Source organism: Marinobacter mangrovi (assembly GCF_016798325.1).
Classification (GTDB): Bacteria; Pseudomonadota; Gammaproteobacteria; order Pseudomonadales; family Oleiphilaceae; genus Marinobacter_A; species Marinobacter_A mangrovi.
On record NZ_JAERVO010000006.1, the window covers coordinates 228,137 to 316,986 of the forward strand.

Genomic DNA, 88,850 nt, shown 5'->3' on the forward strand with positions numbered 1-88,850 from the left:
CGATCACGCCCAGTAGCGACTGGAAGCCGAACGGCGAACCGGACAGCACCAGCCCCGGGAAAATACCCACGGTCGCCAGTGGTACCGTCAGCAGGATGATCCCCACCCGCTTGAACGAGTTGAACTGCAGCAGCAGGAAGAACAGCAGCAACAGCACACCGATCGGCGCGGTGGTCAGGATGGCGCTGTTGGCGTCCTTGGAGCCCTCGGCGTCGCCACCGTACTCCATCCGCGTGCCCGGTGGCAGCGGATGGGTTTTCAGGTAGCCTTCCAGTCCGCCCAATGCCTGGCTGAAGCTGTAACCGTTTTCGAGATTGGCCGTAACGGTATTCACCCGAACGCCATTGCGCAGGTAGCGCGCTGCCGGCTCCCAGGTGGTGTTGACGGTGGCTACGGCGGACAACGGCACCGCCTTGCCCTGGGCCGTATAAACGTTGATCGACAGCAGGCGGCTTAGGGACAGATCGGTGCCCTCGCGGGAGCGCAATACCAGCGGGATCGGATCGTCCTCCTGCCGGTACTGCTCGGCCACCATGCCGAAGCTCTGCCCATAGAGGCTGCGCGCCACATCGGCCCGCGAAATGCCATAACGGGCGGCCACCGCGTCGTCCACATTGATGCGCACGCTGGGCACACCGGGATCGAGATCGTGGCGGACACCCACCGCGCCAGGCGCTTGTCTCAGACCGGCATAGACGGTTTCCACAGCCTGAGCGCGCACGCTGTCATCCGGGTGAGACAGGCGAACCTCCACCGGCGCCACGCGGGGCGGCCCCTGCCCCAGAATGCCGACCGTCAGATCGGCTTCCGGCAACGCCTCGGCGGCGTATTCCCGAATCCAGTGCACCAGTCCGGTGGTTTGCGCCAGCGTTTCTGTCTTGACCACCAGGCGCCCGCGATTCGGCGCCTGGGGCGCGCGCCGTAGATTGTAGTAGAAGCTCGGACCGGTAAAGCCCACAAAGCGATGCACGTTGACCGTCTCCGGGCGGCTGCGAATCGCTCGCTCCAGATCCGCGGCCACGGTCGCGGTTTTGGCCTGGTCCGTGCCTTCGGGCATGTACAGCTCCACGACCACCCGCGGCCGGTCCGCATTAGGGAAGAACTGCTGCTTGAGAAATGGCGTCAGCGCCATGCTCGCAACGACCATCACGACACCACCCAGCACCAGCCAACCCGGCGCCCGGGACACCAGTCCGCCGAGCACGCGGGCCAGCCCCGCCAGTCGATCCGCCCTGACCTGTTTCCGCGGCTTGAGGAAACGCGCCGCCAACAGGGGCACGGCCGAAATCGCCAGCAGGTAGCTGACCGACAGGGTCAGCATGATCATGACCGGAATGCCGCGGGTGAAATCCGCCGTGCCACCCTTGGACAGCAGCAGCGGCGCAAATGCGGCCAGCGTGGTGCCGGTCGACGCGCCCAGCGGTCCCGCCAGTTCTTTCACTGAACGAACGAGCGCCTCCATACGGGCGACGCCCTCGTCCAGCAGCGTCTGGATGTTCTCCACAATCACGATGGCGTTGTCGATCAGAATACCCAGGGAAATCACCATCCCGATCACCGCGATCTGGTGCAGGATGCCGCCACCCAGGTCATACAGCCCGATGCTGATCAGCGTGACCATCGGCAGGATGGTCGCCACCAATAATCCCATCCGCAGCCCCATGCCGGTAAAGACCACGGCGATGATGATCAGGACGGAGAACAACAAGCTCCAGGCCAGGTTGTCGAGGCGGTCCTGGACCTTGTCCGGCTGGAAGAACATTTCCTGGATGGTGTAGGGCGCGAATGCCGGCTTCAACTGGGCCAGGCGCTCACGCACCCGCTCGCCAAAGCGGATGGCGTCGGTCTTGCCCTCTTCCAGCATGATGTTGACCAGCACCACCCGCTCGCCGTCATCCCAGGTTTCCGGCTGCCGGGGTTCGGCGGGGCCGCGCCAGATTTCAGCGGCGGATGCCAGCGGCACCTGGGAACCGTCCGGCAGCTCGATCGGCGTGGCACGAATGGCATCGAGATTGCCGAACTCGCTGTTCGGCAATATGGAGATCCGCTGGCCGTCCACCACGAGGAAGCCCCCGGGGATCACCTGGTTGCGCTGGGCCAGCGTTTCCAGCACCCGTGACGGCGACACCCCCAACCGGTAGAGCGCTGCGTCGTCCAACGCCAGGGTAATCTGCTCGTCGGCGTCCCCTTCCAGTTCGATGCGGGACACGCCGGGAATATCCAACAGGTTGTTCTTGAGCTTTTCCGCCTGCTCGCTCAGCTCGGTCACCGACGGCGAGCCGCCTACCGCCAGCACGATGGAGGGGATGTTGATCAGCCGATCTTCCAGGTTCATGGTGCCGACGCCGTCCGGGAAATCGTGACGGGCCCGCTCCATGGCCTGGCGCACCCGATCCCAAGCGGCGTCGGTGTCGTAGATGGTGTCGTTGAGGCGGATATTGACCACCGCCACGCCGGTTCGGGCGGTGCCGGAGGCGAAGTCGACTTCCTCAACCTGGCGCAGCTCGTCCGCCAGCGGCTCCAGCACCAGCCGCTCCACCGCGTCGGCGTTGGCGCCCGGATAGCTGACGGTCAGCAGCCCGGCCCGGTGCGGGAAGGACGGGTCTTCCTGCCGGGGCATGGTGTTGTAGGCGGCTATCCCCAACAGGCAGAGCATGGTCACCACCATGCCCAGCAGTCGGCGGCACCGCATCAGCCGGCCCATCATGGCAGGATCTCCAGGGCATCACCCGGCGTCACCCGCGTCATGCCGGCGTAAACCACCTGATCGCCCGCTTTGAGCGTGCCATCAGCGAGAATCGCGTGTTCGCCCATGATCCGCCGAACCGCCACATCCACCCGTTCAGCGGTGGGCCGATCGCCATCTTCGGCTATACGAAACACGGAGGTGCCGGTGGCCGAGCGCATGACAGAAAGTAGCGGCACGGACAGCAGAGAAGCATTGGGCGAAGCGATGCCGACTTCCACCGGCGCGCCCGCCTCCAACTCGCCGTCCGGCAGGTTGACCATCACCGCATGCAGCTCCCCCCGCAGGCCGCTGGGCTGGGCGATTTCACTGACCGTACCGGTTACGGGTGCCTGGTCCCGTCGCTGTACAGACCAGACCTGTACCGGTTCATTCAGCGTCACCTGATCCAGCAAATAGGCCGGAACCCGAACCTCCACTTCCATCCCCTTGGGCGCAGACAGGCGCGCGACCGGCTGACCAGCGCCGACAAATTCGTCGGCTTCCACCAGCACCGCCTCAATGCGGCCATCGAACGGCGCTTTCAGCGTGCTTTCGGCGACCATCCGCTCGGCCTCGGCCAGGGATGCCCGGGCGGTGGACACGCTGGCCTTGAGCGCATCCCGCTTGGCTTCGAGCTGCTCCAGGGTTTGCTCCGAGACCACACCCCGTTCAAACAGACGCTGGGAACGTTTCCACTCCCGGCCCGCCTGGTCGAGCTGGGTCTGCAGCTCCTGCAGGCGCGCCCTGGCGGAATCCCGGGCCGGTTCCAGCCCCGGGTTGTAGAGATGCGCCAGCACCTGCCCTTGTGTCACCCGCTGCCCTAACTCCACCGGGCGCTCCCGGATCGTACCGCTCACCTGGAACGTCAGCGTCGCTCGCTGGCGCGCCTGGACAATGCCCGCAAAACGCAGCGGCTCGGCCTGGTCCGCCGTGATACTGACAGGGGCGGCACGCACGCTGACGGACGTATCCGGCGCTTCGGGCGCGCCAACCGACTCGGCACAGCCACTCAATCCGGCGGCGACCGCCGTCATCAGCAGAGCCAGGAAAGGAAGGGAGAAACGTCGGGCGGTGGTATTCATCGTGATCACCAGTGGGCTGAAGCCCGGATTCCTTCCGGGCGAATGTTGAACGGGGTATCCATTAAATTTGCAATCGGTCATGACCTGAACGATCTTTTAAGACATCATGTCATTCTTTGACACTTTGTCAACGACTAGAATATGAATAAAGTCCCTGCATGGATCAGAGCGGTATGACACCGCTCCAGGCAGTCAGAGAGGATCCGGTTTTATGAGTGACCTGCAGGCAAGGCGGGAACGGGAAAAACAGCAGCGACAGGACGCCATCCTGGACGCAGCGGAAACCATGTTTGCCGAGAAAGGCTACGAGCGGACGTCCATGGACGAAATTGCCCGCACCGCGAGCCTGAGCCGGGCCCTGCTCTACGTCTATTTCAAGGACAAGGCCGCTATTCAGCGAGGCATTATGCTGCGAGCGGCCGAACGGCTACGGGTGCGGTTCCGGGCAGCTCTGGAGGCCGGTGAAACGGGCCTCGATAAGATCCGCGAAATGGGTACGTCCTATTACCGTTTCTGGCAGGAAGAGCCCAACTATTTCGATGCCCTCACCCGGGCCACCACCGCCATGCAGGATGCCGACGCCGACGAGACGGAACAGATGGTGGGCTGCGAGATGCAGACCATGTCATTGATGGTGGAGGCCCTGAACGCCGGGATCGAAGATGGCAGTATCGATGCCGCCCAGGTGAGTGATTGCTTCCAGACCGCGCTCTACCTGCGTGGCGCCCTGCACGGGGTGATCATGATGTGCCAGCAGGAGATGGGCGAGGACGGCCCGCTGGCGACATACCCCAGCGATTCGCTGGTGCGGCATACGATGGAGATGTTGGTGCGGTCGATCAGGGCTTGATGGTGAAGGGAGATCTGGCGCCTTCGGAGGCATCCCCCTCTCCCCAACCCTCTCCCTCCAGGGGAGAGGGAGCATCATCTCGAGTTGCCGGTTTGCACAGCCCTAGCCCCTCTCCCCTGGAGGGAGAGGGGCTAGGGGAGAGGGGGGAGAAGCCAAGAAAAGGCCTCTCAGGCTATAACCCCAAGCTGAATCACCGCTGGAAATCGTAAATCGATCCCAACCCCAGAATCCCGGTCAGTTCGTCCAACGCGTGACGACACTCATCCAGCAGCATCGGATCGGCCAGGTCGTCCTGGGTCAGCTCGTCCCGGTAGTGCCCTTCCACCCACGTGGTCAGGCGTTCGTACAGGGCGTCGTCCATCAGCACGCCGTCGTGCATGGCCTTGAGTTCGTCGTCGGTCAGCACCACCCGCAGACGCAGGCAGGCGGGGCCGCCGCCATTGCGCATGGACTGCTTCACGTCGAACACTTCTACCGCCTTGATGGGGCCACCCTGGGCCACCAGCTTGTCGAGGTAGCGGCTGACGGACTCGATCTCACGACACTCGCCCGGCACCGCCAGCAGCATGGAGCCGTCTTTCTGGGTCAGCAACTGGCTGTTGAACAGGTAGGAACTGACCGCGTCGGCCATGGGCACCTCGTCGGTGCTCACTTTTACCGCCTGCAGTTCGGCCCCTTTCAGGCGCGCCTGCACGTCGGCCAGGACCTGGGCTTCGTTGAGGAAGGCCATGTCATGGTAGAACAGCACGTTGCCGTTGCCTACCGCGATCACGTCGTTGTGGAACACGCCGGCATCAATCGCATCCGGATTCTGCTGGGCGAACACCGCGCGCGCGTCGCTCAGGCCGTGCAGCCGGGCAATAGCGCGGGACGCTTCCAGGGTCTGGCGCGCCGGGAAGCGTTTGGGCGCCGGCGCCGACTCGTCAAACGCCTGCTGGCCGTAGACGAACAGCTCCACCCCGGGATCGCCGTAGGCGCCACACAGACGCGTGTGGTTGGCCGCGCCTTCGTCACCGAACTGGCTGATCGACGGCAGTGCCGGGTGGTGGGCGAAGTAGGCTTCGTCCGAGAACATCGACTTCAGTGCCCGACCGGTCACCTCATGCTCGATGGAGCGATGGAACTTCGCGCCCAGGTTCGCTGGGGTGAAGTGTACCCGGTGGTCGTGGGTATCGGCGCTCGGGGATACCGTCGCTGCGTTGGCGGTCCACATGCAGGAGGCGGACGACACGGCCGCCAGGATCACCGGATTTTCCTTCGCAGCCTGGGACAGGATCTCACCGTCGCTGCCGGTGAAGCCCAGCTTGCGCAGGGTCGGGATGTGCGGCCGCTCGTGCGGCGGCAGGATGCCCTGCACGAAGCCGCGATCCGCCAGGGCTTTCATCTTCGCCAGGCCCTGCAGCGCCGCTTCCTTTGGATTGGACACGGCACTGACGTTGGATTTGGAGGCCACATTCCCCCAGGACAGGCCCGCATAGTTGTGGGTCGGTCCGACCAGACCGTCAAAATTGGCTTCAGTGGCGTGTTGGGTCATGAAAACCTCACAAAATTCGTCTGGGTTGTTCTGTGCCGATCAGGCGCAACGCAGGTCAATATCAATGTAGCCGACGCTTCAGCTTCGGAGGGGACGTCAGTCCCCCGATACAACCCGGCAGGCTTGCGCCTGCTCCGAAGCTAAAGCGTCGGCTACACGCACCAAAGGCCTTACTCGAAGCTCAGGCCCGGGGCCAGGGACTCCGGCATGGTGTTCTTCTCGGACTCGAGCGACGCCATCGGCCACGCACAGTAATCCGCCGCGTAGTAGGCACTCGGGCGATGGTTGCCGCTGGCGCCCACACCACCGAACGGGGCCGCACTGCTGGCGCCGGTCAGCGGCCGGTTCCAGTTGACGATACCGGCGCGGACTTCCTCGGTGAGGCGCTCGTACAGGGCGCGGTCGTCGGTCAGGATGCCGGCAGAGAGGCCGTAGCGGGTGTCGTTGGCGATCTCTAGCGCTTCATCGAAGCTGCTGTAGCGGATCACAGTCAGCAGCGGACCGAAGTGCTCTTCGTCCACGCGGTCTTTAATGTCAGTGACGTCGACGATGCCCGGCGACAGCAGCGCGGTGCCCTCTTCCAGGCGACGCATTTCCAGCAGCGACTTGCCGCCTTTCTCGATCAGGCTGGCCTGGGCGTTGAGCAGGCCGTCGGCCGCCGCAACAGACACCAGGGCGCCCATGAACGGCTGCGGATCGGCGTCGAAACGACCGACCTGGATCTTGCTGGCCACCTCGACCACGCGATCGACAAAGCGATCACCCGCTGTACCTTTCGGCACCAGCAGACGACGCGCGCAGGTGCAGCGCTGGCCGGCAGACAAGAAAGCGGACTGGATGGCGTTGTGAACGGCGCCGTCCAGGTCGTCGATGCCCTGCACGATCAGCGGGTTGTTGCCGCCCATTTCCAGCGCCAGGATTTTCTCCGGCTGGCCGCCGAACTGCTTGTGCAGCAGGTGACCGACGTTGGAGCTGCCGGTGAAGAACAGGCCGTCGATGCCCGGGTGGCTGGCCAACGCGATACCGGTGTCCTTCTCGCCCTGCAGCAGGTTGATCACGCCGTCCGGTAGGCCGGCTTTCTGCCACAGGCGCAGGGTCAGCTCGGCCACGGCCGGGGCGATTTCGCTCGGCTTGAAGATGGCCGTGTTGCCAGCCAGCAAAGCCGGGACGATGTGACCGTTCGGCAGGTGGCCCGGGAAGTTGTAGGGGCCGAACACGGCAACCACGCCGTGGGGACGGTGGCGCAAGACGGCCTGACCGCCCGGGACTTCATTGGCGCTGTAGCCGGTGCGATCTTCATAGGCCTTCTTGGAGATGGCGATCTTGCCGATCATGGCGCCCACTTCGGTGCGGGATTCCCACAGCGGCTTACCGGTTTCCAGGCCGATGGTGTGGGCCAGCTCTTCCTTGTTGGCTTCCAGTTCCTTGCCGAACGCTTCGACAATGGCCAGACGCTCTTCGAAGGTCTTGCGGCGCCAGGCCGGGAAAGCGGCACGGGCAGCGCGTACGGCGGCGTCGACGTCCTCAACATCGGCGCTGTGGCCTTCCCACACCGCGTCGCCGGTCACCGGCTGGACGGATTCCAGGGCCGGGCCGTGGCCGGTCAGCCATTTGCCATCGATGAGGACTTCTCCGGTCAATTTAACAGTCATAGCAAACTCCTGAATTCGGTTACTTGGCGGTGCGGTTTTCTTTGAGCGGTGACAGGCGCACCAGATCGCCGGACGACACCTGCAGGGCATCCGCCACTTCGGCGGGCATGCTCACGGTATCCGGCTTGATGCAGCTCTTCGGCAATGTGGTGACCCGGAAATCCCGGAACGAGCGGTTCGAGACCATCACCCGCTCTTCCGGCGGCACGTCCAGGTTGACCGGCTGCCGCGAGACCAGCACGTGACGCTTCACACTCTCACGCGCCGTACGCACGTTGTGGATAAACGCTTCCACCACGGGACCGCCGTCGAAGATGTCGCACAGTCCGTTGAAGTTGAAGCCTTCGGCCTGCAGCATCCGCAGGGCCGGTTTGGTGTTGTCGTGGACTTCACCGATGACGGCCCGCGCCGGTTCCGGCAGCAGGGGCACATAGATCGGGTACTTGGGCATCAGCTCGGCGATGAACGACTTGTTGCCCATGCCGGACAGGAAGTCGGCCTCGCTGAAGTCCATGTCGAAGAAGCGGCGACCCAGCGCGTCCCAAAGCGGACTGCGGCCGTTCTCGTCGGACACGCCGCGCATCTCGGCGAAGACTTTCTCCGAGAAGAACTCGCGGAAGTCGGCCATGTACAGGAAACGGCAGCGGGACAGCAGCAGGCCGTTGCCGCCCTGGCGATGGGTGTCCGACAGCAGCAGCGAGCAGATTTCGCTGGTGTCGGTCATGTCGTTGGTCAGGTGCAGGGTCGGCGTGCGGACGTGGACGCCCAGCTCCCGTGAGGCGTTCACGGTGGTGCTCAGGCGGTAGTTGTACCAGACCTCATCCAGCCCGACCCGGGCCTCGATACCACTGATACCGACGCACTTCTTCTGCTCGGTGTCTTCCAGGGCGAACAGGTACATGCCCGCTTCCGGGGCGCACCGTTCGTTGAAGGTGTCTTCGGCCCGCGCGATCTTGCGGGACAGGAGATCACGGTTCGGCGGCAGGGAGGTCAGCCCTTTGCCGGCGCCTTCCGCCATATCGTGCAGGTCTTCCAGGTCACCCTGATTGAGGGGGCGAATCAGCAACATAACAATCTCCTCTCCTTACAGGGCCACCAGGACCAGGTCGTCGCCGTCGCTGACACCCAGCTGATCGGCGATGGTGGTATTCAGGCGCACCACGTCGCCCAGGCCGTCGCTGACGTTGGTCAGGGAACAGCGGAAGCTTTCACTGTCGCCGTTGGCTACGAGGTAACGCACACCCCGGCTGCCCTCACCCCGGCGCGCGGTCTTGTTGCGGCGGCGGGTGATCGAGGTCAGCTCGTCAGTCCGGGCTTCCAGCACCGGGCCACCGTCGAAGATGTCGATGTGTTGGCTCACGCGGAACCCTTCACGCTCCAGCAACTGACAGGTCCGTGCGGCGGCCTCGTGCGGCTCGCTGATGGCGGCCTGGGCCGCATCGGACAGCAGCGTCACGTAGATCGGGTTGGGCGGCATCAGCTCGGCGATGAACGTCTTGGTCTTCACGCCGGAGTAGTAATCCGCCGTGGCGAAATCCATGTGGAAAAAGTGACGCCCCAGGCTGTCCCAGAACGGCGCGTCGCCTTCCTCGGTCTGGACGCCCTGGATTTCCACCACCACGTCGTCGGAGAACCGTTCGCGATGACGGTCGATGAACAGCAGGCGCGAGCGGGACAGCAGCTCGAAGGCTTCGGTATCGCGCAGCTCCGGATCGATGGTGAACGAGCACAGCAGCGTCTTGCCGGTGAGCTCGTGGGTCGGATACAGCACGGCCACGCGCTTGGCCACATCCAGTTCGTGGGAGGCGTGGATCAGCTCATCGCGGCGGTAGTTATAGAACGGCTGGCTGTTGCCGGCGCGGGCGTCGATACCGGCGGTACCGTGGATGCGGCCGGTGTCGGAGTCCTCCAGCACGAACAGGAAACGCTCGCGATCCGCCAGCGCGGGATCACCGGCCAGGGAACGCTGCGAATGATCAATTTTCTCGCTCAGCTTGTCCCGGGATTGGGGCAGCGTCGAGACCCGGGCACCGTGAGCCGTTGCCAGCTTTTCGATACCGGCCAGGTCTTCGTGGCGAGCAGGACGGACAATCCACATGAGAGGTAACTCCTGTGATATGCCCGGAGACGGGCCCCTTTTGGGAGCCCGCCACCGGATTCATTAACCGGCGATTTTGGCGACAGCGCGTTCGAAGCGAACCAGGGCCTCGTCGATGTCGGACTCGGGGATGATCAGCGAAGGCGCCAGACGGACCACGTTGGCACCAGCCACCAGCACCATCACGCCCTCTTCCAGGCCGGCATTGAGGAATTCCTTGGCCTTGCCCTTCCATTCTTCGGTGAGTACACCGCCGAGCAGCAGGCCAGCGCCACGCACCTGTTCGAACACGCCGTATTGTTGGCCGATCTTTTCCATGCCTTCGCGCAGGCGCTTGGAGCGTGCTTCGACGCCCTTGAGCACGTCCGGCTGGCTGACGATGTCGATGACGCGCTGGGCGACTGCACACGCCAGCGGGTTACCGCCGTAGGTGCTGCCGTGGGTACCGACACCGAGGCTTTCGGCGATCTTGGCGGTGGTCAGCATGGCGCCGATCGGGAAGCCGCCGCCGAGGGATTTGGCGGTGGAGAGGATGTCCGGGGTCACGCCGTACATCTGGTAAGCATAGAGGTGGCCGGTACGACCAACGCCTGTCTGGACTTCATCGAACACCAGCAGCGCGTTGTGTTTGTCACACAGCTCGCGCAGGCCTTCCAGGAAGGACTGCTCGCCCGGCAGGATGCCGCCCTCGCCCTGGATCGGCTCGACCACGATGGCGCAGGTCTTGTCGGAGATCAGCTTCTCGACGCTGGCCAGGTCGTTGAAGTCGGCGTGGTGGATGCCTTTCGGCGCCGGCTCGAAGCCTTCCAGGTACTTGGGCTGACCGCCGACGCTGACGGTGAACAGGGTGCGGCCGTGGAAGCTGTTCTTGAACGAGATGATTTCGTTCTTCTCGCCACCGAAGTGCTGCCACGCGTAGCGGCGTGCCAGCTTGAAGGCCGCTTCGTTGGCTTCGCCGCCGGAGTTGGCGAAGAACACACGCTCGGCGAAGGTCAGGTCGCACAGGGTCTTGGCCAGGTGGATGGCCGGCTCGTTGGTCATGACGTTGGACAGGTGCCAGATCTTCTCGGCCTGGCTGGTCAATGCGCCCAGCAGGCCCGGGTGGGCGTGGCCCAGGGACGTCACGGCGATACCGCCGGCCAGGTCCACGTATTCCTTACCTTCCTGATCCCAGACTCGCGATCCTTCGCCACGAACGGGGATGATCTTGCCCGGCGCGTAGTTGGGGACCATCACGTCATCAAACATTTCTCGGGTAATGGAAGGTGTTGTCATAAGAGCCTCGTTGTTGGGTGTTGGCAGAAACTGGCAACGAGTCTAGACGGGCGCCACCCATGTCGCTTTCAGGAATGCGACCCGGCCATTACAGGATTGCGACCTGACAAATAACGATGAGTTCGCAGAAAAATGTAGCCGACGCTTTAGCTTCGGAGGGCCCGCCAGGGCCCCAGCGTCTTGCAACACGGTCTAATCGAAGCCAACAAGCTTTGGAGTTAACGTCAGAGATCAGAGTCTCTGGTAGGTTGGGCTGACGCAGGAAGCCCAACAAGCCGGGCTTGAGGCCATTCCCATCCAAGGGTCGCCAAGCCGGTTTTTGACAACCCATGCTCCAAGCCTGTCCCACGGTAACGGGAACGTCCGGTGCCCGCTTATTGTTGGGTTTCCTGCGTCAGCCCAACCTACGGGACTCGGAGAATTCGCTGTTGAATGAAGCCCGGACTCAGACCTCGCGATCTTCTGACGGCGTCAATCCGAAGGCATTACGGTAGGTGGTGCTGAAATGCGCCCCTGAGGAAAAGCCGCAGGACAACGCAATATCCGTCAGGCTCAATGCACTGTTACGGACCAGTTCGCGGGCACGATCCAGTCTGATCTTGAGGTAATAGCGGGACGGGACGGTGTCGAGATACTTGCGGAACAACCGCTCCAACTGGCGCCGGGACAGGTTCACGTGACCGGCGATGTCGTCACCGGACAGCGGTTCTTCGATGTTGGCGAACATCAGGTCGACGGCCTCGGCCAGGGCCGGCTGTTCGGCGCGGGTGGCCTGATCGAGTTCGGCGCCACCACCAAGCTCCGGCTCCCCGACCCGTTCGCGGACAAACCACTGGGCCAGCGCCTCGGCCACATCACGGCCCAATTCGCGACCGATGGTCCAGATCATCAAATCCTGTGCTGCCGTAGCGCCGCGACAGGTCAGGCGATTGCGATCGACGCAGAACACGTCTTCGGTCTGGCGAATGGCCGGAAAACGCTCGCGCAGCTGTGACGCGGGCAAACCGTGCAGCGCCGCGCGATAGCCATCCAGCAAACCCGCTTCCGCCAGTAAAAGACCACCGCTGGCAAGGCCGCCCACCATCGAGACGCCGTCGGCGTGATGATTCAGTTGCTCGACGAAATCGTCGGGCAATTCGCGCGGCGGCGCATGCCCGCCCACCAGCAACAGCCAATCCAGAGGTGGATCGCAACGATCAAGGGGGGTCTGGGGAATCGGCAGGCCGGAACCGAAAGCGGCGCCCAGGCCCAAATGCTCGATGGAGAAACACGTCTCGCCCAGCAGACGGTTGGCCGCCTGCATCGGTTCGACCGCGGCCGCGTAGGTCAGTGCGGAGGCACCCGGCAGCAACAACAATCCAACACGCAGCGACAAGCAGTTCTCTCCCGGCAGACAGGTTTATTCGGACAGTCAGCCGTCCGGTATCAGGATATCCGGCGTGCTCACTGCAGGCAGCTCGACAATGCGACGGGATCGACCGTCCCGCCCCATCAGGGCTTTCACCACCAGTTTATAGGAATCCAGGTCGAAGGTGACACTCTGACCGCCCAGGGAGAGATCCTGGAGATCGCTTTCATCGTGCAGCGTGGCGATGTGCATCCAGTTGTAGATGACAAGGATATCGGTGCGATCCCGCTCCCGGTTGTGTTCGACAACACCGACCGGACCCTGCCAGGGCCAGGTGGTCAAACGCAGGTTGTGGAAGCCGATCTGCATGCGCAGGTTGTAGCGGGTGACGTCCTCATCGTCTTCGCATGCCCCCTTGCAACGGCCCAGCGTGCGCTGGAAACAGGGCCCCTCACCTTCCGGCTCCAGCCCCAGCAATTTGTTGCAGAGGTCGTTCTTGGCGGCGATGCCTTTCAGGGCCCGTTCGGCGTCCCGGATGCTGCGGAACAGTCCGAAGTAATCCCCCAGTCGGTGCGGCTCGATTTCACGCACCAGCCGGGCCTGCAGATAGCCAGCATCATTGTGAGTCAGTTCGATGCTGACCAGTGTCTTGGCGGCCCGGGAGCGCCGGTTGTAGAGCGGGTTGAGGGTCTTGATCTGGTGCAATTCCAGCAACAGCGCCCCGAGTTCGCCGGCGGTTTCCGTCCAGTCCACCCGACGCAGACTCTGGGACATGCGCACGCCCCGGTGGGAATTGTGGTCGCCGGAAAAATGCGAGGCCACACGCTGTAGGATATTGGTGCTTTTGCCCACATACAGCAGCACGTCGTTTTCGCCGTAGAAGCGGTAGACGCCCGGCGCCTGGGGCAGGGTTTCCAGGATATCCGGCGGCAAATGCGACGGCACGCTGGGACGGCGCAGCAGGTGCCTGACAGCGGCTTCCACCTGCTCCGCGCCCTTGTCCTGCAACGAGGCTTCGAAAAACGCCTGCATTGCGGTCACATCGCCCATGGCCCGGTGACGCTGCACATCGGGCAACCCATGCCGGGCAATGAGAGCATCCATGTTGTGGCGCCGGAATTCCGGATACAGCCGGCGGGACAGCTTGACCGTGCAAAGGACGCGAGACGAGAACGCCTGCCCGAGCCGACGGAATTCGGCCTTGATAAAGCCGTAATCGAAGCGGGCGTTGTGCGCCACAAACACCGTGTCTTTCAGTTTTTCCCGCAAGGTATCGGCGATCTCCGCGAAGCGCGGGGCGTCGGCCACCATGTCATTATTGATGCCCGTAAGCCGTTCAATAAAAGAGGAAATTTGCGTTTCCGGATTCAGCAGGGTCTGCCATTCATCCACCACCTCGCCGTTGCGCCAGAAGCGGATACCGATCTCGGTGATCCGGTCGTGCATGGCGTTACCGCCGGTGGTCTCCAGATCGAGAAAGGCGAAGGTGGCGGAATCGAGGAAGGCGACGGTCTCAGACATGTTTATCCTTTACGTGAACAAAGCCTCACTGGACCGCGATTAAAAAGGAGTTTCCCGGGAATTAGACCTTGGTATAAATAATGACCAACCTGTTTGAATTGTCACCAAACCGTAACTACTTTGAAGAAGACGCAACACAACAATAACGCATGGAGAACACTTCAATGAACCGCAACAAAATAACAATCGCAGTTCAGGCAACAACGGCGGCGATGGTACTGGGGCTCGCCTCCCAGGCCAGCGCTATCGAACTCAATCCAGGGTCAATCGATGCCGAGCTGTACGGTTACGCCCGCATGAACGCTGTGTACGACATCGATGAGGATATCGGGATATCCACCCAGGCCGGTTCCTTCGACAAGGTGAACACCGGTGCTGCCGAAGATAATGAAGTCACCGGTCACTTTGATGCGGACGCCGTGCAGTCCCGCCTGGGCGTGAAGGTTACAACCGAGCAAGGCGTCAAGGTCGTCGTGGAAGGGGACTTCCGTGGTAACGGCGGTGGCGATCTGCGACTGCGTCACGCCTACGGTGAATACATGGGCGTGCTGCTGGGTCAGACCTGGTCCAACTTCAACAGCTTTGTGGGTAACACGTCCGTCCTGGACTTCGACGCATTGGCCGGTAACGCCGGTCTGCAGGGTCGTGTCACCCAGGCCCGTTACACGACTGGTCCACTGTCGGTCTCTCTGGAAGATAACGTCACCAGTGTTTTGAATGAGCCTGCAGACTCTGAGAAAAACAGCTTGCCGACACTGACCGCACGTTTCGAGAATTCGTCCGGCCCGCTGTCCCTGTCGGCAGCTGCATTGATGCACCAGGTGGAGTACGACACAGGCACACAGGATGATCAGGCGATCGGCTATGCCGTCTTCGGCGCGGCCAAGTTTGCCGTCACCGATACCGTCAGCATCCAGGGTGCAGTGACCTACAGCGACGGTGCCAACTCCTACCTGTACCGTTCTGGCGATAACTTCGGCGCGGCCGATGCCTACGTGAAAGGTAACGGCGACCTGGACACCATCACCGGCTATGGCGGCACGATTGGTGTAGGCGTCGATGTTGGTCCGGGTTCGATCAACGCCGGCTACGGCTGGGTCACCAACGATTGGGACGATGCCGAAGATGATGGTGTAGACGTCGCAGACGAGCACGAAACCAACAGCAACGCCATGCTCAACTACATGTGGAGTCCGGTGAAGAACGTCACCATGGGTGTTGAATACGCCTACTTCATGGTCGACAAGCAAAACGGCGACGACGGTGATGCCAGCCGCATCATGTTCGCCGGTCAGTACAACTTCTGATCCACAGCCAACCCCGAAAAGCCCCGATCCGCCGGGGCTTTTTTATGTCTGGCGGTCAGACCCGCAGGATGGTGTGATAGCCCGCGATATCCACCTCGAACTTTGTCCGCTGCCGGAGATAATCGCGCAGGGTTTCCGACGCTTCCGGCTCGCCGTGAACCAGTTGAATCGCCGTTCCGGGACGTAGATCACTCGCCTTCAACCACTGCTCCAGCTCGACGTAATCCGCATGGGCCGACAGGCCGTCCAGCATCTCGATACGCGCCTTGATGGGAATCCAGCTGCCGTGGATTTTCACGGCTTCGGCCCCGGCCATCATCTTCGCGCCCCGTGTTCCGCCGGCCTGATAGCCGGCGAACAACACGGTCGTGCGGGGATCGCCCAGACGCTCCTTGAAGTGGTGCAAAATGCGCCCGCCGGTCGCCATGCCGCTGCCCGCAATCACCACGTGCGGGAACGCCTGGTTGGTCAGCGCTTTGGACTCGTCCACGGAGCGGGTGTAGATGGCGGCGCTGGCCATCTCATGGCATTCCTTCTCACTCAGCCGGTGCTGCTCGGGGTAGTTCCAGTAAATGCCGGACACGTCGATCGCCATCGGACTGTCCAGGTAGATGGGAATTTCCGGAATGCGCTGTTCGCGGATCAGGCGTGCCAGCATGTACTGCAGCACCTGGGCGCGCCCCACCGCAAAGGAAGGAATCAGGACGTTGCCGCCACCGCTGATGGTTTCATTAACAATCCGGGCCAGCTCGCTGTAGGGGTCGTCATCCGGATGACGGCGATTGCCGTAGGTGGACTCGAGCAACAGCAGGTCCAGTTCCGGCAACGGTGGTGGCGGATTCATGAACAGGTCGCGAGGCCGGCCCACATCGCCGGATACGCCGATACGTTTGCCTTCGACCTCGATGATCACGCTGGCCGATCCGAGGATGTGCCCTGCCGACTGGAGGTGAAACTGGAAATCACCCACTGCGAAGGTCTCGTGGTATCCCACCGACTGGAACAACGCCATGCTGGCTTCGGCGGTGGCCCGGTCGTACAGGGGCTCGGGCTTTTCGTGGCGGCTGAGTTTGTGCCGGCCCAGGTAGTCCGCCTCCTCTTCCTGCAGGTGGCCGCTGTCCGCCAGCAGGATGGCGCAGAGTTCCCGGGACGCGTGGTGGGTAAATACGGGCCCGCGGTAGCCCGCTTTGTAAAGCACCGGAATGTAACCGGAGTGGTCCAGGTGCGCGTGGGTCAGGACGATCGCATCCAGTTTGTCGATGTCCATGGGCAGCGGCTCCCGGTTGCGCCGGCGCAGCCACTTGTACCCCTGGAACAATCCGCAATCGACCAGCACCCGGGTGCGTTCGGTCTCCATCAGGAATTTCGAGCCGGTGACCGTTTCCGCACCGCCGAGAAAGGTAATCCGCATTATCAGGTCTCCTGTGCAGATCGCAGACACGCCTGTATCGCCGGCGCGAGCAATGGGCTGACATCGATCACGTTGGTGGCATGCGGCACCGTGTTGGTCGTCACCAGTCCGGCCAGACCGGCGCCCACCAGCTGGGCGTCCGACTCGTCTGCAAAAATGCCGTGCACCGCCGCGCACTCCACCTGTTCGATACCGCCGGCTTCGAGAGCCTGCAGGCACTTGAGAATGGTATGGCCGCTGGATATGACGTCATCGATGATGACCGCCACACGGTCGTCGTACTGCTCCACCGGCGGCAGCGTGACCCGCACATGACGATCGCCCAGGCGCTCCTTATGGCCAATCACATAAGGGTGGCCGCTGCGACGGGCGATCTCGGCCACCCAGTGCTCACTCTCCGCATCCGGCCCCACCAACAACAGATGCCGACGCTGACCCAGCCACTCGACCAACGCCGGCGCCGCCTGCACCACGCGGCTGGGTACACTGTACAGCTGGTCCAGACTGCGGAAGCGATGCAGGTGCGGCTCCACGGTGACCAGCCAGTCGATGTGGGCAGACAGGCTACGGGCAAAAATTTTCGAGGTGATCGCTTCGCCGGATTGGAAGCGGGCATCCTGGCGCATATAGCAAAGATAGGGGGCCACCAGTCCCACCGAGGCCGCCCCGAGATCCCGCAGGGTGTCCGCCAGGAAGATCAGCGACAAGTAGCGATCGTCCGGACGCGACAGGTCGGCCAACAGGATGCAGTGCCGCCCGGTTACGTCCGAGTGGACGCGCACATAGCTCTCACCGTCTGGAAAATGCCGCGATTCCAGTTGTCCGACCTGGGCCCTCAGTCGATCACAAAGGGGTTTTTGCAGCGGTAGCTCCTGGAACGCAAACAGCAGCGGCGTAGTCTCGGCATCGGGCGTCATGGTTGGTTCACCAGGCTGAAGATGGGTTGTTCGGAGGCGTAGTAGTCCAGGGCATAATCCCGTTCTCCGGCGCTTTCGCTGAACAGCTGGAACAGGGGCTGCCCCGCTTCAACACGGTCGCCCAGCGCCACGCAGAGTCGCAGTCCGGCCGCTTTGCTGGCGGGCGCACCGGCCAGTTTAGCCAGCTTGGCCAGCCGGCGGTTGTCGATGGCGTTGAGCACACCGCTGCGGGCGGCCTTCTCCTCATGGGTATAGACGGCCTGAGGCAACGTCTTGAGCCCGCCCTGGGCGGTCACGATCCGCTTGAACTGGGCCCAGGCATGGCCATCCTCAAGCAGCGCACGGGCCTGTTCTCGACCGGCCGCCAGTCCCTGACCACTGGCCATATCGAACAGGTGAGAGGCCAACTCAAGTGCCCGATCGCGCAGGTCGGCCGGCGCCTCAGGTGTTTGTTGTAATACCGCCAGCACATCCCGGGCTTCTTCCACCGGGCCAATACCCCGCCCCACCGGTCCCCGACCATCGGTCACAACACAGCGTACCGACAGGCCACAGGCCGCGCCCACTTCCACCAGCAGGGATTCCAGCCGCTCCGCTTCCGGCTGACTGCGGACTTTGGCGGTGGGGCCGACCGGTATATCGATGAGCACATGGGTGGAACCGGCTGCAATCTTCTTGGACAGCACCGAGGCGATCAGTTGCCCCTCGCCATCAAGCTCCAGGGCCCGTTCGATCCGGATCAGCAGGTCGTCGGCGGGGCTCAGGTTCATCGAACCGCCCCAGGCCAGGCAGGCGCCGGCCTCCTCCACGACACGGCGAATGTCCGCTACACCGAGATCCACATGGGTGAGCGCGTCCATGGTATCCGCCGTGCCGGCCGGCGATGTGATGGCCCGGGAAGAGGTTTTGGGCATGACCAGCCCACCGGCGCTGCAGATCGCCACCACCAATGGCGTGGTGCGGTTGCCCGGCAGGCCGCCGATGCAGTGCTTGTCGTAAATCGCGCGGTCGTCGCCCCAGGCCAGCCGTTCGCCACTGGCCACCATGGCCCGGGTCAGGTCGGTAATTTCCGCCAGCGACAACCGGCCGCCGGCACAGACACTGAGAAAGGCAGCAATTTCGATATCGCTGTAGCGGTGGCGGGTGACGTCGTCGATGATGGCGGTGATGTCGTGATCGCTGAGGGTATGACCGAACACCTTCTTGCGAACGGCGGCGAGCGATCGAATTGGCGGCGCGTGCTTGATCGTCAACGGCGTCCCCGGCCGCACCCGCAGGCGTTCCAGGGCACTGTTGGACAGCCCGATATGGCCATGCGGGATATGGCCGCCATAGACCACATTCAGCACCGCAATAATGGATCGACCGCCACAGGACACGTTCAGACGGTTGCTGGCGACGAAACCCTCGGAGCGGCACAGGTGACAGTCGTCCCGCATGTAGACCACCAGTTCCTGATGGGTATCGATCCCCATGGGGAACGCCTTCAATTCGTTCGCGTAATTCACGGCCCCTCACTCAGAACGGAAGACTGCCAACGGCGCTTTATCCCTGAACAGTAGCAGTCCGCCTGCGGGCTCCCATTGATGGAAGTCAGGTTTGCGATGAATAGTCGAACACCCTGACGTCCACTTTAGACAGTAAAGCGGCGTGCGCGCACCAACTTCACACGATGCGACTCAACATGGGGCAAGTGAACAGGGCAACAGGCGGGCGATCAAAAACCAACCGACTGATTTAGCGGACGTTGCAACACATGGCACAGCCAATGCTTTCGTAGAGGACAGAGGCGCGCGAAGTCAGGCCTCAGGACTGAATGGAACCGGATTGCACCGTTTGGAGGTGATGCCTTATGAAACAAGCTGAAAACACCAGCCTGCTGTTTGAACTGACCCACCCGTTCGAAGCGGCCGTCATGGACGACCTGCACGATTACTTCGACTGGATGTACTTCGCCAACTGATTCGTATCGGGCCCGGTATACCCGGGCCCGATCACTTACTCCCCGGCCCGAAGACGCGTTCTCAATCCCCGGGTCGTCATCACCGAAATCACCTGCATCAGCGACAACAAACCGCGATCGTGCTGACGTGGCGGCTTGCCACGCCCCATACGCTCAAGCTGCCGGGTGTACCAGCTCACTTCCATCAATCCCATGTTGTCGATGGCCTTTATGCCCGTCTTGATGGGGCGTACGGCGCTGGTGAAATCGGCACCGGCCAGGATCAGGCGCGGGAAATCCGGCTCCACCGCCAGCGGACGCGCCAGGCCGACCAGATCGGTGGCGCCACTCTTGATCGCGGCCGCCATGCCGTCCCGGGTGCGGAAGCCGCCGGTCACCATCAAGGGCACGTCGGTCCGTTCACGCACTTTCTCGGCAAACTCCAGGAAGTAGGCTTCCCGGGCCCGGGTACTGGCTTTGGTGCCCTTGGCCATGGCCGGGTTCTCGTAGTTGCCGCCGGAGATTTCGATCAGGTCGATGCCCAGATCCGCCAGGGTCTCGATCACCGTGAGGGACTCTTCTTCGGTGAAACCACCGCGCTGGAAATCCGCCGAGTTCAGTTTGATGCCCACGTTGAATGATTCCGAGGTGGCGGCCCGAATGGCTTTGTAGACTTCCACCACGAAGCGCATGCGCTTCTCGGCCGTGCCGCCCCAGTCGTCTGTGCGCTGGTTGTGGTGCGGTGACAGGAACTGGCTGATCAGATAGCCGTGGGCGCCGTGGATCTGTACCCCATCGAAACCGGCCTTCTCGGCAATGGCCGCACTGCGTCCGAACCGCTTGATGATGTCGTCAATCTCCGGGCCGGTCAGGGCCCGAGGCGTGGCGAACATACTTTGCAGTTCCTTGCGGAACGGGATCGCGCTGGGAGAGACCGGGTCGCGGTTCAGCATCTTGGGGCTCTGCTTGCCCGGATGATTCAACTGCATCCAGATGGCGTTGCCGCGTCTCTGGCCTGCGGCGGCCCAGGTCTGGAGAGCCGGCAGATCGCGCTCGTCTTCCAGCACCACGTTCTGCGGCTCGCCGGTGTGACGCCGGTCGATCATCACGTTCCCCGTAATCAGCAGGCCGGTGCCGCCTTCGGCCCAGGTGTCGTAGAGCGTGGCCAGGTCCTGGGTGACGCGGTTGTCCAGCGTCCCCATGGTTTCACTCATGGCGGACTTGGCGAAGCGATTCGGCAGGACATTGCCATTGCGCAGCGTCAGGGGCTGGCCCAGCAGATCGCTGGCGCTCATCCGGGCGCCGTCGTCGGCGTGCTTGTTCTTGAGGCCGTTCTTCATGGGATCGTGATCCTTTCATAATTCGACAACCGTCAAATTATTATACGTTTCGATAATTGTCAAACTGTAATAGAATGGCCTTTAAAGACTGCTGTCGGGACCGTTATGCCAACCAGAGAACTGCCCCATTCCGAACGCCTGGCACGTGCCTTCAAGGCACTGTCCAACCCCAATCGTCTGCGCATCTATCAGCAGATCAAGGACGCCCGGGTCAGCCCGATGAAAGACAGTGGCTGCAAGCTGGTGGACTTCATCAACTCCATGAAAGTAGGCGCGCCAACCATTTCCCATCACATCAAGGAACTGGTCAACGCCGGACTGATTCGCGTGGAGAAGGATGGCAAGTTCGTGACCTGCTATCTGGAAGAGGAGATGCAGCAGGAATTGCGGGCGTTTCTGGATTAAGGCTTACGGAAGACTGTGGTCAGCAAAACCGCCGGCAGCCTTTCCGGCTGCTCCGAAGCTGAAGCGTCGGCTACATTGAAAGCCCACTCGAGTCTGTAGCAGATGCTTCAGCTTCTGAGGCGCCGCAGGTGCCCGAGTCGAAATGAGCGGATTCCTCCGAACTGTCGTATGTATCATCCTGGCAGCCTTTCAGGCCGCTCCGAAGCTGAAGCGTCGGCTACATTGAAAGCCCACTCGAGCCTGTAGCAGATGCTTTAGCTTCTGAGGCGCCGCAGGCGCCCCAACCACCTGCGCTCTCCACCGCCGTTCCATCGAAGCCGGCAAGCCAAGAAAGACCAATCAGAAAAAAAGCAGGCCGGAGCCTGCTTTTTGAGCCGTCACATCATCAGTCACCGCTTACAACAGCAATCGCCGGACATCCCCCAGCAACTGCCCCAGCAACGTCGTAAACCGCGCGGCATCTGCCCCATTCACAGCGCGGTGATCGTAGGACAGCGACAACGGCATCATCAGCCGCGGTTCGAAGGCCTCACCGTCCCACACCGGTTTCATCGAGGCTTTCGAGACACCGAGGATCGCCACTTCCGGGGTGCTGACAATGGGCGTAAACGCCGTGCCACCGATGCCGCCCACGCTGGTGATGGAGAAGCAGCCACCCTGCATTTCGTTGGGTTTGAGCTTCTTGTCCCGGGCCTTGGCGGCCATGTCGAAGGCTTCCTCCGCCAGCTCCCACAGGCCTTTCTTATCCACATCCCGGATCACCGGCACCATCAGGCCGTTGGGCGTATCCACAGCGATACCGATGTGGATGTACTGCTTGCGGATCAGCTCCTTGCGCTCCATATCCAGCGACACATTGAACTGCGGCAGTTCCGTCAGGGCCTGGGCGCAGGCCTTGAGCATGAAGGCCAGCGGCGTCATCTTCACGCCACGCTTCTCGCCTTCCGCTTTCAAGCTCTTGCGGAAGGCGTCCATGTCGGTGATGTCCGCCTCGTCGTGCTGGGTCACGTGCGGCACGTTGAGCCAGTTGCGCTGCATGTTGTTGGCGGTGGCCACCTGGATGCGCGACATGGCTTCCCGCTCGATCTCCCCGAACTGGCTGAAGTCCGGCAGTTTGACGCCAGGAATGCCACCACCGGCGGGTGCGGCTGCGCCACCCTCCTGGGTTTTCTGCAACTCCCCCTTCACATAGGCCTGGACGTCGTCCTTGAGGATGCGCCCTTTCGGGCCGCTGCCCTTGATCCGCGCCATGTCGACGCCAAACTCCCGGGCCAGCTTGCGCACGGCCGGTCCGGCGTGCACCTTGCCGCTGGTCTTGGGTTCTGACTCGGCCTCCGCGCGAGCGGGTTGCTGACGTTCCGGACTTTGCCGCTTCGCCTCTTTATCGCCTTCCGCCGGCGCCTCGCTGGTCTCCTCTTCGCCCTGGTCATCGCCGGACACGGTCATTTCCAGAAGGTCGTCGCCTTCGGACAGCTTGTCGCCTTCGCTGACGAGCACCTTGTCAATCTTGCCGGCGTAGGGCGATGGGATCTCGAAGGTGGCCTTGTCAGACTCCACCGTCACCAGCGGGTCTTCCTCGGCGACCTCGTCGCCCTTGCTGACGTTCACCTCAATGACCGGGACGTCCTCCGCGCCATCCATGCTCGGCACCTTGACCGTTTCCTTACGGGATCCGCCGCCCGATGCCTTCTTGCCGGATTTCGGTGCCTTATCTTCCGCCTTTTCAGCCGGTGCTTCCGATGCCTCGGCAGGCGCGGCCTCTTCGTCACTACCGGCTCCACCACCGTCGGAGATCGTCATCTCCAGCAGGTCGTCGCGTTCCGAGAGCTTGTCCCCTTCCTTGACCAGTACCTTGCCGACTTTGCCGGCGTAGGGCGACGGGATCTCAAAGGTGGCTTTGTCGGATTCCACGGTAACCAGCGGATCTTCCTCGGCGACCTCATCCCCGGCCTTCACATTGATCTCGATGACCGGCACGTCTTCCGTCCCGTCGAGATTGGGCACTTTCACCGTTTCCTTGCGGGAACCGCCGCCGGATTTCCCGGAGGATTTCCTGGCGGACGCTTTCTCGTCAGACGATGTCTTTTGGGACGAGGTATCGGACGAATCGGCCGCCTCGTCTTCCGGCTGATCGTCTTGCTCAGACGACTCGCCGCCGGCACCCTCGGCGTCAATCGTGCCGACCACGTCGCCTTCCTTGATCTTGTCCCCCACCTTGACGCTGATCTTGGTGATCTTGCCGGCCACCGGCGCCGGCAGATCCACCGACGCCTTGTCCGATTCCACCGTCAGGATCGGATCCTCCTCTTCGACGGTGTCGCCCTTGCTGACGGTGATCTCGATGACTTCAACCTCATCCGCACCGCCAAGATCGGGCACCTTGATGTCCTGTTCACTCATGGCGGCCTCCTTAGCTCTTCACCGGATTCGGTTTATTGCGATCAATCCCGTACTTGCGCATCGCGTCCAAAACCTGCTCCTGTTTGATGTCTCCGTCGACCGACAGCGCGCTCAGGGCCGCCACCACCACGTGGTAACGGTCCACCTCGAAGAAGCTGCGGAGTCGTTCCCGGGTATCGCTGCGACCGAAGCCGTCGGTGCCGAGCACTTCATAGTGGGTCGGTACCCAACGGCGGATCTGGTCGGCGTAGAGTTTCATGTAGTCGGTGGACGCCACCACCGGGCCCTTCTGTTTCTCCAGGCACTTGGTGACATAGGACTGCTTGGCCTTGTCGTCCGGGTGCAGCTTGTTCCAGCGATCCACATGCTGCCCGTCGCGGGCCAGTTCGTTGAAGCTGGTGACGCTCCAGACGTCGCTGGCCACGCTGTAGTCGTCCCGCAGCAGCTTGGCGGCTTCGCGCACCTCGTTGAGGATTGCACCGCTCCCCAGCAACTGGACCCGGGGTGTTTTCTTGCGGCCCTTGGTTTCCACCGATTCCAGCTTGTACATGCCCTTGATGATGCCGTTCTCGATGCCCTTGGGCATGGCCGGCTGCAGGTAGTTCTCGTTCATGATGGTGATGTAGTAGAAGACGTTTTCATTGTCCTCGTACATCCGCTTCATGCCATCGTGAACCACCACCGCCATCTCGTAGGCGTAGGCCGGGTCGTAGGCCACGCAGGTGGGAATGGTCTGGGCGAGGATGTGACTGTGACCGTCCTGGTGCTGCAGCCCCTCGCCATTGAGCGTCGTGCGCCCGGAAGTGCCGCCCATCAGGAAGCCGCGGGCCTGGATGTCGCCGGAGGCCCAGGCCAGGTCGCCCACTCGCTGGAAACCGAACATGGAATAGAAGCTGTAGAACGGAATCAGCGGGAAATCGTTGGTGCTGTAGGAGGTGGCACACGCCATCCAGGCCGCCATGGAGCCGTCCTCGGTGATGCCTTCCTCGAGGATCTGCCCCTGTTTGTCCTCTTTGTAGTACATGATCTGGTCGCGATCCTGGGGCGTGTACTTCTGCCCTTCGGAAGTGTAGATCCCCAGTTGCCGGAACATGCCTTCCATGCCGAAGGTCCGCGCCTCGTCCGGCACGATCGGCACCACCCGCTTACCGACCCGCTTGTCCTTGGTCAGCGACGTCAGCAGACGCACGAAGGCCATGGTGGTGGAAATTTCCCGGTCGCCGGAGCCTTCCAGCAGGTTGCTGAAAATGTCCAGATCGGGAATCTTCAGCGGCTGGCTGTCCTTGCGGCGCTTGGGATAGAAGCCGCCCAGCTCCTGCCGGCGCTTCTTCATGTACACCATCTCGGGACTGTCCGGCGCCGGACGGTAGTACGGCACGTCCTTCAGCTCTTCATCCTTGAGCGGAATGCCAAAACGATCGCGGAAGGCCTTGAGGCCGTCGATATCCAGCTTCTTCAGGGAGTGGGCCGTGTTCTGCGCCTCGCCAGCAGCACCGAAGCCATACCCCTTGATGGTATGCGCCAGGATGACCGTGGGCTGGCCCTTGTGGTGGACCGCATCGTGATAGGCCGCATACACCTTGTAGGGATCGTGGCCGCCGCGGTTGAGCTGGCCGATATCCTCGTCGGACAGGTCTTCGACCATTTTGGCCAGCTCCGGGTAGCGACCGAAGAAATTCTTGCGGGTGTAGGCCGCGCCGTTGCTCTTGAAGTTCTGCAGGTCGCCGTCGCAACACTCGTCCATGGTCCGCTGCATGATGCCGTCGGTATCACGCTCGAACAGCTGGTCCCACATGCGGCCCCAGACCACCTTGAGGACGTTCCAGTTGGCTCCACGGAAGACGCCTTCCATCTCCTGGATGATCTTGCCGTTGCCCCGTACCGGGCCATCCAGGCGCTGCAGGTTGCAGTTGATCACGAAGATCAGGTTATCCAGTTTCTCACGTCCGGCCAGGGCGATCGCACCCAGGGTTTCCGGTTCGTCGCACTCGCCGTCACCGACGAAGCACCAGACGTGGCGATCGCCCATATCGACCAGCTCGCGACTGTGCAGGTACTTCATCACGTGGGCCTGGTAGATCGCCTGGATCGGCCCCAGACCCATGGACACCGTCGGGAACTGCCAGTAATCCGGCATCAACCAGGGGTGGGGATAGGACGACAGCCCGTTGCCATCCACCTCTTCCCGGTACTTGTCCAGATGCTCTTCGTCAAAACGTCCTTCCAGGAAGGAGCGGGCGTAGATCCCGGGCGACGAATGTCCCTGGAAGTAGACCAGATCCGATTCCTGCTTCTCGTTCCCGGCGTTGAAGAAGTAGTTGAAACCCACGTCGTAGAGCGTGGCCGCGGAGGAAAACGAGGAGATATGGCCGCCCAGTTCACCCGGTCGCTTGTTGGCCCGCAGGACCATCGCCAGCGCGTTCCAGCGGATCAGTGAGCGGATGCGGCGTTCCATGAACAGGTCACCCGGCATGCGCGCTTCCTGGGTGACGGGAATCGTGTTGCGGAACGGCGTAGTGATCGAATAGGGCAGCGGAGTGCCGTCTTTGCTGGCCCGTTCCGACAGGCGCTCCAGGATAAACTTGGCACGCTCGATTCCTTCGTTCTCGATCAGGGAATCCAGCGCCTCCATCCATTCCTGGGTTTCGATAGGATCTTCGTCCTGATACATCCAACCCTCCTCGTAAGGCGTCAAATTGTTGGTGCAGGGAATCACTGTCCGGGTCCGAAACTGCGGCGATACGGCCGGACCCCATGAGCGGCCGACTGCCCCTGAAAAGGCGGGAAAGCCTCGCAAAACGCTCCAATAAGCATAGAACAGGTTCGATATCTTGCAGGCCGATACCATAGACCGGCGACGTCCCCACGCAGGGACATTGACGAGCGGATTCGCTCGGGAGGTAACACGCTCCATGGGTTTGTCGCCGAACCCGGGCTACGGTTCCACAGACAAACCGATGGGGCGCTGAATGCGGCTGGAAAGTCCCACCTTGGCGCTTTGGGGCCGGCATCCACAAGGGGCCTGCGACCAATGTCTGAGCCCGCGAGGTTCTATCTTGCCTCGATAGCACACTAGTCTATACAAAGCATCCTCACTAACGCCGGGTTACTGCATGAACGCTCCCGCGATCCATCGCGTTTATCTTTTTGGCACCTGCCTGATCGACGTTTTCCATCCTCGGGCAGGCATGGCGGCCGTGCGTCTGTTGGAACGGGAGGGTATCGAGGTGGTCTTCCCGGAAGAACAGACCTGCTGCGGGCAACCGCCCTACAATTCCGGCTACGATGACGAAGCCCGGGCCGTTGCCCGCCAGGTGGTACGCCGTTTCAATGAGCCGATCCCCGTGATCGTGCCCTCCGGCTCCTGTGCCGGGATGTTGCGCCACCATTATCCCAGCCTGCTGGCCGATGGGCCGTTGGCCGAAGCCGCCCAGGATCTGGCCGCGCGCACCTACGAGCTGCATGAATTCCTGAACCGGGTGCTGCAGGTGACGTGGCAGGATCATGGCGATCCGGTGAAGATCGTCATGCACACCTCCTGCAGTGCGCGCCGTGAAATGGGCGTGAGCGAGGACGGGCTCGCCCTGCTGAAACAGCTCAAGGGCGTGGACGTCTGCGAGCCGGAAAACGCCGAAGCCTGCTGCGGGTTCGGCGGCACCTTTGCCGTGAAGATGTCGGACATTTCTGCGGCGATGGCCACGGACAAATGCAGCGCCATTCGAGCCACCGAGGCAGACCAACTCCTCAGCAGCGACTGCGGCTGCCTGCTCAACATTGACGGTATGCTGCGTAAACAGGGCGCCAATCTGCCGGCCGAGCACCTGGCCGAATTTCTCTGGAAGCGGACCGGAGGCGACACCCCATGAGCGGCTTCACCGACCACCCCGACCAGGACTTCGGCGTCCGCATCCACGATGCCCTGGGCGATGCCGAACTCCGGGAAAGCTTCCACGGCGCCATGACCTTCCTGCGGGACAAGCGCCGCGCCCAGTTTCCTGACGCCGACGCTTTGGAAACCCTGCGTGACAGCGGCGCCGCCATCCGCGACCGGGCGCTGGCCCAGTTGCCGGACCTGCTGGAGCAGCTGGAGGACCGTTGCCGGCACAACGGCATCCAGGTGCACTGGGCCGAGACGGCGGACGATGCCAACCGCATCATTACCGGATTGATCCGGGCGGTGAACGGCCAGCGCATCGTCAAAGGCAAATCCATGGCGACCGAGGAAATCGGCCTCAACACCGCGCTGGAAGACGCCGGCTTCACCTGCCTGGAATCGGATATGGGCGAGTACATCGTCCAGCAGGCCCATGAAACACCGTCCCACATCATCATGCCGGCCATCCATCGCAACAAGGCCAGCATCGCCCGCCAGTTCGCCGAGCAGATACCCGATACGCCCTACACCGAGGATGTGGATGAACTGATCGGCACCGGCCGCCGGGTATTACGCCGGGCGTTTGCCGAGGCGGATGTGGGCATCTCCGGCGTGAACTTCGCGATCGCCGAGACCGGTACGCTGTGTCTGGTGGAAAATGAGGGCAACGGTCGCATGTCCACCACCGTGCCGGACACGCACATTGCCGTCATGGGCATCGAAAAAGTCATCGAGAAGCTGGCTGACCTGCCGGACCTGATGCGCCTGTTGCCCCGCTCCGCCACCGGCCAGGCGATCACCACCTACGTCAACATGATCAGCGGACCGCGCCGGGAAGACGAATGCGACGGCCCCAGGCAGGTCCATCTGGTCCTGATCGACAACGGTCGCAGCCGCATCTACGCCGACCGCCAGTTGCGGGCCACGCTACGCTGCATCCGTTGCGGCGCCTGCATGAACCACTGCCCGGTGTACGAGCGGCTGGGCGGTCACGCTTACGGCACGGTCTACCCCGGCCCCATCGGCCAGGTGGTGATGCCGCAGCTGTTCGGGCTGGACCACGCCGGCAAGCTGACCCAGGCCTGCAGCTTGAACGGCGCCTGTGGAGAAGTGTGCCCGGTGCGGATTCCCCTGCCCGACCTGATTCGTCGCCTGCGCCATGAAGGCGTCAGCGCCGATCCCGCCAGCCCGGTTCGTGGGCACGGCCGCCAGCGGCGGGTCAGCGAGGCGCTGATCTGGCGGGCCTGGCAATGGATTCACACCCGGCCGGCGGTCTATCGGCTGGTGACTCGCGCGGCCACCCGCGCCCGCCGCCTGTTGCCTCCACTGCCGCGGGCCTGGACCCGCCATCGAGCGCCGCTCGAACCGGCAGAGCGCAGCTTCCAGGAGTGGGTGCGTCACCATAAGAAGGATCACCGCCCATGAAACCCCGCGATCGTATCCTGTCCCGACTCCGTCACGGACGCGCCGCGTCGCCGGCAACGCCGTATCCGGCACCGGAGACAACCGCCGTTACGCCCTCTGCGCCGAACATCGATAGCATGGTCTCGGCCTTGGAAGCCGCCCACGCGCAGGTGTTCCGGATGGCCGAGGCCGACTGGCCGGATCATCTGGCCTCACTCGCGACCGAGCGGAACTGGCAGCAGTGGTGGGTCGGCCGCGACGAAGCCGCGGCCACCTGGCAGGCACACGGTTCGGCCCCGTCCGTGACCGTGTTTGAAGACTGGGACGGCCAGAAAGCGGCCCTGTTCGATTCAGCACCCATCAGCCTCAGCCAGGCCCAGGGCGGGATCGCCGACACCGGCACCCTGATTGTGGAAAGCCGGCCCGAGGCCCCTCGCACCCTGTCCCTGGTGCCGCCGGTGCATGTCGTCATCGTGCGGGAAGACAGCCTGTTTCCGGACATGCCGGCGGCCATGGTCTTTTACAGCCGCCACGGCATGCCCACCAACCTGATCTTCATCTCCGGCCCGTCCAAGACGGCGGATATCCAGCAGACCATGGCGTACGGTGCCCACGGTCCGCGGGAATTGATCGTTTATCTCTGTCGTTGAAACCTCCGCCAGCGGTCTTCAAGACATCATCGGGTCGTGATGGGTTGGCCCTTCACTCCCCCGCTTTCCATTTTGACACGAAATATTTTCGTAACGCCCCGCCAGTATCCTTGCATAATTTCCACAGAAATTTCGCAAACTTACCGAGAAGTGCACTGCTAAGCGACTGTCGGCACTGAAAATTTAATTAGACCTGAAAATATTGAGGCAATTCGGTATACTCCGCTTCCCGATTTGTACCGGGGCAAAAGGAGGGAGTCACAGCCAGAGGAACACCGCGTCTACCGCGCGCTCGACAGCGCGTTGCCGTCCCTTTTTTGCCTCAGCCATTTGCCAGCGGCGTCACGGAAACGCCGCCCGAGCCAACAGGAGAGAGGGAGGCCTATGAATTCAATCGTTAACGCCCCTGAAACGTTCTCTGCACGCATTCCCACCGTCGAATTCGAGGAACGTCGTTTCCAGGTCTACACCGACCGCCAACTGGACAAGATCGAAGCCATCCAGTCGCTGCCTGAAGAGACCCTGTTCGAGATGAAGGTGGTCTCCAGCGTCCTGCCTTTCCGTGTCAACGAATACGTGATCAACGAGCTGATCCAGTGGGACAAGGTGCCCAACGATCCGATCTACCAACTGGTCTTCCCCCAGCGCGAGATGCTCAAGCCCGAGCACTACGAGCGCATGGCGGACATGCATCGCAGCGGCGCCGACAAGAAGGACATCCAGGCCGTCGCCAAGGAAATCCGCGACGACCTGAACCCGCACCCGGCCGGCCAGATGCAGATGAACCTGCCCAAGCTGGACGGTGAAGTGCTCGAAGGCGTGCAGCACAAATACCGCGAAACCGTGCTGTTCTTCCCGTCCCAGGGCCAGACCTGCCACTCCTACTGCACCTTCTGTTTCCGTTGGGCCCAGTTCGTGGGTGACAAGGACCTGAAAATGGCCAGCACCGACGCGGAGAAGCTGCACGGCTACCTGCGCAATCACACTGAAGTGACCGATCTGCTGGTCACCGGCGGCGATCCGATGGTCATGAAGACCAAGAACCTGGTGCAGTACCTGGAGCCGCTGCTGGAGCCGGAGTTCGATCACATCCAGACCATCCGCATCGGCACCAAGGCCCTGACCTTCTGGCCGTATCGCTTCGTCACCGACAAGGACGCGGATGAGCTGATCGACCTGTTTGCCCGCCTGGTGGAAGGCGGCAAGCACGTGGCCATCATGGCCCACTACAACCACTGGCAGGAAATCACCACCGACATCGCCGAAGAAGCGATCCGCCGCATCCGCGCCACCGGTGCTGAAATTCGCGCCCAGGGCCCGATCATCAAACACGTCAACGATGACGCCGACGCCTGGGCCAAGATGTGGAAGAAGCAGGTCAAGCTGGGCATCATCCCCTACTACATGTTCGTCGAGCGGGACACCGGCGCGAAGAACTACTTCGAGCTGCCACTGGCGCAGGCCTACGAGATCTACCGCGAGGCCATGAAGAACGTCTCTGGCCTGGGCCGCACAGCCCGCGGCCCGTCCATGAGTGCCGGCCCGGGCAAGGTGGAAATCCAGGGTATTGCCGAGATCAAGGGCGAGAAGGTGTTCGTCCTGCGCTTCCTGCAGGGCCGCAACCCGGACTGGGTGCAGCGCCCGTTCTTCGCCAAGTACAGCGATACGGCCACCTGGCTGCACGAACTGGAGCCGGCCTTTGGGGAAGAGAAGTTCTTCTTTGAGGACGAGTATGAAGCGATGCGCAAGGGGAATGGCTAAGCCGTTTCACCTGTAAGCGAGAAGCCGGGCCATGTGTCCGGCTTTTTTATGCTTGTAAATCCTAAAAAGATAGAGCCATGATTTTCAGCCTTGGGGGAACGAAGCCAATGGGCACCATCGCTTCCGTCGCCTAAGAGGGCCGTCCATGGCCGCTTATGCGACGAGGACATCCTGTCCTCTGCTCCAGCAATGGCGCCCATTGGCTTCGACCTGGCTTTCGAGTTAACCGCAATCAAGATGTTGGCCGCGCCGGCAACTCGAGATCCGCGCGAAGCAGATGGATGCCTGACCTGGAGGAGGGACAGGGATGTCCCGATTGTATTAGCCGGCCAGGGAGGGCCGTCTAATATCAACGGAAGGGCAGGTATCCATCTGCTTCGCCTCCCGCCCAGGCTCAAATCACAGGCTCTAAACCCCGCTTAACTCCGACGCCCACGCTTCGGCACAAACCCTTCCGGCTTGTCCCGTAACCAGTCAACGAACGTGCGCAGGTCGTCCAACTTCATCAGCTTGTCTCGGGTGTTGTAGTGCATGCCCAGCTCGTACTCCGAGCAGGTACCGTGGATGGCGTTGTGACAGGGACGACAGACCCACAGGGTGCGGGTGATCATGTCGTCACGGGTGAAGAGTTTCTGGAAGCGCTTCTTGCTGTGTAGGCGGCGGGGGATCAGGTGGTGTCGCGTGAGCTTGGCGACAGGACGTTCGCAAAGCTCACAGCGATCCGGTTGCGGGGGCAGTTTCAGCATCATGGCTCACCGGCTGCGCCCCGCCCCGTCAGTGCATCAGGGTGTAGAGCTTGCGGCGGTAGGTCCGCACATCGGGGTTGGTGTTGCCCAGCTTGTCGAACAACTCGACCAGCGTGGTTTTGGCCACCCCGTCCTTGTATCCCGCATCGACCTGCATCAGGCGGATCAGGAGCTCCATCGCCTGGGCGTTGTTTTCCTTGATAACGTGCTGCAGGGCCAGCTGGTGCAGCGCTTCACAATCCTTCGGATCCGCCTCCAGACGCTTCTCCAGATCCGCCACCGGCGCCAGTTGCCCGGCCTGTTCCATGAACTTCAGGCGTGCGGCCAGCTGGCGGGCATGAGGCTGCATCTTGTCTTCCGGTGCCAGGCTGTCGAGGATCTGCTGGGCGGTCTCGGTATCGCCGAGCTCCGCCTTGATCTGCGCCAGATCGATCAGCACGGCGATATCCTCCGGGTCCGCCTGGTTCAGGCTGGTCAGGATTTCCAGTGCGCCATTCAGGTCGCCTTCTTCCCACAACCGGTTGGCCTTGTCGTGAGGGTTTTCCTCCGGCGCCTCGACGTGCTTATCCAGCACTTTGCGAATTTCGCTCTCCGGCAGCGCGCCGTTGAAGCCATCCACGGCCTGGCCGTTCTTGACCAGCAGGATGGTCGGCAGGCTGCGTACGCCCAAGTGGCCGGTCAGTTCCTGCTGCTCGTCGGCGTTGACCTTCGCCATCAGGAACGCCCCCTTGTATTCGTCCGCCAGCTTTTCCAGCACCGGCATAAGCTGCTTGCAGGGCGCGCACCAGTCGGCCCAGACGTCCACCAGAACCGGCGTCTGCATGGACGCCTGCATGACCTTGTCCTGGAAGTTGTCGAGGGTGGCTTCAAATACGTAGGGAGACTCGCTCATGGGTGCAAACCTTGTCCGGAAAGGAAATGTCATCAGGAAACTATATCAAACCGTAGACCTGTTATGGCGCCAATGGCCGGGAATTCAAGCGGGCCTCAACCAGCAACCTTGCGCCGCTTGAAATTCCCGGCTATGCCGTCACATACGGAAGAGACAGAGCCTCTGAATAAGGACGCCTAGTGATCATGACCGATACCCATCACGACGACGATGACACCATGGAGTACATCGGCAAGGACGAGAATCGTCAGAGCCTTGCCCTGCCCCAGCAGATGATGCCCAAGCGCATGTACCTGCTGCCGGTCCAGAACCGCCCGTTCTTTCCGGCCCAGGTGCAGCCGGTGGTGGTCAACCAGGACCCCTGGCAGGAAACCCTCAAGCGCGTGAAGGAAACCGATCATCAGGTCCTGGGCCTGTGCTTCGTCGACGCCGACGAGGAAATGGCCGTTCCCGAGAGCGATGACCTGGAGATCATGGGCTGCGCCGTACGGGTCCACCAGACCCAGCGCGAAGGCGGCAAGATCCAGTTTATCGCCCAGGGGCTGCAGCGCTTCCGCATCGTCCAATGGCTGCGCCGCAAACCGCCGTACCTGGTGGAAGTCAGTTATCCACAGGAGCCGGAAGAGGAAGCAGACGAGCTCAAGGCCTACACCCTGGCCATCATCAGCGCCATCAAGGACCTGCTGCGCAGCAACCCCCTCTATGGCGAAGAAGTGAAGCAGTATCTGTCCCGTTTCGGGCCGGACGACAGCTCGCCGCTGGCCGATTTCGGCGCGTCCATGACCAGCGCCAAGGGCCCTGAGTTACAGGACGTCCTCAACACCGTGCCGCTGCTGCGGCGGATGGAGAAAGTCCTGCTGCTGATGAAAAAAGAGCAGGAAGTGGCCCGTCTGCAGGCGGAGATTAACGAAGAGGTCAACACCAAGGTCCAGAAGCACCAGCGGGAATTCTTCCTGCGCGAACAGCTGAAAGTCATCCAGCGCGAGCTGGGCATGGCCAAGGACGACAAGACCGCCGATGTGGAAAACTTCCAGGCCCGCATGGACAAACTGGATCCGCCGGAGCACGTCCAGCAACGCTTCAAGGACGAACTGCAGAAGCTGTCGGTGCTGGAACAGGGCTCGCCGGAATACGGCGTCACCCGTAACTACCTGGACTGGCTGACGCAGGTGCCCTGGGGCCAGCATTCCGAGGATCACTTCGACCTGAAACAGGCCCGCGAGGTGCTGGACCGGGACCATGACGGTCTGGAAGACGTGAAGGACCGCATCATCGAATTCCTGGCCGAAGGCGCCTATCGGCAGGAGGTTTCCGGTTCAATCATCCTGCTGGTCGGCCCGCCCGGCGTGGGCAAGACCTCGATCGGTCGTTCAGTCGCCGATGCGCTGGGACGCCAGTTCTACCGTTTCAGTCTGGGCGGCATGCGGGACGAGGCCGAGATCAAGGGCCACCGCCGCACCTACATCGGCGCCATGCCCGGCAAGCTGGTGCAGGCCCTGAAAGACAGCGGCGTCGATAATCCGGTGATCATGCTGGATGAGATCGACAAGATCGGTGCGTCCTTCCAGGGGGATCCGGCGTCGGCCCTGCTGGAAACCCTGGATCCGGAACAGAACAAGGATTTCCTGGACCACTATCTGGATGTGCGAATGGACCTGTCCAAGACGCTGTTCATCTGCACCGCCAACCAGTTGGACACCATCCCGCGGCCGCTGTTGGACCGGATGGACGTCATCCGCTTGTCCGGCTACATCGCCGAGGAAAAGCTGCTGATCGCCAAGCACCACCTGCTGCCGCGCCTGCTCAAGCGGTCCGGCCTGCTCAAGAAGCAGCTCAACATCACCGATGCCGCCATCCGTCAGGTGATCGAAGGCTATGCCCGGGAGGCCGGCGTGCGCAACCTGGAGAAGCAGCTGCACAAGATTGTCCGTAAAGGCATCGTCAAACTGCTGGAAGAGCCGGATACGCCCGTGAAGGTGGGCGTCAGCGACCTGCCGGGCTACCTTGGCCAGCCCTATTTCAAGAAGGAGAAATCCCTCAAGGGCACGGGCGTGGTCACCGGCCTGGCCTGGACGGCAATGGGCGGCGCCACCCTGAGCATCGAGGCTTCGCGCATCCATTCCAGCCAGCGTGGTTTCAAGCTGACCGGACAACTGGGCGATGTCATGCGTGAATCGGCGGAGATTGCCTACAGCTATGTGTCATCCAACCTGAAACGCTACAAGGGTGATCCCGCGTTCTTTGACAAGTCGTTCGTCCACCTGCACGTGCCAGAGGGCGCCACGCCGAAAGACGGGCCCAGCGCGGGCGTAACCATGGCCACGGCGCTGCTGTCGATTGCCCGCAAGGAGGCGCCGCAGGCCGGCATCGCCATGACCGGGGAACTGACGCTGACCGGGCAGGTCCTACCGGTTGGCGGCATCCGCGAGAAGGTCATTGCGGCCCGTCGGCAGAAGATCAACACGCTGATTCTGCCGGAAGGGAACCGGGGCGATTATGAGGAATTGCCCGGGTACCTGCAGGAAGGTCTGGAGGTCCATTTTGCGAAGCACTATGCCGATGTGTACACGGTTTGTTTTGGCAACAAACCCCGGCGTGGAGCGAGCGTGCACTGACGACGTGCATCGGCCCGGAAGCCACGATTGACGCGGCTTACAGCATAACGGATTGCCCGTACGCGCAATCCACTATGGTTCAGAACGGGGCCGATACTTACACTTTTAACCATTGGATTTCATCGCATTCGCGTCGAATTCCTGTCATCTGAGAAGAGCCCATTAGGCGTCCAATTTGGACGCCTTTTTTTTGCTCCAAAAAAAGGGCACCGCTCAGGATGCCCTCCCTTTGTCGCGCCGGTTTACCGCCGGCCAATAAACCGTGCCACCAGATCCCGCAGGCCATCGGAGAAACGCATCAGTTCCTCGCTGACCTTGTCGGCGGTTTCCGCGCGATCGGTGCTGCTGTCCGCCAGCTCCGCGATATTGACCACCTGCCGGTTGATCTCCTCGGACACCTGACTCTGCTGTTCGACGGCAGCCGACATCTGCAGGAAGCGCTCGGTAATCCGGCTGATCGCCTCGACAATTTCATTCAGGGCCCGCTCGGATTCGCGCACCTTGTCCAGGCCGGAGCCGGCTACGACTTCACCGTCACGCGCCGTGCTCACGGCGGTATCAACCTGGTGGCGAAAGTCTTCGATCACGCTGTGGATCTGCGACGTGCTTTCCCGCGTGCGGGCCGCCAGCGAGCGCACTTCATCCGCGACCACTGCAAAACCGCGCCCCTGCTCGCCGGCCCGGGCCGCCTCGATCGCGGCATTCAAGGCCAGCAGATTGGTCTGTTCCGCGATGTCGGAGATCAGCTTGGCCGCCTGGCCAATGCTCTCTGTGGACTGCCCCAGCGTTTCCACCGCATTGCCCACTTCGTGGACCCGTTCGACCAATACCTCAATCGCTTTCAGCGCCTGACGCGACAGCTCCATGCCCTGGGAGGCGTGCTCGTTGGCCGCTTCCGCTTCCTTGGCATTGCGACCGACGTTCTCCGCCACTTCCTGGATGGACGCCGTCATCTCATTGATCGCCGATGCGGTCTGGTCCGTTTCCGAACGCTGCCTGGCAATGTAGCCTGCACCCTCATTGATGGCCTTGTGGCTGGTAGAGGCGTGATTGGCCAGAATACCGGCCTGGTCCTCAATCCGCGCCAGGGCCGTGCGCAGGCGTGCTTCTTCACTGATCAACAGCATGGCCAGCTCACCGAACCGGCCACGCTGGTCGGTGTAGGTCAATGCGATCAGCGGGTCGGCAAAGGCATCCTCCCGGAGCCCGACAAGCCGTCGCATGCGATTGTCGATCATGCCACGGAGGGTGAAGCCCGCCGCGAGATGCCCGATCACAATCACCGCGGTGGCCACCGCGGGCGACGCCCACTGCACCGCCGCCACACTCGCGATCAACGAGACCAGCAGCGGCAGGGCGACGACCAGCACGTTACGCAGGTTCGCCAGCTTGATGACGCCGGTCTTGCCTGCGTTGAGTTTCCGGTAAAGATCGGTCGAGCGGCGCTTCTGTTCCTCCGACGGCGACGTGCGTACCGACTCGTAGCCCACGATCTGGCCACCTTCACGGACCGGCGTGACGTAAGCGCTGACCCAGTAGTGGTCGCCGTTCTTGCATCGGTTCTTGACCACACCCATCCAGGCCTTGCCAGCCTTGAGTGTGTCCCACATGTGCTTGAACACCGACTGCGGCATATCCGGGTGCCGAATGATGTTGTGGGCCTGCCCCACAAGCTCATCACGGGAGAAACCGCTGATAGCCACGAATTCGTCGTTGCAGTAAGTGATCACCCCCTTGAGATTGGTGGTGGTGATCAGGCGGCCGTCCTCCGCCATTCGAACTTCGCGCTGGGTAACGGGAAGGTTACGTCTCATAGACTGATTCAATCCTTGTTGTTTGCCACTCGACACGCTTCCTTCGGTGCCTCTGTAGCAACTATAGACCCTAATTTGGAATATCCAGGTTTCCGGGGCACGCGCATCAAATCACGACACCTGTCCAGCCATTCCTGATCCAGGTCAAGAAACGCCGTAACCGTATGTAACGATTACAAAACAGCACAGGCAGGGACAAACGGGATACAAGCATTCCCGGCCGCAGGTATCGGCCAGGTGCGCTGAAAATTTAGGGAGGGAAATGCATAAAAATGTGAAAGATGACCGACTTCAGCCCGCAGATTGCTTCTTACGACCCTTCCAGCCATCTTCACGATTGATCGGCCCGACATCCAGGACCGGCGAAGCGTCAATACTGTCGGCATCCATCATGCTGGCGACGCGCTGCAGGGAGGCGACAATCATGCTCTGCTCCCATTCGTGCAGGCTCTGGAACTTCTGGATGAAGTCTTCCTGGAGCGGTTGGGGCGCTTGGGCGAGCAACTCGGCGCCGTCTTCCGTCAGGTGCGCATGGACCTTGCGCTTGTCCGTAGTGCTGCGCACCCGGTAGACCAGCTTGCGGTGTTCCAGCCGGTCCAGGATGGTGGTTACTGTTGCCTGACTCAGGCTGACCTTGTCGGCGATGGTGCCAATGGTCACCTGCCCCAGGTCGCGGATGGTCCGCATGATCAGCAATTGCGGCGCGGTCAGGCCGGCATGCTTACTGAGGCGTTTTGAGTGAAGATCGGTGGCCCGGATCACCCGACGAAGAGCGACAAGCACCTGCTCATAGTTGTTCATGACTGTATCCCACGCTACCGGCTCGGCGAGCTCGCGATTATAGTGCGCTATCTTTTTTGAGTACAAAACTTTGCTGTCAGACATCACTACAAAAAGCTTGTTAGACGCCGGCTGTGCAGACGGATACGGAAATCGTTTGGCGCCTTCCCGAGGCGGACGGACATTACGGACTGCCCGAGGCCCCCTGTGGCGGTCTACACTGTCCTGAAGTTGTCCGCATTGCGGACGCGGCGCACAGGATTTAACAGGACCAATATTTATAACTCTAACTATTCATTCGTTTAAAGTCTAATCAGTCTTGCGCAGCACCCTTTGCCCGAGTCGCGCCACTGAGGCACTATGCTGTGGCCTGGGTCCGGGTGTGTCTCCTGGTTCGACAGAGAAACCCCGTGCAAAACTTTATGCTTCAAAACAAACACAGGACGGTCATGACGACGCTGATTTCCCGCTTTTCTGCTCTGCGCGCCTCCCGCGCGCTCTACTGGCTGCCCCCCGCCCTGACCGGGTTGTGGCTGACGATGGCTGCGGCCTCAATACACGCCCAGGACATGGAGACGCCGGATACCGATACGACCGCCGCGTCCCAGACCGGCGAGCCGACGAAAGTCACGGCAGAAGACGTCGAAGATCGCATCGACCACCTGAAAGAACCGATGTACAACCCCTTCATCGAGCGCTACCTGCTGGATCAGGTGAAAGATCTGCGGACCGAAATCCAGAGCACCCGCGCCGAATTGATCGAAAAAGTGGTGGACAAGGAACTGACCGTCGCCGACAAAACCATGTCCTACGCCACCGACACGGTGACCTACTTCTTCTACCTGATCGCCGGGGCCACCTCTATTCTCGTCGTCATCGGCTGGAATTCCATCCGGGATATGCGCAACCAGTTGGCCAGCGTGGCGGAGAAACGTGTGAACGAACTGGTGGTGGAATACGAGAAGCGGCTCAAGTTCATCGAGGAACAGCTGCAGCAGAAATCCGACATCATCAACCGCAACCAGGAAGAGATCGAACGCACCAATGAAGTGCACTCTCTGTGGCTCAAGGCCAGTCAGGAAACCTCGCAGCAGAATAAGATTTCGGTGTATGACCAGATCCTGGATCTGCGCCCGGACGATGTAGAAGCGCTCAGCTATAAGGCCGACGCCGTGCTGGAACTGAACGAGCCTCTGTGGGCGATCAGCCTGTGCCTGCGCGCCCTGAAGCTGGCGCCGGACAACGGCCACCCCCACTATCAGTTGGCCTGCGCCTACGCCGAGATCGGCCGCTGGGAAGACGCCATCAAGAGCCTGGGCAGCGCCATCGAGATTTCCGAAGCCTACCGGGACGACGCATCGGTGGATCCCAGCTTCGCCCGGCTCAAGGATTTCGAACAATTCAAGCAGCTGATCAACCCGGAAGAGATCGAGGATCCCGACGCAACGCCCCCCTCCGCCTGATACTGGCACGATCCCTGCCTATTTAACGCACATCGCGCCCCGGACCCGACCGATGAATTCATCATCATTCACCGGGGCGCTTTCTTGACAACGTTCAACGTGTGGTGTTTGTTAGTCTCATCGCTACGCGCGCAGAGGCTCGGCGTGGCTGAAAAAACACCAATAATGTTCTCAGTGATCTTTAAGGCAGGACAAACCAAAATGAAAACCAAACTGAACAAGCTTGTAGTCGGGGTAGGCGCTTCGCTGGCTGTGATGGCCGCAGGGACCGCGAATGCGGACATCAAGATCGGTATCGCAGGCCCGATGACCGGTCCGGTAGCCCAGTACGGCGACATGCAGTTCTCTGGCGCGCGCATGGCCATCGAGCAGATCAACGCCAACGGCGGTGTGATGGGTGAAAAACTCGTTGCCGTCGAGCAGGACGACGTGTGTGACCCGAAGCAGGCGGTTACGGTCGCTAACAACATGGTCAACGACGGTGTTCGTTTCGTCGTGGGCCACCTGTGCTCCAGCTCCACCCAGCCGGCCTCCGACATCTACGAGGACGAAGGCGTCCTGATGATCACTCCGGCGTCCACCAGCCCGGCGATTACCGATCGCGGCTATGAACTGGTCTTCCGCACCATCGGCCTGGACAGCATGCAGGGCCCGGTCGCCGGCAACTACATCGCCAGCCTGAAACCCCAGCGCGTGGCGGTTATCCACGACAAGCAGCAGTACGGTGAAGGCATCGCCAGCGCCGTGAAGTCCACCCTGGAAGACGACGGCATCAACGTCGTGATGTACGAAGGCATCACCGCCGGCCAGAAAGACTTCTCTTCCCTGGTTACCAAGCTGAAGCAGGCCAACGTGGACTTCGTCTACTACGGCGGCTACCACCCGGAGCTGGGTCTGATCCTGCGTCAGGCGCAGCAGGCTGGTCTGGACGCCCAGTTCATGGGCCCGGAAGGCGTGGGTAACAAGGACATCAACACCATCGCCGGCGACGCAGCCGAAGGCCTGCTGGTCACCCTGCCGCCGAGCTTCGACCAGAAAGCCGAGAACCAGAAGCTGGTCAAGGCGTTCCAGGACAAGGGTGAAGACCCGTCCGGTCCGTTCGTGCTGACCTCCTACGCGGCAGTTCAGCTGATTGCCGACGGCATCGAGAAAGCCGATTCCAAGGATCCGTATGAAGTGGCTGCCGCCCTGCGCGAAGGCACCTTCGACACGCCGATCGGCGAAGTTCAGTACGACCAGTCCGGCGATCTGAAGTCGTTCGACTTCGTTGTCTACAAATGGCATTCAGATGGCAGCAAAACTCCGGTAAAATAATCACCGTTAAAAATCGGTAATGGACGATGAAGAAGGGAACGGCCCATAGCCACGCCCTTCTGAGGACACCTTCCCCTCACGAGGGGGAAGGTGTTTTTTTGGAACCCCGGCAAGCATTCATGGATGTAAAGCGTTTGAGCACTGTGCCACAAGCAGCTTTCTGTCCGTGTGATCGCCAGCCGGGGTTTTTCTTTATCGGAGTTTTCCCACAATGCACGACGTAATGTACTTTCTCCAGCAGCTGATCAACGGGCTGACGGTGGGAAGCGCGTATGCCCTGATCGCCATCGGTTACACGATGGTGTACGGCATCATCGGCATGATCAACTTTGCCCACGGTGAGATTTACATGATCGGCGCCTACGTGTCGCTGATCGTGATCACCGGCCTGGCCGTGACCAGCCCTGCCTGGATCCCGCTGGTCCTGCTGGTCGCCCTGATCTGTGCCATAATCGTTTCCAGCTCCATGGGCTGGGCGGTGGAGCGCATCGCCTATCGCCCTGTCCGCGGACAACACCGCCTGATCCCGCTGATCTCCGCCATCGGCATGTCCATCTTCCTGCAGAACTACGTTCACCTGGCCCAGGGCTCGCGCAACATCGGCTTTCCGCTGCTGATCGAAGGCGGCATCTCTCTGGGTGGCGGCGAAGACGGCACCTTCCAGGCTAACCTGTCGTACATGCAGCTGACGATCTTCATCGTGACGCTGATCTGTATGACCGGTTTGTCCCTGTTCATTTCCCGCTCCAAAACCGGTCGCGCCTGTCGCGCCGTGTCCCAGGATCTCAAGATGTCGAGCCTGCTGGGCATCGACACCAACCGTATCATCACCGCGACCTTCGTGATCGGCGCGTCTCTGGCGGCTGTCGCGGGGCTGCTGCTGGGCATGTATTACGGTTCGATCGATCCACTGTTCGGCTTCATTGCCGGCCTCAAGGCCTTCACCGCAGCGGTTCTGGGCGGTATCGGCAGCATTCCGGGCGCCATGTTGGGCGGCCTGGTGCTGGGGGTCGCCGAGAGTTTCACGTCGGGCTACCTGAGCAGTGAGTACAAGGACGTGGTCTCGTTCGGCCTGCTGATCCTGATCCTCCTGTTCCGGCCCACCGGCCTGCTCGGCAAACCGGAAGTGGAGAAGATTTGATGATTGCACAGAATTTCCGGCATGCGCTGTTCTGCGCATTCATAACACTGGTTATTTCCTACCCCATCCTGGGGCTGAACCTGGAGGCCCAGGGCATCAGCATCAAGCTGACCGGCGCCGAAACCCAGACGTATGTGGGGATCGCCCTGGCGGTGCTGATCGTGTTCCTGTTCCAGCTTTTCCGTCCGGCGATCCTGGGCGGACTGGGTCGCGTGAAGGCCCTCAACCCACTGGTGGACCGCCAGCCGATGCCGCAGGAAAAACGCATCCGGTTTGAACGCGTCGCCCTCGTCCTGATCGTGCTGGGGGCCATGTTCTGGCCGTTCATCGCCTCACGGGGTGCGGTCGACCTGGCCACACTGGTCCTGATCTACATCATCCTGGGCCTCGGCCTGAACGTGGTGGTGGGCCTGGCCGGCCTTCTGGACCTGGGCTACGTGGCCTTCTATGCGGTCGGCGCCTACACCTTCGGCCTGCTGTCCCAGTATTATGGCTTCTCCTTCTGGATGTCCCTGCCGATCGGTGCCGTGCTGGCCGCCGCGTTCGGCTTCGTGCTCGGCTTCCCGGTCCTGCGACTGCGGGGCGACTACCTGGCCATCGTGACACTCGGGTTTGGTGAAATCATCCGCATCCTGCTGAACAACCTGACGGACCTGACCAACGGCCCGGACGGCATCGGCGGCATCCCGGACCCCACCCTGTTCGGCATGGAATTCGGTCGTCGGGTGAAAGTCGAGGGCAACACCTCGTTCCACGAAGTGTTCAACATTCCCTACGACAGCACCCACAAGGTGATCTTCCTCTACCTGATCACCCTGATCCTGGCGGTATTCACCCTGTTCATCATCCGCCGCCTGATCCGCATGCCGGTCGGGCGCTCCTGGGAAGCCTTGCGGGAAGATGAAATCGCCGCCCGTTCACTGGGTCTGAGCCGGACCGCGGTCAAGCTGTCCGCCTTCACCATCGGCGCCTTCTTCGCCGGGTTCGCCGGCACCATCTTCGCGTCCAAGCAGGGCTTTATCAGCCCCGAGTCGTTCGTGTTCCTCGAGTCCGCCATCGTGCTGGCCATCGTGGTGCTGGGCGGTATGGGCTCGCAGCTGGGGGTTATCCTGGCAGCGATAGCCGTCACCATCCTGCCAGAGCTGGCCCGTGAGTTCTCGGAATACCGGATGCTGGTGTTCGGTGCCGCCATGGTGCTGATGATGGTCTGGCGCCCGCAGGGGCTGCTGCCCATGACCCGGGTCCACATCAACCTCAAGAAACAGGAAGCGGGAGTGACTGACCATGCTTGAAGTACGCGACCTGTCGATGCGTTTCGGCGGCCTGCTGGCCGTCGATCAGGTGTCCCTGGATGTGGGCGAGCGAGAGATCGTGTCCATCATCGGTCCCAACGGCGCCGGTAAGACCACGGTGTTCAACTGCATCAGCGGTTTCTACCGGCCGACCGGCGGCAAGATCACGTTCAAGGGCCGCCCGATCCAGGGCAAGCCGGATTACAAGATCTCCCGCATGGGCATGGTGCGGACGTTCCAGCACGTCCGCCTGTTCAGCAAGATGACGGTGGTGGAAAACCTGCTGGTGGCCCAGCACCGTCACCTGAACACCAACCTCTTCTCCGGTCTGGTCAAGACACCGGACTACCGCAAGCGCGAGGAGAAGTCCCTGGAGCGAGCCGCATACTGGCTGGAGCGTGTGGGCCTGATGGAGATGGCCAACCGCGACGCCGGCAACCTGGCCTACGGTCAGCAGCGCCGCCTGGAAATTGCCCGCTGCATGGTGACCGAGCCAAACGTGCTGATGCTCGACGAGCCGGCCGCTGGTCTCAACCCGAACGAAACCCGGGAGCTCAACGAGCTGATTGTCAGCCTCAAGGAGGACTATTGCGTCTCCGTGCTGCTGATCGAGCACGACATGAGCCTGGTCATGGGCATTTCCGATCGCATCAACGTCATCAACCAGGGGCGTCCCCTGGCCAGTGGCACGCCGGAGGAAATCCGGTCCAACGACGATGTGATCAAAGCCTACCTGGGCGAGGAGTAAGGGAGACACCATGCTGGTACTAGAAAATATCCATACCCATTACGGCAAGATCGAGGCGCTGCACGGCGTCTCTGTCGAGATCCAGAAGGGCGAGATCGTTTCCCTGATCGGCGCCAACGGCGCAGGCAAAACCACGTTGCTGATGACCGTGTGCGGGGATCCCCAGGCCAGCTCCGGCCGGGTCCTGTTCAAGGGCGAAGACATCACCCACAAGCCGACGGCCCAGATCATGCGCTCCGGCATCGCCATCGTGCCGGAAGGGCGTCGCGTCTTTCCCGGCCTGACGGTCGAGGAAAACCTGCACATGGGTGGGTTCTTCACCTCCAAGCAGGAGATCCGCAAGAGCCAGGACCACGTGTTCGAGCTTTTCCCGCGTCTTAAGGAACGCCGCAACCAGCGCGCCGGCACCATGTCCGGCGGTGAGCAGCAGATGCTGGCCATCGGCCGGGCCCTGATGACCAAGCCGGAGATGATCATTCTCGACGAGCCGTCACTCGGCCTGGCGCCGCTGATCATCAAGCAGATCTTCGAGATCATCAGCACCCTGCGCGACGACGGCATCACCGTCTTCCTGGTTGAGCAGAACGCCAAGCAGGCGCTGAAGCTCGCCGACCGGGGCTATGTGCTGGAAACCGGACGCATCCGCCTCGAAGACAGCGGGGCCAACCTGCTGGCCAACGAGGACGTGCAAAAGGCCTACCTCGGCGGCTGACACCCTCCGAGCAGGCACAAAAAAGCCGGGCAATGCCCGGCTTTTTATTGAGCGGAAGACGCGAGAGACTCAGTCAACGCTCTTGATGGTGCCCTTGTACCCTTCTACGGTCACGTCGATAGTGCCGTAAACCAGGTAGTCCTGCTTCTTGACGGTGTAGCGCGGAGCCACAATCACGTCAGCACCTGAGGACTTGATGGCGTTGTAGGCGGCAGCGGCCTTGACCGGTGCTACCGCATCCAGAACAGACAGCGCAGAGCCGCCACCCTGACCGTACGCCACGCCATCGGCGTACTCGTTGTCACCACCAACGGTGAAGAACAGGATCTTGGTCGCGTGGGACTTGCCGGTGATCTTCTCACCCACATCGATATCGGCCTTGATATCGGTGCTTACAGTACCCGCCAGCGGTACCGGAGTGGAGCTGACGTTCATGGAGCTACAGCCGCTCAGGGCGCCGGCCAGCAACAGGCTGGATGCAATCAGTGCTTTTTTCACAACTACTCTCTCCGTGTGACATAAATGAGCCGTCTTGGCGGGGCGCACTATAAATAAGTGACCGGCATATTACAAATAATAAATTAAAAATTATTTTTTATAGCGAAAAAGAATATATGTTATCGCCGTGTTCATTTTTTACTCCTACTATCAGTCAATTGTGGCCGATTTAATCATTGCGCCGCAGATCTGAACTATACTCGGATCAACGGTCAGGTACGCCGCACCACACAAGTCGGCAATAGCAGAAACGTCAGGGCCGTTAGTCAATGTTTTCGGATCGATGACATAACACGACAAGGAGTTGGACAATGAAAAAACTGATCGCAGGTGCCATGCTTCTGGGTGCATCCAGTCTCGCCTTTGCACAGCCGGGTTGTGGCGTGGGGGCGATGATCTGGAAAGGGCAGTCCGGTATTGCCCCCCACGTACTGGCAGCAACGACAAACGCTACCCTCTGGAACCAGACGTTTGGTATGACCACCGGTACCCTGGGCTGTAATACCAACGAGGCGATCCAGTCCATGGCCATGTATATGGACAGCAACGTCGACAAGGTCGCGCGTGACATGTCCCGCGGCGAGGGCGAGAACCTGGACACCCTGGCGGTACTCCTGAACATCGACAAGGCGGATCGTCCTGAATTCCGCAAGCTGATGCAGGACAACTTCGCCACCATTTTCCCGTCTTCAGACACCACCTCTGACCAGGCCGTTTCAGCCATCGTCGCTCTGATGGAATCCCATGAGGGATTGAGCAAGTACGTCGCCTAACGAACCAAACATCAGGGACAGTCACAGGCACCAGGGACGGTGCCTCAATCGGCTTCGGCCACTCTACCCAGAACCATCTGAGATTTCATGCAACGACGTTTGATGTCGGGGTACGTTCCCCGTTTGCTGGCAGCCCTCTGCACACTAATGAGCCTTTCAAATGCCGAGGCTTCCAAATCGCTGGAGCGCTTGGCCTACGATCCCGCCTGGCTAAACCTAGGACATTATCGACCTGATATGCTTGGTGGCTATACTTCACAAGCTGAAGACCCGACTTTTTTCTTGAGCCCAAAAGGCAAAAAATCCCCTCTGGCAGAACTGAAAGCCACATTGGCGGCAATTCAAGCGCCAGGCTCCGGCAATGACCACACCCGCTGCCGTTTTCCCGCCCGGGACAGGTGGTTACGCCGGCAACTCGACATGCCGATAACATCAATCGACTGCCCAGCATACGAAGCTTGGCGCAAAGAACTAAACACAAAGACCGTAACTCTTGTTTTCGCGGCCTCCTACCTCAATAGTCCGTCGTCCATGTTCGGCCATACCTTCCTACGATTAGATCCAGCGCAAGCTGCTGGACAAAGCGCCGACCTGCTGTTGGCGAGTACAGTTTCCTATGCAGCAGATGCATCTGCTAAAGAAAATGAAATCATGTTTGCCTATCGGGGCATTTTCGGCGGCTACCCGGGAATTACAACAATTAAGCCCTACTACGAGAAAATCAAGCTCTACTCGGATATCGAAAACAGGGACCTGTGGGAATACCAGCTGAATCTGACCCCGGTCGAGACTAATCGCCTGCTTGCCCATGCTTGGGAAATCCAAGACAAGAACTTTGATTACTACTTCTTCGACGAAAACTGCGCCTACCGCCTGCTGGCCCTGATCGATGTCGCCCGACCTGGCACGCAATTGCTGGATGAAGTAAAAACACACGCGATTCCTGCGGACACGGTTCGCTGGGTGGTGGATCATGACTTGGTGGCGTCGGTGCACTATCGCCCTTCATCGGCGACGGTCGTTGAAAACTACATGGAGCAGCTGACCTCGGAGCAGCGGAATCTAGCCGCAGACCTCGCCGACGGAACCCGGACGGTGGACAGTCTGGCCATCCAGACGCTGCCGGACGAATACCGGGCCCACGTACTCGACGCCACCTACGAGTACGTCCGCTACGAAGCCCATGAGGAAGAGTGGCCCCGCGACAGGGCAGCCCCGCTGTCCTACGACCTGCTCAAGGCACGCAGCCAAATCGACGATGCCGAACCGCTGAAACAGCCGCCGGAACCAGCGGTGCGCGACGACCAGGGCCACGACACCTTTCGCGCCAGCGTCGCCGGCGGTCGCCAGGGCGGCCGCAACTTCGTCCAGCTGACCCTGCGCCCGGCCTACCACGACGTCCTCGATCCGCCCGAAGGCTATCGTCAGGGGGCCCAGCTGCAGTTCCTGCGCCTGGATACCCGTTATTACACGGATAAATACGAGTTGCAGCTGGAGAAATTGATCGGCGTGGAAATCCGCTCCCTGTCCGTGCGCGACCGCTTTTTCACTCCCCTGTCCTGGCAGGTGGGCTTCGGTGCCCGGCGGACCGACATCGAATCCGGCAACCGGGTGCTCACCCCTTACCTCGACGGCGGTGCCGGCTTCGGCTGGGCCACGTCCGATCAAAGCCAGATCTACGCCATGGGGACCGGCGACCTGGAAATCGACGACGACCTGGACAAGGGCTACGACCTGGCGCCCGGAGCCGATCTGGGCTGGCTGTACCAGGGGCATCGGGTCAGCGTGACCGGCGGCGTCAAAAGCAAGGCCTGGCTGATCGGCGACGGCGACCGGGAAGACATTGCCTACGCCAGCCTCGGCTGGCACCTGGAGCGCAACATCGGCTTGAGCGCCAGCTGGGAACGCAAACACCATTTCGAAAGGTATGACACCACATGGCAGATCGGAATCAACGCCTACTTCTGAGCCTTTGCCTGTCGCTAACGCTGCTGTCGCTGGGCGGTTGTTCGAGCCTGTTCTTCTACCCGGACAGCACGGTCTACATCACCCCGGACCGGCTTGACCTGGACTACCGGGATGTCTATCTGGATACCGTCGACGGGGAACACCTGCACGGCTGGTGGCTGCCCGCAGAAGGCGAGGATCACGGCACGGTCTACTACCTGCACGGCAACGCCCAGAACATGAGCAGCCATATCCTCAACGTGGCCTGGCTGCCCCGGGAAGGCTATAACGTCTTCATGATCGACTATCGCGGCTTTGGCGAGTCGACCGGTGATCCGGATATCGAAGGCGCCCTGGCGGACACCGAGGCCGGTTTTCGCTGGCTCGTCCAGCAGCCGGACAGCGGCCCGTATTATCTGCTGGGCCAGAGCCTGGGCGGCGGATTGGGATTGATGCTGGCCGCCGAATGGACCCGGCGCCAGGAGCAACCGCCACTGACGGCCGTGGTGCTGGACAGCACGTTCGCCGGCTTCCGCGCCATCACCCGGGAAAAACTGGACAGCTTCTGGCTCACCTGGCCGTTCCAGATCCCGCTGAGCTGGACCATCCCGGACGACTACGAGGGCGTCGACCACATCGCCGAGATCAGCCCGGTGCCGCTGATGGTGATTCACAGCATCCGCGACGGGATTATCCCCTTCCACAACGGCACAGCCCTCTACACCACTGCCAAACAGCCTAAGCAGTTCCTGCAGACGGACACGCCCCATGCGTCGACGTTTGTGATTCCGGCGTATCGGGATGCGGTTGAAAGCTTCTTGAAAGAAGCCGCGGCGGGGGAGATTGCCGTGGGCTCGAAGGACCCAGATTGACAGCCTGGCGCTCCATGCAGATACAGGGGCACCTGGCGGCGCCTCAGAAGCTGAAGCATCTGCTACACGCTCGGGGTTAACGCAGAATGTAGCCAACGCTTTAGCTTCGGCGCCGACCAATCGCCAGACACAAAAAAGCCGCCCCGAGGGGCGGCTTTTTCACTTCCGGAACCTGAAATCAGGCGCCGAAATCGGTCGGCTGCTCGCCTTCCTTCACTTCCTTCATGGACAGCTTCACGCGACCACGGTTGTCCACATCCAGCACCTTGACCAGAACTTCCTGACCTTCGCTGAGCTCGTCAGTGACGTTCTCGATGCGACGCTCGGCGATCTGGGAGATGTGCACCAGACCGTCTTTGCCCGGCAGGATGTTGACGAAGGCGCCGAAGTCGACGATCCGCGCCACGGTGCCCTTGTAGATGGCACCCACTTCGATTTCCGCGGTGATTTCCATCACGCGCTTCTGGGCCGCCTGGGCCGCGGCCTGGTTGTCGGCGTAGATCTTGACGTTGCCGTCGTCGTCCAGGTCGATGGACGCGCCGGTTTCGTCGCAGATCGAACGGATCACGGAGCCACCCTTACCGATCACGTCGCGGATCTTGTCCGGATGGATCTTCATGCTGGTGATGCTCGGCGCGCGGTCAGACAGGGTCGAGCGCGGCTCGGAGATGACCTTGGCCATTTCACCCAGGATGTGCTGACGTGCCGCGTAGGCCTGCTGCAGGGCGATTTCCATGATCTCTTCGGTGATGCCGTTGATCTTGATGTCCATCTGCAGCGCCGTGACGCCTTCAGCGGTACCGGCCACCTTGAAGTCCATGTCGCCCAGGTGATCCTCGTCACCCAGGATGTCGGTCAGGACGGCGAACTGGTCACCTTCCTTGACCAGCCCCATGGCAATACCCGCCACCGGTGCCTTGATCGGCACACCGGCGTCCATCAGCGCCAGGCTGGAACCACAGACAGAGGCCATGGAGCTGGAACCGTTGGATTCGGTGATCTCGGATACCGCACGGATGGTGTACGGGAATTCTTCGATGGTCGGCATGACCGCCGCAACACCGCGCTTGGCCAGACGGCCGTGACCGATTTCACGACGGCCCGGCGCGCCAACGCGACCGGTCTCACCAACGCTGTAAGGAGGGAAGTTGTAGTGGAACAGGAACGGATCCTTTTTCTCACCTTCCAGCGCGTCGATGATCTGCATGTCGCGGGCGGTACCCAGCGTGGTGGTCACGATGGCCTGGGTCTCGCCACGGGTGAACAGCGCAGAACCGTGGGTGCTCGGCAGAACGCCCACTTCGATTTCGATCGGACGGACAGTCTTGTTGTCACGACCGTCGATCCGCGGTTTGCCTTCGATCACCTGGCGACGAACGATGGACTTCTCCAGCTTGCCGAAGTAAGACTTCACTTCCGCCTCGTCAGGCTGACCGTCTTCGTCACCGGCCAGTTTCTCGATGGCCTGGGTACGGATCTCGCCCAGACGGGTGTAGCGTTCCATCTTGTCGCGGATGCCGTAGGCTTCAGTGATGGCGTCGGAGAACTCGCCTTTCAGGGCTTCTGCCAGTTGGCTGTTCACCGCAACCGGCTGCCAGTCCCAGCGCGGATGACCGGCTTCAGCGGCCAGCTCGCGGATGGCCGTCACGGCGGTCTGCATTTCCTGGTGAGCGAACAGGACCGCACCCAGCATCTGGTCTTCGGTCAGGCCCTGGGCTTCGGATTCCACCATCAGGACGGCGTCTTCGGTACCGGCCACAACCATGTCCAGCCTGGAGTTTTCCAGCTGCTCGAAGGTCGGGTTCAGGAAGTAACCGTCTTCGTCGGTGTAGCCCACGCGGGACGCACCAACCGGGCCGTCAAACGGCACGCCGGACAGGGCCAGCGCCGCAGAGGCCGCCAGCATGCCGGCGATATCCGGATCCTGGTTCTTGCTGGAGGACATGACGGTACAGATAACCTGCACTTCGTTCATGAAACCGTTCGGGAACAGCGGGCGGATCGGACGGTCGATCAGACGCGAGGTCAGCGTTTCCTTCTCGGACGGACGGCCTTCGCGCTTGAAGAAACCACCCGGAATCTTACCGACCGCGTAGGTCTTCTCGAAGTAGTTCACGGTCAGCGGGAAGAAAGGCTGGCCCGGCTTCGCTTCTTTCGCGGCAACCACGGTACCCAGTACGGAGATGTCGTCGATGGTCACCAGGACGGAGCCGGTGGCCTGACGTGCGATGCGGCCGGTTTCAAGCGTGACCGTCTTGCCGCCCAGTTCAAATGATTTCTTTACCGGATTCACGGTAACTCCTTACTCTTCTTGGCATATTCCGGTTCCCTGCGGGAACCCCTGTGATCTCCACCACAGGACCGAAACTCTGGACTTACCGGACTGAAAGCTAACAGGCTGTTGAAAGGCGTCACCGGGCGGCAGGGGCGACTTTCAACAACCTGCTATTGTTCGGGCTTTCATCACCGACCGGTTTGTCGGTAAAGCTCTGGCATCCTGTTGTGGTTCATATGTGCCGGCAGGACTGACAGACCTGACAACCCACTCGACGACACCGGTCGTTCCCGTGAATCTTTCAGGCCGACAGCGTCGGCATTGTTCCGGTCATCCCCTCGTTGTGTCGAGACGGACATCCGGCACACTGTTGAGACAGTGTAGACGGGCGAGAGATCCTGCCCGGAGAGCCTGAACCCTCCCGGCAGATCCGGTACCCGCCCTGCTTCGGCCATCGATACGGCTGACGACCGAAAACGGGACTGCGATACCGGTTCAGAGCACGACGTGATCGTCGATCAACGACGCAGACCAAGACGCTGGATCAGGTCCAGGTAACGATCGGCGTTTTTCTTCTTCAGGTAGTCCAGCAGCTTACGACGCTGGTTAACCATCCGAATCAGACCGCGGCGGGAATGGTGATCCTGCTTGTTGGTCTTGAAGTGATTCTGCAGCTTGTCGATGTTGGCGCTCAGCAGTGCAACCTGAACTTCAGGAGAACCGGTATCACCTTCACCTTGCTGAAAATCGTTGACGATCTGTGACTTCTCTGCGGCAGACAGTGCCATAACTCACCTCACTATTTGCGATGCCATTGAATTCGGCCGGACCGCGCATCTCTACAGCCCGGCTAGAGCCTGACACCGGAGTGTTCAGGCCTGCTTTACCAGACGCCGGGGTGCAACCCGATCATCCGGTAACTGCTCACCCAACCCAAGGAACTGGTCGCCTCCGTAGAGACGCACCCACCCGGGCGGATGACCCGTCATTTTAACGGGTTGTCCGTTCAATATCGATACAATCTGTGCGTCCTGCAGCAGAATTTTCGGAAATTCCGTAAGCGCCGCATCGACCGGCACCAGCAGCGGGTCCAGAGATTCCCCGGCCTCCCGGCGTGCTTCCAGTTCGGCCACATCCAGGGCCTGGTCCAGGTCGAACCCGGCCGCCTTCGTCCGGCGCAACTGCGTGACGTGGGCGCCACAGTCCAACGCCTCGCCGATGTCTTCCACCAGCGAGCGGATGTAGGTGCCTTTGCTGCAGGTGACGGCAATGTCGAAATTCTCGCCATCGAAAGCGAGCAGCGTCAACTCATGGATGGTGACCGGGCGGGCCGGACGTTCGATCTCGATGCCTTCGCGGGCGTACTCATACAGCGGGCGTCCCTTGTGCTTGAGCGCCGAGTACATGGACGGAACCTGCTCAATATCGCCGCGGAACCGTGGCAACACGGCTTCGAGGGCCGCCTGATCCAAGCCTTCCGGCAGAGGCTTTTCCGCCATCACGTTGCCGTCACTGTCACCGCTGTCGGTCACGATGCCCAGACGGCCCCGGGCCACATACGACTTGTCGCTGTCGAGCATCAGCTGGGAGAACTTGGTGGCCTCGCCGAAGCACAGGGGCAGGACACCGGTCGCCAGCGGATCAAGACTGCCGGTGTGACCGGCCTTTGCAGCACCGTACAGACGCTTGACCTGCTGCAGCACCGCGTTCGACGTGACCCCCTGGGGTTTGTCGATCACCAGGATGCCGTTGACGTCACGGCCGCGTCTACGCCGACTCAATCCTCGCGCTCCCCGCCGTCACCCGATCCATCGACGGCCGGCTTCTTGCCCACCGCCTGGTCGATCAGGCTATCGATACGGCGACTCTGGCCCCCCAGGGTGTCAAAATGGAAACGCAGCTGGGGGATCACCCGCAGCTTCATGGCGCGCCCCAACTGGCTGCGCAGGAAACCGGCCGCTTTACGCAGCACGCCCAGGGAATCCTGGACGGCGGGATCCTGCTCGGTCAGCTCCTCGGTGGTCAGCAGCGACACGTAGACATCGGCATACCCCAGATCGCGACTGACCTTGACCGCATTGACGGTGACCATACCCAGACGCGGATCCTTGATCTCGCGCTGGACCATCACGGCCAGCTCCTTCTGGATCTGGTCCGCAACCCGCTCAACACGACTGAACTCTTTTGGCATTGTTACGCCCTGTCATCTGCGAGGCGTTTCAACACGCCTCCTGTCGGGGCCATTTAATGGCCCCTCTGAATGCACGGCGCCCCGGGAGTCCGGGGCGCCAGTCTGCTTGGGTCGTGAGCTTGAGCCGGAATCAGCTTTCCAGCTTGCGCTCGACCTTCACTCGGTCAAACACCTCGATCTGGTCGCCGACCTTCACGTCATAGCCCTTAACACCGATACCGCACTCGATGCCCTTCTTGACTTCCTGGACGTCGTCCTTGAAGCGGCGCAGGGACTCGAGCTCACCCTCGAAGATGACCACGTTATCCCGCAGGACGCGGATCGGCTTGTTCCGGTAGACCGTACCCTCGGTCACCATACAGCCAGCCACCTGGCCGAACTTCGGTGAACGGAATACGTCGCGTACATCGGCGATGCCCACGATGTCTTCGCGGAACTCCGGTGCCAGCATGCCGGTCAGGGCCGCGCGGACATCATCGATCATGTTGTAGATGATGCTGTAGTAACGCAGGTCCACACCTTCCTGCTCGACCAGACGCTTGGCGGAAGCATCCGCACGCACGTTGAAGCCAAACAGGACCGAGCCGGTTGCCAGCGCCAGGCTGACGTCGGTTTCGGCGATACCACCGACACCGGAGGACACGATCTTGACCTGGACTTCCTCGTTGCCGATGTCCAGCAGCGCCTTGGTGATGGCTTCCAGGGAACCCCGAACGTCGGTCTTGAGCACGACATTGAGGGTTTTGACCTCGTCTTTGCCCATGTTCTCGAACAGGTTCTCCAGCTTCGCCGCCTGCTGGCGCTGCAGACGCTGTTCGCGTTCGCGCTTCTGGCGGAACTCGGCCAGTTCTTTGGCCTTACGCTCGTCCGCCACAACGAAGAATTCGTCGCCGGCGTCCGGTGTGCCGTTCAGACCCAGGATTTCCACCGGGATCGACGGTCCGGCTTCCTTCACCTGATCACCGGCTTCGTTCATCATCGCCCGGACCTTACCGAAGTAGGCGCCGGCCACGACCATGTCGCCCTGACGAACGGTACCGTTCTGAACCAGGATAGTAGCCACGGAACCACGGCCTTTCTCCAGGCTGGATTCCACCACCACACCGGCACCCGGTGCTGTTGGCACGGCTTCCAGTTCCAGGATTTCAGACTGGAGCAGAACCGCTTCCAGCAGGTCGTCGATGCCCTGGCCGGAATGCGCCGAGACCGGTACGAACTGGACATCACCGCCCCAGTCTTCCGGGATCACGTCCATACCCGCCAGTTCGGTCTTGATGCGATCCGGATCCGCCTGTTCCTTGTCCATCTTGTTGATGGCCACGACCAGCGGTACGCCGGCTGAACGGGCGTGATCGACCGCTTCCTTGGTTTGCGGCATAACGCCGTCGTCGGCCGCGACCACCAGGATAACGATGTCCGTACTCTGGGCACCGCGTGCCCGCATGGCAGTAAACGCCGCGTGGCCCGGGGTATCCAGGAAGGTGATCATGCCCTGGCCGGTCTCGACGTGGTAAGCCCCGATGTGCTGGGTAATACCACCGGATTCACCGGCCGCAACCTTGGTACGGCGAATGTGGTCCAGCAGCGAGGTCTTGCCGTGGTCGACGTGGCCCATGACACTGATAACGGGCGCGCGCTTGACCTTTTCACCCTCGAAGGAAATCTCGCTGAGCACTTCCTCTTCGAAGGCGTCTTCGCTGACGGTCTTGGGTTTGTGGCCCAGCTCTTCAGTCACCAGTACGGCGGTTTCCTGATCCAGGGCCTGGTTGATCGTTGCCATAACGCCCATACCCATCAGGGTCTTGATGACGTCAGCGGACTTGACGGCCATCCGCTGGGCCAGATCGCCCACCGTGATGGTTTCCGGAATTTCGACTTCACGCACCATTGGCTTGGTCGGCTTCTCAAATCCATGCCGCTTCTGCTTGGGCTTTTTCTTCGCCCGCAGCGGCTTGCGCAGAGTGGTATCGTCCTCGTCGTCACTCAGGGTAACGGGCTCTACAGGACGATTGCGGGGTCCACGGTGACCCGCGGACTTCTTCTTCGGCTTGCCGTCCTCGGCATCGTCGGCACGCTCGCGCGTCTTTTCCTTCTTCTTCTTGGCCTTGCGGTCTTTGCCATTGTCGGCGTCTGGCGCCGGCATGGGCACCTCGTCCGCCGGCTCGGCAGCCACCGGTTCCTCGTCCGGGGCTTCCGGCTCCGGCGTGACCGGCTCTTCGGCCGCGGGTGCCTGTTCGGCACCCTGCTTCGGCTTGGCGGTCTCTTCAGCAGCCGGAGCGGCCTCTTCCGCCGGCTTCGCCGGAGTGGCTTCAGGCGCGGACGGCGCTTCGGCGACCGGCTGTTCGACTGGCGCGGATTCAACCGGAGCCTCTTCCTGCTCCGCTTGCGGCGTTTCGCGTTTGATGTAGGTCCGCTTCTTGCGGACTTCCACGTTCACTGTCTTGGCACGCCCTGCGCCGCTTCCGGCTTTCAGGGTGGTCGTGGTCTTACGCTTGAGCGTGATCTTGCGCGGTTCGGCATCGGCTTCGCCGTGATTCTTGCGCAGGAATGCCAGCAGTTGCTGCTTTTCGTCACTGCTGACGGCATCATTCTCAGAACGGGCTTTCAGGCCAGCCTCTACGATCTGGCGCAGCAAGCGATCCACGGGAGCGCCTACATCATCGGCCAGCTGTTTTACAGTTACTTCAGCCATACTGGTCCTCCTCTCCCGATTATTCCTGGTCCTGGAACCAGGGCGCACGTGCGGTCATGATCAACTGGCCCGCGCGCTCTTCATCCATATCTTCGATGTCCATGAGATCGTCGACAGACTGCTCTGCCAGGTCATCCATGGTCCGCACTCCCATGCCGGCCAGCTTGAAAGCCAGCGCGCGATCCATGCCTTCCATGTCCAGCAGGTCCTGGGCAGGCTCATTGCCCTCCAGGGCCTCTTCGCTGGCCAGGGCCTGGTTCAGCAGGCGATCCTTGGCGCGACGACGCAGTTCGGTCACGGTGTCTTCATCGAAACCTTCGATGGCCAGCATCTCATCCATGGGCACGTATGCGACTTCTTCCAGCGTGGTGAAGCCTTCTTCGATCAGGACGCCGGCCAGCTCCTCATCGACATCGAGGTTATCGGTGAAGTGATTCAGCAGACGGTTGAATTCCTGCTCCTGACGTTCACCGGCCTCTTCCTCGGTCATGACATTGAGTGTCCAGCCGGTCAGCTCACTGGCCAGCCGTACGTTCTGGCCATTACGGCCGATGGCCTGGGCCAGGTTGTCCTCGGCGACGGCCACTTCCATGGTCTGGCGGTCTTCGTCCATCACGATGGAGGCCACTTCCGCCGGCGCCATGGCGTTGATCACCAGCTGCGCCGGGTTGTCGTCCCACAGGACGATATCCACTCGCTCACCGCCCAGTTCGTTGGATACCGCCTGCACGCGCGAGCCGCGCATACCGACACAGGCACCCACCGGATCGATACGACGGTCGTTGGTCTTGACGGCGATCTTGGCCCGGGAGCCCGGATCGCGCGCGGCACCGCGGATTTCGATCAGGTCTTCGGCGATCTCCGGCACCTCGATACGGAACAGCTCGATCAGCATGGCCGGGTTGGTACGGCTGAGGATCAGCTGCGGCCCGCGATGATCGGTGCGGATTTCCAACAGAAGCGCCCGAACCCGGTCGCCCATGCGGAACGTCTCGCGCGGGATCAGTTGGTCGCGGGGCAGCAACGCCTCGGCATTGGCACCGAGATCGACGATTACATTGTCGCGGGTGACCTTCTTGACGGTACCAGATACCAGTTCACCGACCCGGTCGCGGTAGCTGTCGACGATCTTGGTGCGCTCGGCTTCACGGACCTTCTGGAAGATGATCTGTTTGGCCGCCTGGGCACCAATGCGACCAAAGGCCACCGATTCCACCTTCTCTTCATGCATGTCGCCCGGCTGGAGCTTGTCGTCAATCTCCTCGGCTTCCTGCATGGTCAGCTCGGTACCGAGCGCCGGCACGGCTTCGTTGTCCACCACCAGCCAGCGACGGAAGGTTTCGTAGTCGCCGGTTTTGCGGTCGATCTGGACGCGGATATCCGCTTCCTCGTCTTCGTAACGTTTCTTGGCTGCTGTCGCCAGGGCAAGTTCGATGGCCTCGAAAATGACCTCTTTTTCCACTCCCTTCTCGTTGGAGACGGCTTCAACTACCAGCAAGATCTCTTTACTCATCAGATTGCCCTGCCCTTAACCCTTAGACTTGCAGTCAAACGAATCACTCAAAAACCGGAACGATGTGGGCTTTCTCGATACTGTCGACGGGAAGCAGATACTCATGCTCGTCGACAATCACGACGACATCGCTTCCTTCAACACCTTTGAGGAGCCCTTCGAATTTGCGACGTCCTTCGAACGCCATACGCAGGCGGATTTTGACCATGTGCCCGGCCCAGGCCGCATACTGCTCCAGTCGGAACAGCGGCCGGTCCATACCGGGCGAGGAAACTTCGAGGGTGTACTCGGTCTGGATCGGATCCTCGACATCCAGCACACCGCTGACCTGCCGACTGACCGTTTCACAGTCCTCGACGCTGATGCCGTTTTCGGCATCATCAATAAAGATCCGGAGCATTGACTTGTGGCCCTGAGACCGAAATTCAATCCCCCAGCAGTTATATCCCAGTCCTTCAATGACCGGCACCAGGATGTCTTCGAGTTGCTTTACCTTGGCTGACAAGTTGCTGTCATCTCCACTATTCGGGCGATATTGAGCGGCCAAGCCGTTTTCAATGCCGCCTTTACATGTCGCACAAACAAAAAAAGGGCCTGTTAATCAGCCCTTTTTCGTACAATCGGGCCCATGCGCCAGGCCCCTGAACCAAAAGGCCCCAGATAACGCGGGGCCTCCTGAAGTCGTTACGTGCCAGAGAACATCAACATTACGCTTCTCTGCCGACAGACACCTGGCCTGCCTGAGCGGGACCGGACGCAGCCGATACCCACTGCAATAATCGCCGGAGTATAAGGACGCCGACAACACTGGTCAAGGACTGACCAAAAAAAACGGCTTGGTATTCCAAGCCGTTTCTAATAATGGTGCCGAAGGCCGGACTCGAACCGGCACGGCTTACGCCACTACCCCCTCAAGATAGCGTGTCTACCAGTTCCACCACTTCGGCAACAACCTTACTCAAGCTCAGGCAGCGAGGAATCACCGCTGCCGGCTTCAGAACCTTCACTCTGGGCAGCGCTGCCTGACGCATCAGACGCTTCGCCGCCCTTGGCCGCCGGAGCGTGGTCCTGCTCGTCGGCTGCCTGTTTTTCCTGCGCCGCGGCCGGCGCCTGCTGAACTGTCGGGATGCCTGTTTCGCCCGCCACTTCGGCGCGCTGCTTGGCAAACACAGCCAGCGTAAAACTCGTCACAAAGAACAGGATCGCCAGAAAGGTGGTCACGCGCGTCAGGAAGCTGCCGCTACCCTGGCTACCAAACACGGTCTGGGAGGCGCCACCACCAAAGGCTGCACCGGCATCGGCGCCCTTGCCCTGCTGGATCAGGACCAGGCCCACCAGCGCCACCGCAATCACGACGTGCGCTACGACAACCAGTGTTTCAATCCAATCCATATCAAACTCTCTTAAATCGCCTTGCAGATGGCGAGGAAATCCGATGCCTTCAAAGAAGCACCGCCAATCAAGCCGCCGTCTATATCGGGCTGAGCAAACAATTCTTTGGCGTTGTCCGGCTTAACGCTACCACCGTACAACAGCGTCATGTCCTGTGCCGGAGCTCCCATCTCGCTCAGCTGCGAGCGCATGGCCTGATGCACGGCCTGGGCGTCTTCCGACGTTGCTGTCTTGCCCGTTCCGATCGCCCAGACCGGCTCATAGGCCACAACAACCTGCTTCCACTGTTCTCCGGAAACGTCTTTGAGCGCTTCCCGAAGTTGGGCACTGACCACTTCAACCGCCAGCCCCGCTTCTCTTTGCGTCAGCGTTTCACCAACACAAAGGATAATCTGCACGCCAGCCGCAATTCCCTGACCGACCTTTTCGGCAATAACCGCATCGGATTCACCGAAGAGCTGCCGACGCTCTGAATGACCGACGACGGCGTAACCGCAACCGACATCCGCAGCCATTTTCCCGGAAATTTCGCCGGTGTAAGCGCCGGATTCCCAGGCAGCGATGTTCTGCACGCCAACCTGGGCAACCCCATCGAGAAGCTGCTGAACGCTTGCGACATAAAGAGCGGGAGGAATGATAACAACCTCCGCTTCATTATCAAGCGCGGCAATGCCTTTGCGCACGTCGCCAACCAGTGACTTGGCCAGCTCCTGGGAGCCGTTCATTTTCCAGTTGGCTGCTACAATCCTGCGTCGCATCAACAACCCTCATTTCAAGGGAGGGCGCACTATACAGCAGTCCGTCAACGGACACAACCGATGGCACACCCCCGGATAATTTTCAGACGGATGGGGAGGATTTCACCACGTCTGCCAGTTTTTCAGCCCACTGCCGCATTTCGGATTCATCCTGGCCTTCGGTCATGACCCGGATCAACGGCTCGGTTCCGGAGGCCCGCAGCAATACGCGTCCGGTCGCCCCCATGGACGCCTCGGCCGCCTTCACCGCTTCCGCGATGTCCGGCCGGGTCAGCGGATCAAACCGTTCGTCCACACGCACATTGATCAGCACCTGCGGAAGACGGCTCATCCCCTGCCGCAGCGCCGAAATCGCCTCTCCGGAACGCCAGGCGGCCAGCAGGACCTGCAAGGCCGAGACAATCCCGTCGCCGGTGCTCGTACAATCACGGACCACCAGGTGACCAGAGCCTTCGCCGCCGATCTGCCAATCATTGGCCACCAATCTTTCCATCACGTAGCGATCGCCCACCTGGGCCCGCTCGAACGGGATACCGCGCTCTTTCAGCGCCAACTCCACCCCGAGGTTCGTCATCAGAGTACCGACCACGCCCCCCTGGAGTCGACCCTCGACCTGACGCTGCGACGCGATGATAAACATCAGTTCGTCACCATCGATCATCGAGCCATCGCGATCGATCATCAGGACCCGGTCGCCGTCCCCATCAAAGGCGATCCCCAGATCGGCCTGCTCTTCCAGTACGCGAGCGCGCAAGGCATCGAGATGGGTAGACCCCACCTTGAGGTTGATATTGAGCCCGTCCGGATTATTGCCGATGACGCTGGTCTTCGCCCCCAGCTCCCGAAAGACCTTGGGCGCCACGTGGTAGGTCGCACCATGGGCGCAATCCAGCACGATGTGCATGCCTTCCAGCGTAAAGGCATTGGGCACCGTGCTCTTGCAGAATTCCACGTAACGTCCGGGCGCATCGTCGATGCGCGACGCCTTGCCCAATTCTCCCGGCGCACAGACCTCGATATCGCGATCCAGCCAGGATTCGATTTCCGCTTCCACGGCGTCGTTCAGTTTGGTGCCCAGCGGCGAGAAGAACTTGATGCCGTTGTCTTCGTGCGGGTTGTGGGACGCGCTGATGACGATGCCCGCCGAGGCCCGGAAGGTCCGGGTCAGATAGGCGATCGCCGGCGTCGGCATGGGCCCCAGCAGGGACACGTCCACACCGGCGGCAGACAGCCCCGCTTCCAGGGCCGACTCGAACATGTAGCCGGACAGGCGGGTGTCCTTGCCGATCAGCACCCGGTTGCGCTGGCCATCCTGCTTGAAAGCCTGGCCCGCGGCCCAGCCCAGCTTGAGCATGAAATCCGGCGTGATGGGCGATGTGCCCACATGCCCACGGATGCCATCGGTTCCAAAATATTTGCGCTCGCTCATGCAGTCGCTTCCTTCAGCGCGGACACCACTTTAACGGCATCCACGGTTTCCCTGACATCGTGCACGCGTATAATCGCGGCCCCCTTCATGGCGGCTATTGTCGCGACTGCGAGGCTCGCAGGCAACCGGTCTGCCACATCCCGGCCTGTAATCTGGCCCAGCATGGTCTTGCGCGACATCCCCACCAGCAGCGGGTAACCCAGCGCATGCATCTGATCCAGCGCCTCCAGCAATACCAGATTGTGCTCCAGGTTCTTGCCGAAGCCATAACCGGGGTCGAGGATAATCCGCTCCGCCGGGATGCCAGCCTCCCTGGCGACAGCGACCCGGTCCATCAGGAATCGTGACACCTCGGCCACCACGTTGTCGTAATGCGGCGCCTGCTGCATGGTGCCCGGCTCGCCCTGCATGTGCATCAGACACACGGGGATACCGGCGTCCGCTGCGGCCTGCATCGCACCGTCTTTGGTGAGCGCCCGAATGTCGTTGACCAGACCAGCACCCAACCGTGCGCTCTCGGTAATCACTTGAGGGGTACTGGTGTCCACGGAAATGGCCACGTCGAGGCGCTGACTGATCGCCTCGACCACCGGACAGACGCGATCCAGCTCCTCGTCGACGCTGACCGTCGCCGCGCCCGGCCGGGTCGACTCGCCGCCGATATCGATAAACGCCGCGCCTTCCCGCACCAGCTTTTCTGCCTGTGCCAGCGCCGTATCAAGCTGATTGAAACGGCCGCCGTCGGAAAAGGAATCCGGCGTTACATTAACGACGCCCATCACCTGGGGATGGGCGAGGTCGATCTTGTGTCCGGCAAAGTTCATTTCCATCGGCAGCATCCTCTTGTTGATTGGTACGTCGAAGCGCGACCCAAAAACACGCTTCCCACAATGAAAAACGCCGTCCCGCGGGACGGCGTTTGAAGGTCTTTCTATCGCTCGGGACGAACCCGACAGCGTTGGTCAGTGCTCCCCAGCGGGACCACCGATGCCTTCGCCGGGGCGACGACCGGAGTCACCGCTACCGGACGCCGGGCTCGCTGCCGGTGACGCTTCATCGTCCGGCGCATTGCCACCGGCACCCGGGCCATTCCAGCCCTGCGGCGGACGCGGCGTCTTGCCGGCCATGATGTCGTCGATCTGGTAGCGATCGATGGTCTCGTAACGCATCAGCGCGTCGGCCATCATTTCCAGCTTGTCGCGATTCTCGATCAGCAGATTGCGCGCCGTCTCGTAACAGTCGTCGATGATGGAGCGCACCTCCTCGTCGATTCGCTGGGCCGTTTCCGGCGAGTAGACCGTGTGGCTCTGACCGGCAGAGCGACCCAGGAACGGCTCTTCACTGTCGGTATCGTACTGCAGCGGACCCAGCTTCTCGGAAAGCCCCCAGCGCGTCACCATGTTGCGGGCCAGCGATGTGGCACGCTCGATGTCATTGGACGCACCGGTGGTCACACCCTCGAAGCCCAGCGTCAGCTCTTCGGCAATACGGCCGCCGAACAGGCTGCAGATCGAGCTGATCAGATAGCGCTTGGAGTGGCTGTACTTATCCTCTTCCGGCAGGAACATGGTGACACCCAGTGCCCGGCCGCGCGGAATGATACTGACCTTGTACACCGGATCATGTTCCGGCACGAGACGCCCGACAATCGCGTGACCGGATTCGTGATACGCGGTGTTGAGCTTCTCTTTTTCGTTCATGACCATGGATTTGCGCTCGGCGCCCATCATGATCTTGTCCTTCGCCAGTTCCAGCTCCTCCCCGGAGACCAGGCGCTGGTTACGGCGCGCCGCAAACAGCGCCGCCTCGTTCACCAGGTTGGCCAGATCCGCACCGGAGAAACCGGGCGTACCGCGGGCGATCACTTTCGGATCGACGCCGTCGGCCAGCGGCACCTTCTTCAGGTGCACCTTGAGGATCTGTTCGCGACCAATGATGTCCGGCAGGTTGACCACCACCTGACGATCGAAACGGCCCGGGCGCAGCAGCGCCGGATCCAGGACATCCGGACGGTTGGTGGCGGCGATGACGATCACGCCTTCGTTGCCTTCGAAACCGTCCATCTCAACCAGAAGCTGGTTCAGGGTCTGCTCACGCTCATCGTGACCACCGCCCAGGCCAGCCCCCCGGTGACGACCGACCGCGTCGATCTCATCGATGAAGATGATACAGGGGCTCTGCTTCTTGGCCTGCTCGAACATGTCACGGACACGGGAGGCGCCCACGCCCACGAACATTTCCACGAAATCGGAACCGGAGATGGAGAAGAACGGCACCTTGGCTTCACCGGCAATGGCCTTCGCCAACAGTGTTTTACCGGTACCCGGCGGGCCAACCATCAGGACGCCGCGCGGGATGCGACCGCCCAGACGCTGGAACTTGCTCGGATCCCGCAGGAAGTCCACCAACTCCTTGACGTCTTCCTTCGCCTCGTCGACGCCGGCGACATCAGAGAAAGTGGTCTTGATCTGGTCCTCGCTCATCAGGCGAGCTTTGCTCTTGCCGAACGACATGGGGCCTTTGCCGCCACCACCGCCCTGCATCTGTCGCATAAAGAACACGAACAGCGCGATGATGATCAGGATCGGGAACGAAGCGACCAGTAACTGTGTCCAGATGCTCTGACGGTCCGGCTCCTTACCTACAATCTCGACATTGTTGGCAAGCAGATCGTCCATCAGCTTGTTATCCGGCACTTGCGGGCGAATCGTCTGGAAACGGGTGTTGTCTTCACGCACACCCTGGATCTCCAGGCCGTCCACCGTCACCTGCTTGACTTGTCCCTGTTGCACCATCTGTACGAACTGGGAGTAATTGACCTGCTGTCCACTCGTCGTCGGAGAGAAGTTTTGGAAAACCATGAGCAGGACGGCTGCTATGATCAGCCAGAGAACCAGATTTTTAGCCATATCGTTCAAGGATCATCACCTGTGAATGTAAGGGCCACCGCCGGGGCCGCCCCGCAAGAAGATAACCGGATGTCAAGCCGGCAACCCCTTCTACCTCAACCTTACATCAATTGTACGCCCCTTAACTAGGAATGGCGCAGTGTCCGGAGACGACCTGTCGCCGACAGCAACCTATTAGCGAGCGTTTCAGGCGCCACGAAAACCGCGACACACCTGATAGACTTCGCGAGAACGGGACCGGGAGGCTCCCGGCTTGCGACTCACGACGGTCCTGAAATTCGTTTTCATATCCTTGAGCAGGGAATCAAAGCCCTCGCCCTGGAATACCTTTGCCACAAAAACGCCGTCCGGCCTCAGGACCTGCTTGGCCATATCCAGCGCCAGCTCCACCAGATCCATCGCCTTGGGAATATCAACGGCAGGCATACCACTCATATTGGGGGCCATATCCGAAATTACAACGTCGGCTCGCGCCTCACCCAGTAAATCCAGCAATTCGTCCAATACGGACTGCTCCGTAAAATCCCCCTGCAGGAAGTCCACACCGGCAATCGGATTCATGTCCAGGATGTCACTGGCCACGACCCGACCGTTGTGCCCGATGCGCTCCATTGCCACCTGTGACCAACCGCCCGGCGCCGCGCCGAGGTCCACAACCACTTGCCCTGGCTTGAAAAAACGGTCTTTATCGTCCAGTTCAATCAGTTTGTAGCTCGCCCGAGAACGATAACCGTCGACCTGCGAACGTTTGACGTATTCGTCGTCAAAATGCTCTTTCAACCAGCGCTTGCTGGATTTGGAACGCGCCAAATCGAACCTCCAGTAACAGACAGGGCGGCGGAAACGCTAAAATGCCCGAAGTTACCCTGCCTAATAATACGTAGTGACAGCGATTCACCGCCCGCAGGCGTGCTGCTACAATTCGTCGATTATACGGGATCGGCGCAGTGACTGCCGCCCGACATTTTAAATCGTACTGATAAAGAGACTGAATTATGAGCCTGTCGCCCGAACAACGGCGCGCCTATCGCGCCATAGCCCATCACCTGAAGCCGGTCGTGATTATCGGCGACAAGGGGCTGAGCGAAGGCCTGCAACAGGAGCTGGATCGCGCCCTGAATGATCACGAGCTGATCAAGGTGAAAATTGCCAGCCCGGATCGCAATGAGCGCCAGGCGGCGATTGAGGCGGTCTGCCAGGAAGCCGGCGCGGAACTGGTGCAGATGATCGGCAAGAACGCCGTCATCCTGCGTCGGGCTGAGAAACCCAATCCCAAGCTGTCGAACCTTCAACGCTACAAGGATTGAGCACCAGGACCTTTCGGGATTCGGGACACACAAAAAAGCCGGCTGACGCCGGCTTTTTTGCATTCAGGCCAGCGATCAAAGATGCTCAACGGCCTCGATTTCATACTCGACGGTGCCGGAAGGCACACGAACGGCAACCACGTCACCTTCGTTCTTGCCGATCAGGGCACGGGCGATCGGTGACGTAACGGACAGCTTGCCCGCCTTGATATCCGCCTCATCCTCGCCGCAGATCTGGTACTGGACTTCCTCGTCCGTATCCACGTTGATCAGCTTGACGGTCACACCGAAGATCACCTTACCGGTGTTATCCATCTTGGTAACGTCAATGATCTGGGCGGCAGACAGTTTGGATTCGATCTCCTGAATCCGGCCTTCGATGAAGCTCTGCTGCTCACGCGCGGCATGGTATTCCGCGTTTTCCTTCAGGTCACCGTGCTCACGGGCCTCGGCAATGGCTTCGATAACGCGGGGGCGATCTTCGCTTTTGAGCTTCTTCAGCTCGGCACGAAGCGCCGCCTCACCGCTCACCGTCATCGGCACTCGATTGTTCATAACGTTCAAATTCCTGCGTGCAAGTCCTGAAGCCGACGTACTGTCCGCTCCGGTCCGAATTTAATGGCGCGGCAGAAGGCTTCGCCACCTGCCAGCGTGGTTGTGTAGGTCACCTTGTGCTGAAGCGCAGACTGGCGGATCTGGGCTGAATCAGAGATCGCCTTGCGCCCTTCTGTGGTGTTGATGATCAGCTGGATCTGGCCGTTCTTGATATCGTCCACGATGTGCGGCCGACCTTCACGTACCTTGTTCACGCGCTCGACCTCGATTCCCGCGTCCTTCAGGGCCGCGGCGGTGCCCGTGGTGGCCACCAGGCGGAATCCCGCGTCAATCAGGTCGCGTGCGACGGTAATCGCACCCGGCTTATCCACATCGCGTACGGAGATGAAGGCCGTGCCCTTGTCCGGCAGACGGGTGCCTGACGCCAGTGACGCCTTGGCAAACGCCTCGTCGAAACTGTCACCCAGGCCCATCACCTCACCGGTGGACTTCATTTCCGGCCCCAGGATCGGATCCACCGACGGGAACTTGTTGAACGGGAACACCGACTCCTTCACCGCATAGTACGTGGGCACCACCTCTTCGGTGAAGCCCTGCTCCTGCAGGCTGATGCCCGCCATGCAGCGCGCGGCGACCTTGGCCAGGGACACGCCGATGGCCTTGGACACGAACGGCACGGTGCGCGAGGCCCGCGGGTTTACTTCGATCACGTAGATCGTGTCGTCCTGCCAGGCCAGCTGGACGTTCATCAGGCCGACGACTTCCAGTTCGATCGCCATGCGCTTGACGGTCTCGCGCATTTCGTCCTGCACCGCCTTGGGCAGCGTGTACGGCGGCAGCGAGCAGGCGGAGTCACCGGAGTGTACGCCGGCCTGTTCGATGTGCTGCATGATGCCGCCGATCACCACGTCCTTGCCGTCGCTGACCGCATCGATATCCACCTCGATGGCGGCATTGAGGAAGTGATCGAGCAGCACCGGGCTGTCGTTGGAGACCAGCACCGCGTTGCGCATGTAGCGCACCAGCTCTTCTTCGTCGTAGACGATTTCCATGGCCCGTCCGCCCAGGACGTAGGACGGACGCACCACCAGCGGGTAGCCGATTTCGCGGGCCACCAGCACGCCTTCCTCATGACTGCGCACGGTCGCGTTCTGCGGCTGGCGCAGGTTGAGGCGATTGATCATCTGCTGGAAGCGCTCACGGTCTTCCGCGCGGTCGATCGCATCCGGCGTGGTGCCGATGATCGGCACGCCGGCCGCTTCCAGCCCCCGGGCCAGCTTCAGCGGCGTCTGGCCGCCGAACTGGACGATCACGCCCGCCGGCTTCTCGAGGTTTACGATTTCCAGGACGTCCTCCAGGGTAATCGGCTCGAAGTAGAGGCGATCGGAGGTGTCGTAGTCGGTGGAGACCGTTTCCGGGTTGCAGTTGATCATGATGGTCTCGTAACCGTCTTCGCGCATGGCGAAGGCGGCGTGGACACAGCAGTAGTCAAACTCGATGCCCTGGCCGATCCGGTTGGGACCGCCGCCGATGACGACAATCTTCTTGCGGTCCGAGGTCTCGGCTTCGCACTCTTCCTCGTAGGTGGAGTACATGTAGGCCGTGGAGGAGGCGAATTCCGCCGCACAGGTGTCGACCCGCTTGTAGACCGGGCGGATGCCCAGGTCGTGGCGGTGCTTGCGCAGGCTGGACTCGGAAATGCTCAGCAGCTTGGCCAGTCGCGAGTCCGAAAAGCCCTTGCGCTTCAGGCGGAACAGGGTCGCGTGATCGATGTCGCTCTTGCCGGCCGTCTTCAGCGCGGCTTCTTCCTTGATCAGATCCTCGATCTGGATCAGGTACCAGGGATCCACCTTGGTGTGGCGGTAGATCTCGTCCACGGTCATGCCGGCGCGGAAGGCGTCGCCGATGTACCAGATGCGCTGGGCGCCGGGTACGTTCATTTCCTGGATCAGCGTCTCACGACCGTCCTCGGTGGTGACGTCGACCATCTCCTCGAAGCCTTCAGAGCCCACCTCCAGGCCGCGCAGGGCTTTCTGCACGGATTCCTGGAAGGTCCGGCCGATGGCCATGACCTCACCCACGGACTTCATCTGGGTGGTCAGGCGGGCGTCGGCCTGGGGGAATTTCTCGAAGGTAAACCGGGGGATCTTGGTGACCACATAGTCGATGCTCGGCTCGAACGAGGCCGGGGTCACGCCGCCGGTGATGTCGTTCTGCAGCTCGTCGAGGGTGTAGCCCACGGCCAGCTTGGCGGCGACCTTGGCGATCGGGAAGCCGGTGGCCTTGGAGGCCAGCGCCGAGGAGCGGGACACCCGCGGGTTCATTTCGATCACCACCATGCGGCCGGTGTCCGGGTTGATGCCGAACTGGACGTTGGAACCGCCGGTTTCCACACCGATCTCACGCAGGACCGCCAGGGAGGCGTTCCGCATGATCTGGTATTCCTTGTCGGTCAGGGTCTGGGCCGGGGCGACGGTAATGGAGTCGCCCGTGTGCACGCCCATGGCGTCGAAGTTCTCGATGGCGCAGACGATGATGCAGTTGTCGTTCTTGTCCCGAACGACCTCCATCTCGTATTCCTTCCAGCCGATCAGGGACTCGTCGATCAGCAGCTCGTTGGTGGGCGACAGGTCCAGGCCACGCTCACAGATCTCCTCGAACTCTTCCCGGTTATACGCGATACCGCCGCCAGAGCCGCCCATGGTAAAGGACGGGCGGATAATGCAGGGGAAGCCAATGTTGTCGAGCACCTGCAGGGCTTCTTCCATGGAGTGTGCCAGGGATGCGCGCGGACACTCCAGGCCGATGGCCTTCATTGCCTGGTCGAAACGGTCACGATCCTCGGCCTTGTCGATGGTGTCGGCGTTGGCGCCGATCATTTCCACACCGAACTCCGCCAGCACGCCATGCTTTTCCAGATCCAGCGCGCAGTTCAGCGCGGTCTGGCCACCCATGGTGGGCAGCAGCGCGTCCGGACGCTCCTTCTCGATGATCTTGGACACCGTCTTCCAGGTGATCGGCTCGATGTAGGTGGCATCGGCCATCGCCGGATCGGTCATGATGGTCGCCGGGTTGGAGTTCACCAGGATGACCCGGTAACCCTCCTCGCGCAGCGCCTTACACGCCTGGGCCCCGGAATAATCGAACTCACACGCCTGCCCGATGACGATGGGGCCGGCACCCAGGATCAGGATGCTCTTGATATCAGTACGTTTTGGCATTTCTCAGTAAACCTGTCAGCAGCTTGAGTCAGTCGTCAGCATTGGCCGCTTACCGCGGCGTTCAGCGGCGCACCTCAGGAGGCTTGCGAGCCGGCCCGTTCGTCCATCAGGCGAATAAAGGTGTCGAACAGCGGCGCCACGTCATGCGGTCCCGGGCTCGCTTCCGGGTGGCCCTGGAAGCTGTAGGCCGGGCGGTCCGTGCGTCGGATACCCTGCAGGGTGCCGTCGAACAGGGATTTGTGCGTCATCTCCAGGTTATCCGGCAGCGTGGACTCATCCACCGCGAAACCGTGGTTCTGACTGGTGATCATCACAGTACCGTCTTCCAGGTTCTGCACCGGGTGGTTGGCACCGTGGTGGCCGTGCCCCATCTTCAGGGTCTTGGCGCCACTGGCCAGGGCCAGCAGCTGGTGGCCGAGACAGATGCCGAAGACCGGCACCTCGGTCTCAAGAATCTCGCTGATCGCCTTGATGGCGTAATCGCAGGGCTCGGGATCGCCGGGGCCATTGGACAGGAAGATGCCGTCCGGATTCATCGCCAGCACCTCGGATGCCGGCGTCTGCGGCGGCACAACCGTTACGTCGCAGCCGCGGGCGGCGAGCATGCGCAGGATGTTGTACTTGATGCCGTAATCGTAGGCGACCACCTTGTATCTGGGTGATTCCAGCTCTCCGTAACCACCGCCCTCCAGGGACCATTCTGTCTGGCTCCACTGGTAGGTCGTCTTGCTGCCGACTTCCTTGGCCAGATCCATGCCCTTGAGCCCCGGGAAAGCGTTCGCCAGTTCCAGAGCGCGTTCTTCTGTGGCATGCTCGCCAGCGACTATCGCACCGTTCTGGGAACCTTTGTCCCGCAGGATGCGCGTCAGGCGGCGGGTATCGATATCGGCAATGCCGATCACATTGTTGTCCCGCAGGTAGGCGTCAAGCGTCTTGGTCTGGCGCCAGCTGCTGGCCATCAGCGGCAGATCGCGGATGATCAGGCCGGCCGCCTGGATACCGGAGGACTCGACGTCTTCGTCGTTGACGCCGGTATTGCCGATATGGGGATAGGTCAGGGTGACGATCTGGCGAGTGTAGGACGGATCAGTCAGGATTTCCTGGTAGCCCGTCATGGCGGTGTTGAAGACGACTTCGCCACTGGTTTCGCCGTCTGCGCCGATGGCGATTCCTTTGAACAGGCTTCCGTCTGCGAGCGCAAGGATTGCTGGTGTACTCAAGGCTTGTATCCTCATCGAGTGGCGTATCGTTGGTTCCGAAACGGACCGGCTCTCTCGCCCGGGCTAAAGAGGCCGCCCCTAACGTCACGAACAGGAGCGCAAGCGCAAATTCAGGTCGCAAAAAAGCGAGAGGGAGATTATGACTCCGTCCCGCTTTTTTCGTTGCCGATGGAGGGCTGCCGCCTTCCCGGCTTTTAAAACCACGCTTGGTGCAGTTAAACCGCCTTATTGTAAAAAATTTGGCGATCACTGTCCACGACTAATAGCCGCTCAGCTTTTGAGGTCGAGCACGTCCTGCATGTCGTAGAGACCGGCCGGGCGCTCTGCCAACCACTGCGCCGCACGCACGGCGCCGCGGGCAAAGGTCATCCGGCTGCTGGCCTTGTGGGTGATCTCGATACGCTCGCCGATGCCGGCAAACAACACCGTATGATCCCCGACCACATCGCCGGCACGGATGGTCTCGAAGCCGATCTCCTTGCGCGGACGCTCGCCGACAAAGCCTTCACGGCCGTAAACGGCACACTCTTTCAGATCACGCCCCAGCGCCTCGGCAACCACCTCGCCCATACGCACGGCGGTACCGGACGGCGAGTCCTTCTTGTGCCGGTGGTGCGCCTCGATGATTTCCACATCGTAGTCATCACCGAGCACCTGGGCCGCGGTGCGCAACAGGTTGAGCGCGACGTTGACACCGACACTCATATTGGGCGCGAAAACAACCGGCACGGATTCGGTAGCCCGCCGCAGCTCGACTTTCTCCGCTTCGGTCATGCCGGTGGTCCCGATCACCATTCGCTTGCCGTGACGACCGCAGAAGCGGGCATTCTCCAGCGTCAGGTCCGGGAAGGTGAAATCGATGAGGACGTCAAAGGCGTCCTCAACCGCAGCCAGGTTATCCACGAGGGTAACTCCGTTGCGACCGATGCCAGCCACTTCACCAGCATCGGCGCCCACCAGACTGCTGCCCGGCTCGACAATGGCGGCGCTCAGATCGAGACCGTCCGCCTCGTCGATCGCCTCCACCAGCGTCTTGCCCATGCGCCCGGCGGCGCCCATGATTGCTACCCTCATATCCTCAATCCTTAGAATTTCATTTCGTCGAAGAAGCTTTTCACGCCCTCAAACCACGAGGTCTTGCGCGGTGCATGGCTGGAGGCGCTCTGACCGTCCAGCGTCTGCTGAAACTCTTCCATCAGCTCTTTCTGGCGCTTGGTCAGATTGATCGGCGTTTCCACGACCACCCGGCACAGCAAGTCACCGGCCGGCCCACCGCGCACCGGAGTCACCCCCTTGTTGCGCAGACGGAACAGCTTGCCCGTCTGGGTTTCCGCCGGGATCTTCAGCTTCACGCGGCCATCCAGGGTGGGCACTTCCAGCTCACCGCCCAGCGTCGCATCGACAATGCTGATGGGCACTTCACAGTACAGGTTACGCCCATCGCGGGTGAAAATCGCGTGTTCACGCACAGCGACCTGCACGTAAAGATCGCCCGCCGGACCGCCATCCATCCCCATCTCGCCTTCGCCGGAGAGGCGGATACGATCGCCGGTATCGACACCCGGAGGCACTTTCACAGACAGGGTCTTGGCCTGCTCAACCCGACCGGCGCCGTGACACTTCTTACACGGATTCTTGATGACCTTGCCGGAACCCCGACAGGTGGGGCACGCCTGCTGTACGGCGAAAAAGCCCTGCTGCATCCGCACCTGGCCGATACCGCCACAGGTGCCACAGGTTTCCGGCTGACTGCCCTTGGCCGCGCCGGAACCGTCACAGGTATCGCACTCGACATGCCCCGGCACCTTGATCTGAACCGTGGTGCCCTTGACCGCCTGCTCAAGATCCAGCTCCAGGGTGTAGCGCAGGTCCGCACCGCGGTTGCTGCGACCTCGACCACCACCAAAGATGTCACCGAAGACATCGCCGAAGATATCGGAGAAACTGGCGCCGCCGCCACCGAAGCCACCACCGCCGGCCTGACCATCCACGCCGGCGTGGCCGAACTGATCGTAGGCGCTGCGCTTGCTCGAATCCGCCAGGATTTCGTAGGCCTCACTGGCTTCCTTGAATTTGTTCTCGGCCTCTTCGTCATCCGGATTCCGGTCCGGATGGTATTTCATTGCAAGCTTGCGATACGCGCGTTTTATCTCTTTCTCATCTGCATCCCGGGAGACTCCGAGAATGTCGTAATAATCGCGTTTGGCCATGTTCTGATACCCGTTGCAGATCCCGCCAGCCCGGAATCTTATGACTGCTCCGTGAACTCTGGCATGCGGCCCTGACCGGACCGATGCGGCTCACAAATTTCCAACCCATCAAACGCGCAAAACGCGGGAAGCTGACTCCCCGCGTTTTGCGACGCTCATGAAGACATGAATATTACCGCTTGTCTTCGTCTTTGACCTCTTCGAACTCGGCATCGACTGCATCGTCGCCACTGGACTGGGCCTGCTCGCCCTGCCCTTCAGCCTGAGCACCCTGCTCGGCCTGGTCGGCGTACATTTTCTGAGCCAGTTCGGAAGACGCTTCGGTCAGCTTCTGAGTCTTGGCTTCGATGTCGTCCTTGTCGTCGCCTTTCAGGGCTTCTTCCAGCTCGCTGATGGCGCTTTCAATGGACTCCTTCTCCTGCTCAGTGACCTTGTCGCCGGCTTCGCTCAGGGTCTTGCGAACGGCGTGGATCATGCCGTCACCCTGGTTGCGCACCTGGACCAGTTCCTCGAACTTGCGATCGTCCTCGGCATTGGCCTCGGCGTCGGCGACCATCTTCTCGATCTCGTCCTCGTTCAGACCGGAAGAGGCCTTGATGACGATGGACTGCTCTTTGCCAGTCGCCTTGTCCTTCGCAGACACGTTGAGGATACCGTTGGCATCGATGTCGAAGGTGACTTCGATCTGCGGTACACCGCGCGGTGCCGGCGGGATGTCGGCCAGGTCAAAACGACCCAGTGACTTGTTCTGGGACGCCTGCTTGCGCTCACCCTGGACCACGTGAATGGTCACAGCGGTCTGGTTGTCATCCGCGGTCGAGAAGGTCTGCGACTTCTTGGTCGGAATCGTGGTGTTCTTCTCGATCAGCGACGTGGCCACACCGCCCATGGTTTCGATACCCAGGGTCAGCGGAGTGACGTCCAGCAGCAGGACGTCTTTCACGTCACCGGACAGGACCGCAGCCTGGATCGCCGCACCCATGGCAACAGCTTCGTCCGGGTTCACGTCTTTGCGCGCGTCCTTACCAAAGAAGTCCTTCACCTTTTCCTGGACCTTCGGCATCCGGGTCTGACCACCGACCAGAATCACTTCGTCGATGTCGCTGGCGTCAACGCCGGAGTCTTTCAGTGCAACCTTGCACGGCTCCAGACTGCGATCGACCAGCTCTTCGACCAGCGCTTCCAGCTTGGCGCGGGTCAGCTTGACGTTCATGTGCTTCGGACCGCTCTGATCCGCCGTGATGTACGGCAGGTTGACGTCGGTCTGCTGGCTGCTGGACAGCTCGATTTTCGCCTTCTCGGCCGCTTCCTTCAGGCGCTGCATGGCCAGGGAATCACCGCGCAGGTCGATGCCACTGTCTTTCTTGAACTGGTCCGCCAGGTACTCGATGATCTTGAGATCGAAGTCTTCACCACCCAGGAACGTGTCCCCGTTGGTGGCCAGCACTTCAAACTGGTGCTCACCGTCGACGTCGGCGATCTCGATGATGGAGATATCGAAGGTACCACCACCCAGGTCGTAGACGGCTACCGTGCGGTCACCGCTCTTCTTGTCCAGGCCGTAGGCCAGGGCAGCCGCGGTCGGCTCGTTGATAATCCGCTTCACGTCCAGGCCCGCGATCTTGCCGGCGTCTTTGGTCGCCTGACGCTGACTGTCGTTGAAGTAGGCCGGAACCGTGATGACCGCTTCGGTGACCTTCTCGCCGAGATAGTCCTCAGCGGTCTTCTTCATTTTCTTCAGCACTTCCGCAGAAACCTGCGGCGGCGCCATCTTCTTGCCTTTCACCTCAACCCAGGCATCACCGTTGTCCGCCTTGGTGATCTTGTACGGCACCATCTTGATGTCTTTCTGAACGACGTTGTCTTCGAAACGACGACCGATCAGACGCTTGATGGCGTACAGGGTGTTGCTCGGGTTGGTCACCGCCTGACGCTTGGCGGACTGACCCACCAGCGTTTCACCCTCTTCGGTGTATGCGATGATGGACGGCGTCGTGCGATCGCCTTCCGCGTTTTCAATCACCTTGACCTTGTCGCCATCCATGATGGCTACACAAGAGTTGGTGGTGCCCAGGTCGATACCAATAATCTTGCTCATTGAATGACTCCAGTTCCTTTTATTCCTAAGCTCTGTTCTGCCCGAATCAGCATGCGTGGGATGCTGTCATTCTGTCGGCTTGCGAACCGTTTACTGCCTATATTGGCTCAGACGTTTCTTTTTCAAGCCTGCTCGTCGATTTTTGCGCCGTCTTCCGGTCGAGCGACCACAACCATGGCCGGACGCACCAGGCGCTCATTGAGGGTGTACCCCTTCTGGATGCAAGCCACGACGCTGTTCGGCTCGGCATCCGGCGCCGGCACCATGGACATGGCCTCGTGCAGCTGCGGATCGAACGGCTCGCCGACCGGGTCGACCCGCTTCACGTTGAACTTCTCCAGGCTGTTCATCAGCAGGTTCAGCGTCATTTCGGCGCCTTCGCGGATGGACGCGACAACGTCGTCTGACGACGCCTTGCCTTCGGTGCTTTCAACGGCCTTTTCCAGGCTGTCCGCCACGGGCAACAGCTCCTTGACGAACTTCTCCAGCGCGAACTTGCGAGCCTTCTCGACATCGATTTCGGCGCGACGACGCACGTTCTGCATTTCCGCCTGGGTCCGCAGGACCTGATCCTTTTGCTCGGCAAGCTGTGCCTGCAGCGCCTCGACCTCGCTCAACTCACCCTGCGACTCGCCTTCCGGAGCCGAGGTTTCGCCGGCACCGGCGTCGGCCTGCGCAGTCTCCTCAGAGGCCTCTTTCAACTCGTCTTCCACGTTCTGGTTACGGGTTTCTTCTGCGCTCATCAGTCACTCCTGATCAATCATCGATGACGGCTCGGCCGCCCTTCTTGAATAGCTTGCCAGCGGATATGGGGACAGCTCGCCGGGCTTTCAACCGCTTTTGCAACGATTGCTTGCAACCAGCAAAAATACTGTATACATTCACAGGTACTGTATATATGACCAGATGCCGGGCGCCGTCGCCTTGGCAGCACCGTCGAACAGGACTGGAGCCTTTCATGCTGAATCAACTGATCGTCGCCAACTACGCCATTGCCGAGCGCGTCGAACTGCAGTTCCGCCAGGGCATGACCACGCTGACCGGGGAGACCGGCGCCGGTAAATCCATTGTTCTCGACGCCCTCGGCCTGGTGCTGGGCGGGCGCGCCGATGCCGGGGCCGTACGCCACGGTGCCAAGCGGGCGGACATCACGGCCAGCTTCGACGTGCGCCGCATCGCCGAGGCCCGAGAGTGGCTGGAAGCCCATGATCTGGATGAAGACAACGACTGCATCCTGCGCCGCGTGATCAGCAAGGACGGCCGCTCCCGCGCCTATATCAACGGTCAACCGTGTCCACTGGCCGATCTGCGGGAACTGGGCGGCATGCTGATGGACATCCACAGCCAGCATCAGCACCAGTCATTGCTGCAGAAAGAAACCCACCGAAAACTGCTGGACGAATTTGCCGATGCCGACAAGCTGGCCAGCGACGTCCGTGCCGCCTGGAAAGCCTGGCACCAGACCCAGCAGCGACTGGAAGAGTTGCGCGGCAACCGCGACGAGAACGAGGCCCGCCTGCAATTGCTGCGCTACCAGGTAGAGGAACTTGACCGCCTGGCACTGGAAGACGGTGAGCTGGACAACCTGGAAGCCGAGCAGGCCCGCCTGAGTCACGCTGAAACCGTCCTGCACAATTGCCACCAGGCGTCCGTCCTGTGCAGCGAGGATGAGCCCAGCGCGGCCAGCCTGATCCAGCAGGCCCTGCAACAGCTCGAGCAGCTGCCGGTCGAGGTGCCGGCCCTGGCCGACACCTTGCAAATGCTGAACGAGGCCCAGATCCAGGTCAGCGAAGCCGGCAATAACCTGCGCCATTTCGTGGAAGACTATGACGCCGACCCGGCTCGCCTCGAAGAAGTCGAGGAACGATTGAGCACGATTTATGACCTGGCCCGTAAACATCGGGTCTCCCCGGAAACCCTCGGGGAACTGCACACCCAGCTACAGACTGAACTGGAGCAACTGGACGGTGGCGAAGGCAGCCTGGAGCGCCTGGAAGCGGACGCCACGGAACTGAACGATAACTGGCAATCGAAAGCGGACGAACTGACCGCCCGGCGCGAGAAAGCCGCGGCCGAACTCGACGGTCGTATCGCCGAAGAGCTGGCCCACCTGAGCATGCCGTCCGTTCAATTCGTCACCCGACTGGCCCGTCACGAGAAAGCCGCGCCCTCACCGGTCGGCAACGAGGACGTCGAGTTCCTGATCAGCGCCAACCCGGGCCAGCCGGCGCGCTCGCTGAGCAAGGTCGCCTCCGGCGGCGAACTTTCACGGATCAGCCTGGCCATTCAGGTGGTCGTGGCCCAGACCTCAACCATCCCCACGCTGGTCTTCGACGAAGTGGATGTGGGCATTGGCGGCGGCACCGCCGAAGTCGTTGGTCGGCTGCTGCGCCAGTTGGGCGATAACGGCCAGGTACTGTGCGTCACACACCTGCCACAGGTCGCAGCCCAGGCTCACCAGCATCTGTTTGTCAGCAAGTTCAGCGAACAGGACGCCACCTTCTCACGGATCGAAACGTTGAACGACGACGGCCGCGTCAAGGAAGTGGCCCGGATGCTGGGCGGCGTCGACATTACAGAGCAGACCCTGGCCCATGCTCAGGAGATGTTCCATAAGGGACAGGCTACGCATCACTGATGCCCCCTGCTGGCCATCCCAGGCCAAGCGGGCGTCTATAACGCATTCCGCGCCGCGGATATTTCCCCCACGCTCAACCCCGAGCGTTTACTGAGGCAGCCTTCGGGTCTGCCTCTTTTTTTTGCGTGCGGGAGTATCGCGGCAGTGCGCCCTTTACGCCGCACAAACAAAAACGCCCCCGCGTCAGACGCGGGGGCGTTTTTACATCAGTGACCTTTAAGGACCACTGATCAGCTTTTCTTAATCGGCTTCACATAGAGAATCAGGCTGTGATCCACGATTTCATAACCGTGTTCCCGGGCGACTTTGCGCTGCTGTTCCTCGATCACCGAGTCGAAAAACTCGATCACTTCGCCGGACTCGGTGCAGACCATATGATCGTGGTGATCTTCCCGCGCCATTTCGAAAACCGCGTGACCACCCTCAAAGTTATGACGCAGCACCAGACCGGCCGCTTCAAACTGTGTCAGCACGCGATACACGGTCGCCAGACCGACGTCATCCCCGGCTTCGAGAAGCTTTTTGTAAACATCTTCTGCACTCAGATGATGTTCTTCGGAATTTTCAAGGATGTTGAAGATCTTAACCCTGGGCAGGGTCACCTTGAGTCCGACCTTGCGTAATTCAGCGTTTTCAGATGACATGCTGCTGTTTCGCTCTTTGGTGTACTGTCTGCTTCCGTTATGATACCCATCCTGACGCGTTCAGGCCAACAAACTGGCCCGGTCAGGCAAGCGTTCCAAGATAGAGGATTCCACCCCCTGATGCAAAAGCTCGCCGCCTTACTCTCACTTGTCCTGCTGGCCGGTTGTGTCTTCCCCGGCGTTTATAAAATCAACGTTCAGCAAGGCAATATCGTCGACGATGAAGCCCTGGCCCAATTACAGAAGGGGATGCCTCGCGACCAGGTCCACGCCATCCTGGGCACGCCGATCATGCTTAACCCGGTGGATGACTCCCGCGAGTACTACATGTACACCTTCCAAAAAGGGGGTGGGGACATCAAGAAGCAGCGGGTCATCGTTTATTATGACGGCGATAGCTACGACTCCTACGAAGCCCAGCTTTTGGACAAAACGCCAGCCTATTAATCGGCCGACTTCTTGCGCGCCCGGTTCAGCCGGGCCTGCTTGGGATCAATCTTCAGCGGTCGGTAAATCTCGACGCGCTCGCCTTCCCTGAGCGCATGTTCCCGCGGCGCTTTCACGACCTTGCCAAAAATACCCATATCCGCCGACTCCAGATCGATCTCCGGAAACACCGTCCGGATGTCCGAGGCCTCGGCCGCTTCGAAAGCGGTGGTACCTTCCGGTACGTTCACCGGGCAAATGGCCTGCTTCTCGGGGGTGGCATAAGCCACTTCAACGCGAATGGTCGATGTCGTCATTGGGCCGCGCCTCCGTATACCACCTTCGCCCGCTGGCAAAAGGCATCCACCATGGTATTGGCCGCCTGACCGAACACCTTGCCAAAGGTCATGCGCGCCAGCGATCCCGACAGCTCAAAACGCAGCCTCAGGATGACCTTGCAGGCATTCTCGTTCAGTGCGACAAATTCCCAACTGCCGCCAAGATTACTGAACGGCCCTTCCACCAGGGACATCTCGATCTGGCTTGGCGCGTGAAGCCGGTTGCGAGTCGTCAGGCGATGTCGGACACCGGACTTTGCCACATCGATGGACGCCACGATTTCCGTCTCGCTGGCCGTATGGATTTCCGTACCGTCGCACCAGGGCAGGAATTCGGGATAGCGGTCGACATCATTGACCAGGGCGTACATCTGCTCGGCCGAATGCCAGACCAGTGCGGATTTTTCGATGACTTGAGCCATGCGGGACTGAACACTTCCTGCAATCAGATGGGAAACACACCGGTCCGTAACGGACCGAATCAGACACTATGATAAAGCATATCGTCGCTGGATGCGGGGGCAGTCGATTCTTCGGCAGGCCGAGCCTGCACCGGTGTCGACGTCTCCGGGACAACGGCTTCCGATTTGTCCGGCATCGGGTCATTGACCGGCTCATCGCTTGCCGGAGGTGCCTCAGTCGGGGATTGTGACGGATCGGCCGCAGGCTCGGCAGGCGTCACGTCCGGCGCGGTCGCCGGTTCCGCCGGGTGCGCCTCACCACTGCACCAGAACGGCGAGTCGCCGCTGTTGCACAACGACGCGCCGGACTGCATGGCGTAATGAATCCCCACATACAGGATCACGGCCGGCAGGACCAAACGAAGCACCCAGATCCAGGACGCCCGGAGGAAGGCCGGCGTCGGGCCGATCAGCCGCGCCACCATCGCATCCGGCAACACCCAGCCGACAAAGAAAGCCAGCAGGATACTGACCACCGGAATCAGCAGCGTGCTGGTCACGATCTCGATCCAGCGATACGGCGTGCCACCCAGCAGCGTAACGTCCGACCAGGCGTTGAAGGAGAACAGACTCAACAACCCCACCACCCAGGCTGCAGCCCCAACCAGCAGGACACACCAACGCCGGGGTGCCGCCAGATGCTCCTGCAACCAGCTCACCGTGGGCTCCAGCAGGGCCAGCGACGAACTCCACGCCGCCAGTACGATCATCGCGAAAAACGCCGTCAGTACGAACTGGCCACCCGGCATCGTGCCGACGTTCTCCGGAATCGCCATGAACACCAGACTGAACCCCTGCAGCGGTGCGCCCTCCGGGACGCCATGACTGAACACCAATGTGTAGATCAGAAGCCCCGCCACGATGGCAATCAACGTGTCGACCAGGGCCACCGCCAGCACGGAACGCTTGAGCGGCGTCGTGGGGGCCGAATAGGCACCAAAGACAATCAGGATGCCTGTGCCCAGAGACAGGGTGTAGAACGCGTGGGTCAGCGCCTTGCGCACGCTGTCGATGGTCACATCCTCCGGACGCATCACCAGCAGGTAGTCGACCGCCGACCGCAGATTACCGTGCTGTGCCGCGTAGAGCAGCAGCCCACCCAGCAGCAGCATGAACGCCGGTACCACCACCCTCAGGGCGCGCTCGAGGCCGCTGGTCACGCCCTGCATGGAGGCGATCAGCACCAAGATCAGGAACCCCGCATGCCAGCCCATGAAGTGCCGGTAGTTCTCCGGCTGCTGCACCAGCGACGTGAGGATCCCGGCCAGCTGCCGGGGGGACGCATCGTCCAGACGGCCATAGGCGGCATAGAACACGTAAGCCAGACAGATGCCGCCAATCACCGCGTAGAAAGTCAGCACCAGGAAGCCTGCCAGCACACTGAGCCGGCCGCTCCACACCCAACGCGGCGGCGCTTCGGCCTCCTTCGACAGACTGTCGATGGCGATCACCACGCCATGCCGGGCGCCACGGCCGATCACGGCTTCGGTCAGCACCAGCGGCAACGTCAGAATCAGCAGACAGGCGAGATAGAACAGGATAAACACCCCGCCGCCGTTCTGGCTGGCCATATGGGGAAACGTCCACAGATCGCTCAGCCCGACCGTGGCGCCGGTCGTGGCCCAGAAAAAGGTCGTGCGGTGGGACCAGGAGCCGACCGGTGTTTGATAACGTCCAAGCATTCAAGTCGCCTCTGACTCATTCCTACTTCGTGACGGGGTATCAGGGCGTGGCCTGGAGCGCATCCCTGCACGCGATTGCCGCCGACCACCATAGAACGGGGACCGGTCTCTTCCGGGGCTCCAGAGCCTCCATCGCTGGGCGCATTGTAGCGGAAACCCGTGACAGCGTTCATCCACACCTGAGGCCTCGGTTTTCAACCCGTGACCCGCTTGACACTACTGAGCTACAATGCGTCGTTTCGCCGGGGCGACCTTCATCTTACCGGCCAGCCTATCCACCGCTGGCCCCGCGCCCCATCGACGTATCCAGGTAACGATTCGACATCCATGAGCAAGAAGAAACCGGGCACTGGCAGCAGCACGATTGCGCTGAACAAAAAAGCCAAGCACGAATACCACATTGAGGAACGGTTCGAAGCCGGCCTGTCCCTGCTGGGCTGGGAGGTCAAATCCCTGCGCGCGGGCAAGGCCCAGCTGGTCGATGCCTACGTTCTGTTCAAGGGCGGCGAAGCCTTCCTGCTCGGCGCTCACATCACGCCGCTGAGCACCGCATCGACCCACGTCATTTGCGATCCAACGCGCACCCGCAAGCTGCTGCTGCACGCCAAGGAAATCGCCAAGCTGCTGGGGGTCACCCAACAGCAGGGCCACACCTGCATTCCGTTGGCGCTTTACTGGAAAAAGAACAAGGTCAAATGCGAGATCGCTCTGGTTAAAGGCAAGAAGCAATTCGACAAGCGCCAGACCGAAAAAGAGCGCGACTGGAACCGTCAAAAGCAGCGAATCTTGAGAGAAGTCAATCAAGGGTAAGATATTTCCCTGTCGCCTCCATGATCACTTCCGACCCACCCTGTCGCAGTCCTATACTGTTCGACTTCGGGTGGGTCCGCGCCCTGAGCCTGCAGTCCGACGCGACACCTCATCCTCTCCCACGGAATGAAGAGAGGGCTTATGACTCGCATACGAACGCCCATGACAGCCGTCGACCGCGCCTGGCTGCGCATGGAATCCCCGGAAAACCCCATGATGATCGGCGCCGTGCTGATCTTTGACGACCCCATCGATCTGCCCCGTTTCCGCCAGGTACTGGAAGACCGCTTCCTGTGCTTCCGGCGTTTCCGGCAGATTGTCGAGCACGCCGGCGACCGCACCTTCTGGCACGATGATCCGACCTTCGACCTGGACAACCACTTGCAGGTGGTGGCCCTGCCCGGCCGGGCCGACGAAGCGACGTTGCAATCGTTCGCCAGCGACCTGAACAGTACCCCGCTGAATCCCAATCGACCGCTCTGGCAGGTTCACTACGTGGACAACTACCAGGGCGGCTGCGCGCTGATCGTTCGCATCCATCACTGCATCGCCGACGGCATTTCCCTGGTGCGCGTCCTGCTCGCGCTCACGGATGACAAACCCGGCCGCCACCTGCACGCCGTACCGCCCCGGAACCAACCGGCGGAAAGCCGCTGGCAATCCATCCAGCGCCTGGCCCGGGAATGGCGCCACACGGCAGGTGCTGGCGTGGAACAGCTGCGCCACCTGGCCCACAACGTCCAGCAGGACCCGACCTATCCGCTACAGCTGCTAAGGACCGGCAGCCGTATCGGTATGGAGTGCGCCAAGCTGGGTCTGACACCGGCCGATCCGCCGACGCCGCTCAAGGGAGCGCTGGGCGGCCGCAAGCAGGTGGCCTGGGCCAGCCTGCCACTGCAAAACGTCAAAGACACCGCCCGCGCGCTCAAGGGCACGGTCAACGATGTGTTGATGACCGCCGCCACCGGCGCCCTACATGAGTACCTGCGGGAAGAAGCATTCGACCTGCCGGACTGCGGCATCCGCGTCGCCGTACCGTTCAACCTGCGACCACTGCACCAACCGGTGGAATCCCTCGGCAACCAGTTTGGTCTGGTGCTGGTGCCGCTGCCGATCGACGTGGATTGCCCGCGCATGCGTTTCCGCCAGGTGCAGGATCATATGAACCGGCTCAAGCGTTCCTGGCAGGCACAGGTCACCTACAGTCTGCTGGATCTGTTCGGCCGGGGCCCCGACATTCTCGAACGCCGCGCCCTGGGCCTGCTCAGCCAGAAGGCCTCGGCGGTGCTAACCAACGTGCCGGGCCCACGCCGTCCGGTCTACCTGGCCGGCGCCCGCCTTAGACAGCCCATGTTCTGGGTGCCGCAAACCGGCGGGATCGGGATCGGCATGAGCATCTTCAGCTACACCGACAGCGTGCAGTTCGGCATCATCGTCGACAAGAAACTGGGCATGGATCCACAGCGGGTCATGACCGCATTCGAGAAGAGCTTCTACGACCTGCAGGCCGTCGCCGGCACGCCCGGGACCTATCCCCAGGTCGAGCGGCGGGAGGTGGAACGGCGTAAAGCGGCGTCATTCTAGTAAAAATACTGAGTCCCGCTCACACGAATGTCCTTGAAGTGAGCGGGACCGGCCCCATATACTTGTCAGGCAAGGGGACGACATGGCTTCGACGCCGGTTACAAACCCTTGGGTGCATGTCGAGATGGCAGCCAATCTCGTTAATCCAAAGCTGCATTTAAATAGTCGCAAACGACGAAAACTACGCACTGGCGGCGTAAGCCGTTCCAGTCGTCCTGACTGGGGTGCCTACTACCCAGAAGCAACACCTCAGGACGTCATCATGAGTAGGACGCTCTATCAGTCAGAGCTCACTGCCTGATAGCTAAGATATAAAGAGCTCGCCTCTTACACCCTGACCTTCGGGTCGTTTGAGGTTAAATCAATAGAAGGAAGCTAAGCATGTAGATCTCAAGGCAGAGGACTGGCGGACGCGGGTTCGATTCCCGCCGTCTCCACCAAGATCCCACGAAAAAGCCCCTGATTTTCAGGGGCTTTTTTGTTGCCTCAGAAAAGTTTTTCTCTAAGGTGTCTACTCAGTGTCTACATGTAGAGAAACCGAATGAAATTCTGGAAGCCTCTTAAAGCCAAAACCACGTTATTCGAAACTTCTGCATTCTGGATTACGGTGTCTCTCTTTGGCTCCGCGGCGTTCATTTTCGCCGTGGTAAAATTTCATGACTCGACAGCCCCGAAAGCACCAGTAGTGTCCAAAGAGTTCTTCGAATATTTGTTCGCTAACCTCAGCCAACCAGCACTCATTGCCGGTCTGTCACTCCCTCTATTGGGTTTAATTGCCAGCCATCTACGATCCATACAAACGAAGGATCAGATAGAAGCCCAGGAACAGCAAAATATTTTCTCTAACTATTCGAAACATAGAGAGTTTTTCACGGATCTGTTTAAGGATGAAGGACTGCTTTCTGGAGATTCAGAGTTAACAGGTAAGGCCTACGAACTGCACTCAATTCTTTACCCAGACGCCCAGTCCGGATCACTCGGCCCAAGCTCATCAAAAATATCTACTTTCCATGAATTAAGAGAATCATCCATATACGTACTTGAGTCATGCAAAAGGATCAATTGGGAAGCCCCGACTCCGTCAGAAAAACTGTTTGAAAGCCTAGACCGACACAAAGCACTCATGTCAAAAGGCCTCAGCCTAAAAGGTACGTTTTGCTGGCAAACCGATGGACTACCGGCTCTGTCGGAAATCCTCAGACGCCTGACGATAACCCACCAACATTTGGCGATCGCAGCTACATTTTTTGCGTTTAACGACTGCTCAAAACAGTTTGAATTTATTCATCAATGCATGGAAGAGGCACACGGCCACATAAGAACAGTGCAAACAGAACAAAACATGCTGACTCAATTGACAGAGATAGCCGATTCCAGACAGGGACAAGACGCAAAAATTAACGAATGGCTGGAATCGGAACTGGTCAAATTTCTATCAGAAAATCGTGAAGATAAACTCGCCTTTATAGAACAGAAGCTCAGCAACTATGAAAACGGTGGCAAGACTTTCGATGAAGTCTCACTGCTATCCAAAAGACAGAAAGTCAGTAGCGAGGGCTATACTTCATAGCGTCCTCAAGGTGGTCCGGTGCCAGATGCGCGTACCGCATTGTCATCATGATGGTTGAGTGGCCGAGGATTTTCTGCAGCGTGAGAATATCACCACCATTCATCACGAAATGACTGGCGAAGGTGTGGCGCAACACGTGCGATGACTGCCCTTTCGGCAGCTCGATGCCGGATCTTCTTACTGCCCTCCTGAAAGCATTTATCGAAGACGTGAACCGTTTGTACCTCCTCAGGTGCAGCTGCAACTCCAGGTATAAATCCTCCCTGACCGGGACGCTTCTGGACTTGCTGCTCTTCGTCTTCACGTAGGTGATCTTCCCATTCCTGACGTGACGCAGCAGCAGGCTTTCCGCTTCTCCCCACCTCGCGCCAGTGGCCAGACAAATCCGCACCAGCAAGTGTAAGTGTGGGTTCACTGATGATCGCTCAATGGTGTCCAGCAAGTGACGGATCTGGCCGGTCGTAAGCCAGGACAGTTCATACTCATCGATGCGGATCATCTCGACGTGGCGCAACGGGTTTTCGAAGTCGATTTCCGAGAGGCGTCCCAGCTGGTTGTAGACTGCGTTCAGATAGCCCAGGTGGTTGTTCATCGTCTTGGCCGAGGCACCACCTTCCAGTTTCTCGGCACGGTATGCCAGGAATTGGGAGGGCTTCAGCTTCCTGCCGATTGGATTGCCCATCGAATCCGCGATCACTTCAAGTGCCCGCTTACGACGCTCACCGTCCTTGAGGTGAACCCCCTTTGCGTTGAACCAGAGATCGATCAGATCTTTGAGTGTTCGCTTATCCGTTGTTCCTGGGTTCCATTCCTGGCCCTGGACGCGCTGTGATTCAACAAAGGCTTCAAAGCGTTTAGCTTCGGCTTTGCTGGCGAAGCTTTTACGGACTCGCTTCGATCCCCGTCCGTTGGTCCAGAGATCCACCTGCCATCGTCCCGATGGTAGTTTCCTGATCATGCGGCCACCTTGCTGAGTAGTCGTCGTTTGATAAGGCCATCCCGGACGAGCTGGTACAGCTCATTCTCGTAGATCTCCCGGCGCCTGTAGTAGTTGCAGAGGTCTTCCCAAAGTCCCGACCGTTTTAGGCAGTCCCAGGCCTGCTTAGCGTTGAAGTGGTTGCGGGCATAGATCGAGAGCAAGTTGCCGAAGGCGAGGGAGACGTTTTTTTCGTTGCCGCAACCCGGTTCCTTTTTTACCCGCTTGTAGTGGATCGGCGGGGCGTTGTGTCCGAAGTTGATGTCGTCGCGTAGCTTGGTCCAGATGGGGTGGACCCATTCGCGTTTGGCTTCGTATCGGTTGCCCTTGAGGGCGTATTGCCAGAGGCCAGTCAGGTGTTTGTTGGCGTCGGCAAAGGTATAGATCGGGTCCATCCCGGGCGTGCCCTGCCCGATCTCGTTGACGATGCGGTGATGGAAGCGCACTTCCAGGCGCCAGACGGGCATGTCCGGGTCGTAGCAGGTTTCCGGGAAGCTGTCTTCGCTGACGGCGCACTCCCAGATGCTTTCCATGAAGGCGCGTTTGTCGCTGACGTCGATCTCTTTGCTTTTGTCGTACAGGCAGACCTGCAGGCTGTTGGCCTTGCCGAAGGTGTACGTCTCCCCTCTTCCGTTGACGGTGGAGCCTTGCAGGCCCTGGAAGTAGAGGTCGCTGGTTCCGTTGTGGACACTAACCGTTCTCGCCCGGGTGACGAAGTGTTGCGGGAGATCCTGGGGCGGTTGCCAGCCTTGGAAGTCGACGGCCAAGTGTATGGCGATGCCGGTCGGCTTAATCGCATCCAGGAAGTGCATGCCCCATTCGGCCAGTTCGTCGTGGATCTGGTCGGTTCCGCGTTCGTAGATCCAGCGCGGGGAGCATTCGATTTTCAGGTGGGCACCGTGGCTGTCTGCGTCTTTGTAGAAGCTGCCGACCAGCAGGGTTAGGCCGTACTCGCGATTCTGCAGCAGGTAGCGGTATCCGCCTCGTTTGCCGGATTGGACCCGGAAGGTAATACCCCTAACGGTGACTTCGGCGTCCAGGCCGGATTCATAGGCGGTGGTCACCTGGGCGATCGCTTCGGGTTTGAGTCGGCCTTCGAAGAGTTGGCGGATGGTGTCCACACCGGTCAAGAGGACGTTCACGCCGGACAGGTCGACTTGCTGGCCATCGGGTCCGATGAACAGATCCCCTTTGTTGATCTCTCCGGTCCTGATATCAATCCGTTCAAAGTCTTTGAGTTTCATCTATGGCTCTCTGTGGTTCTCTGTGGTTGAAAATCGACGTCCGTCGTTTTCTATGAGACGTGTTACAGGGACGTCTGTGTCGCGCTCCCGCCCGTGGCGCGTGCCTCGCTCGCTGCGATTACTCGCTCCGCTCTTCACGCGCCCCGGGCGGGTTCTGTGGGTGTTTCTTTGGTGTCGCCACTGCTTCCTCCCAGGGATCTGCCGTCCGCCTGGAGACGGCGCTTGTCGTTGCTGGAACAGCTCAACAGGCGGGTGCGGTTGCCGTAGATGAGCTTTCCGAAGCAGTTGCCGATCGGGAAATAGGTGTAGCCCAGCTGGCCGAGCTTCTCCGGGGTGAGGAAGACGACGTCGCCGTCCTGGCTGGCTTCGATCTGGGTCGTGCCGTTGATGCTGCCGACGATCGCGAGGCGGTAGCCCTGGAAGGGGTCGTTTAGAGGATAATCTTCAGGACGCTGGTAGTGCAGTAGAGCACCAGAACCATCAGCCCTAACCGAAGCAGGATTCGGGTCAGCAGGTACATGATCAGGCGCTTGGCCGTTCTGAGTATGGCCCGGATGACCGTCCGGATGACTCTGAGCACCGGCCGGATCCGTTGGTTCAAGAATCTCAGGGCTTCCGTCACGAAATATAAAGGCCAGTACAGCCAGGAGAATGCTAACGAGCAGTAGTACTCGAGGATTTGCGAGCAGGCTTTTACCTGCTTTTGAACCCTGGTGGAGCCCTGTATCCGTTGAATCGTAGAGCTTAAACGCGTCTTTACTGATCCGGAGGGTGCCGACGGAGATGGCGTCGGAGACGCTGAAGCCGTTTTTCTGGGCATCGTGTTGGACCTCTTTGATGACTCGGAACTTTTCGGAGAGTTTGCCGAGGTTGCGGTGGCGGTAGGCCATTTCGGTGGTGCCGCGGATATCGTCCCGGATGCCTTTGATGTTGGGCGTGGTGAGGACGATGTCCCAGTTGTAGTGGCGGTGCATTTCCCAGGCGCTCATCCAGTCGGGCGGGCGGCCCGCTTCAGCGGCGGCGTCGTCGCCTCCCGGGTAGCTGAGGGCTTTCAGTTCCTTTTCCCGCCACGCTTTGGGGAACAGGGAGCTGGCTTCGTCGAAGACCAGTAGCGCGCCTTTGGGCACCCAGTGGAACCAGTTGGCCATGCGCTGTTTGCCGTCGGTGGTGCTGGTGTCGACGTTGATGACGTCGAGGGTTTCCGGGAGATCCGGGAAGTGGTCGTAGCACCGCTCCAGGGTGAAGCCCCGGATGTTGGTGACGACGGTGCGGCCTTCTTTGATCGCGGGGATCATGTAGAGGTCGACGGCGGAGGCGCTTTTCATGGCGCCGTTACTGCCGTGGCGGATGACGATGCTCATAGGCCCCACCCCATGAAGCGCATGACGAACCGGGTCACGAAGGCATTGAGGACGATGTTGACGGCGTCGGGGACGCGCAAGTAGGTGAGCCAGCCGAGGATGTAGCTGTCGAGGCTGGCCCAGGCCTGGTTAAGCTGGTCGGTGATGGTGAGCTGATCAAGGGCGGCTTTGGCGACGCCCCAGGAGAACTGGACAGCCCAGCCCATGAATTGGATTTTGGCGACGGTGGCCTGGGTGATG

At 60.9% G+C, this 88,850-nt stretch carries 71 protein-coding genes, 1 tRNA gene and 1 other RNA gene (1 of these 73 cut by a window edge); 24 read left to right on the forward strand and 49 right to left on the reverse strand.

Going from position 1 to position 88,850, the window contains the following annotated elements:
* Both JL474_RS17725 and JL474_RS17730 read right to left on the reverse strand, forming a co-directional pair.
* A protein-coding gene (locus tag JL474_RS17725) for an efflux RND transporter permease subunit (RefSeq protein ID WP_203143118.1) crosses the window boundary here: on the reverse strand, nt 1-2,707 show its 5' portion. Its footprint begins 326 nt before the window's first position; only the first 2,707 of its 3,033 coding nucleotides appear in the window; it begins with the start codon at nt 2,705-2,707; its stop codon lies beyond the left edge, outside the window.
* A complete protein-coding gene (locus JL474_RS17730) occupies nt 2,704-3,810 on the reverse strand; it encodes an efflux RND transporter periplasmic adaptor subunit (protein WP_203143119.1) in 1,107 nt (368 codons plus the stop codon). Before JL474_RS17730 ends, JL474_RS17725 begins: the two co-directional genes overlap by 4 nt.
* Before the next feature lie 211 nt (nt 3,811-4,021).
* Between JL474_RS17730 and JL474_RS17735 the strand changes: the two genes are divergently transcribed.
* Nucleotides 4,022-4,660 (forward strand): TetR/AcrR family transcriptional regulator, encoded by a 639-nt coding sequence (locus tag JL474_RS17735; RefSeq protein ID WP_203143120.1) that lies wholly within the window; start codon nt 4,022-4,024, stop codon nt 4,658-4,660.
* Between the two features lie 190 nt (nt 4,661-4,850).
* Here JL474_RS17735 and astB read toward each other — a convergent pair whose 3' ends face one another.
* The 7 genes from astB to JL474_RS17770 form a co-directional block, all read right to left on the reverse strand.
* Nucleotides 4,851-6,194 carry an N-succinylarginine dihydrolase gene (gene astB / locus JL474_RS17740; RefSeq protein ID WP_203143121.1) on the reverse strand — a complete coding sequence of 448 codons (1,344 nt, stop codon included), beginning with the start codon at nt 6,192-6,194 and terminating at the stop codon, nt 4,851-4,853.
* Nucleotides 6,195-6,364: 170 nt separating this feature from the next.
* A complete protein-coding gene (astD, locus tag JL474_RS17745) occupies nt 6,365-7,846 on the reverse strand; it encodes a succinylglutamate-semialdehyde dehydrogenase (RefSeq protein WP_203143122.1) in 1,482 nt (493 codons plus the stop codon).
* 19 nt (nt 7,847-7,865) lie between these two features.
* Entirely contained in the window at nt 7,866-8,915 is a 1,050-nt protein-coding gene (gene astA, locus JL474_RS17750) for an arginine N-succinyltransferase (protein WP_203143123.1), read from the reverse strand.
* A 15-nt stretch (nt 8,916-8,930) separates the two neighbouring features.
* Nucleotides 8,931-9,944, reverse strand: coding sequence for an arginine N-succinyltransferase (locus tag JL474_RS17755; RefSeq protein ID WP_123635352.1), 1,014 nt, complete (start codon nt 9,942-9,944; stop codon nt 8,931-8,933).
* A 63-nt stretch (nt 9,945-10,007) separates the two neighbouring features.
* Nucleotides 10,008-11,219 (reverse strand): aspartate aminotransferase family protein, encoded by a 1,212-nt coding sequence (locus tag JL474_RS17760; RefSeq protein ID WP_203143124.1) that lies wholly within the window; start codon nt 11,217-11,219, stop codon nt 10,008-10,010.
* A 445-nt stretch (nt 11,220-11,664) separates the two neighbouring features.
* Entirely contained in the window at nt 11,665-12,594 is a 930-nt protein-coding gene (locus JL474_RS17765) for a GlxA family transcriptional regulator (RefSeq protein ID WP_203143125.1), read from the reverse strand.
* Between the two features lie 36 nt (nt 12,595-12,630).
* The gene (locus JL474_RS17770; RefSeq protein ID WP_203143126.1) at nt 12,631-14,088 is read right to left on the reverse strand and encodes an exonuclease domain-containing protein; all 1,458 of its coding nucleotides are present in this window, start codon (nt 14,086-14,088) and stop codon (nt 12,631-12,633) included.
* 164 nt (nt 14,089-14,252) lie between these two features.
* Between JL474_RS17770 and JL474_RS17775 the strand changes: the two genes are divergently transcribed.
* Nucleotides 14,253-15,395, forward strand: coding sequence for a DcaP family trimeric outer membrane transporter (locus JL474_RS17775; protein WP_203143127.1), 1,143 nt, complete (start codon nt 14,253-14,255; stop codon nt 15,393-15,395).
* A 55-nt stretch (nt 15,396-15,450) separates the two neighbouring features.
* On the opposite strand, the gene JL474_RS17780 is transcribed toward JL474_RS17775, so the two are convergent.
* The 4 genes from JL474_RS17780 to JL474_RS17795 form a co-directional block, all read right to left on the reverse strand.
* On the reverse strand, nt 15,451-16,806 hold the full coding sequence (locus tag JL474_RS17780; protein ID WP_203143128.1) for an MBL fold metallo-hydrolase RNA specificity domain-containing protein: 1,356 nt from the start codon (nt 16,804-16,806) through the stop codon (nt 15,451-15,453).
* Between the two features lie 2 nt (nt 16,807-16,808).
* A complete protein-coding gene (locus JL474_RS17785; protein ID WP_123635346.1) occupies nt 16,809-17,723 on the reverse strand; it encodes a ribose-phosphate diphosphokinase in 915 nt (304 codons plus the stop codon).
* Entirely contained in the window at nt 17,720-19,231 is a 1,512-nt protein-coding gene (locus JL474_RS17790) for a thymidine phosphorylase family protein (RefSeq protein ID WP_328797843.1), read from the reverse strand. The genes JL474_RS17785 and JL474_RS17790 overlap by 4 nt, the downstream gene beginning before the upstream one ends.
* Before the next feature lie 490 nt (nt 19,232-19,721).
* Nucleotides 19,722-21,005, reverse strand: coding sequence for an NADH:flavin oxidoreductase/NADH oxidase family protein (locus JL474_RS17795; RefSeq protein WP_236012345.1), 1,284 nt, complete (start codon nt 21,003-21,005; stop codon nt 19,722-19,724).
* Between the two features lie 105 nt (nt 21,006-21,110).
* Here JL474_RS17795 and JL474_RS17800 point away from each other — a divergent pair, with 105 nt between their 5' ends.
* On the forward strand, nt 21,111-21,410 hold the full coding sequence (locus JL474_RS17800) for an ArsR/SmtB family transcription factor (protein WP_203143129.1): 300 nt from the start codon (nt 21,111-21,113) through the stop codon (nt 21,408-21,410).
* A 396-nt stretch (nt 21,411-21,806) separates the two neighbouring features.
* Here JL474_RS17800 and aceF read toward each other — a convergent pair whose 3' ends face one another.
* Nucleotides 21,807-23,810, reverse strand: coding sequence for a dihydrolipoyllysine-residue acetyltransferase (gene aceF, locus JL474_RS17805; RefSeq protein WP_203143130.1), 2,004 nt, complete (start codon nt 23,808-23,810; stop codon nt 21,807-21,809).
* 10 nt (nt 23,811-23,820) lie between these two features.
* Nucleotides 23,821-26,481, reverse strand: coding sequence for a pyruvate dehydrogenase (acetyl-transferring), homodimeric type (gene aceE / locus JL474_RS17810; protein ID WP_203143131.1), 2,661 nt, complete (start codon nt 26,479-26,481; stop codon nt 23,821-23,823).
* A gap of 442 nt (nt 26,482-26,923) precedes the next feature.
* On the opposite strand from aceE, the gene JL474_RS17815 reads away from it, so the two are divergent.
* The 4 genes from JL474_RS17815 to JL474_RS17830 all read left to right on the forward strand — a co-directional run bounded on the left by JL474_RS17815 (nt 26,924) and on the right by JL474_RS17830 (nt 31,499).
* Nucleotides 26,924-27,676 carry a (Fe-S)-binding protein gene (locus tag JL474_RS17815; RefSeq protein ID WP_203143132.1) on the forward strand — a complete coding sequence of 251 codons (753 nt, stop codon included), beginning with the start codon at nt 26,924-26,926 and terminating at the stop codon, nt 27,674-27,676.
* Nucleotides 27,673-29,109 carry a LutB/LldF family L-lactate oxidation iron-sulfur protein gene (locus JL474_RS17820; RefSeq protein ID WP_203143133.1) on the forward strand — a complete coding sequence of 479 codons (1,437 nt, stop codon included), beginning with the start codon at nt 27,673-27,675 and terminating at the stop codon, nt 29,107-29,109. The genes JL474_RS17815 and JL474_RS17820 overlap by 4 nt, the downstream gene beginning before the upstream one ends.
* The gene (locus JL474_RS17825; RefSeq protein ID WP_203143134.1) at nt 29,106-29,738 is read left to right on the forward strand and encodes a LutC/YkgG family protein; all 633 of its coding nucleotides are present in this window, start codon (nt 29,106-29,108) and stop codon (nt 29,736-29,738) included. Before JL474_RS17820 ends, JL474_RS17825 begins: the two co-directional genes overlap by 4 nt.
* Before the next feature lie 384 nt (nt 29,739-30,122).
* Nucleotides 30,123-31,499: a KamA family radical SAM protein gene (locus JL474_RS17830; RefSeq protein WP_203143135.1), complete on the forward strand. Its 1,377-nt coding sequence runs from the start codon at nt 30,123-30,125 to the stop codon at nt 31,497-31,499.
* A gap of 419 nt (nt 31,500-31,918) precedes the next feature.
* Here the strand turns inward: JL474_RS17830 and JL474_RS17835 are convergent, their stop codons facing one another.
* Nucleotides 31,919-32,245: a hypothetical protein gene (locus JL474_RS17835; protein WP_203143179.1), complete on the reverse strand. Its 327-nt coding sequence runs from the start codon at nt 32,243-32,245 to the stop codon at nt 31,919-31,921.
* Between the two features lie 28 nt (nt 32,246-32,273).
* Nucleotides 32,274-33,137: a thioredoxin gene (trxA, locus tag JL474_RS17840; RefSeq protein ID WP_203143136.1), complete on the reverse strand. Its 864-nt coding sequence runs from the start codon at nt 33,135-33,137 to the stop codon at nt 32,274-32,276.
* A 185-nt stretch (nt 33,138-33,322) separates the two neighbouring features.
* On the opposite strand from trxA, the gene lon reads away from it, so the two are divergent.
* Nucleotides 33,323-35,752: an endopeptidase La gene (lon, locus tag JL474_RS17845; RefSeq protein ID WP_203143137.1), complete on the forward strand. Its 2,430-nt coding sequence runs from the start codon at nt 33,323-33,325 to the stop codon at nt 35,750-35,752.
* A 242-nt stretch (nt 35,753-35,994) separates the two neighbouring features.
* Here lon and JL474_RS17850 read toward each other — a convergent pair whose 3' ends face one another.
* Together JL474_RS17850 and JL474_RS17855 are read right to left on the reverse strand one after the other, a co-directional pair.
* A complete protein-coding gene (locus tag JL474_RS17850; protein ID WP_203143138.1) occupies nt 35,995-37,566 on the reverse strand; it encodes a methyl-accepting chemotaxis protein in 1,572 nt (523 codons plus the stop codon).
* A gap of 291 nt (nt 37,567-37,857) precedes the next feature.
* Entirely contained in the window at nt 37,858-38,367 is a 510-nt protein-coding gene (locus JL474_RS17855) for a MarR family winged helix-turn-helix transcriptional regulator (RefSeq protein WP_123635335.1), read from the reverse strand.
* 548 nt (nt 38,368-38,915) lie between these two features.
* Here JL474_RS17855 and JL474_RS17860 point away from each other — a divergent pair.
* From JL474_RS17860 to JL474_RS17885, 6 genes are all read left to right on the forward strand, one after another.
* Complete coding sequence (locus JL474_RS17860) at nt 38,916-39,809, forward strand: TPR end-of-group domain-containing protein (protein WP_236012358.1); 894 nt, start codon at nt 38,916-38,918, stop codon at nt 39,807-39,809.
* Between the two features lie 201 nt (nt 39,810-40,010).
* Nucleotides 40,011-41,123: a branched-chain amino acid ABC transporter substrate-binding protein gene (locus JL474_RS17865; RefSeq protein ID WP_203143139.1), complete on the forward strand. Its 1,113-nt coding sequence runs from the start codon at nt 40,011-40,013 to the stop codon at nt 41,121-41,123.
* A 211-nt stretch (nt 41,124-41,334) separates the two neighbouring features.
* The gene (gene livH / locus JL474_RS17870) at nt 41,335-42,264 is read left to right on the forward strand and encodes a high-affinity branched-chain amino acid ABC transporter permease LivH (protein WP_123635333.1); all 930 of its coding nucleotides are present in this window, start codon (nt 41,335-41,337) and stop codon (nt 42,262-42,264) included.
* On the forward strand, nt 42,264-43,556 hold the full coding sequence (locus JL474_RS17875; protein WP_123635332.1) for a high-affinity branched-chain amino acid ABC transporter permease LivM: 1,293 nt from the start codon (nt 42,264-42,266) through the stop codon (nt 43,554-43,556). The genes livH and JL474_RS17875 overlap by 1 nt, the downstream gene beginning before the upstream one ends.
* Complete coding sequence (livG, locus tag JL474_RS17880) at nt 43,549-44,304, forward strand: high-affinity branched-chain amino acid ABC transporter ATP-binding protein LivG (RefSeq protein ID WP_123635331.1); 756 nt, start codon at nt 43,549-43,551, stop codon at nt 44,302-44,304. Before JL474_RS17875 ends, livG begins: the two co-directional genes overlap by 8 nt.
* Nucleotides 44,305-44,314: 10 nt before the next feature.
* Nucleotides 44,315-45,016: an ABC transporter ATP-binding protein gene (locus tag JL474_RS17885; protein ID WP_123635330.1), complete on the forward strand. Its 702-nt coding sequence runs from the start codon at nt 44,315-44,317 to the stop codon at nt 45,014-45,016.
* A gap of 69 nt (nt 45,017-45,085) precedes the next feature.
* Here the strand turns inward: JL474_RS17885 and JL474_RS17890 are convergent, their stop codons facing one another.
* Entirely contained in the window at nt 45,086-45,514 is a 429-nt protein-coding gene (locus JL474_RS17890; protein WP_123635329.1) for a hypothetical protein, read from the reverse strand.
* 311 nt (nt 45,515-45,825) lie between these two features.
* On the opposite strand from JL474_RS17890, the gene JL474_RS17895 reads away from it, so the two are divergent.
* From JL474_RS17895 to JL474_RS17905, 3 genes are all read left to right on the forward strand, one after another.
* Entirely contained in the window at nt 45,826-46,287 is a 462-nt protein-coding gene (locus JL474_RS17895) for a DUF3015 domain-containing protein (protein ID WP_203143140.1), read from the forward strand.
* Nucleotides 46,288-46,434: 147 nt separating this feature from the next.
* Nucleotides 46,435-48,255, forward strand: coding sequence for an Lnb N-terminal periplasmic domain-containing protein (locus JL474_RS17900; protein ID WP_236012360.1), 1,821 nt, complete (start codon nt 46,435-46,437; stop codon nt 48,253-48,255).
* The gene (locus JL474_RS17905) at nt 48,225-49,106 is read left to right on the forward strand and encodes an alpha/beta hydrolase (protein ID WP_203143142.1); all 882 of its coding nucleotides are present in this window, start codon (nt 48,225-48,227) and stop codon (nt 49,104-49,106) included. The genes JL474_RS17900 and JL474_RS17905 overlap by 31 nt, the downstream gene beginning before the upstream one ends.
* 178 nt (nt 49,107-49,284) lie before the next feature.
* Here the strand turns inward: JL474_RS17905 and pnp are convergent, their stop codons facing one another.
* The 14 genes from pnp to rlmE all read right to left on the reverse strand — a co-directional run bounded on the left by pnp (nt 49,285) and on the right by rlmE (nt 65,075).
* A complete protein-coding gene (pnp, locus tag JL474_RS17910) occupies nt 49,285-51,399 on the reverse strand; it encodes a polyribonucleotide nucleotidyltransferase (protein ID WP_123636120.1) in 2,115 nt (704 codons plus the stop codon).
* Nucleotides 51,400-51,899: 500 nt separating this feature from the next.
* Nucleotides 51,900-52,169 (reverse strand): 30S ribosomal protein S15, encoded by a 270-nt coding sequence (gene rpsO / locus JL474_RS17915; RefSeq protein WP_123636121.1) that lies wholly within the window; start codon nt 52,167-52,169, stop codon nt 51,900-51,902.
* Nucleotides 52,170-52,253: 84 nt separating this feature from the next.
* A complete protein-coding gene (gene truB / locus JL474_RS17920) occupies nt 52,254-53,162 on the reverse strand; it encodes a tRNA pseudouridine(55) synthase TruB (RefSeq protein WP_203143143.1) in 909 nt (302 codons plus the stop codon).
* The gene (rbfA, locus tag JL474_RS17925) at nt 53,159-53,572 is read right to left on the reverse strand and encodes a 30S ribosome-binding factor RbfA (RefSeq protein WP_203143144.1); all 414 of its coding nucleotides are present in this window, start codon (nt 53,570-53,572) and stop codon (nt 53,159-53,161) included. The genes truB and rbfA overlap by 4 nt, the downstream gene beginning before the upstream one ends.
* A gap of 130 nt (nt 53,573-53,702) precedes the next feature.
* Complete coding sequence (infB, locus tag JL474_RS17930) at nt 53,703-56,264, reverse strand: translation initiation factor IF-2 (RefSeq protein WP_203143145.1); 2,562 nt, start codon at nt 56,262-56,264, stop codon at nt 53,703-53,705.
* Between the two features lie 19 nt (nt 56,265-56,283).
* Complete coding sequence (nusA, locus tag JL474_RS17935) at nt 56,284-57,777, reverse strand: transcription termination factor NusA (RefSeq protein WP_123636125.1); 1,494 nt, start codon at nt 57,775-57,777, stop codon at nt 56,284-56,286.
* A gap of 43 nt (nt 57,778-57,820) precedes the next feature.
* Nucleotides 57,821-58,282 carry a ribosome maturation factor RimP gene (gene rimP / locus JL474_RS17940; RefSeq protein ID WP_123636126.1) on the reverse strand — a complete coding sequence of 154 codons (462 nt, stop codon included), beginning with the start codon at nt 58,280-58,282 and terminating at the stop codon, nt 57,821-57,823.
* Between the two features lie 357 nt (nt 58,283-58,639).
* A tRNA-Leu gene (locus JL474_RS17945) sits at nt 58,640-58,724 on the reverse strand.
* 7 nt (nt 58,725-58,731) lie between these two features.
* On the reverse strand, nt 58,732-59,169 hold the full coding sequence (gene secG / locus JL474_RS17950) for a preprotein translocase subunit SecG (RefSeq protein WP_203143146.1): 438 nt from the start codon (nt 59,167-59,169) through the stop codon (nt 58,732-58,734).
* 11 nt (nt 59,170-59,180) lie between these two features.
* Nucleotides 59,181-59,927, reverse strand: a complete 747-nt coding sequence (tpiA, locus tag JL474_RS17955) for a triose-phosphate isomerase (RefSeq protein ID WP_203143147.1) — start codon at nt 59,925-59,927, stop codon at nt 59,181-59,183.
* Nucleotides 59,928-60,009: 82 nt separating this feature from the next.
* Nucleotides 60,010-61,356: a phosphoglucosamine mutase gene (glmM, locus tag JL474_RS17960; RefSeq protein ID WP_203143148.1), complete on the reverse strand. Its 1,347-nt coding sequence runs from the start codon at nt 61,354-61,356 to the stop codon at nt 60,010-60,012.
* On the reverse strand, nt 61,353-62,207 hold the full coding sequence (folP, locus tag JL474_RS17965) for a dihydropteroate synthase (protein ID WP_407944070.1): 855 nt from the start codon (nt 62,205-62,207) through the stop codon (nt 61,353-61,355). The genes glmM and folP overlap by 4 nt, the downstream gene beginning before the upstream one ends.
* Nucleotides 62,208-62,318: 111 nt before the next feature.
* Nucleotides 62,319-64,265 carry an ATP-dependent zinc metalloprotease FtsH gene (gene ftsH / locus JL474_RS17970; RefSeq protein WP_123636131.1) on the reverse strand — a complete coding sequence of 649 codons (1,947 nt, stop codon included), beginning with the start codon at nt 64,263-64,265 and terminating at the stop codon, nt 62,319-62,321.
* Between the two features lie 186 nt (nt 64,266-64,451).
* Nucleotides 64,452-65,075 carry a 23S rRNA (uridine(2552)-2'-O)-methyltransferase RlmE gene (rlmE, locus tag JL474_RS17975; protein WP_203143149.1) on the reverse strand — a complete coding sequence of 208 codons (624 nt, stop codon included), beginning with the start codon at nt 65,073-65,075 and terminating at the stop codon, nt 64,452-64,454.
* Nucleotides 65,076-65,260: 185 nt separating this feature from the next.
* Here rlmE and yhbY point away from each other — a divergent pair, with 185 nt between their 5' ends.
* Entirely contained in the window at nt 65,261-65,572 is a 312-nt protein-coding gene (yhbY, locus tag JL474_RS17980) for a ribosome assembly RNA-binding protein YhbY (protein WP_203143150.1), read from the forward strand.
* Between the two features lie 75 nt (nt 65,573-65,647).
* On the opposite strand, the gene greA is transcribed toward yhbY, so the two are convergent.
* From greA to grpE, 7 genes are all read right to left on the reverse strand, one after another.
* Complete coding sequence (gene greA / locus JL474_RS17985; RefSeq protein ID WP_123636134.1) at nt 65,648-66,127, reverse strand: transcription elongation factor GreA; 480 nt, start codon at nt 66,125-66,127, stop codon at nt 65,648-65,650.
* 5 nt (nt 66,128-66,132) lie between these two features.
* Nucleotides 66,133-69,348 (reverse strand): carbamoyl-phosphate synthase large subunit, encoded by a 3,216-nt coding sequence (gene carB / locus JL474_RS17990; RefSeq protein WP_123636135.1) that lies wholly within the window; start codon nt 69,346-69,348, stop codon nt 66,133-66,135.
* 74 nt (nt 69,349-69,422) lie between these two features.
* Nucleotides 69,423-70,568: a glutamine-hydrolyzing carbamoyl-phosphate synthase small subunit gene (gene carA / locus JL474_RS17995; protein WP_190294951.1), complete on the reverse strand. Its 1,146-nt coding sequence runs from the start codon at nt 70,566-70,568 to the stop codon at nt 69,423-69,425.
* A gap of 270 nt (nt 70,569-70,838) precedes the next feature.
* On the reverse strand, nt 70,839-71,642 hold the full coding sequence (gene dapB, locus JL474_RS18000; RefSeq protein ID WP_203143151.1) for a 4-hydroxy-tetrahydrodipicolinate reductase: 804 nt from the start codon (nt 71,640-71,642) through the stop codon (nt 70,839-70,841).
* Between the two features lie 11 nt (nt 71,643-71,653).
* Complete coding sequence (gene dnaJ, locus JL474_RS18005; protein ID WP_203143152.1) at nt 71,654-72,778, reverse strand: molecular chaperone DnaJ; 1,125 nt, start codon at nt 72,776-72,778, stop codon at nt 71,654-71,656.
* 172 nt (nt 72,779-72,950) lie between these two features.
* The gene (gene dnaK, locus JL474_RS18010) at nt 72,951-74,876 is read right to left on the reverse strand and encodes a molecular chaperone DnaK (RefSeq protein WP_123636139.1); all 1,926 of its coding nucleotides are present in this window, start codon (nt 74,874-74,876) and stop codon (nt 72,951-72,953) included.
* Nucleotides 74,877-74,998: 122 nt separating this feature from the next.
* The gene (gene grpE, locus JL474_RS18015) at nt 74,999-75,619 is read right to left on the reverse strand and encodes a nucleotide exchange factor GrpE (RefSeq protein WP_123636140.1); all 621 of its coding nucleotides are present in this window, start codon (nt 75,617-75,619) and stop codon (nt 74,999-75,001) included.
* A gap of 215 nt (nt 75,620-75,834) precedes the next feature.
* Here grpE and recN point away from each other — a divergent pair, with 215 nt between their 5' ends.
* Complete coding sequence (recN, locus tag JL474_RS18020) at nt 75,835-77,514, forward strand: DNA repair protein RecN (RefSeq protein WP_203143153.1); 1,680 nt, start codon at nt 75,835-75,837, stop codon at nt 77,512-77,514.
* A gap of 230 nt (nt 77,515-77,744) precedes the next feature.
* Here recN and fur read toward each other — a convergent pair whose 3' ends face one another.
* Nucleotides 77,745-78,158 carry a ferric iron uptake transcriptional regulator gene (gene fur / locus JL474_RS18025; protein ID WP_123636142.1) on the reverse strand — a complete coding sequence of 138 codons (414 nt, stop codon included), beginning with the start codon at nt 78,156-78,158 and terminating at the stop codon, nt 77,745-77,747.
* Nucleotides 78,159-78,278: 120 nt separating this feature from the next.
* Between fur and JL474_RS18030 the strand changes: the two genes are divergently transcribed.
* A complete protein-coding gene (locus JL474_RS18030) occupies nt 78,279-78,605 on the forward strand; it encodes an outer membrane protein assembly factor BamE (RefSeq protein ID WP_123636143.1) in 327 nt (108 codons plus the stop codon).
* Here the strand turns inward: JL474_RS18030 and JL474_RS18035 are convergent.
* The 3 genes from JL474_RS18035 to JL474_RS18045 are packed head-to-tail and all read right to left on the reverse strand — an operon-like array spanning nt 78,602 to nt 81,065.
* A complete protein-coding gene (locus JL474_RS18035) occupies nt 78,602-78,901 on the reverse strand; it encodes an RnfH family protein (protein ID WP_203143154.1) in 300 nt (99 codons plus the stop codon). The genes JL474_RS18030 and JL474_RS18035 overlap by 4 nt on opposite strands.
* A complete protein-coding gene (locus JL474_RS18040; RefSeq protein WP_123636144.1) occupies nt 78,898-79,344 on the reverse strand; it encodes a type II toxin-antitoxin system RatA family toxin in 447 nt (148 codons plus the stop codon). The genes JL474_RS18035 and JL474_RS18040 overlap by 4 nt, the downstream gene beginning before the upstream one ends.
* Nucleotides 79,345-79,403: 59 nt before the next feature.
* Nucleotides 79,404-81,065 carry a sodium-dependent transporter gene (locus JL474_RS18045; RefSeq protein ID WP_203143155.1) on the reverse strand — a complete coding sequence of 554 codons (1,662 nt, stop codon included), beginning with the start codon at nt 81,063-81,065 and terminating at the stop codon, nt 79,404-79,406.
* A 327-nt stretch (nt 81,066-81,392) separates the two neighbouring features.
* Between JL474_RS18045 and smpB the strand changes: the two genes are divergently transcribed.
* The 4 genes from smpB (at nt 81,393) to JL474_RS18065 (ending at nt 85,029) form a co-directional block, all read left to right on the forward strand.
* Nucleotides 81,393-81,875: an SsrA-binding protein SmpB gene (gene smpB / locus JL474_RS18050; RefSeq protein ID WP_123636146.1), complete on the forward strand. Its 483-nt coding sequence runs from the start codon at nt 81,393-81,395 to the stop codon at nt 81,873-81,875.
* Nucleotides 81,876-82,016: 141 nt separating this feature from the next.
* A complete protein-coding gene (locus tag JL474_RS18055; RefSeq protein ID WP_123636147.1) occupies nt 82,017-83,459 on the forward strand; it encodes a WS/DGAT/MGAT family O-acyltransferase in 1,443 nt (480 codons plus the stop codon).
* A gap of 73 nt (nt 83,460-83,532) precedes the next feature.
* Nucleotides 83,533-83,899: a transfer-messenger RNA gene (ssrA, locus tag JL474_RS18060) on the forward strand.
* 101 nt (nt 83,900-84,000) lie between these two features.
* Nucleotides 84,001-85,029, forward strand: coding sequence for a hypothetical protein (locus JL474_RS18065; RefSeq protein ID WP_203143156.1), 1,029 nt, complete (start codon nt 84,001-84,003; stop codon nt 85,027-85,029).
* Here the strand turns inward: JL474_RS18065 and JL474_RS18070 are convergent.
* From JL474_RS18070 to JL474_RS18085, 4 genes are all read right to left on the reverse strand, one after another.
* Nucleotides 85,004-85,987 carry a phage integrase gene (locus JL474_RS18070; RefSeq protein WP_203143157.1) on the reverse strand — a complete coding sequence of 328 codons (984 nt, stop codon included), beginning with the start codon at nt 85,985-85,987 and terminating at the stop codon, nt 85,004-85,006. The two genes, JL474_RS18065 and JL474_RS18070, sit on opposite strands and share 26 nt — an antisense overlap.
* Nucleotides 85,984-87,249, reverse strand: coding sequence for a hypothetical protein (locus JL474_RS18075; protein ID WP_203143158.1), 1,266 nt, complete (start codon nt 87,247-87,249; stop codon nt 85,984-85,986). The genes JL474_RS18070 and JL474_RS18075 overlap by 4 nt, the downstream gene beginning before the upstream one ends.
* 134 nt (nt 87,250-87,383) lie before the next feature.
* Nucleotides 87,384-88,610 (reverse strand): zonular occludens toxin domain-containing protein, encoded by a 1,227-nt coding sequence (locus JL474_RS18080; protein ID WP_203143159.1) that lies wholly within the window; start codon nt 88,608-88,610, stop codon nt 87,384-87,386.
* Nucleotides 88,607-88,850 (reverse strand): DUF2523 family protein (locus tag JL474_RS18085; RefSeq protein ID WP_236012346.1); only part of this gene is annotated, 244 nt, incomplete at its 5' end. The genes JL474_RS18080 and JL474_RS18085, both read right to left, overlap by 4 nt.

Bases quoted from the DNA above. Each gene is read 5' to 3' on its own strand.
- JL474_RS17730 (WP_203143119.1), bottom strand. From the start codon at position 3,810: ATGAATACCACCGCCCGACGTTTCTCCCTTCCTTTCCTGGCTCTGCTG.
- JL474_RS17735 (WP_203143120.1), top strand. From the start codon at position 4,022: ATGAGTGACCTGCAGGCAAGGCGGGAACGGGAAAAACAGCAGCGACAG.
- astB (WP_203143121.1), bottom strand. From the start codon at position 6,194: ATGACCCAACACGCCACTGAAGCCAATTTTGACGGTCTGGTCGGACCG.
- astD (WP_203143122.1), bottom strand. From the start codon at position 7,846: ATGACTGTTAAATTGACCGGAGAAGTCCTCATCGATGGCAAATGGCTG.
- astA (WP_203143123.1), bottom strand. From the start codon at position 8,915: ATGTTGCTGATTCGCCCCCTCAATCAGGGTGACCTGGAAGACCTGCAC.
- JL474_RS17755 (WP_123635352.1), bottom strand. From the start codon at position 9,944: ATGTGGATTGTCCGTCCTGCTCGCCACGAAGACCTGGCCGGTATCGAA.
- JL474_RS17760 (WP_203143124.1), bottom strand. From the start codon at position 11,219: ATGACAACACCTTCCATTACCCGAGAAATGTTTGATGACGTGATGGTC.
- JL474_RS17770 (WP_203143126.1), bottom strand. From the start codon at position 14,088: ATGTCTGAGACCGTCGCCTTCCTCGATTCCGCCACCTTCGCCTTTCTC.
- JL474_RS17775 (WP_203143127.1), top strand. From the start codon at position 14,253: ATGAACCGCAACAAAATAACAATCGCAGTTCAGGCAACAACGGCGGCG.
- JL474_RS17780 (WP_203143128.1), bottom strand. From the start codon at position 16,806: ATGCGGATTACCTTTCTCGGCGGTGCGGAAACGGTCACCGGCTCGAAA.
- JL474_RS17785 (WP_123635346.1), bottom strand. From the start codon at position 17,723: ATGACGCCCGATGCCGAGACTACGCCGCTGCTGTTTGCGTTCCAGGAG.
- JL474_RS17795 (WP_236012345.1), bottom strand. From the start codon at position 21,005: ATGAAGAACGGCCTCAAGAACAAGCACGCCGACGACGGCGCCCGGATG.
- JL474_RS17800 (WP_203143129.1), top strand. From the start codon at position 21,111: ATGCCAACCAGAGAACTGCCCCATTCCGAACGCCTGGCACGTGCCTTC.
- aceF (WP_203143130.1), bottom strand. From the start codon at position 23,810: ATGAGTGAACAGGACATCAAGGTGCCCGATCTTGGCGGTGCGGATGAG.
- aceE (WP_203143131.1), bottom strand. From the start codon at position 26,481: ATGTATCAGGACGAAGATCCTATCGAAACCCAGGAATGGATGGAGGCG.
- JL474_RS17815 (WP_203143132.1), top strand. From the start codon at position 26,924: ATGAACGCTCCCGCGATCCATCGCGTTTATCTTTTTGGCACCTGCCTG.
- JL474_RS17820 (WP_203143133.1), top strand. From the start codon at position 27,673: ATGAGCGGCTTCACCGACCACCCCGACCAGGACTTCGGCGTCCGCATC.
- JL474_RS17825 (WP_203143134.1), top strand. From the start codon at position 29,106: ATGAAACCCCGCGATCGTATCCTGTCCCGACTCCGTCACGGACGCGCC.
- JL474_RS17830 (WP_203143135.1), top strand. From the start codon at position 30,123: ATGAATTCAATCGTTAACGCCCCTGAAACGTTCTCTGCACGCATTCCC.
- JL474_RS17835 (WP_203143179.1), bottom strand. From the start codon at position 32,245: ATGCTGAAACTGCCCCCGCAACCGGATCGCTGTGAGCTTTGCGAACGT.
- trxA (WP_203143136.1), bottom strand. From the start codon at position 33,137: ATGAGCGAGTCTCCCTACGTATTTGAAGCCACCCTCGACAACTTCCAG.
- lon (WP_203143137.1), top strand. From the start codon at position 33,323: ATGACCGATACCCATCACGACGACGATGACACCATGGAGTACATCGGC.
- JL474_RS17850 (WP_203143138.1), bottom strand. From the start codon at position 37,566: ATGAGACGTAACCTTCCCGTTACCCAGCGCGAAGTTCGAATGGCGGAG.
- JL474_RS17855 (WP_123635335.1), bottom strand. From the start codon at position 38,367: ATGAACAACTATGAGCAGGTGCTTGTCGCTCTTCGTCGGGTGATCCGG.
- JL474_RS17860 (WP_236012358.1), top strand. From the start codon at position 38,916: ATGGAGACGCCGGATACCGATACGACCGCCGCGTCCCAGACCGGCGAG.
- JL474_RS17865 (WP_203143139.1), top strand. From the start codon at position 40,011: ATGAAAACCAAACTGAACAAGCTTGTAGTCGGGGTAGGCGCTTCGCTG.
- livH (WP_123635333.1), top strand. From the start codon at position 41,335: ATGCACGACGTAATGTACTTTCTCCAGCAGCTGATCAACGGGCTGACG.
- JL474_RS17875 (WP_123635332.1), top strand. From the start codon at position 42,264: ATGATTGCACAGAATTTCCGGCATGCGCTGTTCTGCGCATTCATAACA.
- livG (WP_123635331.1), top strand. From the start codon at position 43,549: ATGCTTGAAGTACGCGACCTGTCGATGCGTTTCGGCGGCCTGCTGGCC.
- JL474_RS17885 (WP_123635330.1), top strand. From the start codon at position 44,315: ATGCTGGTACTAGAAAATATCCATACCCATTACGGCAAGATCGAGGCG.
- JL474_RS17895 (WP_203143140.1), top strand. From the start codon at position 45,826: ATGAAAAAACTGATCGCAGGTGCCATGCTTCTGGGTGCATCCAGTCTC.
- JL474_RS17900 (WP_236012360.1), top strand. From the start codon at position 46,435: ATGAGCCTTTCAAATGCCGAGGCTTCCAAATCGCTGGAGCGCTTGGCC.
- JL474_RS17905 (WP_203143142.1), top strand. From the start codon at position 48,225: ATGGCAGATCGGAATCAACGCCTACTTCTGAGCCTTTGCCTGTCGCTA.
- rpsO (WP_123636121.1), bottom strand. From the start codon at position 52,169: ATGGCACTGTCTGCCGCAGAGAAGTCACAGATCGTCAACGATTTTCAG.
- rbfA (WP_203143144.1), bottom strand. From the start codon at position 53,572: ATGCCAAAAGAGTTCAGTCGTGTTGAGCGGGTTGCGGACCAGATCCAG.
- infB (WP_203143145.1), bottom strand. From the start codon at position 56,264: ATGGCTGAAGTAACTGTAAAACAGCTGGCCGATGATGTAGGCGCTCCC.
- nusA (WP_123636125.1), bottom strand. From the start codon at position 57,777: ATGAGTAAAGAGATCTTGCTGGTAGTTGAAGCCGTCTCCAACGAGAAG.
- secG (WP_203143146.1), bottom strand. From the start codon at position 59,169: ATGGATTGGATTGAAACACTGGTTGTCGTAGCGCACGTCGTGATTGCG.
- tpiA (WP_203143147.1), bottom strand. From the start codon at position 59,927: ATGCGACGCAGGATTGTAGCAGCCAACTGGAAAATGAACGGCTCCCAG.
- glmM (WP_203143148.1), bottom strand. From the start codon at position 61,356: ATGAGCGAGCGCAAATATTTTGGAACCGATGGCATCCGTGGGCATGTG.
- ftsH (WP_123636131.1), bottom strand. From the start codon at position 64,265: ATGGCTAAAAATCTGGTTCTCTGGCTGATCATAGCAGCCGTCCTGCTC.
- yhbY (WP_203143150.1), top strand. From the start codon at position 65,261: ATGAGCCTGTCGCCCGAACAACGGCGCGCCTATCGCGCCATAGCCCAT.
- greA (WP_123636134.1), bottom strand. From the start codon at position 66,127: ATGAACAATCGAGTGCCGATGACGGTGAGCGGTGAGGCGGCGCTTCGT.
- carB (WP_123636135.1), bottom strand. From the start codon at position 69,348: ATGCCAAAACGTACTGATATCAAGAGCATCCTGATCCTGGGTGCCGGC.
- dapB (WP_203143151.1), bottom strand. From the start codon at position 71,642: ATGAGGGTAGCAATCATGGGCGCCGCCGGGCGCATGGGCAAGACGCTG.
- dnaJ (WP_203143152.1), bottom strand. From the start codon at position 72,778: ATGGCCAAACGCGATTATTACGACATTCTCGGAGTCTCCCGGGATGCA.
- dnaK (WP_123636139.1), bottom strand. From the start codon at position 74,876: ATGAGCAAGATTATTGGTATCGACCTGGGCACCACCAACTCTTGTGTA.
- grpE (WP_123636140.1), bottom strand. From the start codon at position 75,619: ATGAGCGCAGAAGAAACCCGTAACCAGAACGTGGAAGACGAGTTGAAA.
- recN (WP_203143153.1), top strand. From the start codon at position 75,835: ATGCTGAATCAACTGATCGTCGCCAACTACGCCATTGCCGAGCGCGTC.
- fur (WP_123636142.1), bottom strand. From the start codon at position 78,158: ATGTCATCTGAAAACGCTGAATTACGCAAGGTCGGACTCAAGGTGACC.
- JL474_RS18030 (WP_123636143.1), top strand. From the start codon at position 78,279: ATGCAAAAGCTCGCCGCCTTACTCTCACTTGTCCTGCTGGCCGGTTGT.
- JL474_RS18035 (WP_203143154.1), bottom strand. From the start codon at position 78,901: ATGACGACATCGACCATTCGCGTTGAAGTGGCTTATGCCACCCCCGAG.
- JL474_RS18040 (WP_123636144.1), bottom strand. From the start codon at position 79,344: ATGGCTCAAGTCATCGAAAAATCCGCACTGGTCTGGCATTCGGCCGAG.
- JL474_RS18045 (WP_203143155.1), bottom strand. From the start codon at position 81,065: ATGCTTGGACGTTATCAAACACCGGTCGGCTCCTGGTCCCACCGCACG.
- smpB (WP_123636146.1), top strand. From the start codon at position 81,393: ATGAGCAAGAAGAAACCGGGCACTGGCAGCAGCACGATTGCGCTGAAC.
- JL474_RS18055 (WP_123636147.1), top strand. From the start codon at position 82,017: ATGACTCGCATACGAACGCCCATGACAGCCGTCGACCGCGCCTGGCTG.
- JL474_RS18065 (WP_203143156.1), top strand. From the start codon at position 84,001: ATGAAATTCTGGAAGCCTCTTAAAGCCAAAACCACGTTATTCGAAACT.
- JL474_RS18070 (WP_203143157.1), bottom strand. From the start codon at position 85,987: ATGATCAGGAAACTACCATCGGGACGATGGCAGGTGGATCTCTGGACC.
- JL474_RS18075 (WP_203143158.1), bottom strand. From the start codon at position 87,249: ATGAAACTCAAAGACTTTGAACGGATTGATATCAGGACCGGAGAGATC.
- JL474_RS18080 (WP_203143159.1), bottom strand. From the start codon at position 88,610: ATGAGCATCGTCATCCGCCACGGCAGTAACGGCGCCATGAAAAGCGCC.